The following is a 115,343-nucleotide window of genomic DNA, read 5'->3' as shown; positions in this document are numbered from 1 at the left end:
AGCTTGGCATTAGAACTCGGTTTTGATTATTTTCAGGGATTCTTCTTTTCAAAACCCGAGATGGTGCAAAGTAAAGCATTGCCACCATCAGAGATGGCATTAGCTGAATTACTGTATGAAACCTCAAGTATTGAAATAGATCTTAAAAAAATCACTAATGTATTTGAGCGTGATGTAAATCTATCTTATAAGCTTCTTAGGTATTCAAACTCTGCTGCCTTTGCAAGGCGTGCTGAAATCAGTACAATTAAGCAGGCACTTATTGTGCTTGGCGCTAGCGAAATTAAAAAGCTCTTATCATTACTTTTTGCTGCGCAAGTATCTGCAGATAAGCCCGTTGAATTAATCAAATTATCCTTAACCCGAGCACGTTTTGGTGAATTACTCGCTATTTCTCATGGCCAATTTAAAGATACTGGCATGGCTTTTTTAACCGGTATGATGTCTCTAATGGATGCTATTTTAGATGAGAGTATGGAAAGCGTAATGCAGAAATTACCTTTATCTAACGAAATAAAAGCAGCATTACTCGATAACGAAGGTTTATTGGCACAATACCTAAACCTAGTTAAGTATTATGAGCAAGCAAACTGGTCAGCTGCCAACGACATAACTACAGAACTAAACCTTGGTGAAAAAGTACCTGATGCCTACCATGAAGCGCTAGCTTGGGTCGATGAGCAAATGCATTTAATGATTCACGAATAATAACAACGCCAGCATTTAGCTGGCGTTTTTGTTTGCTGGTGTTGGGTTATAAGCTTTCTAAAAAGTCTTCATCAAAATCAGCGGGCTCTTCTTTGATTGGCGGGTTACCATCGTATAGTTCATAAATTTGACGCTGGAAATAAATATCTTTCACAAACAAGTATGGATCAAGTGAATCATTTAATAGCCCCTCTTGAGGGATTAATGAGGCGCGCGCTTCCACTGCCTTTAAAACAAACACTAGAATAGTTTGTGGAGTCGTTAATGCTACCTCAGGTAGTACAAAGTTATCGACGACATCACCCGTTAAGTTACGCACTGTTTTTGGCCCCATAGCAGGCAGCATTAAATAAGCGCCATCGCCCACCCCCACACACCCAAGGTCTGTCCAAAGTCTTCATCTACAACTTCAAGGCCTAATGAGCTGGCAACATCAAACAAACCAAATATGCCAACAGTAGAATTAACTAAAAAACGCGCAAGGCTAACACTTGCATTACCCGGCTTACCTTGCAGGCCGGCATTTATCATATCTACAGGAGCCGTTATATTGTCGGTAAAATGGACAACGCTCTGGCGTACAAGTACAGGTGTAACTGTCATGTAACCAACTGCTGCGGGGCGCAACAAGTATGCATCTAGTACATCCATATTAAAGTCATATAATGGACGATTAATACTTTGCAGAGGATCTCTCTCATCTACTTTACTTTGTGGTACTTGAGCACAACCGGCCAGTACCAATAAACATAAAAAAGTAAAACTATGCTTTAACATCTAACGTCCTTAAGGTATTAATGTATCAATTTGAAGTTGGTAGTCACTTACACTTTCACGCTTTAACGACTGTGAATGACCTTCTAGCTCACCAGAACTTGGCATAACCGAGTCATCTATAGAAATACGCGCCGAAATAATAATATTTTCGGCACTCGATAAGTTAAGCCCTGCAACCATTGCACTACTATCACTCAACTCGACTGTAATTGGAAATGAATATTTAGCGAGTTTAACAGCAGCTAATGGCATAGGTGAGCCAGTTGCAGCTTTTGCAAATATAAATAAAATACCGTTTTTTGGTTGTTTATCAATAAGCTCTTTTGCAATGTCGACAGTAACTGCAATAGCACCCGTTGTAGTAGTAACTGGCATAACTGAGCCTTCCGTTTGCATTTGCTGCTCTATATCAGCAATACGCTCAGAGATCATGCTATAACGAGAATCATTTTTTCCCATACTTGCCAATAAAACTTCAAATGCAGTTTTAGCTTGCGGCCAATCTTTACGCTCATACGCTATAAGCGCGAGTAACGAAATAGCATCTAAATTGGTAGGCTCAACTTTTAGTACTTTTGAGAGCATACCTGCCGCACGGGTCATATTAGCTTCGCTGCCTTCTAGTAATAAAACTTGGCTGTAACTAATAAGTACCTGCATATTATCAGGATTCATACGTAGTGCTTTATCAAATGACTGCTGCGCCATGTCAAATTCATTAAGCGACATAGCAACTCGTCCAAGTAGCATCCAAGCGACTTCATCATCACCCGAACGGCTAAGCTTAGTACGAAGCGCCAATGCAAAAGCCTGCAGCTCATTTTGACTAAGCGGCTCACCTTTTTGCATTACAGCACGCTCACCGTAATCCGCTAAATTATCCATTGCATCATGCCAAGCCGAAATTTGCTGCTGACTACCTGTAAAGCTATAAAAAATCCCCGTTAGTGCAAGAACAAATGCACCGCCTGTTAAAGCAAAAATACGATTATTACCTTTGCTATTAAGTGACTTTTCTGGCGATAATTCGTTCAATAAACGACGTTTTAATTCAACAATTGATTCTGTGTGATTGACGCTATCAATGCGTTGATTATCTAAATCGGTTTGTAAATCAACTAAACGCTGCTCATAAATACTAATTAGCTCCGCATTGGCATTATGAGTAATTGTTTTAACGTGCTCTTTTTTTAAAAAAGGCAACATCACAAACGCAAGAGCAACCAGTGTGAGTAAAGCAAAACACGCCCACATTAAAATCATTTAACTTTGCTCCTGACGTTTATTTTGTTCAATTAGCTTAGCTAGCAGCATTTCGTCGTCACTGCTCCAGGTTTGTTTTACTGATGCTTTTCGCTGGCGAATAACAATAAAACCAAAGCCGACTATGACAATTAATACAGGTAATACCCAAAGTACTAAAGTCGCGGGTGTAACTGGTGGGTCGTAATGAACAAAATAGCCAAAGCGGTCAATCATGTAATCAATCACTTCGTCTTTGCTCTTACCTTCTTTAACCAATACGAGTACTTTATCGCGTAAGTCTTTAGCAACAACAGCGTCGGAGTCCGCAATATTTTGATTTTGACACTTAGGACAACGCAGCTCTTTAGTTAGCTCTTCAAACAATATTGCTTGTTTGTTGTTATCAAATTGATAGCGGTCTTGCTCTGCAAACGCACTGATGCTTACAAAAATGCTAAGCGTAAGTAGTAACCATTTCATTATTTAAGCTCCTGCATAATTGGCGCAAATTTAGCTCGCCATACTCGCGGGTTTATATCGCCCGTGTGATGCAACAAAATAGTGCCGTTTTTATCGACTAAAAATGTTTCAGGCGCACCCGACACGCCTAAATCCAACGACAAAGTACGATGTAAATCCAAGATATTAAATTGATATGGGTCACCCGCACGTTGCAGCATATCGCTCACTTCTGTGCGAAGTGATTGCATATCAAAAGGGCCATCAAAATCAGCATCGTAACCTTGTACGTAATAAAGCCCAATAATTTTAACACCTTGCTCACGTAACTTAGTTAAATAGCCAAGCTCAACTAAACATGTAGGACACCAAGTGCCCCATACATTTAGTAAGTAAACCTCGCCTTTTAAAGACTCGTTAGTCCATGGCTTATTGTCTTGCATTAAATCAGGTAGATTAAATGCTGGCATTTCTTGGCCTAATCGCCCCGTTTGAATTTCACGAGGGTTAGCAAAAAGACCTTGGTATAAAAATACACACACAAAAACAAACACTAAAAGCGGCGCAATAGCTAAAATTTTACGGTTCATAAAACACTCTCCGATGCAGCCCTACGCGCTGTTTTAGCTGATGTGCGGTAGCGTTTATCAAATAAAATCATAAATCCAGCGAGGGAAATAAGCACACCACCAATCCACATCCAACGAACAAACGGTTTGTGATAAATGCGAAGTGACCATGCGCCTTGGCTTAACTGCTCACCTAACGCTAAATATAAATCACGTGTAAAGCCTGCATCTATTGCCGCCTCGGTCATAAACTGCATACCAATATCATACTTACGTTTTTCGGCGTGTAAGCGTGTTACTAGTTCATTATTTTTAAGCACAGATACAACACCAGCATGACCGCTATAGTTTGGTCCGCGAATAGTTTTAACACCATCAAAGCGGTATTCATATTGATTAAGCTGGACTGTATCGCCTTGTTTCATAGATACATCACGCTCAACTGAATACGCCGATGTAAGCGTTACACCCGCAATAACAAATGCAATACCAATATGCCCAAGCACCATAGCCCAGTAACTTACACCTAAGCGTTTTAAACCTTCTTTTAAGGTGCTATGCACTGCGGCTTTAGTGTAAATATCGATCCCGGTTGATATTGCAATCCAAACCGCAAGCGTAGTAGCTAATAGCGTAAGTGGTTTTACTAAGTCGTAACTTGAAAACAACCAAGCGCAGGTAATAACAACACTTGCTAATACGCCCATTAATATTTTGTTTTGTAAGAAAGCCCATTTATTTTGCTTCCAGCGTAAAAATGGTCCTATTCCCATCAAAATAGCAAACGGCACTAAAATTATTGCAAACATTTTATTAAAAAACGGTTCGCCAATAGAAATACTGCCTAGGCCCATCTCTTTATGCACCATAGGTAATAGCGTACCCAGCAATACGATTAATGTAGCAACCACTAAAAATATATTATTGAGCCATAACGCCACTTCGCGAGATACAAGCTTGTATCGTCCTTCACTGTGAACTTGTGACACACGCAGTGCATATAACGCCAAGCCACCGCCTACAACAATGCCTAAGAAGGCAAGTATAAATAAGCCACGATCAGGGTCTGTTGCAAAAGCGTGTACCGATACAATAATACCCGAGCGTACAATAAAGGTTCCCAAAAGGCTTAATGAAAACGCTGCGATAGCTAGTAACACAGTCCACGATTTAAACACACCGCGTTTTTCAGTCACGCTTAAAGAGTGTAATAATGCAGTTGCAACAAGCCATGGCATAAGCGAGGCGTTTTCAACCGGATCCCAAAACCACCAGCCGCCCCAGCCAAGCTCTGAATATGCCCACCAGCTACCAATTGTGATTCCTAGAGTTAAAAAGCCCCATGCAGTCATTGTCCATGGACGTGACCACTTAGCCCATGTGTTATCAAGCTTACCGGTTAATAACGCAGCAATAGCAAAAGAAAAAGCAACCGATAGCCCTACATAACCCATGTACAGTAATGGCGGGTGAATAATCATACCCGGATCTTGAAGTAACGGATTTAAATCACGCCCCTCTACCGGAAAATAAGGAAGTAGGCGCTCAAACGGGCTTGAAAGTAGCAAGGTGTACATCATAAAACCGACACCTAAAAAGCCAAGCACACCCAATACGCGAGCACGTAACACCCAAGGGAGTGATTTAGAGCGTGCAGCAACTACTGCAGTCCAACCCGCTTGCATTACAAGCCACAGTAAAATAGCGCCTTCATGGCCGCCCCATGTAGAGGTGATTTTGTAATACCAAGGCAGCGTGCTACTTGAATGATATGCTACGTACGATACGGTAAAATCATCCGTTACACTGGCGTAAATAAGTGCTGCAAAAGAGATTAAAACAAAAGCGAATTGCCCAATTGCTAAAGAGGGAGCTGCACGCATTAATCGAAGATTACCGGTATGCGCGCCCCAAAGAGGAAAAATACACAGTAAAACGCTTAATACCATAGCAAGCGTTAAAGAAAAATAACCAATTTCTGGGATCATAGCTAATTACCACTATCTAAGTTGTATTTTGGTTTTTCGTGCTTAATACCTTTAACTGCCTCTGCAACTTCTGCTGGCATATATTCTTCGTCATGCTTTGCTAGCACTTCAAATGCTTCAATAACGTTAGGTTCGATTAATACGCCCTGCGCTACAATGCCTTGCCCTTCACGAAACAAGTCTGGCAATATACCTTGATAACGCACGGTCACTAATGGACCTGTATCTATTAGCTTAAAGCTTACTTGTAAGCTCTGTTCATTACGCTCAACGGTGCCTGGTACAACCATGCCGCCAATACGTAACTTTTGGCCAATAAAAGGCTTTTCTTTATTAGGCCCTTTGCCATCAATAAGTTCGCTTGGCGTATAAAAAAGATTAATGTTTTCTTGAAGTGCATAAAGCACTAAACCAATTGATCCACCAATACCAAACAGCACGGCAATAATTACCAATAGGCGCTTTTTACGTCTTGGATTCATGAGACTTGTTCCTGTTTAGCTTTTTTAATTCGCGCTTCGCGTATTATTTGCTGTTCTACTGAAGCCATAATACGTTTGGTATCTCTTAAAGAGCTCACTAAAATACCGAGTAAAATAAGTGCGCATGTACCAAAAGAAAGCCATATATAAAACCCATAGCCCCCCATTGAAATAAAATCAGAAAAAGAGTCAAACTGCATAATTACCCCTTATTTAACAACGAGCGTACCCACGGTCGGTGCTTTTCGCGTTGTAAAATTTCATTTTTAAGACGAATTAAAGTCACTGTTCCTACAAAAGCAGCAAAGGCTAAAATATTAACCATAAGTGGCCAAAACATACTTGGGTCTATTGCTTTTGTGTCTAATTTTGTAATGCTTGCGCCTTGGTGTAGCGTATTCCACCACTCAACTGAGTAATGAATAATAGGTAAGTTGATTACGCCCACAATCGCTAAAATAGAAGCCGCACGCCCTGCTGACTTCTTATCTTCAAATGCATGGTAAAGCGAAAGCACGCCAAGATATAAAAATAATAAAATAAGTTCAGACGTTAAACGCGCATCCCATACCCACCAAGCACCCCACATAGGCTTACCCCATGCAGCGCCAGTAATAAGCGCTATAGCTGTAATACAAGCACCAACAGGCGCTATAGCAATAACGGCAAGTTCGGCATTTCGTAGTTGCCATACAAGTGCAACAACAGCTGCAATAGCCATTGATGAGTAAGCGCCCATAGATAAAATGGCGGAAGGAACATGAATAAAAATGATACGGTAGCTGTCTTTTTGCTGGTAATCGGCAGGTGCAAAACCAAGCCCCCATACCCAACCAACAATCATACTAACTACAGTAACTACGGCAAAATAAGGCAGTAACGTATTGCATAATTGATATGCACGCTCCGCTTTAGCATAGGGATGTAACCACTTCCACATTAACTTACACTCACTTTTAAAGCTGACGATATGGCAATTGGTGCGCTAATAATAGCAATAAGTAACATTGCACCAAGGATAGCAAGCTGTCCACTATAATCCAGTGACATGGTACTGGTATCGATAGCCGACGTTGCAAAAATTAAAACTGGAATATACAAAGGCAGTACGAGTAAACTCATCAAAATTCCCCCTTTTTGTAATCCTACAGTAAGCCCAGCGCCAATTGCGCCGATAAAGCTCAATAGCGGTGTGCCTAATAATAATGTTAAAACGGTCGCTTTTAGCGCCGAACTTTCTAGATTCAATAACAATGCAAACAACGGTGTCATTAATACAAGCGGTAAACCTGTTACCACCCAGTGAGCAGCCACTTTAGCAAGCACCGTTAGCGATAACGGATAAGATGATGCAATTAATTGCTCCAATGAGCCATCGTTAAAATCATCTCTAAACAACTTATCCAAGCCCAACATAGTAGAAAGTAACGCGGCGACCCAAATAATTCCCGGTGCCATTCTCGCCAGTAGACCGGGCTCAGGCCCTATTGCTAACGGAAACAATGAGATTACAATTAAGAAAAATAAAATAGGGTTTACAATTTCTGCACGCTGACGAAACGCAAGCTTTATATCTTTGGTAAATACCGCACTAAATAGTAACCAATATGAGTGTTGACGAGTCATTAGTGACGATACTCCAATGTAACCGTTTGTAAGTTACTAAAGTGGGTCGTTAAATCTTGGTGGGTCGTTAATAAGATAGCACCACCGCTTTGTAAGTGCTCAGTAAATCGTTGTTGTAAAAAGGCGACACCACTTTTATCAAGCGCAGTAAATGGCTCATCAAGCACCCATAGTTTAGCATCACTTAACCATAGTCTTACTAAAGCAACACGTCGCTGTTGCCCAGCAGATAACATCCTAACAGGCACATCTTCAAGTCCAACAAGGCCTAGTTTCGCTAAAATAGGGTATAAATCAGGCTCGCTATAGCCATTAATTTGCAACCAATGGCTAACATTTTCCACTGCACTAAGCTGAGTGTTTACACCCGTTTTATGACCTATAAACAATAGCTCTCTGGCATACTCTTCATAGTACTTAGATATCGGCAATTCTTGGTATAATATAGCCCCTTCATCAGGCGCAGAAAAGCCTGCGATAATACGCAATAACGATGTTTTTCCAGCCCCGTTAGGGCCTGCTAATTGCATGATTTGACCGTTATTAAGGCTAAAATTAAGATCCGCAAACAAACAACGATCTTGCTTGATGCAGGTGACGGACTTAATGTGTAACAAGATGACGATTCTCTCTGCCAAAAATTAGGCGTTAGTCTACCATAATGATAGGGTAATACGAATATTGCTTTAAAATCGATTCACTTAAAATAGAGAAAACTTGATTTAAAATAATGAATACGCCAACGCAAATCACATTATCTAATTCATTGGTTATCAATCAATCGAGCAATGCTCAAACGAATGAATTATCGCAATTACCTGATGAGGTGCTTGCCGCTAAAAATATACAATTTTCGAAAGATTCGATTACGCTTGATGTATTTATTGATAAGCATTGGCAAACATTAAGGCTTGGCACGACTAACACACCTCAAAACTTACAAAAAATAGCCAGTGCTAACATACAGCTCAGCCCTGATGGCAAAAAGCTCAACATTATACCAAACAGTACAACCCTCACCTTAAGTCAACCAACTCAGTTACAGCGTTTATTAAATTATGTAAGCACAGGCACTGAGGTAGAAAGTAAGCCAATGGATGTCCAGGTTGTTTTATCGCCTACTCCCAAATTAGTCATTGATAAACTCAACGCCAGTATTGCAATAAATAAAGACGTAGCGCAGCTACTTATAACCGAGCAATCTTTAAAAGTAATTGTAAGCACTAACAATAAAGGCGCACAGCTAAATATTATTAACAGCTTTGCTGATACAGTTCATTCGCAACCACTGAGTCAAACAAGACTGACTAAATTACTCGCAGCGCTGCTACCTAATGCACAACTGCAAGCAACACCAAAACTGGCCATTTTAACTCATCCACAAAAGTCGGGGTCGTTTACAACGCCTATAAATAATAAACAAGTTAGTGAACTACCCAGCACGACAATTAAGGTAAACTTAGTAAACCAGGCTGATAAATTGTTTATTAAAACCGATACTAGCAACATAAAAGTGATGCTTAATAACTCCTTCTCGAAACCATTTAACGAGTTGCTTTTAGCTCAAAAAAATAATGCACCTGAAGTAGCCGTTTCTGCGAGTAATATTAAAGTAAATCCATTACTTACTACTGATAGCCCAATAAAATCGTGGCTACAAAATAGCTTGAGTGACTTAAGAACACGAATTAATGATGCGGTAAAATATTTTGAAAGTAAGCCTTTTACGACACAAAATAAGTCAGAGTTTACAGCTGCCAATTCATCCGCCGCCTTACAAAAAAACACCAAAGTTGTACCACTAGACAGAGTTAACATTACCCAAAGTTCAAGTGTTCAGATATCAAAAAATACAAGTAATATTTTGACCGAGCACTTTTCTAGACTCCCGCCGCTTGTGCAACTAACTCAGCTTATGAAAGGAAGTGTTAGTGTTTGGCAATCATCTTCAAACATAACAACCAACACGCCAACAACAAATAACATTACTCAAAATACAGTAGCTAGCTCTACACCAAGTGATTTAAAAGTAAACCAATTAAACATCCTAAATGCGAGTACTAACAGTAAAACTGACACGTTAATTAAGACTACAAATGAAACAGTTACTAAAAATATTATCTCATTAGCAGAGCCGTTATCTAATACAGGCTCTCGTAGTCAAATGCTTCAACCAATAGAAGCAAAGCTATTAACTATATTATTAAAGCTTCCTGACACCACCGCCCCTACAGATAAAATGGCTAGCAATAAACAACTTTTAAGTAATCAGATCACTGATATTACAAATAAAGTAACAAAAGAAACACCCGATTTAACTCGGTTAATCAACCAAGCATTTAATCGTATGGTCTCAAGTAATAACACACACCCTGCGACCATACAGCGTGAAATACTTGCTACTTTACAACCGTCTCATCTAACGGGGGACATTCTGCAAAGTAGTTTCACTAAAGGGCTTGAACAAGTAGCTGTGAGTATTTTAGCCGCCCCTATAATTAGCCAGTCAGTAACACCTATCAGTTTTAATAATCAAACTGGCTTAGATGCACTTTTGCAAGTACTTATACCTACTTTTAAAACGGGTAACACTGGAGCAAAAATGCTTGAGCAACTCCAACAGGCTCAAGTTCAAGCTTTGGCTAGCGAAATTGTACAAGTTAAAAATACACTTACCCAAGTGAATATTTCAACACCAAATCAACAACCAGAGACAAACCCGCTTGCACAATTTTTATTACCCATGAGATTGCCACCTGAAGCAGCACAAACAGAAATAACACTGGGGCAATATAAAAAGCCAAACGCAGATAAATTAGGAGATAAAAATGTATGGTTTGTAAGGCTAAACTTTGATTATGCCCAACTTGGGCAGCTACAAATTACTGCTGAATTAATGGATAAAGCACTTGATTGCCAGCTATTAGCCTCAAGCCAAGAAGTAAGCGCTATTGCTCATCCTCACCTAGATAATTTAAGATCAAAACTAGCCAAACATGGTTTGCAAGTTGGTGAACTTAATTTAAAACGAGGAGATGCTAACAATCAGGCATTTTATAAATCTCATGCAATTATTAATATTAAGGTTTAGCTATGAGTGATACACCTATTAATAAATCAGCCATTGGACTTTTATACGAAGCTGGCAACACCCCCACTGTAAGTGTGAAGGGGTTTGGTGAGTTAGCTGATGAAATAATAGCAGCGGCTAAACTAAAAGGAATTATGATCCACGAAGATGCTGCACTTGCTAAAACGTTGTCGCATTTAGAGTTAGGAGAAGAGATCCCAAAAGAACTTTATTATGTAATTGCAGAACTCATTGCATTTTCGTATGTATTAAGGGGTCAATTCCCGCCAGGTTGGCAAGACTTTCAAGGTAAGTTGAATATTAAAGCATGAGATTATTTATACGCTGATAACTAAAAAGGCGCTAAGCGCCTTTTTGTTTATGCAATGAAAAGAGTAATTCAGCCTCAGCGCGAGGTAATTCACACTCGCGTATTACCTCCTCTAAATCAGCCCCTAACTCAACCATTTTAACAGCACGCGAATAAATTTTGGCATCTGGATCATCATACTTTTGAGCCGCTTGTTGTTGAACTAATTCTTGATGCTGCTGTTCAACATCAAGTACACGCTTACCTATACTCAACAAGCCTGTTCGTAATTCAGAAACCTCACTTCGCAAAATATGAGTTTGTTCGGAGGTATCTTTAAGCTGCTGCATGACAAAATTCAGCTCACTCGTTTGTTTATTTTTCAATGCAAAAACTAACGCTAACGATATTAGACCTATCGCCAGCGCAGCTATTGAAATACTAAGTAACAGCATATTTTTATTGGTAAAGCTTATAAATCGCTTAACTCATCCCATTCATCATCACTGAGTAACTTGTTTAAATCGACTAAAATAAGTAACTCATTATCACGATTACAAACACCTTGGATAAATTTAGCACTCTCTTCAGTACCGACATTAGGTGCACTGTCAATTTCTGAACTGCGTAAATATACAACTTCAGAAACACTATCGGCTAAAATACCAATAACTTGCTCTTCAGCTTCTATTATTAAAATACGAGAGTTATCGGTTGCATCAGCGGCGTCTAAACCAAAACGAGCACGCGTATCAATAACTGTTACTACGTTACCCCGTAAATTAATAATACCAATTACATAAGAAGGAGCACCTGGTACTGGAGCTATTTCAGTGTAACGTAATATCTCTTGGACTTGCATTACGTTTACGCCATAAGTTTCTTCTTCTAACTTAAAGGTAACCCACTGTAATATTTCGTCATTGTCTGCATTTTTATTTGCTGACAGTAATTTATCTTGATTCATGCTGTTACTCCGTAATGGTCATTATTACTGACGACTATCTAAGCCTTTCTCTAATAGCGCATTTAAATTATCTACATCAATTAAAGCACACATTTTCTTTTTAATAACTCCAGCAAGCCATGGGCGCTTACTTTGATCTGTACGCCATTTTACATCTTCTTTACTCAATGTAATGTTATTTATTAACTTTTCAGCTAATAACCCCCATTGGCTGTCACCTAACGTTATTAAATATTGATAGTTAAGTGACGCTTCTAGTTTTTCGTCATACTTCTCAGGCATCACCCAATGCGCTGTATCAACAACATTAAGTTTTTCATCTCTATTAAGCATAACGCCTTTGAACCATTTTGGCTTACCAAATAAGTGATTTACTTCACCTAACTGATGAATCCCACCTAACGCTTTTAATGGTACAGCCAAAGTCAAACCCGCAACTTCAAAAAATAATGCTTGAAACTCACCGTCAAAATAATCTTCTTGGCTTTTTGTTACTGCTCTTTGTTCCGGCTCTACTGATAAATGTGAGCTTGTCTCTACAACTAAATCAGCTTTAACTGGCTCTGGCTCATTAGTAATATCTAATGGTTTTAGCTCTTCTGTTTGCAGATCTTGAGCAAATATTTTTTCCGCTGCTTTTAATTGTTCATTAGGCTTTAAATGTACTTGCCCTTTTTGCTGTTCACTCGGTATTTGTTCAAGCAGTTTTGCCACAGGTTCAAGGTTATCTGTAGGCTCGTCATCACGTAATAACGCACCTAAATATTGAGTCATTACTTTTTCATTAGCAAATAATTGCTTACTCATTCATTAACCTTGCTCTATTAAATAGTCTAATAATGCTTTATATGCAAAAACACCACGGGAACGAGGACAAAACTCTATTGGCACTTTTTGTGCCAAACTCGCATCTCTAAATTTTGTATCAACAGGAATAACACCTGGCCACACTTTATCTTTATAGGTTTCTTGTAAAGTTTTATATGCTTCCAACGATGCTTTAGTGCGTTTATCATACATAGTAGGAATTATAGTATATTGATAACTTTTCGCTTGAGAGCTTTGCATTAATTCCATAGTCCGCATCATCCTATCAAGCCCTTTCAGGGCCAAAAATTCGGTTTGTACGGGAACTAAAATACGCTCACTCGCAGCTAATGCATTAACCATTAAAACCCCCAAAACCGGCGGGCAATCAAGTATTGCATAGTCATAATATTCACTAATTTTAGCAAGCGTTTTCTTTAGTATTAAACCCATGCCTGTTTTATTACCCATACTTCTATCAAGTGTAGCTATTGCCATAGTAGCGGGTAAAATATCAAGATTCTCAAGAGTTGACGGGCAAAGTGCTTGCAATATTTCTTCACTTTGCATACTTGTTCCGCGAGCAAAAATATCGTACACGCTGACTTCTAAATCTTCAGAGTCGATACCAAAATAATAAGTTAGTGATGCATGGGGATCTGTATCAATAAGCAATACACGTTTGCCCTGTAACGCTAAAATACCGGCTAGGCTAACTGCCGTTGTTGTTTTACCGACCCCGCCTTTTTGATTCGCAACAGTCCAAATCTTCACATTACATCCTAATTGCTATTAATTTCGCGTCGTTATTCGGATCCCACCATGAGGTAAACGAATTATTTTTATTGTATTATCGTCTGATGGTAGTTCCACTTCAGGCTCTGTCTGTACTGCTATATTTTTTTGCTCTAACGATGGACTATCTTTAGGTGGTAAACCATACTTAGAAAGAGCGATTACAACCTTACGGTTTTCAGCTCGACCTTTCTCTGTGTTATTATCAGCAAAAGGAGAATACTGGCCATAACCTTCTATTGCCATTCGTGCAGAATTAATACCCAACGCTTCAAGCTCGACTAAAATTGAGGTGGATCTTGCAACTGAAAGCTCCCAGTTTGAACGAAATATTTCGTTACTAATAACCTCATTATCTGTATAACCGCGCACTCTAATGTAGTTATCGACTGGATCAATAATATCTTTGACAATTTTTACGACTTGCTTAGCACGCGAATGAGCAACTGAACTACCACTAGAAAATAACATTCCTGAACTCAACTCTATAATGAGCCAATCTTGATTCAATTCAAGACTCGCTTCTCCATCACGAATTTCATCAATGAGTGCTGATTGAAGTTTAGTTAACAAGCTATCTAATGGTTTTCCTAAATATTTTTGTTTAATGTTACTTGTGTCACTTTGACCATCTAATAACTCAGGGCCTTGTTCCTTTTTTTGAATACTTTCGCCATACAACACCTCTTGTTCCGGCGTTACTCTGTCGGTTAAGACCCCACTCCCATTAACACCATCACCAACTTGTGAATGTTGGCGTGCAGATTTATCAAAAACATGCTCGAGCGAATCCGATAATATTTGAAATTTTTCTTCCTTATCTATAGCAATAGCGTACATAACCACAAAAAAGGCAAACATTATCGTCATATAATCTGCATAAGACACAAGCCAACGCTCAGTATGCTGACTTTTAGAGGAAGTGTGACGTAAACGTCGACGTAGCATAATCGTTATTTATCCACTAAATTAGGGCGTTCTACACGATAAGCTTCTAACTTTAATTCAATATTAACAGGGCTTTCGCCTAAACTGATTGCAATAACACCTTCAGCTAACAGTTCGTGATACAACATTTTTTGTTCAACACGTTGTTTTAGTTTATTTGCCATCGGTAAAAATAGTAAATTAGCTAAACCGACACCATAAATAGTGGCTATAAATGCTGTCGCGACACCAGCACCCAGCTTTTGCGGATCGGTAATAAATGACATAGCCTGAATAAGACCAAGCACTGCGCCCAAAATCCCTATTGTTGGGCTATACCCGCCCATAGCTTCATAAACGCGTCCTGCCTCTAATAAACGGTCGCGTTCTAATAATAAATCAATTTCAAGTGTATCGCGCAGCTTTTGCTCAGAGCAACCATCAACAAGTAAGCTAAGACCTTTAGCTGCATATTGATCGGGATGAGTTAAGGCCTCATTTTCAAGTGCTAAGTAGCCTTCTTGTCGTGCTTTGTGAGACCATTGTTTAACTTGTTCGATCGCTTCGTCTACATCATGCTTTGGCGAAATAAAAACCCAGTGGCTTATTTTTAGCATTTTTTAAAAGTACTAGATGATGTTTGCAACATCACAGCGCCAAGCGTACCACCAACTACGATTATAAGTGCTGGTCCATTGAATAACGCAGAGACAACACCGCCTTCTAAAGAATAACCTATCGCTATAGCGCCTAACGCAATAAATAAACCTAATATAGAAAGCTTATCCACAACCAATCTCTTTTTTAATCCTTAGAGCTATATCATCTAGAGCAAGACTTTCACTTGCTAAGCCAGCACTTGCAACCGCCTGTGGCATACCGTAAACAACACAACTTTTTTCGTCTTGTGCCCAAATAGTGGCGCCAGTCTGCTTCAACATTCGAGCACCATCACGCCCATCAGCCCCCATACCAGTAAGAACAATAGCCAGTACGTCACCTTGACAAGCTTTTGCAACGCTTGCAAAAGTCACATCAACACTTGGTTTATATGTTATTCGCTCACTGTTATCTTCAAATACGCGCAATGTTTTTGAAGACCCACGCCCCTCAACCATCATTTGTTGGCCACCTGGAGCCAAGTATGCAGTCCCTGGTTGTAATCGATCCCCTTGTTGAGCTTCCTTTACTTTTATCTGGCATAAACCATTTAAACGCGAAGCAAATGCAGGTGTGAATGCGGCAGGCATATGCTGAATTAATAATATAGGATGCGGGAAATTTGCTGGTAATTGAGTTAATATTGTTTGTAATGCAACGGGTCCGCCAGTCGATGTACCAATAGCAACAAGTTGATATTTTTTACCACTAGCATGAACGGAGGCATTAGAATTCGTACGTTGAAAGCTTCTATCTGGCTGCTTTAACGTTGCCGTGTTCGTTAATGAACTTGGAGTCGCTAATGGCATACTTTGCGGTTTAGCTGGTGTTATGGGCTTGAATGTACGGGGAACCCTTCTTCGACCAATTTCTTTCACTTTAGCTTGTAAAAGCTTTATTGCATCTTCATTGTTACGTGCAATATCTTCGAATTTTTTCGGTAAAAAATCCATTGCTCCGGCATCTAATGCATCAAGCGTTGCCGTTGCACCATCTCGAGTTAGTGAAGAAAACATTAAAATTGGTGTCGGATTACTCGACATTATTTCTTTAACTGCGCTAATACCGTCAAGCACAGGCATTTCTACATCCATTGTAATCATGTCAGGGCGTAGTTCAGCTGTTTTTTCAACAGCTTCTCTGCCATTCACAGCAAAACCTATTACTTTTATATCGCTGTCTTGCTCAAGTATTTCGCTCACTCTGCGGCGAAAAAAGCTAGAATCATCAACAACTAAAACTTTAACGGCCATTTAGCTCTCTTATTAAATTGAAGTGTAGGGCACTTTTACAGTGCACCTACTTTATTTATTATCAGCCCGCGTAATGTTTTAACATATTTGGTACATCTAAAATCAGTGCAATACCACCATCGGAAGTAATTGTAGCACCAGCCATACCGGGTGTTCCTTGTAATAAAGCATCAAGAGGTTTTATTACAACTTCCTCTTGCCCTATTAACGAATCTACGACAAAGCCTACTTGTTGTGTACCAATTTGGACAATAACTACATGACCATGTGCTTTACGCTGAGAGCGGTCAGCGCCTTTAACTAGCCAATGCTCAAGATAAAACAATGGAATTGCTTTTTTGCGCACAATAATTGTCAATTGACTATCAACAACATTCGTTTTAGTTAAATCGAGGTGGAATATTTCGCTAACACCCGCAAGTGGTAATGCAAATGTTTGCTCTCCAACAACAACCATTAAGGTCGGCAAGATAGCGAGAGTTAATGGTACTTTTATCTCTAAAGTAGTCCCAACACCTAACTCTGACTGAATACTTACTGAGCCATTAAGTTGGGTAATTTTGGTTTTAACTACATCCATACCAACGCCACGACCTGAAATATCCGAAATCTCTTCTTTTGTTGAAAAACCAGGTGCAAAAATTAAATTATATGCTTCAGTATCAGAAAGCCGGCTTGCTTGGTCGTGATCAAGAACACCTTTACTAATCGCTATTTTTTTCAGCTTCTCAGCATCCATACCAGCACCATCATCTTTAATGGTAAGTAAAATATGATCGCCTTGCTGAGATGCTGATAACGTAACAGTACCTGTTCTTGGTTTTCCAGCAGCCTCACGAAAATCTGGCATTTCAATACCGTGATCAACAGAGTTACGCACTAAATGCACTAAAGGGTCGGCTAATGCCTCAACCAAATTTTTATCTAAATCAGTCTCTTCACCAACTAATAATAGATTAATGTCTTTATTTAAGCTGCGTGCTAAATCACGAACAACTCGAGGAAATCGGCCAAACACTTTTTTAATTGGTTGCATGCGGGTTTGCATAACCGCACCTTGAATATCAGCAGTAACAACATCTAAGTTAGATATAGCTTTACCCATTGCTTCGCTTTCAGAATTCGTAGCCAAGCTAACTAAGCGGTTACGAACAAGTACCAATTCACCGACCATATTCATAATTTGATCTAAGCGTTTAGTGTCAACACGCACTGTCGTTTCAGCAGTTGGTGCAGTAGCCTTTTTTGGAGCTGCAGCAACTGTTTTTTCAGCAGGTTTTGCAGGTACTGGTTTTGATGCTTCAACTTTTGGTACTGGGGCTGCTTTGGGCTTAGGAACAGCTTGTTTTGCGGCTGGTTTTTCAGCAATCGCAGGAGTGCTTTCTAAAGATTTAGGTGCAGTTCCCTTACCATGAAGTTCATCTAACAGTGATTCAAATTCATCATCACTGATATCATCGTTCGATGAATCTGTATTGTTAGTCGAAGGCGATGGCTTTTGTACATCAGGTGTAACATTACTTTCTTGCGCTGCAACAGAGCCGAAACTGCCAACACCATGAAGCTCGTCTAGTAAATTATCAAACTCATCGTCTGTAATATCACCATTCAAATCATGACTATTTGTGGGGGCTTTTACTGCCGATTCTTGGCTTGTACCATGTAATTCATCAAGTAGGTTTTCAAACTCATCCTCTGTAATTTCATCAATTTGAGAGTCAGTTTCAGATGAAGTTGGGCCACTAAACAGCTCATCAAAAGCAAAAGGGTCCGCACCATCAGTACTGGGAGTTTGTGCTTCAGCGGCTTCTTGAGGCTGTTCTACAACAACTTCAGGAGAAGTACCTGATAACTCGTCTTCTGTGGGGAGACCTAACTTATGTAAAACTTCAAGTAGTTGAGGATCCGCAGGTTCTGGTTTATCACGATTTTGAATCGTCGCAAACATTTCATTGATAGTATCAAGTGCTTGTAAGATAACATCCATTAGCTCAGAATTAACAGAACGAACGCCCTGCCTTAACAAGTCGAATACATTTTCTGCGCCGTGACATGCGTCAACAAGCTCAGTCATAGCTAAGAATCCAGCACCGCCTTTTACGGTATGAAAGCCTCTAAATATAGCATTTAGCAACTCGGTATCTTCTGGATTGTTTTCCAGTTCAACTAACTGTTCAGATAAAAGCTCAAGGATTTCTCCTGCTTCTACAAGAAAGTCTTGTAAAATATCTTCATCGACTTCAAACATGCAGTTACTCTCCTCTTAGAAGCCCAAACTTGATAAAAGATCATCGACTTCATCTTGATCAGACACAACATCATTACGTGATTCTTTATCAATAATAGGCCCTTCAGGACCTGCTAATGTTTCTGGGTCAACTGGGTCATCTATTTTTTGTGGTTTTTGGGTGACTGCTTTACTGATATCTTGTTCAGAAAAAGCAGTTAAAAGATGAAGTAAGCTTTCTTCAACTTCCCTAACAAGTTCTATAATTCGGCGAATTACTTGACCTGTCAAATCTTGATAATCTTGGGCCATTAATATGTTAGTCATGAAGCTTTGTAACTCATCAGTTTTATGATGAGAACTGCTCATGAATTTATCAATGCTGTGGCACAGTACTTTAAATTCACCGAGTTCAATTTCACGACTCATTAGACGGTCCCATGTCGGTTTGATATGGGATATTTCATCCGCTAACTGTTGTGCTATCGGTAAACTCGCCTCAACCGCATCCATGGTTTTATTTGCAGCATTTTCTGTCATCTCAATGACATAATTAAGCCGTTTTTTAGCATCAGGTATAGCGTCTTTAGTGAGATCTGTTAGGCGCGTGTCTAGCTCAAAGCCTTTTAAAGCTTCATGTAGTTGACGCGTCAACTTTCCCACTTCGTCAAATATTTCTGACTGCTCTTTAGATGCAGTATCTAAAATTAGTTGATCAGCTTTATCATGTTCGCCATTTTCTAAAAAAGTGACGAGCTGACGAGCTTGTTCTAACGTTATCCGAGGCGCAGCAGGTGCTGGCATAAGCCTTTCCCCTATTATTAACCTAAGCGTTCGAACACTTTTTCTAATTTAGTTTTTAATGTGCCAGCTGTAAATGGTTTTACAATATAGCCATTAACACCAGCTTGAGCCGCTGCTATTATTTGTTCTTTTTTAGCTTCAGCTGTCACCATTAAAACAGGAAGGTGTTTTAATTTATCGTCAGCCCTTATCGCTCTCAAAAGATCAATACCTTGCATTCCTGGCATGTTCCAATCTGTTACCACAAAATCAAAAACTTGATTTTGTAACATGGGTAAGGCTGTAGAGCCGTCATCCGCTTCTTGGACGTTGGTAAAGCCTAAGTCGCGCAATAGATTTTTAATAATACGTCTCATTGTCGAAAAATCATCAACAACAAGAATTTTCATGTTTTTATCCAAAACATCCTCCAGTGAGGTCTTAACCTGTATTTACTTACTACTAGTTTATCCAGTCATTGATTTTTGCTTTTAGCTTAATCATCGCCTGACCATGTATCTGACTTACACGCGATTCACTTACATCGAGTATATGTCCAATTTCTTTTAAATTCATTTCATCGTTATAGTACAAAGAAAGTACCATTGCGTCTCGCTCTGGTAATGACTTGATAGCATTTAATAATGATTCATTAAATCGTTCATTTTTAACGTTATTAAACGGTTTGTCTAGCGTTAAATCTTGGCCCGCCGTGGTAATAACATCTTCATCGACCCCGAGGTCTTCGATGCCTAACACTTTACTTGTGTTTACATCGTTTAAAATATGATGGTACTCATTTAACGAAATTTCAAGTTTTTCAGCAACTTCTATATCGGTTGGTTCACGATTTAAGCTACTTTCTAATCCAGCAATCGTCTCGGCTACAAGACGGCTTTTTCTATGAACCGACCGAGGAGCCCAGTCACCACGGCGCATTTCATCAAGCATGGCACCGCGAATTCGTATTCCCGCGAACGTTTCAAAACTTGCGCCTTTGGTTGCATCAAAGTTTTTTGATGCTTCAATTAGGCCTATCATACCCGACTGAATTAGGTCATCGAGTTGGACACTTGGAGGCAAACGAGCAATTAAATGGCATGCCACTTTTTTGACTAGCGATGCATGTTTTTCAACAATCACATTTAAATTTTGTGTTGATTGATATCCCATAGCTCTATTTACCAATGTTGTCATAATTAGCCGTTAACTAGCTTCTCAATAAAAAATTCTAAATGTCCTGAAGGTTGGTTAGGTATAGGCCATTTCACTGCTCTTGTCGCCAGTGCTTTAAAGGCAACTGAAGCAGGAGAACTAGGAAAAAGTTCTACAATCACTTTTTGACGGCGAGTTGCCTTACGCATATTTTCGTCATAAGGGATTGTTGCAACCAACTCCATTGACACATCTAAAAATCGGTCCGTTACTTTTGAAAGTTTTGCAAATAACTCATGACCTTCACGCATACTACGAACCATATTAGCTACAATTTTGAATTTATACACCCCATGCTCACGACTTAACACTTTAATAAGTGCATAAGCATCTGTGATTGAAGTCGGTTCGTCGCACACTACAACCATTACATCTTGAGCAGCACGAGAAAAACTCAGTACCATATCTGAAATACCCGCAGCGGTATCTACAATTAAGATATCAAATTCGGTATTTAATTCGCTAAAAGCGCGTATAAGGCCTGCATGTTCAGACGGTGATAATTCCACCATACTCTGAGAACCAGAGGTCGCTGGTACAATTTTAATTCCTGCAGGACCTTCAACTAAAATCTCATCGAGTTCACACTCACCAGAAAGTACATGTGATAAATTACGTTCAACCCGTAATCCGAGCATCACATCACAGTTCGCTAGACCTAAGTCGGCATCAAGTACTAAAACTCGATTACCTTGCTGGCCTAATGCTATTGCCGTGTTAAGTGAAACATTTGTTTTACCTACACCACCCTTGCCACCAGTAACAGCGATAACTTTTACGCCGTTGTTATTGTTTTGACTCATTTTGCGCAGGCCGCTTGCTTGATCTAATACTGTGTTAATCATACATCCCTACTGTGCTCGACGCCACTGCTTGGTGTCGTGAATGTTGTGCTTTTATTCTTTTCAAATACAATTGCTCAGCTTTTTTTACTAGTTTTTCTGCATTTGCAACACGAATGTCTTCTGGAACTCGTTGACCATTAGTAAGATACCCTATTGGAAGGCGATTTTGAATCGCAATACTAATAATCTCACCTAAACTTAAAGATTCATCCAACTTGGTGAAAATACAACCACTTAACTGCACTTTTTTGAAGTGTCGTACTGTTTCTTGCAAGACATTTATTTGCGCTGTTGCACTTAATACTAAATAACTACGAATATCAACACGTTGATTGCGCATAAGCGTATTCAATTGCTCTGTTAAACGTAAGTCTCGTTGACTCATACCTGCTGTATCAATTAATACTAGACGTTTATTTCGTAAATGGTATAAAACTTCAGCTAATTCATTAGCATCTTTAACCTGCTTTACTCCACAACCGATAATTCGACCGTATGTTGCAAGTTGCTCATAAGCACCAATTCTGTATGTATCGGTGGTTATTAGCGCCACTTTATCTGCACCGTATTTCTGTGCGCCTAAAGCAGCTAACTTTGCAACTGTTGTCGTTTTCCCCACACCAGTTGGGCCTACCAATGCGTAAACACCACCTTGACGTAGTATTTCATTATTCGTAGTTTGCATCTGGTCTTCGACCATTGTTAACAAAGCCTTCCAACCTTGTTGGCGAGATACGTCATCAGGTACAAAACACGCCATTTGTTCTGCAACTTCTTTATCGATTCCCATACCAACTAAACGGTCAATCATACAAGCACGTGTGGGGTCACGGCGTGCCATATCTTGTTGCATTAAACCTGACACTTGGTGCTCTAGCAATTGACGAATAGCGTTCATTTCTTCACGCATTGACGTCATTTCTTCACTTTCATTATTTTTAACGTGCGCTTGAGGTGTTACAGGGCTATCTAGATCATCAAAATCACGATCTAGGTCATCAAAACCTAAACTATCGGCTTGGGTCTGTGGACGTGTTGGTGCAATATCTTCGCGAGCAAACATATTCGCTGAGCGAGGTTTGACAACGGGCTCTTGATAATTATCGGTCGTTTCAATACCCGATTGAGAAAACATTGATGCTAATTCAGGTGAACGTGGGCGAGGAGATTGACGCTCTAGTAAAGCTTCTAAACTATCTGCAACCCTAGCTTGGGGAGCCGCTTTAGGGCGTTGTGGCTCTGGCTTTACAAAATTATGTATACTGTGTGATTGTGCTGAGTCATCCGCACGCGCTAAAGTATTTTGCGGCTGTGCAGCTGATTTAGGGGCCGCTTTTTCATAATCAACTGCGGCTACAATCTCAACGCCATTAGCCAGCTTTTTGTTAGACATAATAACCGCATCAACACCAAGTTCATCTTTCACTTCTTTAAGTGCTGTACGCATATCTTTAGCAAAAAAACGTTTAATTTTCATTATTCAACCCCTTTAAAATCTTATTGTTGGCCTACAGAGCTGACAATTTTTATCTGTCTTTCGTCTGGCACCTCTTGATAAGACATCACCCTTAATCCTGGTATGGTGTACTTAACAAAACGAGATAACACAGTACGTAACATTCCTGACGTTAACAGTATTGAAGGTTCACCGGCCATTTCTTGATTTTGATGCGCTTCATTCAATGACACTTGAAGTCGCTCTGCAAGTCCTGGCTCTATACCGGCACCTTCATCGCCTGCATTTTGCAATGACTGATGCAACATCTGTTCCAACTCAGGCGCCAAGGTTATGACAGGTATTTCAGATGACATTCCAACCGCATCTTGAACAATTAATCTACGCAGAGAAATACGCACTGCAGCCGTTAATACATCAGGGTCTTGGCTACGAGGACCATACTCAACAAGGGTTTGTACAATTGATCGCATATCGCGAATAGCCACCCCTTCGTTCAATAAGTTCTGTAGTACTTTTACAATAGCGGTTAACGGCAATACATCAGGGACAAGTCCTTCAACCAAACGAGGATGACTCTTTCCAAGCATATCAAGTAAGTTTTGAACTTCTTCATGCCCTAGTAACAACGCTGCGCTGTTAGTTAACAACTGACTAATATGAGTTGCAACCACTGTGGCAGAATCAACAACGGTATAGCCTAAAGATTGAGCTTCGTCTTTTTGATCAGGTTTAATCCAAACCGCGTCTAATCCAAATGCAGGATCTTTAGTTTCAATTCCTTTTATTGGACCAAATACTTGCCCTGGGTTAATAGCCAGCTCATCACCATGCTTAAGCTCCCCCTCACCAGTAGATACTCCCATTAGCGTTATTCTGTAAGCATTAGGGTCTAGTTCTAAATTATCGCGAATATGAACAGGAGGAACTAAAAATCCAAGCTCTTGAGAAAGCTTTTACGCACTCCTTTAATCCGGTTGAGTAGTTCACCACCTTGTGATTGATCAACCAGCGGAATTAATCTATACCCTACTTCTAATCCTATTACATCAACTTGCTGAACATCATCCCAACCAAGCTCTTTTTGCTCTTGTTTATTCGCAACACCTGTCGCGGTGCTTCCGCCATTTGCAGCCTCTTCAGCTTCGGCTGCAGCAGCTTTGATTTTACTTTGCTGCGTGTAATAGGCTAAGTAACCAAGTAGTGCGCCTAAACTCAAAAAAGCAAAATGCGGCATACCAGGGACTAACCCCATGATGATCAAAATACCTGAAGCAATAAAGAGTGACTTTTCGTTACCAAGTTGTTTCTTGAATTGGTCACCCATATTAAGCGACTCATTTTGACGTGTTACTACAATTGCCGTGCCAATTGAGAGCAATAATGATGGAAGCTGAGCAACCAAACCGTCACCAATGGTTAGAAGTGTATATACTTCCATTGCATGGCTAAAACTTAAGTTATGCTGGATCATCCCAACAAATAAGCCACCTACAATATTAATAATTAAAATAACGATACCGGCTATTGCATCGCCTTTTACAAACTTACTCGCACCATCCATTGAACCGTAAAAATCGGCTTCGCGAGTTACTTCCTCGCGACGGTCACGCGCTTGCTCAGCACTAATAAAGCCGGCATTTAAATCGGCATCTATTGCCATTTGTTTACCTGGCATTGCATCAAGGGTGAAACGTGCAGATACCTCAGAAATACGTCCAGCACCCTTTGTTATTACTACAAAGTTGATAATGATAAGAATTAAAAATACAACTAAACCAACTGCATAGTTACCACCAATTACAACTGAGCCAAATGCTTCAATGACCTTACCTGCAGCATCACCACCGTTGTGACCCTCAAGTAACACAACTCGAGTACTAGCAACGTTGAGCGCTAAGCGCATAATCGTAGCGATAAGTAATACAGCGGGGAACATACCAAATTCAACTGGTTTCATCGTGTAAACAGTCACGAGTAATACAACTAATGCGAGCGCAATATTAAACGAAAAAAGGATGTCGAGTAAAAATGGCGGTAATGGTAAAATCACCATTCCCAGTGCAGCAAGCACAAGCAAAGGAGTCCCTACTCCTTTGGCATATTCTTTTTTGTCTCTATTAAGTTGTTGTAATACCGCTTTAAAACTCATAATTCTACAATTTCAAAAAATTGACACTATATAGAATTAGCAATAACTATTCCAAGTTAGTAAATTTGCGATATTAATACTTGTAGGCGTCGGGGATGGGGAGTTTATTACTAAGCTTTGTAGGGCGTTTTCCTCGTCCCTTGTTAAAACGTTTTAGCTGAAATACATACGCTAGCACTTGTGCAACAGCCGTAAATAGCTGATCAGGTATTTGATCGCCAACTTCAGCCGTATGATAAAGTGCTCTAGTTAGCATGGGGGACTCTACAATGGGGACTTCATTACCAATTGCTACTTTACGAATTTGCATTGCCATCTCGTCAATACCTTTGGCTAGTACAATAGGCGCTCCTGCACGCTCCGTATCGTACTTTAAAGCGACTGAGTAATGAGTTGGGTTAGTAACAATAACATCTGCATCAGGCACATCTTGCATCATGCGTTTTTGCGACATTTGCCTTTGTGTTTGCCTAATACGTGCTTTTATTTGTGGGTCACCTTCCGAGTTTTTATACTCATCTTTAACCTCTTGCATTGTCATTTTAAGTTGCTTGTTATGGTTATAACTTTGAAATGGCGCATCAATTGCTGCAATAATAATTAAAGTGCATGAAAGCCCTAAAAACATCCACGCTAAAATCTCTAAGGCATGAATAATATTACCCGGTGCACTTTCTAAGCTTAAGTGCAGTATTTCATCAAAAAAAGTATCAATTAAAAACACTGCAAAACTTGCAACTAAACCAAATTTTAAAAGTGACTTTATAAGCTCAACAGCCGCTTGCGGGCCAAACATTCGCTTAAAGCCCTTCATTGGTGACATTTTGCTTGCTTTAGGCGCGGCAGCTTCCAGCTAAAATTAAAACCACCTAACAATGTATTACCAATAAATGCAGCTAAAACAATAATTAATACAAACATGGCCATCGGGAACATTAAAGCGTCAGCAACTTCTCCCCAAACGGCAAACATTTTAGTTGTATCAAATGCTTCGTTACGGTTTAAGCTAAGTGTACGGCCCATCACATTATATAAACCTTTGCCAATTTCTGGTCCATACATCAAAAGAGATATAGCCGAAAAAATAAGCACAAACATGGTACCTAACTCTTTTGAGCGCGCTATTTGACCTTTCTTTTTAGATTCGTCAAGTTTTTTGGATGTGGGTTCTTCTGTTTTTTCCTGCCCTGAGTCTTCAGACATGACTTTCTCCTAAGGTGAACAACCAACTAAAGTACACATTAGCTCAATCATTTTTAACCATTGAAACTCAAACTGAGTAACAAAGTTGCCTAGTGTCGCCCAAATAATAATAAGTCCCGCTACCAAGGTAAACGGAAAACCAATAGAGAAAATATTTAATTGCGGCGCTGCACGCGTCATAATACCAAACGACATATTAATAACGAGCATAGCTGTGAGCGGTGCAAGTGAGAGTACAAGTGCTGTAGTAAACATCCAGCCGCCCCAGGTCACTATGTCCCAGTAATGATCTACAGACCACCACGTGCCATCAATCGGTAACACTTGAAAACTATGGACCACCATCTGAATCATCATTAAGTGGCCATTAAAAACAAAAAATAGAAGTGTCGCTAAAATCAGAAAAAACTGTCCAACAGCAGGTACACTTGCACCATTAGAGGGATCAATAACTGAAGCAAAACCTAAACCTGTTTGCATTGCTAATATTTGCCCAGCTAACACAAAGGTGTTTAATAAGAGTATAGATGCAAAACCAATCGCAATACCAATCAACATTTGCTGGATAACAACTAAAATCATTTCAAACGAAAACAAATTAGTGAAGGTGGCCGGAGGTAATACAGGTATAACAACGAGAGTTACTACAACCGATAACCCCATCTTTATCCGAGTAGGGACGTTTTTAGCACCCAAACCAGCCATAATCATTATCATTGAGCTGATGCGAACTAAGGGCAGCAAAAAATCACTCAACCATTGAATTACGACTGAAAACGGATACTCCACTTTTAACCTGCTATTTCAGGAATGAGCAATACTAAACGAGTGAAAAAATCCATTAACTCTTGAGTAAGCCAATGGCCACCCACAATTAGCGCACTTATAGTGATTAATAAACGAGGTAAAAAACTGAGTGTTTGTTCATTGATTGATGTTGCAGCCTGAAATACAGCAACAATTAAACCAATAATTAGGCCAGGTACTACAATTGCAGACACCAACTTAATAACCAAAAACAAGGCATCACTTAGAATATCAACAAAAATTTCCGGTTCCATGTTGTACTCCTATTGTTGAATTACATTAATACTTTGCATACTAAGTCCCTAAGCCAAAGCTTTTGGCTAAGGTACCCATCACTAAGCTCCAACCGTCAACAAGTACAAATAACATAATTTTAAACGGCAAAGACACTATCATAGGAGAGAGCATCATCATACCCATCGCCATTAATACCGAGGCAACGACTAAATCAACAATTAAAAATGGAATAAAAAACATAAACCCGATTATAAATGCGGTTTGCAGTTCACTGGTAACAAATGCAGGGATCAATACAATTAATGGTGTATCTTTTGGCGAGTTAAGCTGGTCGTACCCGGCAATTTTAGCAAACGTTTCTAGATCTTTAAGACGAACTTGAGATAGCATAAAGGCTTTCATAGGCTCTTTTGCAAGCTCTAAAGCTTGCACTGAAGTAACCTGCTCATTTAAATAAGGTTCTATGGCCTGCTCGTTCACCTGCTGGTAAATAGGAGACATTATAAAAATACTTAAAAAAAGCGACATGCCTAGTAACACTTGATTCGACGGTGTTTGCTGCAAACCTATTGCTTGGCGTAAAATAGCAAGCACAACAATAATACGTGTAAATGAGGTCATCATGATTATAGCGGCTGGTATAAAACTCAGCGCCGTCATAATCGCTAAAACTTGTAACGTTACTGAGTAATCTTGTGTGCCATCGGCGTTTGTTGTAATGGTTAGCGCATCAATACCCTCAGCACTGACACTTGGTACAAATACCATGGCGAAAATAATAAGCAGCCACTTTGTCATAGGTCTAATTCTTTTTATTTTGGTTTGATTGCGGGTTTAAAAGTTTACCAAATCGTTTAGCTAATTCAGGAAGTTCTTTTTCGCTTAATGGGGTTTCTAACTTGTGTAAGTAATTAATACTGTGAGGCGTTACACCAAGCAAATGCTGCGCATTGTCTATTTCAACAACCATTAAACGCTCACGAGAACCCAAAGGTAGGCTTCTAACTACTTTAAACTCATCGCTGTTTGCTAGATTTGGATTAAGCTTCTTTACAAAAAATGCCAGCACGATGATAAGTACTAGCACCATTACGAGTGACAGCACCATAGAGAGTATATCTCCAGTTGGTGTTGCCACATCTGCTTTTGAAAAAACGGAACTCGTTAAAGCAACTAATAAGCTCATCGTAATTTTTTGATCCGCTCTATTTGGCTTATTACATCAGTTAAGCGAATACCAAACTTGTCATTTACTACAACAACCTCTCCATGAGCAATCAAAGTGCCATTAACCAAAACATCCAATGGCTCACCCGCAACACGATCGAGCTCAACAACTGATCCTTGGTTAAGCTGTAGTAAATTACGAATATTTATTTTAGAACGGCCAACTTCCATAGAAATGGTAACGGGGATATCTAAAATCGTATCGAGTTTACGTTTTTCATCGCCGCTGATTTCGTGCTTTGAATCACTTAACTCGTCTAATTCTGCAACATGCGCCTCAGCACCTTCATCTGGGGTATCGGCTTCTGCAAGCGCAGCAGCCCACTCGTCCATAGTATCTTGATCATCACTCATACTTTTAACCTTTTAATCAATTACCAGTCTAAATCTACACCATCAGAAAGGTGTAAATCATCCTCTAATTCTGCTAATTCTGCATCTGAGTCAATTTTCTTGCCGCCTTTGGTAAATACATGCAGCTCAGATTTAACTGAATCAGGTCGTTTAATTTTTTCGCTAATCTGTAGGGCAACACTATCACGAGAGCGGCCCATTTTGGCTCTGAATGTAGGTAACTCTTCGACAAATACTGTAATGTGCTCAGGCATTTCAACAGGGATTATATCGCCTGCTTTGAGTTCCATTATTTGCTTTAAAGACAAATCAACTTCAAGTAATTGAGTTGATAATCCAACTTCTACATCCATAATCTCATCGCGAAGCGCTTTACTCCATCGTAAATCGGTATCTTCAGTATCCGACTGCACACCAGCATCTAACAGCTCTCTGATTGGCTCAAGCATGGAGTAAGGTAATGCTATGTGAAAATCACCACCACCACCATCAAGCTCAATATGAAAAGAGCTAATAACTACAACCTCTGTGGGGCTCACAATATTAGCCATGGCAGGGTTGACCTCTGAGTCGAGGTATTCAAAAGATACATCCATGACAGGCGCCCATGCTTCTTTATAATCTTCAAAGATTATTTTAAGTAGCATTTGTACAATACGACGTTCTGTTGGTGTGAACTCGCGGCCTTCTATTTTTGCATGATAACGTCCATCGCCACCAAAAAAGTTATCAACCAAAATAAACACAAGTCGTGCTTCCATGGTGATTAGTCCGGTGCCTTTTAGTGGTCGAAAGCGGACCATATTTAAGCTGGTAGGTACAAAAAGGGTGTGAATATATTCACCAAATTTAATCATTTGCACACCATTTATCGATACTTCAGCAGTACGGCGCATCATGTTAAATAGGCTAATTCGCATATGCCTAGCAAAACGTTCGTTAACAATTTCAAGTGTCGGCATGCGACCACGTACGATTCGATCCTGCGAAGAAAAGTCGTACTGAAGTGTACTACCTCCGCCGTCTTCACTATCGTGCTCTTCCTCTTCGACATCATCAACACCGTGTAATAACGCATCAATTTCGTCTTGGGATAATAAATCGCTCACGCTAACCCCTTATTGCATCACAAAGCCGGTAAACAGAACCCGCTCAATTACTTTACTACCTTCAACGCCAGCTAAAGCTGTTTGTACTTTTTCAAGCGCAGAAAAACGCAATGTTTCTTTGCCTGCACTCGTACTTAATTCATCAGCTGTAGTTGTAGAAAATACACTTAATAACGTGCCTTCTATAAGTGGGATATGTTTTTTTGCAGTTTCTTCATTGACTTCACCACGTACCAATAACTGCACTTTAATTTGTACAATCCTATCACGACTTGAACCTGGTACATTAAATACAAAAGGTCTGGGCATAGCAACATACAGTGCACTGCCAATCGAAGCAGATGAGCCAGAAGCAACAGGAGCCTCAGCCACTATGGCCGTTTCTTCATCTAACGTTTCTGCTGGGACATCATCAGAACCTGACATTAAAAAATAACCTGCGGCGGCACCAACAACAAGTACAACGGCAGCAATAATAATTATCAGCTTCTTTTTACTTTTACCTGTTTCTTCAATTTCTAAATTAGTGTCTTCAGCCATTGTATTTCCTTTATTTGCAAAGGTACTTACTTGTTTTAGTTATTATAATAGCAGTACTTAGGCATAGTAATCTATTGCTGATGAAGTTTGTTGTCGAGAACTTTGTAGTTGAGCATCTACTGAATCGGCATTTTCTTCGTTAATGGTATTTTTATTAACCAAACCCTTTTTTGAATCATCGTCATTTTGTTCTGTGGTTTCGTTTTTAGAATCGCCATATGAAATACTGCTATCGCCTAATTCAATACCTTGTTGTGCGAGCATTTCACGCAAACGAGGCAATGATTGTTCTAGCGCCTCTTTTGCTTGCTGATTTTGTACTACAAAATTAATTTGGGCTTGCTCAGCATCACTTCTAATACGTATTTGCATACTGCCCATTTCAGGTGGATCTAAGCGTATTTCAGCTTCTTTATTGTTAATACTTAGCATTGAACTGACGCGCTCTTGCAAGAGCTTAGCGGCATCACTTTTAATAATATTAACCGCCTGCATAACACCCGGATCAATACTCATTTGCTTACCTTGCGCAGTGCTTTGTAATTGTTGAGATTGCAACACTTGCGTATCTAGTATTGCTTGTTCATAGCCTAAAGTATCGTAATTACTTAATCCGCCCCTTTGCAAGGTATCAAGTGCGCCTGTGATTTGTGTAAATAGCTGCATAGAACGCGGGGTTAGCTGTTCTGCATTATTGATTTTAGAACCATCTTTTTGAATCATGTCTAGCTGTTTTATCAAATCATCGTCCGCCTCAGCTAATTGGTCTGGCGGAATACTATTTTCATTTATTGTCGATTTCACACTCTGCTTCTGCGGATTGTAAACAGTATTTGGAGTTTCACCTGCAACAAAAGTAGTTATTTTATTCTTTGGTTGTTCTAAATTGATTGATGTTTCAAGCACACTTACCGCTTCTTTGAGATAAGTTAACTGAGCACCTTGTGGCTGTTCGGTTTTAATATAAGTTGTTAACTGAGACAATAACGCTTGTTTTTCAGTCGTCGTTAACGCGCTAATTTCTGCATTAAAAGATTGTTTAGGTACTAAAGCTTGTGGTTTATTATTTTCAGTCACAAACGCATTAAGCATTTGTTTTAAAGCCGCAATATTATCATTGTTAATTGATTTATTTACGGTTTGAGATTGAGTAATTAATTGTTCACGCTGCTCAGGAGTCAAACTTGACAATATTTTATCTAACTTTATTGCACTATCATCTTTACTTAACAACGTTTCAACTGCAGCACTGTTACTGCTTTGAGAATCCACATTACTTACACGTTGAGTATTCGTGATCTCACCTTTTAGCGTTTGCTTGTTGTCTACCAAGGCAGGTTTAATTTGTGATTCATCAGCAGCAACACGTTTGGCGATGCCTGGTTTATCTATAATAGGCCCCTCTTTATCGTGTTCATTTTTATCAACGACTGGATTTAATTGCTCATCAAGCTTCTCTGCGGCAAAACCTTTATTTATATTACTTTTATTTAATGCTGCAGCATCGCTAGTATCTTTGTCAGTAGCTTGCGATTCAGTACTTTTTTGTTCAGCGGCCTTTTGCCCGATGTTTTGTGATGCACTTGAAATTATATTATCAGCGGATTTACTTTTAGTTTTATCTAAACCAGTATCAACAGTATCAATAGTATCAATAGTATCAATAGTATCAATAGTATCAATAGTATCAATAGTATCAGAACTCTGTTCAGAGTGTTTTTTAACTGATATATCAATAGCTTGTGCAGAGTTAATTTGAGCCAGCATACTATCTCCAGATAAATTAGTATTATCTTGGTTTTCTTGCTCATTTTCTACAATATCGGTTTTGGCCTGTTTAGGCTCAGCGGCACGAATCGAATCTTTCGCATCACCTGAAGAGCTACGTTTACTTGCCGCTTCAATTGAATTATGCGCACTGTGTAACTGATTTAGAAACTCGGTGTCATTGCTTTCTTTATCTTTAGCTAAACGATTGTCTTTAGAGGCTAAATAAGAATCTTGCTCAGACGCAACCAAACTAGAAATATCATTCATCACCATAAACCACCTAACATTATTGCGGCAACACGCCACCGCATATTGCCAAAAATTAAAGACTGCCTAAATAAAGCAATTTACGTGCCTAATTTATAAAACTTTACGACGCTGAAAAAATTGGTTGGATGAAAACTCATCTAACATTTTTTGCTCACTTTTCGCAATAAGCACATCAGCTTTTAATTTTTGGTTTTCAATTAACTTAGCAACAGCTTTAGCTTTAATTTGTTGCTTTAACCAAATTGCTTTTCGTTGACTGACTACTTGCTTAGCCGTATTAACTGTACTTGCCTGTTGGCGAATTGCTTCTTCTATTTTTGCTATAAAAGCATGATATTGACTAAATCCCGCACTTGATAAACCTGACTGGCCTTTTACATGTAACTGTTGCATGTATTCCATTCGAAAATCATTCAGACCTTGTAATTTTTGTTGATTGGCCTGCAAATTCTGATTTGCTTGTAGGTAACTCATGCGCAAGTTTTCTTCTTTGTCATTTTCAAGTTTGAGCAACAAATGCAGCTTATTCTTAGCCATTATGCTTGTCCTAATAGTTGTGCTAAGCCTTGTAAGCCATCATCGTAACTAATCACATCACGCATACCTTGCTGTAAAAAAGTATTAACTCTGGGCATCATATTAATAGCTTGATCAAGCATTTGGTCAGTGCCTTTTTGATAAGCGCCTAAAGTGATCATATCTTTATTTTGCTGATACATAGAATATACCTGCTTAAGCACACGAGCTTGTTGCATATGCTTTTGTGAGACAACTTGAGGCATCACTCGTGAAATCGACTTTTCAATATCAATTGCCGGATAATGACCACTGTCAGCTAAATCACGGGAAAGTACAATATGGCCATCTAAAATAGCCCGTGCAGCATCAGCAATGGGATCCTGCATATCATCACCTTCGCTTAATACTGTGAAAAAAGCAGTAATTGATCCCTGCCCTTCCCCGCCGTTACCGGCGCGTTCCACCAGCGCCGGTAATTTAGCAAACACTGATGGCGGATAACCTTTTGTAGCTGGAGGCTCGCCAACAGCAAGTGCAATTTCACGTTGTGCCATTGCATATCGAGTAACTGAATCTAGTAGCAACAATACATTTAAACCTTGATCACGAAAATACTCAGCAATTGTTACAGCACTTTCACAGCCTTTTAAACGCATAAGAGGAGATGAATCAGCCGGTGCAGCAACAACAACTGAACGTTTTCTCCCTTCTACACCAAGAATCTCTTCAATAAATTCTTTTACTTCTCGGCCACGTTCACCTACTAGTCCAACAACAATAACATCGGCCTCACTGCCGCGTGTCATCATACCTAAAAGCACCGACTTACCGACACCAGAACCTGCAAACAAGCCCATGCGCTGGCCTTGACCTACAGTAATGACCGAATTTATAGCACGCACTCCCACATCCATAGGCTGGCTTATCGGACGTCGAGAAAGTGGGTTTATAGTATTTTGTGCAAATTTTAAATAATGTTCCGCATTTATTTTACCAAGACCATCAAGTGGGCGACCTAATCCATCAACAACGCGGCCTAACAAACTCATTCCAACGGGTAAACCTAAGTTATTGACCTGAGGGATCACTCGAGCACCAGGTAATACTCCTGAAATATGATCATTAGGCATTAGGTAAAGAGTTTGCTCATTAAAACCTACTATTTCAGCATCAACAAAACCATTCATAGTTTCTATTTTGCATTGGCTTCCAACAGGCGCACGTAAACCTTTTGCTTCAAGTGTGAGGCCTACGACACGTGTTAAAATACCCGCTACCGCGAGGGCTGGTGTATTAATATGCTGTTTATATTGAGATAAGCGTTCGCTTAAAGATGCACATTGTTCAGACATGACATGCCAATAAAGTAGTTAGATACCACTATTATGCAAAAAACTATCCAATGTTTCTTTGACGCGAGTTTTCAAGGTCATATCGAGTGAGGATTGGGCTGTTTTAACCTCGCAACCGCCACGTTCAAGTGTAGGTTCAGCGATTAGTTGCCAATTATTATCTGCGATGGTTTGTTCTCCATAGCTGTTTTTTATGAGTTCTAAATCTTCTGGGTGTAAATGTATACGTACCTTTTCTTGCTCAGCATTAAGCGAATCGATACTTAGTTTAAGTGTATGTAAAATAACATCAGGAGAGGTTTTTACTTCTTGATAAATTATTGCTTCAGCAAGCATTACTGTCAATTGGACTAATTGTTTTTCAACTTGTTCATCCACTTTATTCAAAGGAGTAGTTAAATTATCTAATATGCTACGCAAACCCGTGAGTTGTTCTTCAATTAATGGTTTTACGTCCTCATGACCTTGAGTTTTACCTAGTTCAAGCCCCTCTTTATAACCGGCCTCTTTTCCCTCTGTAACGCCTTTATCAAAACCATCAATATAACCTTGCTCATGCCCTTGTTTAAGACCTTCTTCATAAGCATCTTGTCGAATTCGCTCAAGTTCAGCCATAGTAATAGAAGGTAATTCAGGTTCCTGAGGTTCCTCTACAGGTACCTCTTCGGCCATTTCTTTTTTGTATAAATCCGAAAGTGGTGTGCCAAAAGCAGTTGAACGATCTCCAAAACTTCTTTCGTCCGGAGCCATATTGGGCACTGACCAGTTTCTTAATAATTCATCTGCTTCTTCTGCATTGAGTGGACGACCTTTTAACTTACTCATGCTTTACAGGAACTCCTCACCACCACCGCCACCTAGCTGAATCTCGCCAGAATCAGATAAACGACGTGCAGTTGATAAAATTTCTTTTTGCGCAGCTTCAACTTCACTAATTCTTACAGGTGCCATTGCTTCTAAATCATCAGCAAGCATTTCTGCGGCACGTTTAGACATGTTACCTAATATTTTCTCTTTAAGAGCATCGTCTGTGCCTTTAATCGCTTTCATAAGTACATCTTGTTGTACTTCACGCAAAATTGCTTGAATGCCACGGTCTTCAACATCCATTAAGTTTTCAAATACGAACATTAAGTCTTGAATTTGCTGTGACATCTCTTCATCGTGCTCACGAATAGAGTCCATTAACTGCCCTTCTACATTTGTATCAAGGTAGTTCATAATATCAGCTGCAGCTTTTAAACCGCCCATTTTAGCTGCTTGCGCACCCGCTTGACCTGCAAATTGTTTTTCCATAATCTCATTGAGTTCTTGCAATGCCGCTGGTTGCACTTCTTCAAGATTAGCAATACGCATAGTTAAATCTAAACGTACTTTTTCAGGAAACTGTGCCAATATTTCAGCAGACTGCTCTGGCTCTAAATAAGATAAAACAATAGTTTGAATTTGCGGATGCTCATTACGAATAATATTCGCTACCTGCTTAGAGTCCATCCACTTAAGAGAATCAAGTCCCTTAGCGCCTGATCCCATAACAATTTGGTCAATAAGGCTGGCTGCTTTATCTTCACCCAATGCAGCTGTAAGTGCTTTTTTGATAAAATCTTCAGATTGGAAGCCTATCGTACTAAAACTCTGAATTTGTTCAATAAACAAATTATGCACGGCACTTATTTTAGCTTGAGATAAGTCATCTAAGCCCGCCATTGCCATACCCACTTTTTGTACCTGTTTAGGTTCTAAATGCTTGAGTATTTGCGCCGCATCTTCTTCTGATAAACTCAAAAGTAATATAGCCGCTTTATCTACACCATCGAGCTTATCAACATCAAATGCTGTTGGCAGTTGTTTTTGTTCTTGATCAGTCATCTTCTGTTAACCACGCTTTCACTACTTGTGATGATAGTTCTGGTTCGTTAGCTACAAGGGCACGAATTGCTTTTAATAAGTCCTCGTCACCATGTAGGTCTGGTAACTGTAGTGTACCATCGCTAGAGAAGCCAATTGAAGCAGAATCAAAGTCTTTATTTAGCATATCAAGTGTACTGTCACCAATATCAACCCCTGAACTCAATGCATCTTCATCATACTCTTCCAAGGTATTATCAGGGTAAATTAGACGTTTTAGCATTGGCTTAACTACGGCCATAATAAGAACAATAATTACTAAGGCACCTAGACCCAGACGCACATACTTCACAAACCAATCTTGCTCCCACATTGGGACTTCAAGGTCTAAACCTGTCGTTTCACGCACAAATGGCACTGTTACCACTTCAAGTGCATCGCCACGCTGCATATCAAACCCTACACCGCCTTGTAATAAACGACGAATATTTGACAATGCCTCCACTGATCGTGGTGTCATGGTCGTTTCGCCGTTTTCACCCACTTTTGGAATATAATCAACAGCAACCGATACACTTATTCTGCGTATTACCCCCGTTTGCTGGCGTTTATGCGAAATAGTAGTATCAAGCTCATAGTTTCGCGTAGATTCTTTGTGATTACGAGTTGGCGAAGTACCTGTTCCTGCACCACCTTGTCCTGCTACTTCTGGAATATTCGAGTTTAGTGGAGGCTGATTCGTAAGCGCACCGGGAATACCAACGGCTAAACCGCCTATGTTATTTTCTTCAAATGTGGTTTCACTTCTCACTGCAGGTAAATCTGGATTGTAGCGTTTTTGTGTTTCTTCTATCGCACTAAAGTCCATACTTAAATCAACTTGGGCTGTGTAATTTGCAAGCCCTACGACAGGTATTAAAATGCTGTCTATTTTTTCTAAATATTCTTGTTCTCGTTTGCGTTCTAAGTCGTATTCTTTACGAGAACGTGCTGCTAATGAGCTTTGCGAACCTGAATTTAATAAGCGACCATTTTGATCTGTAACAGTAACCCTAGCTGGCTCTAAGCCTTGTACTGCTGAAGCAATCATATCAACAACAGAGTCTATCTCTTCACCATTAAGAGAGCGTCCACGTTTAAGTGTTAACACAACGGTGGCAGATGGCTTTTTCTCTCTGCGCGCAAATACGTTCTCTTTTGGTATCGCAAGCAATACTTTCGCACGAGTAATATTATTAAGCTCTTCTATAGTACGTGCTAATTGCTGCTCTCTACCATGTTTAAGGCGCTCACGTTCAAGACGCTGACTAACCCCAAACCCCATATCTTGCATGATAATATCTGATCCCGAAGTAGGTCCTTGGTCTAACCCTTCGCGAGTCATTAATAATTTTATATTTTGATATTCACTTTCATCAACCGATACGACATTACCATCAAGTTGATATTCTATCTTTTGTGCATCTAAAAAATCGAGGGTTTGAATTAACTCTTCTGTTTGCATTTTACCCAATGGGCGCATATCTGGCTGACGTGCCCAAATAATGATAAAAATGGCTATAGCCAAACAAATAGCCAGAGCTATAACCAGTGTCACTTGGCGTAATACATCTGTACCATTTAAAGCACTTAAATAGCCTGATTTCTGTTCTTGTTGATCATCACTATCACTTTGGTCGATATCACCACTAGCAAGTGCAAGGTCTGTAGATTGGTTAGATTGCGCCACGATAATTCTCCACTACCTAGTTAAACAGGCATGTTCATGATTTCTTTGTAAGCTTCTACAAGTTTATTACGAACCTGTACTGTAGCTTCAAATGCAACCGAAGATTTCTGAGAAGCAATCATCGCCTCAGCAAGCGATACACTTCGGTCACCCATTTCAACTGCTTTTACTTTTTGGCCTGTATCTTGTTGTAACTCATGCACTGTATTTAGCGCATTACTTAGCATATCGCCAAATTGTGCAGTAGAAGTAGACTGCACTTGAGTTGGCAATTTATTAATTTGATTATTACGACCAGCTTCAAGGGCCATTGATTGCATTTCTTGAAAGACAGCGCTATTTTGAATTTTCATAATTTTTCTCTGACAATGCAGTTAAGCTTATAAATAGAATAAAGCACAAACCATGCCAACTAAAAACATAGTTAAAACAGTTGGTTACAGTTAGGTTGTAAGTCAGAGTTTTGACAACCCCGAATTAAATTAATTAAATTTGGGGCTTAGAGGGATTATGCAGGAAGTGAAATACCTAAATCGCGCATTTGCGCTAACTTATAACGTAATGTTCGAGGGCTAATACCTAATGTTTCTGCTACATCTTTGCGCTTACCTTGACAGCGGGCTAATGTTTCTAAAATAATACTATGCTCTTTGTCTTTAAGTTCATCTTTATAGCTCCCCGTGTCAACCGCAAGTAAATCTTGCTTTGGCTCACCAACCATAGGTATTTTTTCATCGTAATATGCAGTGCTTAAGCTATTTATAGCTTCGTTTGACGTTGCTGTTTCCAATACTTCTGTTGATGTAATCGCAAAATCGCTTGCTACTAAGTTTTCGATAAAAATAGCATGTTCATTTATTGTATTACCACTTCGTAGTATCAGTGCTCGCTGAATTACGTTATCTAGTTCACGAACATTACCAGGCCATGCATGAGCAAGTAGTTTTTGCTCTGCTGCTTTATCTAAGTAGGCCATAGGCTCTTTACTTTTATTTATATGGCGTTCTATTAAATGCTTTGCGAGTATAATTATATCGCCAGGGCGCTGGCAAAGAGGTCGCCACATTAATGGAAAAACATTAAGTCGGTAATATAAGTCCTCTCTAAATTGGTTCTTAGCGACCGCTTCTTTTAAGTCACGATTACTCGTTGCTAACACACGAACATCTAATTGGATTGTCTTACGAGCACCTAAACGCTCTACTTCCCGCTCTTGTAGCACTCGTAGTAGCTTTGCCTGTAATCCTAAATCCATTTCAGTGATTTCATCTAGTAAAATTGTTCCGCCTTGCGCCTGTTCAAATTTACCAGGGCATGCTTGAATAGCACCTGTAAACGCCCCCTTTTCGTAACCAAATAAAGTGGCCTCAAGCATATTTTCAGGGATCGCAGCACAATTTATAGCAACAAAGGGTTCATTGCATCGACTCGATTTATCGTGAATATAACGCGCGAGCACTTCTTTACCTGAACCACTAGGCCCGAGCACCATTACACTCGCATCAGAGCGTGCAACTTTACTTGCAAGTTCGAGTAATTGAATGCTACTAGGGTCGGCAACAATAGGGCCATCTGTCTCTTTCGCTTTTTCAGGCAAATAGCGACTCACCATATTTAGCAGCACTTCAGGTGCAAATGGTTTAGCCATATAATCAATAGCACCTAAACGCATAGCTTCAACAGCATCATCAATCGTGGCATAGGCCGTCATCATCAATACAGGTAAGTCGGGATAATTTAATTTAATACTTCGCAGTAAGTCCAAACCGCTCATGGTTCCCATTTGCACATCACTTACGACTAATGAAAATTGCTCTTTTTTAAGCAATAACATCGCTTGCTCTGCGCTATTAGCTGAAACGCATTCAATACCTGACATCTCCAGCGTATCAATTAAAGCTTCACGGAGCCCCGCATCATCTTCTACGACTAAAATAATATTACTCATAATGATTCCTCTAATTTAGATGTCGCGCGTATTGGCAGAAGTAAACTAAAACAAGCTCCACCATGAGCATTGTTACTAACGTCAACACGTCCTTGGTGCGCATTAACCACCGAACTTACAACAGCAAGCCCTAGACCAGTGCCTTGGCTTTTTGTAGTAAAAAGGGTTCAAACATTTTATCAGCCTGACTTAAATCAATACCGGGACCATTATCGCTTACACTAATACGCACAAAGTCGTGATCTTGTAAATCAGTCGCGGCACTCAAATGCACTTTAGCCCCAGAACCAATCACTTGAATGCTATTGTGAATAAGGTTTTGAACAGCACTGGCTAGCGCTGTCTTATTCCCCACTATTACAATATCTGGTTCAGGAAGACTTACGTCCAGCTCGCTTTCATTAAGTGCGACCATGGCATCAGCACCGGTTTTCACTTCTGTTAATAATTGCTGCATAGAGACTTGTTCAACGACTTGCTGCTCACCGCTTTTAGCAAATAACAGCATGTCATTAACCTGCGTTTCTAAATCTTTTAATCGTGACACCAATTTAGTTTGGAAATTATCGCGAGATGCTTCTGGCAAGCGCTTTGAGCCTAAGTTAGCAGCATAAAGCATTGCTGCAGATAGAGGCGTGCGTACTTGATGCGCAAGAGACGCCACCATTTTACCCAGCGCACTTAATCGCTGCATATGTGCAACACGTTTTTGTAAACGTCGCGTCTCAGTTAAGTCCGCCATTAAAATAAGTTGTCCCGGCTCTGGAGCCAAAGCGGTAATGTCGAGCTTAATTAAACGCCCGTCTTTTAATGATACTTCGTGTCCATCATCTTGATGTGGTTTGAAAGACCGCTGAATAACATAAAACCACTTTTCACCTTCAAGTGGTTCACCAAGCATATCAATCGCAATTTGGTTCGCTTTAGCAACCATGCCTTTACCATCAAGTACAACAACACCAGTGGGCATTGTATCAACCAAGTGCGAAAGCCAACTTGCCTGCTTACGAAGATCACTTAGCTCACCAATGTACTCCTCTTGAAGTAAACATGGGTTATACTTATTTGCAGAAATAAACTGTGGTTTTAGCACGCTTGCAAGGGCCATAATCAAATCTCAAACTAATGTAGATACAGAGTTAAATGCACAATTTGTACCAAAGTTTATTTATATATTTATCATTAAGTTACACAAGAAAAACAAGCGACATAAAAATGACGCACGCTAAGGAATAATAATGAGTGAGCAAATAGAATGCCGTTGTCCATGGCTAGACACGACTAAACCTGACTACGTTACTTACCATGATGAAGAATGGGGGTGCCACTTTATGATGACCAAAAACTATTCGAATTTATAACTCTTGAATCAGCACAGGCGGGGTTGAGTTGGTACACCATATTAAAAAAACGCCAAGGTTATAAAAAGGCATTTGCTAATTTTGATGTAAAAAAAGTAGCTGAATTTACATCAGATGACATTGAGCGTCTAATGTTAAATAAAGAGATTGTTCGTAACCGTTTAAAAATTGCAGCAACTGTTAATAACGCAAAATGTTTTATCGGTATTCAAAAAGAGTTTGGTAGCTTTAGCAATTATCAATGGCAATTTGTGAGTAATAGGCCGCTTGTTAGTCACTTGAATAATATTGAGGACTACCCTGCTATAACTGAACAATCAACTGCATTCGCTAAAGACTTAAAAAAGCGAGGATTTAAGTTTTTAGGCCCAACAACAGTCTATGCACACATGCAAGCCTGCGGTATGGTTAACGATCACAGTAATGACTGTTTTAGAAAAGAAGAAATTATTAAGGCTTTTAGTGGTGAGTAAGCAGGTAAATAGGTAGGTAATTAAAAGCTTCGCTTTTCACGCGAGCAAGCTCAGCGTCTACGCCAAAGTTTTGATTTGAGGTTGCTTTGTAGACGCGCTGCTTACAGGCGTTCAAAAACGTAGTTTTTTGGATGGGTGTTTAAATAACTAAAAGCTTCGCTTTTCACGTGAGCAAGCTCGGCGTCTACCGCCAAAGTTTTGATTTGAGGTTGTTTTGTAGACGCGCTGCTTGCAGGCGTTCAAAAACGTAGTTTTTTGGATGGGTGTTTAAATAATTAAAAGCTTCGCTTTTCACGTGAGCAAGCTCGGCGTCTACGCCAAGGTTCTGATTTGAGGTTGTTTTGTAGACGCGCTGCTTGCTGGCGTTCAAAAACGTAGTTTTTTGGATGGGTGTTTAAATAATTAAAAGCTTCGCTTTTCACGTGAGCAAGCTCGACGTCTAACGCCAAGGTTTTGATTTGACGTTGTTTTATAGACGCGCTGCTTGCAGGCGTTCAAAAACAAGTTTTTGGGATGGGTGTTTAAATAATTAAAAGCTTCGCTTTTCACACGAGCAAGCTCGGCGTCTACGTCAAGGTTTTGATTTGAGGTTGTTTTGTAGACGCGCTGCTTGCAGGCGTTCAAAAACTAATCTCTTGAAAGATTATACTTTTTCATTTTTTCAACTAGCGTGGTTCTGCGTACACCTAATATTTCTGCCGCGCGAGCCACAACGTAATCAAAGCGCTCTAACGCTTGCGTTATTAAGCTAATTTCAAGCTCGGCTAAGTAATCTTTAAGTTCAATACCGTCATCGGGCAACAACCCACTTCCAACTTGGTTAAACTCTGCTTCAGGTTCGTTTTCGTAATCACTGAATCCTGTGCTAAATATATCGTTAAACGCGTCTTTTTCCATTAACTCTTCTGGGTACTCAGGCTCATATGCTTCTACCTCAATATAGCGGTATTTATTAGGTAAATCGGGAATATCGACTACCTTTTCAGGAAACATAATAACCATTCGTTCCACTAAATTAGCTAGCTCACGAATGTTACCAGGCCAAGCATGCTCTTTTAAGCTCTCCACTGCGCGCTCAGTAAACTTAGCGGTAGAACCTGTTTGATCGTTAACACGGCGCATCAGTTCTTTTAAAAGCAGCGGAATATCATCTGCGCGCTCACTCAATGACGGGTTTTCAATAGGAAATACATTTAATCGATAGTACAAATCTTCACGAAAACTACCTTCTTCAATCATATTTTCTAAATTTCGGTGCGTTGCAGCAATAACACGTACATCAGCTTGAATCGCCTTTGTACCGCCAACTCGCTCGTAACTACGTTCTTGTAATACGCGCAGCAACTTAACCTGCATTTGCAACGGCATATCACCTATTTCATCTAAAAACAGCGTACCACCTTGTGCAAGTTCAAAGCGTCCTTTACGAGCGGATATTGCTCCTGTAAATGCCCCTTTTTCATGGCCAAATAACTCACTTTCTAATAACTCCGCCGGAATAGCACCACAGTTAACAGGCACAAATGGCCCATTGTTACGCTTAGAAAGCAGGTGTACATTACGAGCAACAACTTCTTTACCGGTTCCTGACTCACCTAAAATTAAAACATTAGCGTCCGTTTTTGCCACTTGCTCAATTAAAAAGCGTACATCTTTTACTGCATCTGTTTCACCCACTAGCCCGTCAAAGGTTTTAAGGGGTTTGGTATGTTTATGTCCATTTGGTAACATTCGCTGATATTGCTGACAATCGTGAAGCAACTGTGTTGTTACTTCATGACTAAACGGTTCGCAAATAAGGCCAACCACATTAGCAATGCTTAGTAATGGTTTAAGGGTTTCGCCTATTAATAAAAAAGGTAAGGTTGGGTAGCGCTTAATTAAACCTTCGTGGTCAAGAGACTGCAATGCACCTAAAATGATCATGCATTCTTTTTGTTGGTACTTTTCACACTCTTGTTCAAAATTTGTTTCATTTAACAATTGTACTGCTTCACCAATAAAAGTAAGCGATGCATTTAAACCTATTGCGCGATTGTTATTATTATCTAAAATCAAGATCATATTTAGCGAGCCGTACTTTCACTCATTTATTTAATTACCTAAATTGTAAGCCAGTTCGCCATGGATGCAAGCGATAGCGGCATTTTTTTGACATAAACGCCAAAAAACAGACAGCTAGTTAAAATAACAATACTTAAGAATTAATCATTAAGTACCAATTATTAAAGTTGTGTCAAAATCATTTTTTTAATTATTTAATTCCTTAGCAAAGCTGACTTTCTTAGTAAATATAATCTAATATTAGCTTAAGTTGAAAGCGAACATGCCGATAAATAGATAAGTAAAAAATGCTTGGCATTATTATTGCTTTTATTTTTACATAATTTTTATCGTTTAAATCTAGGATTTCCCCATGGCTCATGTTTCAGTAAAAAAATACAGTCAAGTTCGAGTAAGTAATATTGCCGAAATGACCCCGTACGAACAAATAAATCTTATTTTCAGTAATATTATTGGTCGCTTAGCAGCTACAAAAGGATTTATTGAGCGAAAAGAGATTGAAAAAAAGGGCGAGAATATATCAGCCTGCGTTTTGTTATTCGGCGCGCTGCAAGATGCACTTAATTTAGAAGTAGAACAAGACCCTAGTATTTCTAACAACTTATTGGCACTTTACGATTATTGCCAACGCACATTAACCAAAGCCAATTTAAATAATGATGTTGACGCGGTATTAGAGGTGTCTAACATTGTAAAAGAAATAAAAGAAGGCTGGGATAATATTCCTGTTGATCAACGTGTTTCTGCGGTTTAGCTTATATTATGAATGCGAGTAATGCTTCAGAGCAGCTAACAACAAATCAAGCAGAACATATAAAAATACTGCTTAAGGAAATTGAATCGTTAGTAAACGATAATAATGCCGATGAAGCTCAACCCATTTTAAAAACCTTAAATACAGATTTAAAAAAATGGTGTGAAAGTAATAACAGCCCTAATGCAGAGCAATTACAGTCAATTCAAATTACAATTAATTCCATTTTAGCTAAAGCTAACATAGCTAAAAATGAATCATCTAAAGCAATTATTAAGTATAAAAAGTCAGGAAGGGCTATTAAGGCTTATAAAGCGACTTAGTAAGTAAATTGAATAACTTTATTCAATACTCTATATATTACACGTAATTTATACCAATCAGCTTAATTAAGTGAGCTATTTTGAGGAAAGAAAACCTTGTCGATAACTGGGCAAAAATTTCGTTATTTAGTTGTTCTATATCAGAAATTTTTAACACAGTTAGCGCCAAGTTTAAGCCCTCAAATTTATCGAGTTTTATTGCAGATTGGTATTAGCGCTGAAAATAGCTGCCCGAGATAGATTTATTGTCCAGAGTTTAGGTTAAATAGACCCCATATAAGCAGATTAGTATAAGTATTATCTCAGATAAATATTACACAATAAAAAACCGCTAAGTTTAAACTTAGCGGTTTTTTATTGATCACGTTTAGCAAAGCTTTTACTAAAGGATTAATTTGATTGTCTAACTACACCTGGCATATTTTCTAATTGAGCTTGAACATAACTACTGGTGTTATTAAGGCTTGCAACTAATAAATCCATTGCGTTATATTGAGCATATAGTCGAGACGATAACGATTCCATTTTACTTGTTAAACTCTCTCGCTGATCATCTAAATCATCTAGTTGATTTGTTTTACTATCGATTCTGTTTTGAATAATTCCGTCAGAATCTGTATAGAAACTCATTAACTCATCAAACGACTGTGCAAAACCACCATCATCATCGTTACTGCCAACAAAAAACTGCTGCACAGAACCTACATCTGCATTAATTTGGTCACTTAAGGTATCACTATCTAAACTAAGCACACCATATCGGTCTGTTGTTACACCTAGTTGTGAAAGTGACAGCGAATTACCTTCTACATTAACTGAATTTGTTATTGTATCTCTTAGTTTAGACATGACTCCACGTAATAAGGAATCTCCCGCCATTACACCTACGCCATCTTCGCCAGATGCACCTAAAGTGTTACTAAGTTCTAGCAACTCATTGTAGCTTGCAATAAAACCGCTTAAACCACTTTTAATATTATTATTATTTTCAGTGACCGATATGTCACTTATGTCACCACTATCCGCGGCATCATGTAGTTTTTTAGCGGTAATATCGACACCATCAATCACATTACTAAACTCGTTAGTACTGCTAGATACAACCAACGTGCCATCAATGGTGATTTGTGCATTCTGCGCAGCGTTTACTTCAGTTAAGTTAGTTGTATGATTTAGGGGGTCTGCATCTGTTACATCATAGGCTAATCGAGATAATCCACCTGTATCTGTATTATTACCATCACTGTCTTGTACAGTGATTTTAATCGCGTTTTCTTCACCGGTCTCTTTACTTGTGAGCACTAGGTGCTGACCTAAATCACTTGTTACTATCGTTGCAACAACTGAGTCATTACTATCATTGCCAGTAAAAGGCCCGTTATTAATTTGGTCTCGTAAGTCTTCTAAAGTATTGGTAGCCGATAAAACAGTGGAGAAACTATTATCACCAGAGCCTATCGTAATTACACCTGCCCCTATTGCCTCATCTGAAGTAAATGCGCTTGATGATAACTTATGAGCCTGCGCTAATGCATCCACTTTTACGTTATAACTGCCTGGTTGTGCGTCTTCATCTGCACTTATTGATATAAAATCATCAGTGCCTGATGTACTACGTTGCTGATATTTGTCACTATCACCAAGGGCTTCCATTGAGGTTTGCACTTTTTCAAGCGCTGACTTTAACGCCCCAACGGCTGAAATATCAGTTGTTAAACTAGCTTCTTTAGTATTTAAACGGGCTTCAGCTGGTGCTTGTTCTGAATTTACTAATGCATCAACAATATCTGATACAGCTAAACCAGAGCCTAAGCCATTAAACGAAATAGACATACTTCACCTCTTTAAATACTTAAAAAACAAGCTAATTTAATATTGATACTAAACCGTTTGATCAATCAAAATACCTGCCGATTCAGACAGCTTAGACACTAAGCTTAATACTTCCTCCGAAGGATATTGCTTAATTACTTCTCCACTGTTTTTGTCGAGCACTTTAATTACATCACGTCCTGAATCTTCATCTACTTTAAATTGCAGACTGCGATTCATTTCTCCCATAAAGTCCTGCAATTGTTGCGCCATTTCTTCTAGTTGCTCACGTTCTAAAGGCTGTTGTTTATCTTCAGCCTCTTTTTCATACATTTTCTGCTGCAATTGCTGCTGGGTCTGTGTATCTACTTGCTTTACATCATCAATAGCACGTTCAGTTAAATTACTAGCAGTGTTACCTGCTTGCTTAACATCACTCGCTGTAGTTGAAACTGGCAACATCGTTTCCGAGCTTGAAGTTATGGTGTTCATATCACCTCCTGCATTACGCATATGATTGGTACTAATTGTAGCTTTAAACTACAAAAGGAGATAGCTAAAGCCATCTCCTTTTTAATTACTAATACTGACTTTTTGTATTAGTTAGCCAACAACCTAGCCGCTACTATTAGCTTATTAACCTAGTAGGCTAAGCGCTGTTTGCGGTAACTGATTCGCTTGCGACAAGATTGATGTACCTGCTTGTTGCAATATTTGGTTTTTCGTCATCTCTGCTGTTTCTGTTGCGAAGTCAGTATCTTGAATTCGGCTACGTGATGCAGACACGTTCTCTGATATATTTGCTAAGTTACTTATTGTGTGGTCAAAACGATTTTGCACCGCACCTAAGCTCGCTCGTTGTGAGTCGATGTTTGCAATCGCGTTATCAATAATTGCTAACGCATCTTGCGAGCCTTTCTGGCTTGTAATATCAACATCAGCAACATCATTTAGCTTACTTGTTACATCAGTTGTACCGGCGGCTAAAGACGCATCACTTGCTTGAGCACTAAATGTCTCTGAAGAATTCAACTGAACAGCACCTGATACTCTCGTTGCACCAGCGGCTGTATTTAATGTTACCGCTGTACCAGCAGCCCCATCATAACCTTCTGGAGTAACATCAAGTTCAACTGTAGGTGTACCGGCACTGTCTGTTAAATCTGCAAATGTAATATCTGCACCATTATTGTTCGATACAGAAAGAGCACCATTTTCGATCGTTGCAGTTACACCATGCTCGTCTGTTGCACTGTTGATAGCTTCTGCTAATGCTTGCTCATCACCTGATTTAGAACCTGTAGCAACAAATGATAACTTCTCACCATTAAGTTCAAAACTTACAGATTCATCTGCAGCAGCTAGCGCAGAAAGAGATAAGCCAGCTTCAGTTCTTGCTTGAGCTGTAACACCTGTAGAGCTCGTTACACTGTTAATTGCAGCAGCTGCATCTTCTGCGCTAGCGCCTGCAGCAATAGTAACTTGAGCGTCATTACGTCCAGAGATATCATATGTACCGCCTGCAACAGCACTTGTTGCTAGTGTTGCTGTAGCAGCTGCAGCTTGACCAAAACCATCTGCTGCTGCTGATTGTAGATTAACTTGGTTAGAACCAATTTTTTCTGCCGCTACACTAGACAGTGATACGTTAATTGTTTCGTTTGCATTTGAACCAATTTGGAATGATTTCGAACCGAAGCTGCCGTTCAATAATTGCTGACCACCAAACGAAGTCGTATCTGAAATACGTGTTAGCTCTGTTGATAAAGCTGATACTTCTTTTTGTAGCGCTTCACGGTCTTCTGATGAATTTGAACCATTCGCTGATTGTAGTGCTAATTCACGCATACGTTGTAAAATACTTGTAGACTCACTCATCGCGCCTTCAGCTGTTTGCGCCATTGAAATACCGTCGTTTGCATTTCTTTGCGCTACGCCTAAACCATTTACTTGTGATGTTAAACGATTTGAAATTTGTAGGCCTGCCGCATCATCTTTCGCGCTGTTAATACGCATACCCGATGATAAACGCTCCATTGATGTCGCTAAGTCAGAACCTGATTGAGATAGGTTACGTTGTGCGTTTAATGAAGATACATTTGTGTTTACTGAAATCATAATAAAACTCCTGATTACTTTCGTAAAAGTACTGTTTTGATTTAACCAAGAGCCGTAACAAATTTATGTACAAGCCCCTTACTGATTAAGTTAACGGCAGGAAACAAAATACCTTTAGCTTTTATTTAAAAAAATTACAAATTCATGTTAACAAATTTGTAATTTGTTGATTAGTCTATTTTATTACGATGACATCGTTAACACCTTAAGATTAAAATTTATTTAATCTTAAGGTGTTAACGATGGCGCGATATTTATAACCTAGTGGGTTAAGTAAATCGAGTAACAAGGAGTTAGTCGCCCTTAAAAAGAACCTGTGAGCAGCGTATATTACACTTATTTGCCTATTTATGGGGAATAACCACACACCATAGACCTTCTTCACGTAAACAAACCAAACTATTGTAGTACCAGTCCGTAATAATATTTAATTAATTTTGGGGGGCTAAATTTGATACAAACTGTATTATTATTTTTGATTACGACTGCATGGATGTACAAAGAAGAGGGAACAATATAAAAGTAATTATCGAGAACAACCAAATTACACAATTATCTTGTCGTTAAATAAAGCCCATATATAAGCCGATTGGTACAATATTAAAAGCTAAATAAAAAGGAGATGACCAAAGTCATCTCCTTTTTAAATTATTATTGGTATTCGCTAAATTAAAGAGGTAGCTAATCTAATACCTTATTTCAATTAACCTAATAGGCTAAGCGCTGTTTGCGGTAACTGATTCGCTTGCGACAAGATTGATGTACCTGCTTGTTGCAATATTTGGTTTTTCGTCATTTCTGCTGTTTCTGTTGCAAAGTCAGTATCTTGAATTCGGCTACGTGATGCAGATACGTTCTCTGATATATTCGCTAAGTTACTTATTGTGTGGTTAAAACGATTTTGAACCGCACCTAAGCTCGCTCGTTGTGAGTCGATGTTTGCAATCGCGTTATCAATAATTGCTAGCGCATCTTGCGAGCCTTTTTGGCTTGTAATATCAACATCAGCAACATCATTTAGCTTACTTGTTGTTTCTGTGATTACACCAGCTAGTGAATCATCAGACGCTTCTACACTAAATGTTTCTGAAGAGTTTAATTGAATACCACCTGAAATTCGTGTTGAGTCAGTCGCAGTACCAGCTACACCACTTGTTAGTACAACAGGGACAGCCGTACCCGTTCCGCCATCATCTTCAACACCGGCATAAGACAGAGCTGTCACTGATAATGTACTCGCTACAGGAGCACCAGCAGCATCTGCTGTTGCATAACCTTCTAACGTTATATCTGCACCCGTATTATTAGATACTGATAATACACCGTTTTCAATACTCGCTGTTACGCCATGTTCATCAGTTGCACCATTAATAGCTTCAGCCATTGCTTGCTGGTCGCCATCTGCATTACCTGTAGCTACGTATGAAACCTTCTCGTCGTTAAGCTCAAAACTAACCGTCTCGCCAGAAACTGTTGCAGCACCACCAACAACTACCGTGGCCTCTGTTCTAGCTTGCGCACTAACACCTGTAGAGCTCGTTACACTGTTAATTGCAGCAGCTGTATCTTCTGCGCTAGCGCCTGCAGCAATAGTAACTTGAGCGTCATTACGTCCAGAGATATCATATGTACCACCTGCATTTGTACTTGCCGCAGCGGTAGAAGCAGCTGCAGCTGTAGCAGTACCAAAACCTTCGTTAGCAGTACCACCTTGTAAATCTACTTGGTTAGAACCAATTTTTTCTGCCGCTACACTAGACAGTGATACGTTAATTGTTTCGTTTGCATTTGCACCAATTTGGAATGATTTCGAACCGAAGCTGCCGTTCAATAATTGTTGCCCACCAAACGAAGTCGTATCTGAAATACGTGTTAGCTCTGTTGATAAAGCTGATACTTCTTTTTGTAGCGCTTCACGGTCTTCTGATGAATTTGAACCATTCGCTGATTGTAGTGCTAATTCACGCATACGTTGTAAAATACTTGTAGACTCACTCATCGCGCCTTCAGCTGTTTGCGCCATTGAAATACCGTCGTTTGCATTTCTTTGCGCTACGCCTAAACCATTTACTTGTGATGTTAAACGATTTGAAATTTGTAGGCCTGCCGCATCATCTTTCGCGCTGTTAATACGCATACCCGATGATAAACGCTCCATTGATGTCGCTAAGTCAGAACCTGATTGAGATAGGTTACGTTGTGCGTTTAATGAAGATACATTTGTGTTTACTGAAATCATAATAAAACTCCTGATTACTTTCGTAAAAGTACTGTTTTGATTTAACCAAGAGCCGTAACAAATTTATGTACAAGCCCCTTACTGATTAAGTTAACGGCAGGAAACAAAATACCTTTAGCTTTTATTTAAAAAACGACCAAAAAAAGGCTAACCACCTGATTTAAATATCAATTAATATGAAACCCAAATACTATAAAGCATAAAAGCGCAATAAATGCGCTTTTAATATAACAAAAACTATTGTTAGTTTAATTAACCACCTAATAAACTAATTGCGGCTTGAGGCACTTGGTTAGCTTGCGACAAGATTGATGTACCCGCCTGTTGTAATATCTGATTTTTTAGTCATTTGCGCTGTTTCTGTTGCAAAGTCAGTATCTTGAATTCGACTACGTGATGCAGATACATTCTCAGAAATATTTGCCAAGTTACTAATTGTATGGCTAAAGCGGTTTTGTACTGCACCCAAGCTGGCACGTTGTGAGTCAATATTGGCAATCGCGTTATCAATTACCGATAAAGCATCTTGTGAACCTTTTTGACTTGTAATATCAATATCAGCTGCATTTTCTAAAGAACTAGTCACTTTAGTCGCAACCTCATCCACAGAAGTACTACCTGTTGTAGTAAATATATCTGATGAATTTAATTGGATAGCACCGGCTATTCTGGCAGAGTCTGTCGCACCAGTAGTCAGTACCACAACATCACCGGCAGAACCTTCGTTATAGCCTTGAGGAGTTATATCTAAGGTTGAGCCTGCGTCTCCGGCAAATCCAACGATTTCAATATCTGCGCCATTATTATTTGAAACAGATAAAACACCATTATCAATGGTTGCTGTAACACCATGCTCATCAGTTCTGCTATTAATAGCTTCTGCCATTGCCTGCTCATCACCGGTTGCAGTACCTGTTGCAACAAACGAGACTTTTTCGCCATTTAGCTCAAAGCTTACAGGTTCGCCTGCTGCTGTTTGCGTGCCGGTAATATCAAGCTGAGCTTCAGATCTTGCTTGTGCCGAAACACCTGTAGCACCCGTTACTTGATTTATTAAATCAGCAGCTTCTTCTGCACTGGCACCATTTGGAATAGTGACCGTAGAATCTTCTCGACCAGAAATTGCCAAGTTACCATATGCAATTACACTAGCGGCAAGCGTACCGGTACCCGTTTCATTTACTTGACCAAAACCATCCACAGTAGTCGCTGATTGCAAATTCGTTTGATTTGCGCCAATTTTCTCAGCTGCAACACTTGAAAGCGATACATTAATCGTTTCATTAGCGTTAGCACCTACTTGGAAGGTTTTACTACCGTAAGAACCATCTAGTAATTGTTGACCACCAAACGAGGTTGTATCTGCAATACGTGTCAATTCAACTTGAAGCGCTGATACTTCCTTTTGCAGTGCCTCACGATCTTCTGGCGAGTTTGAACCATTAGCTGATTGCAATGCTAGTTCACGCATACGCTGTAAAATACTTGTTGACTCACTCATTGCACCTTCAGCGGTTTGTGCCATTGAAATACCATCGTTGGCATTTCGCTGGGCTACTGACAAACCATTTATTTGCGACGTAAGTCGGTTTGAAATTTGCAGACCGGCAGCATCATCTTTTGCGCTATTAATACGCATACCTGATGATAAACGTTGCATTGAAGTTGCTAAGCCTTCGCCTGATTTATTTAAGTTACGTTGTGCGTTTAATGACGACACATTAGTATTTACTGTTAATGCCATTTTACCATCTCCTAGGTTTAAGCAGAGTGTGGTTCAACACGTTTTAACAGGAACCACTATTCGATAATTTCTTATTATTTTAAAAGCATTTACTGTGCCAACTTTAAAAAAAGTTTAAGTCGCTGTTTTTACTGGTTTATAATTGAAATTTAAAGCTGAATTTAAAAAGTAACTTGAAGCGACAATTTTTTGCCGCTTTAAAATAAGTAAAGCGGCAAAATATTTCTGGTTAAAGGTAGTCGAACAATGAAAGGTTAGATAAACGCCCAAAGGTTGCTTGAGATACTTGCAGTGCGGTTTCTTGCTTAGTGAGCTCGCTAATAGCAGCAGCCTGATCCACCTCAATTAAACTAGATCTATTACTTTTATTTTGAATATCAAGCGCTAAGTTAGTGTCGGTTACGAGTTCAAGCGCAACCATTCTTCCGCCTAAACTTGCCTGCGTGAAAACCACTTGTTCACTGGCATTTTGTAGCTGAACAACACCATCGGCTAATACTTGTTGAAAGTCGTCTCCTTCAAGTGTGCCATCATTCAAACCTGTAATAAGTGCTTGCAACGTATTAAGTACGTTTTCTTTCTCTGGTTTTTCAAGGCTAAAGTCAAGCTGACCAGGTGCTGTACCTTCAAATTCAATTTTCATTCCTGCAAAATCTATTGGTTCATCGGTAATATCACCTATCACTTGAGGAGAAAGAGACACGCCATCACGTTGAATTTCGTATTGATCAGGATCAGTTGGCGTTGCCCCAGCTGTAATCACAACATTATAAGTATTTGCTGTTGCTGGCGCTGCTGGATCTGCATTGTAATTAGATTGATGAAATCGATCAAATTCAGTTTGACCATCAACATATACTGTACCTGCGGTGATGTTATTAGCAGGGACTGTAGTAGGAATTGAAGCCATGTTTGAGTCTACATCTAAGCGTGCTGCTGTTTTTTCAAATGTATCAAAACCGTTATCACTCGATTTAATTGATACACCTTCAGCTATCGTTATTTGATGGACACCTTGATCGCCATTATAAGTGTATTCACCTAGCGTTGAGTCAAACTGATAAGGTTGGGTGCTATCTTGATAACCTGAAAATATAAATTTCCCATCTTCGGAGCGGGTATTCATTAAATTAGCAAGCGTTTGCTGAATACCACTTAGCTCGGATGCAATCGACTTCAAATCGTCTTTAGTATAAGCGCCATTACCCGCTTGTAATGCTAGAGATTGCGCTTCTTGAATACTGGTATTAATACTTTTTAAAACGCTTTCTTCTGTTTCGAGACGACCACTAAGCTGATTAATATTTTTTGTATATTGCTCATTGGTTTGTATTTTATTTGAATATAACATTGCCTGTGAAATATCTGCAGGCGCTTCAGACGTTGTTAAATATTTTTGCCCTGTATTAACTCGTTCTTGCGCATTTGCGACACCTTGTTGCCCATCCAGTATTTTATTAATACTGCTTTGATACATTAAATTATTTGATAAACGCATGATTACCTCGCAGCACTAAGTAAAGTGTCGAAAATTGAACGCGCAGCAGCTAAAACCTGTGCTGAAGCGGCATAAGACTGTTGAAAACGCAATAAATTTGCGGCTTCTTCATCGAGATTTACTCCCGATAATGATTCATACCAAGCTTCAGACTGCTGTGCGAGAGCATCGAATGCAGCTCCACTCGTAATAGCTTGTCCAGTTACCACACCAATATCGCTAACCATACCAGCATAGGCTTGATTAAATGTTTTATGGTTATCTGCCGTCGTTGTTGTGACAACATTTTGACGTACCAACTCACCATTTTGCAAATCAGCCAACTTTAAACCATTACGGTTATCGTCAAATCCACCTTCGTTAAACTCCAGCGTAAATGTATCGCCTGTTGCCGGTGTCCCCTCTATATCAAAGTCAAAACCGTATGAGTCGTAAGGAGCACCAAGGCCAGCTAAAACATTTTCACCCGGCGGCGCTATCGTCACAGCTACATTAGCGCCATTACCATCACTAATAAGGTAATCATTAGTACCCGCTGCTTTAACAATTGTGATATCGCCATTCGCTAAGGCAGGTGGTGTAGTTGATGTAAAACCACCTGAGGTAACACTACTAACTGTACCTGCTGATATCGTGCCTGTGCCTATATTATTTATCTCGTTCGCAGTTCTAATTGGCGACGCTAACGCAAGGTCATCACCACGTCCGGTTGCAAGCGATATGCTAGAAGCGGCTTGAGAATTTAGCTTAACTTGAAATTGATCACCAGGAGCACCTGTACCAGCAACTGTTATTTGCAGTCCAAAGGACTCGCCACTGGTAATTGATGATGAATCAATCACTCCACTGGTTGTATCTGCAAGTGATGGGTTGCCAATAGGCTCCCCTTTATTATCAATTGCCTGAATACTTACTTCGTTCGGATTAGCGGTATAGGTAATAATGAAGTTACTGGCAGGTAATTCACTACCTTTGCCTGGCTCAACCGTTGCGGTCATGTTTGTAACACCACCAGTATTATCTTGATAAGCAAATGCATTTTCTGTTGGTATGGTAAAAATATCCCCCCAACTCACCATTTGCATTCATGCCTAATTTATTTTGTTCGTTAAATGCATCTGCAATAGCCAGTCCCATTTGACCGATTTGATTTTGCGCCGGCACTAAAATATCGTCTCTAAAAGCAAGTAAACCGCCAATTTTACCTTTTAATTTGCTCGTATCAATTTCAAGTGGCACAGCTTTGCCACCGTTAACATCTAACGTTAGCTCTTTAAAACTAGGATCGGGGTCGCCTCTCATAGAAAACAAATTAAACGAACCATTTTGCATAACAACGGCTTCTCCTGTACCCATAAACACAAGCTTTTCACCATTTGGTCCATCAAGTGTTTCTATATCTATAAGTTCGGATAAATCACGTATTGCTTTGTCACGTTCGTTAAAAGTTGAACTTGCATCAGCAGCATTATTCGTTCCATTTACAGCAGCTATATCTTTATTTAAAGCGCTAATACTTTGGATTAGCGTATTGGCTTCCTCTGAAAATATTTCTAATTGTTCATTCACTATACTTTGCTGATCAAAGACAATACCTGAGAGTCTATCCATTTGATCAATTAAGCTTTGTGCATCAGTAATAACTAAAGAACGAGCTACCGTTGATGATGGTTGATTGAGTGCCTCTTGCACGTTATTAAATAACGAATTTATGCCTGTAGATAAGCTATTTGCTTCCTCTGAAAATAAGGTATCAACCCTATTTGCCTCTGTTACAAACTGATCAAAAAATGATTTATTAGATGTATCTCTGTTTAGCTGTTCTTGAGCAAATTGGTTTAGTAAACGGTAGGTTTCACCCCTACCTACCTGATTATCTACCATGGTAGTAAATTCTGTGCGCTCGCGTACATAGCCTTCTGTATTTACATTGGCAATGTTTTTACTTGTCGTTTGCAGTAACTCAGAACTAGCTCTGACTCCTGAACTGGCAATACTCAATAAATCATACGACATGTTACTTTACTCCTTGGCGAATCGCGTTTGCTGCAATATCTTTTAATTCTGCACTATTGAGTACTTGTTTTATTTTGCTAGCGTAATTTGGATCGGTTGCATAACCCGCTTTTTGTAACGAATCTAAAAAGTCGCTTGGCTTTGCTGTATTTTGTAATGCTTCTTGGTAGCGTGGGTTTTGTGTCAAAAAATCAACAAAGTCATTTACACTTTCTTTTATTGAGTCGTACGCCCTAAAGTTTGCTTTCTTTTTGACCGCTGTACCTTGCTCAAATTCGAGTGTGACTTTACTGGCTTTTTCACCTTCCCAGCTTTTATCTGATTTAATATTAAATAAGTTATTTGAACTGTTACCATCACTTTTATTAATGATATGTTTACCCCAACCAGTCTCAAGCGCTGCTTGCGCAACCATTACAGCCGGGTTTAAACCAATTTTCTTTGCTGCCGTTTTAGCGTGTTCCCACACAGAGCTAACAAACTCTTCAGCCGATTCAAATACCGGAGTCTCTATTTTTGATTCTGTAATATCCATGTTCATGTTCGTACTTACAGGCTCTACTGATTTATTATTATTTTCATGAGGAAGCTCTGAGCCCACTCGCTTATCACTTAAAAAGTCCGCTGTTGTTCTCAAAACAGATCCGGGCATAAAATTTTTACCATCAGGGGATAACTGTTGAACGATTAAGTCTGCAAGGCCTAAAGAACCATTTGATGATAGTTCTGTCGATAATTGTTGATCGTGCATTTCTTCAAAGAACTTAACCCCACTGGAATTAAATGGGCTTTCTTTGTCCTCAAATGCTTCGTTTGCCTTGCGCATACTTTTAAGTAACATTTGAGTGAAAATTGCTTCAAATTGTGCAGCGGCTTTTTTTAGCGCAGCCTTTGATGCATCAGTCGATGAATCACCACTGGTTAAGGCTTCTTTACGAAGTGAATCTAAGTTGCCTAAATCAAAAAAGTTTTGCTTATCGAGATGATTTGTTTCCATCAGCTTTTTGACACAATAATGAGTAATGCAATTAAAATGCAAAAATTGAGCCAGTTGACTAACTTTAAATTAGATATATTGCGAGGGAATGATTTTGCCCTAGTAAAAATGTTACTAGGGCGTGTTTAAATACTAAATAACAACTAGTTGACCGTTTATTGCACCAGCCTCTTTAAGCGCTTCAAGAATAGCCATCAAATCACCTGGTGCAGCACCAACTTCATTGATTGCTCTGACTAAATCGTCCAAGCTAACACCTGGATTAAATACAAATGCACGAGAATCATCCTGATTCACATCAATGATACTTTGATTCGTAACGGCGGTTTCACCTTCACTTAATGCATTAGGCTGAGATACATTTTGTTGCTCGGTAATCGTCACAGTTAAACCACCATGAGTAATCGCGGCTGGCTGTAGTTTTACATTTTTCCCAATTACAATCGTCCCCGTACGAGAGTTAACAATAATTTTTGCTGCGTTATCCGCAGGGGTAAACTCTAAGTTTTCAAGTGTTGATAAATACGATACACGTTGTGATGCATCTCTTGGGGCAATAACACGAATAGATGCAGCATCAATAGCTTGTGCGCTATTGGGACCAACTAAGTCGTTTATCGTACTTTCTAAACGTTTCGCTGTTGTAAAATCTGGGCGATTTAAATTAAAAGTAATATAGTCGCTTTGCATAAATGGACTTTTAACGGCACGTTCAACAGTAGCACCATTGGGAATTCGACCGACAGTGGGTGTATTTATAACAACCTTGCTGCCATCCAACCCCTCAGCACCTAAGCCGCCAACAATAAGGCTACCTTGTGCTATAGCGTATACATTCCCATCAACACCTTTTAAAAATGTTTGAATTAAAGTACCACCGCGCAAACTACCGGCGCTGCCAATAGACGACACGGTAATATCAATTGTTTGTCCTGGTTTTCTGAACGCAGGTAACTCTGCATGCACAGCAACAGCAGCCACATTTTTAATTTTAGGGCTTAAATTAGCCGGCAGTGTAATACCAAAATTACTTAACATGCCCTTGAAACTCTGTTGGGTAAACTTACTTTGCTCGCCAGTCCCAGGTAAGCCAACAACTAACCCGTAACCCACTAATTGGTTAGAACGCACACCTTCAACCATAGAGATATCTTTAATACGCTCTGCATGTGCCGAAAATTGACATCCCAGCAAAACAATTAAACAAAAAAACTTAAATACATTCATATTGAATGTCCTCTAAAAAGGAAAGAGCGAGCTACTAAAAAAGCGCGTTAACCAACCAGCACTTTGTGCTTCTTGGGTTTGCCCTTTACCTGAATATTGAATCCGTGCATTAGCTATTCGGTTTGATTCAACCGTATTATCTGAGCCAACATCTTGCGGGCGCACCAACCCTTCTAAGCGAATAAACTCTTCGCCTGTATTAAGAGTTAACCATTTTTCACCTCGAATAACTAAGTTACCGTTTGGTAAAACACGCATCACATTAACCGATATATTGCCAAATAAACTATTTGATTGATTTGATTTAGAGTCACCAGAAAACGATGAATCACTGCCAATTCCAAATTGAATACTGTCGCCACCGATATTAACAGGAAGTCCCCCCAAACCAATTACAGGGTCAAGGCTCGTGTCAGATTGCTTATCTGTTTCTGTTTTTGCCGCTTTTGTAGCTTGGGTAGATTCTTGCAATTTAACCGTAATGATATCGCCGGTACGCAGAGCTTTTCTGTCCGCGTATAAATCGTTCGACACATTCGTGTTAAATAAGGAGCCAGTAGCTACAACAGGTTCTATATTCGGTTCTGGGTACATTGGCGCATAGTAAGGATCGTCTTGCACTATTTCACTATTTTGTGTTGATACACACCCACTTAAAAATAGAGTGCCTGCCGCAAATAACATAATATTACGCATATTCTGCCCCTAAACCTTATAGTTGCTGATTGATATAACTCATCATTTCGTCGACGGCTGAAATTACTTTTGAATTCATTTCATAAATACGTTGAGTTTCGATAAGATTTACCAGCTCTTCTGTGACATTTACGTTTGATGTTTCAAGTGAGCCTTGAATAATACTACCAAGCCCCTCAACACCAGGGTTACCCTGCACCGGAGCACCACTTACAGCAGTTTCGGTATAAAGATTTTGACCAATCGGCTCAAGACCCGATGGATTAATGAAGTCACTAATGGTGATCTGACCAATAACTACGTTATCGGCTTGACCTGCAACACGAACAGATACTTCTCCGTCTTGCGAAACAGTAATCGATTGAGCATCTTCGGGGACATTCATTTCTGGCTGAATAACATAACCAGCACCCGATGTAACAATTCGTCCATCACCATCGGTGGTAAACTGGCCATTGCGCGAATAGGCAATATTGCCATCTGGCTGCAGCACTTCAAAAAAACCTTCGCCGGAAATCATCCAATCTAGTGAGTTTTCGGTGGTTAACATGTTACCTTGCGTAAACTCTTTTTGGTTGGCTACAACTTTTGCACCCGCACCTAACATTAGGCCTGATGGCATTTCGGTGTCTTGCGATGAACGACCACCTGGCTGATTAATATTTTGATAAAGTAAATCTTCAAATATAGCGCGGCTTTTTTTGTAACCAACCGTACTGGCATTCGCTAAATTATTTGAAATAACCGAAATATCGGTTTGTTGAGCATCAAGCCCTGTTTTACTGATCCACAATGCAGGATTCATATTAGTGTCCTCATTTTTAAAGTTAAACTATGCGCAACAGCTGATCTTGACGTTCGTCAATTTCTTCAGCTGTTTTCATCAGTTTGACTTGTAATTCAAATTGGCGTTGATGACTTATCATATCGACCATTTCATGAACGGGGTTTACATTCGACATTTCTAAGGTTCCACTCAATACTTTTACATTAGCGGAAGTATCAACAACTTGATTTGGTTTTGGTCTAAATAAGCCATCATTACCTTTTTCAAGTTGTGAATTATCAGCCTCAACGACTCTTAAGCGATCAACTTCTTCTAAAAAATTTGCTGGGGCGCCTTGCGGACGAACCTGAATAGCACCATCTTGACTAAATTCAACCTTTTCAATTGGTACAGGCAGTATAATTGGACCACCTTCGCCAATAACTTGACGTCCATGACTTGTTACCAGCATGCCTTCTGCTGTGATATTGAGCGTGCCTACTTTAGTGTAAGCTTCATTACCCGACGCATCTTGCACACTCAGCCATGCGTTATCGCTCATTGCGATATCTAAATCTCTGCCTGTTTCAACTATGCCACCCGATGTCATGTTTGAACCCGGACGTTCTTGCATCGAAAATACACGTGTTGGCAGCCCTTCACCAAACGCTTGCATAGAACGTGCTTGAGCAAAGTCTGATTTAAAGCCTGTCGTATTGGCATTCGCCAAATTATTGGCTTTAAGGGCAAGGCCCTGCAGGCTCTGTTTAGCACCTGAGGCCGCAATGTAGACCATTTTGTCCATAACATCGACTCACATTAAAAATCTCTAACTTAACAAATGCAAAATAGATGCCAGATTAGAGTTTACGTAACATTAGAGTGATGAAACAAACAATAGAAATGATAGCCACTTACTGTAACCATTGGTTTTGGTTTAGAGGCTAAAATAAAAAAGGCTGCAAAATGCAGCCTAAAATATTTAATTAAATTTAAATTATCGAATCTGCAAAATACTTTGCTGGATTGTTGAGTTAACTTCAAGCGCTCGCGAGTTAGCTTGGTAATTACGTTGAGCTGTGATTAAATCGACAAGCTCATTAGTTAAATTAGTATTTGATTGCTCAAGTGCTGATGAGTTAATACTACCAAATGTACCTGACCCTGCCTCACCTGCAACAGGCTCACCTGAGTCAATACTTTGCTTCCAACTTGTGTCGCCTATTTGTGATAAACCTTGCGAATTAGGAAAGCGAACCATAGCTATCTGGCCAAGGTATGTTGAATCACCGTTACTGTATGAAGCAACTAGTTTACCGTCGGTGCCAATATCAATTCCAGCTAAACGACCAACAGTCGAACCATCTTGATCAAGTGCTTTAACTTCAAAACCACTTGAATACTGTGTTGGTATACGTCCTGCCGTATTGTTTTCATCACGCCAATTAAGCTCAATACCTGTGCCTGGGAATGTAGCACCATTATCAAGCATTGTAGATAAACCAGTACCAGCACCAGCAGGTAGGTTTATCTCATCAAAAGTGGTTAGGTTTGTATTTGCTACTCCGCCTGTCGTTGCAGGTAAACCACTTGAATCAAAACCAAGAGTTGTGATCGGTGCATAAGGGGTCGTGGTTTGTTCTGCGCCCGAAGTTCCATCAACTACCTTTCCATCAAGTGTCGCATACACATTCCAGCTATTATCTGTACCACCTGAAGCTGCGTCAGGTTCTTTTACAAAAAAGTATTGCAATATATGCGGCTCACCTAACGAGTCATAAACTGTCGTTGATGTAGATGAGTTATAAGTACCATTGGATGTAGGATCAAAATCTATACCCGGTGCATCAGCTGTAGCATCTAAATTGAACGATAAGAATACATTTTCTGTAGCACGAGGCGAACCTGATGAATCTGGTATTTGAACTGGGTTTGTCGTACTCAAACTCACTGATGTTGTATCACCGGTTGATGAATCTACAGGGAATGCTTGTAAGAAATTACCCTTAGCGTCAACCATAAAATTATCTTGGTTTAATTTAAATGCACCGGCACGAGTATAGGTTAAATCTTGCGATGAAATATCATCGGTCATCGCAAAATAACCTTCACCTGTAATAGCTAAATCTAAAGAGTTATTAGTAAACTGCAGTGATCCTTGGTGAAACTGCTGTGCAACCATCGTCGTTTGCACACCATCACCATTTTTAGTCCTACCTGCGCTAAATACTGACGATGCATAAACATCGGCAAACTCTGCGCGTGACTCTTTAAAACCGGTAGTATTGACGTTCGCAATATTATTTGCTGTTACATCTAAATCTTTTTGCGCGGCAGCAAGGCCTGTTAATGCAATATTGAAGCTCATAATTCACCTCTAACCTATCAATCTGAAGCCTGCTGGCAGGCAAAAAATACTAAAATTAATTATGCGATTTCTGCGACATCCGTCAGCCTAACCGCACCTTCTTTAGTGTTAATAATAATGCCACTTGAGCCGTTAATATTTACACTTTCAATGTTCTTAAAAGTAGCAACGGGTAAACTTGAAAATTCACCGTTAGTACTTCCTTCAGCTGTTATTGTGTATTCACCTTCAGGTAAACGTTCGCCGGCTTCGTTGTTACCATCCCAAGCAAAGCGAATTGCTCCAGCTGCCTGAGAACCCATATCAATCGTTCTTACTAATTGACCTGATTCGTCAGTTACTTTGATTTTAAGGTTATCCATAGCTTCTTCTGCTACTGCTGAGCCTCTAGCATCACCCGTTTCATTTAAATCAAGGGTATTTGACTCTAGTAAAGCCTGCTTACCAACAAGCGTTGAGGCTTGTAATGCAGAATTAGACGTCATCGAAGAGGCTAAAGATTCAAAGTTAGTATTTAAATCTGTAATGCCTTGCGCCATAGTAAAACTAGTCATTTGCGCAATCATTTGATCATTGTCCGCAGGGTTACTGGGATCTTGATACGATAATTGCTGCGTCAACAACGAGAAAAAATCTTCTTGTGTTAACGCGTCACTCTCATCTTCGCTGCTAGCTACTTGCTGCTCTTGCCAACGGATTGAGTCTAAATAGGATGAAGATGTACTTATATCGTTATTCATAACCTACCCTCGGTTACCGCTGACCTAGCAGCAGTGTTTTACTTAACATTTGCTTAGCTGCATCTGCAACTTGCACGTTTGTTTCATAAGAGCGAGAGGCAGAAATCATATTAGCCATCTCCTCAACAACATTAACGTTGGGTTTATAAATATAGCCATTTTCATCCGCACTCGGGTGATTTGGATTATACTCAATCTGTAATGGAGCACTGCTTTCAACAATGCCTAAAACTTTAACGCCAACGGCGGAGCCCTGTTGATTACTTGCCGATGCTGAAGCTTTGGTAAGTTCAGCAGCAAATACAGGTTGTCGCGCTCGGTATGTTTTGTCTTGAGAAGAACTAATCGTATTCGCATTAGAAATATTACTTGCGGTGGTATTTAAGCGTACATTTTGTGCGCTCATACCTGAACCTGCAATATCAAATACATTATATAAACTCATAATTTTTATCCTTGACTACCGAGTGCTTTATTCAGACCTTTAAATCTGCTGCTTAAAAATTGCAAGCTGGCCTGATACTCCATAGCATTCTGTGTATACAAGTTTCGTTCCACTTGTATATCAACCGAGTTACCATCGCCCGTATCTGCTTGATTTGGTAAGCGAAATAATTCTGAATCATCCATACTACGAGTACCACCACCGATGTGTTTATCGTTAGTTCGTACCATTGTATTGCCGCTTTGCTGGTTTGATCTTGCCGCTTTTAATGCAGAGGCAAAATCAATATCTTTTGCTTTGTAGCCCGGCGTATCAGCATTCGCAATATTAGTTGCAATTACTTCTGCTCGTTGTGAACGGATCAACATAGCCTGCGGATGCACACCTAATGCCTTATCAAAACTGATAGCCATAACCATCTCCAAAAAATTGACTTACCTTGAATAAAGCAAAAAATACGCCATTAATACTAGAGTGGTGATTATTTATATAAGGGTATGTATTAAAAAGAAAAATGACGCTAGGCGCGTCATTTATATAGGGAAGGAGTTACTATTACAGCTTTTTTTGATAAATAATGCCAGGGTTGCATCGTACCATGTCAAATTCACTGCTTAAGCCTGTCATTGACTCTGATGCACCCAAAAATAAGTAACCTTTAGGATTCAGCGCTTGAGCAAATTGACTAATAATTTTAGCTTTTACTTCTGGGGCAAAATATATAAGTACATTTCGACAAAATATAATATCGAATTTACCCATAAGTGCGTAAGAATCAAGTAGATTTAAATGCCTAAAGCTAACTTGCTTTTTTATCGAATCATTTACTTGAGCCATACCATTGCCGCTATCTTTAAAAAACTTTTTACGGCGCTCAGCAGAAAGACCTCTTGCTAAAGCCAATGCATCGTATTCACCATTTTTACACATATCAAGCATCGTATTAGAGATATCAGTGCCAATAATTTGCGCCCCCATCCGTAACACATTAGGTTGCTTTGCTTGAAACTCAGCAACAGACATTGAAATAGAGTATGGTTCTTGACCAGAAGAACTCGCTGCCGACCAAATTTTTAGTGGTCTTCTTAGCTCCTTAAATTCCGGGAAAAGCTTATTTTGAAGCAATTCAAACGGGTATTGATCTCTAAACCACAACGTTTCATTCGTAGTCATTGCGTCTACAACCGCAGCTCGAAGCTGTCGCTCATGAGGACCCAGCGTTTTGCTAACCAGCTCTGATAAAGATTCTACATTAAATCGAGTCATTAACGGCGCAAGTCGGCTTTTCACCAAATATTGTTTATTTTCACCTAAAACGATCCCGCATTGCTGCTCCAAAAACGAACGAAACTGATCGTATTCACTTTGCTGCAAATCTTTATTATTCAAATTAGTAACACCTATTTTTATTAATCACAATGAACCCATTTTTTCACAGCAGTTGCTAGTTCATCTGGGTTAAATTTTGCAATAAAGTCATCAGCCCCTACTTTTTCAATCATCGCCTGATTAAAAACACCACTCAATGAAGTATGTAAAATAACATGTAAAGGGGCGAGTTTAGGATCTGCTTTAATTTCTGCCGTTAACGTATAGCCATCCATTTCAGGCATTTCAACATCAGATATAAGTAAAGCGACACGTTCGGTAATATTGTCTTTACAATCTAATTCAGCTATTTCTTTTAACCTTATTAAGGCTTCTTTACCATTTTTAGCTAACTCAGTTTGAACACCAAGTGGCTCTAGCGCACGTTTAACTTGGTTACGCGCAACAGCTGAATCATCAGCAATAAACACAATTCGCTCACCCAAGTCTTTTTGAATATCGCCGCTAGCTGCTACATCAGCACTTACTTCTGTGTTTACAGGGCAAATTTCGTTAAGAATCTTTTCTACGTCTAATATTTCGACCAGTTCATTTTCGATTTCGGTTACAGCGGTTAAATATGAATATCGGCCAGCACCTGATGGAGGCGGCATTATTTTTTCCCAATTCATATTAACAATACGCTCTACCCCACCCACTAAAAAACCTTGCACTGAGCGGTTATATTCAGCAATGATAATAAAACTGTCTGTTATGTTTTCTATTGGTCGCCCACCCACGGCCATAGAAAGATCTATCACCGAAATAGTCTGGCCGCGAATATGTGCAACACCACGAATATAGGCGTTTGACTTTGGCATACTTGTTAGTGGAGGGCATTGTAATACTTCCCTCACCTTAAATACGTTTATACCAAAACGCTGCCGACCCCTGAGCTTAAATAATAGTAATTCTAGGCGGTTCTGCCCAACCAACTGGGTGCGCTGGTTTACTGAGTCTAAAATGCCTGCCATTCAAATCTCCTAAAGAAAACAAATAATACGGAATGATAATTGCTTTCTATTTATAAAGCTTACATAACATCACGGGAGCGTCTTCTTTTTGACGCAAAATATTTATACCCTGTTTGAAACCATAAGCATAGTCGAAACATTATGAGTTTGTTAAAAAAAGTCAGAAGATACAGTGTTTTTTATTTTGTTGCTAGCCTCAGCTTCGCTTTACCCCTGCACGCAAAAGTCTTTAATAAAGATTTATTACAAGAGATCGCAATAAGTTATGTCGCCGATCAGATTGGTTCTACAGAAAATACTAAAATACAATTAAGTGCTTTACCACTTGATAGTCGTATTCCTGATCGAACCTGTCAAAATGCGCTCGAGTTACTAATCCCAAGTGAGCCGCCATTTAATCGACAAGTTACATTACAAATAAAATGTAACGATACTCAAAATTGGTCTCAGTACGTGCATGTAAGAATAGTTGAAATGGCACCTGTTGTGATCGCTAACGCAAATTTAGTGCGAGGTGAAGTAATAACAAGTTCTCACTTAAGTATTGAAATGAAACCAACACATTTTGTTAGAATGCAGTATTTAGATAACCCAGAAATACTTATTGGAAGTAGGAGTAAACGCAACATAAGAAGCGGGATGCCTATATTACTTAACCAAATATGTATGGTGTGCAAAGGTGATTCTGTAAACATTTTAGCTAACCTTAGAGGGTTGAAAATAAAGACAACGGGAGTTGCTTTAGAGGACGGAACAATTGGAGAACAAATACGTGTTAAAAACAAAAAAACGGGTAAAGTTTTAAATGCACGAGTGGATGGTGTAGAGTCGGTGCAGGTAAACATTTAATTCAAAATTATGCTAAAGTATTCTTCGTAGGTGCCGATATGTTGGCATAAGTTGGGTAATATACAGGTTTATTATTATGGTCAGTCAAGTTAATTCAGGTAATCAACAAACTGCTGCTTTAGCTAATACTAAGCAACAAAAAGTTGATTTACAAAGAGATAATGTAAATACGCAAGCAACTCAGTCGGCTTCACCTAAGGCGGCCAGTGACTCAGTAAGTCTAACGCCGCAAGCGAAAGAATTAAAAACGTTGCAAGAAAAAGCGCAGCAATCATCTGGTTTCGACAGTGATAAAGTTTCAGAACTAAAAAAAGCAATTACTGAAGGTAAGTACCAAATTGACAATGAAAAGTTAGCTAAAAACTTAGCTAGTTTCGAGTTTGACGTATATGGCTGATCATAACAGTTTAATTATCGTCAAGCTGAACGAGCAAGGAAAATGCTTAGATTCATTAGCCACCTTATTAAATGATGAGCTGACCGCGATTGCGTCTCGACGTGGCGAAGGTTTGAAAGAAATTGCTCAACAAAAAATGCCTTTTTTAACTAAGTTAAATTCTCTTGATAAAGAATTAAACAAACTCATTGCTAATAACGACGAACTGTCAGATGAAGTTCCTGATTTAATTTCCATTGTGCGTAGTAAACTTGAAAAATGTAAAAAACAAAATGATGTAAATGCACATGCGGCGCATCAAGCTCAATTGAGCGTTAAACAATTGAAAGAGATTTTAATTGGTGCTCCTTCCTCAACTACATACGATCAAGCCGGTGGCGAAGTAAACACCAACAGCCAACTTGTACGTAACCTAAAAGCCTAGATTGATTGGGTATAATAAAAAGTCATCATCCCTAATTAAATAAATTTAGTAATACGTTACTTTCTTTACTTCTCGAGGCTTAACTTCACCTATATATAAATCGTGAACACGTTTCATATTTAATTCAAGCTCAGTTACATAAGTATCATCTACAGCATACGTTTTAATTACTTGCGCCCCTTTTATAATCCCCTGCACTTTACTTTGTAAATAGTCATCTTGCGCTATTGAGCCTGCAACAGTAGTTCCGGCGGTAATTTTTTGCCCGTAAACTTGTTCTGTTAATTCTCGATAAGCCTCCAGCTTTGACGCTTTAATAGCCATTAGTTGCTTTTGCGAACGGTTAGCGCCCTTTTGCAAGCTGATAGGCGCATAGCCAATCGCTTTTATAATAGGGTAATTATTTGGCGCTACATATTTATATTCAACATGTTTATCAAACACGCTACTGCAACCACTTAGTGCTAAGCACCCCAGTGTGATAGATAATGATATTGCTCGCATTGTACATCGTCCTAATAAACTAATTAAGCAACTATATGCACGTTTAATGCCATTTATAGTATTCAAAACAACGTTGGTATAGTCCTTGCTCTAAACACACTACTAGCTAAAGTTTAATTGGAGTAAGTGTATGAAATCGTTTTTATCATCAGTATTTGTAGGATTAAGCGCAACTGCTTTATTAACGTTTTCACCTTTCACAAAAGCGCAGTGGTATGAATCGACTGGGCACGCACTTGTTCAAAATGGGGATATGAGCGCAGCCAAATCTGCCGCTATAAAAGACGCAATAACCCAAGCTTTAGTATTTTCAGGCGCAAGAGTAAGCTCAGTGCAAACCTTGGTAGATGGCGTGTTAATGCAAGATCAACTTAAAATTAGCAGTCACGGTGAAATTCAAAAAATTGAGCTTATAAGCGAAAATAAATACGACGATAAATTTGCAATCACACTGCGCTTAGACATTTTCGCTCAAACAGAACAATGCCCGCAAAACAGCTTTAATAAATTTTTAGCTGTAACCCAAAGCCAGCTTAATCATCGCGAGCAAGCAAAAATGGGTCAAATTTTTGACATAGATAAAGCGGTTAGCAAAAATATTTTTTCGGCGCTGCAAAAATCAAAAATGAGTGCAATACCTGTTGCCTATTACAAAAACGCTATCAAAGTTGATAAATATTTTACTCAACAACATGATTACTCCACTGCCCAGTTAGAAGAAATTGCAACTCGCAGCAACGCTCAATATGTTTTATTAAGCCAAATAACAAACCTATCGACCAGTAATAAACTCAATAGTGAATATGCGTTTTGGCAAGATGAAAGCTACCAGCGTAGCTACCAAATAGAATTAACATTGTTTGATGGCACAACGTACGAGCAACTTTGGCAAAATAGCTATCAAAGCCAAGCAATTTGGCCATTCGAAAAAACAGCCATAATTGATGTAAACAGTGATAGATTTTGGCAATCACCTTTTGGGCAAAGTATAAGTGAAATAAATCACTCTTTAAGTTACGACATACAAGCTGCAATGGCGTGTTTACCAACGCAAGGTAAAATAATGCACATTGAAAACAGCAAAATAGTCTTAAATTTAGGTAAAGCACACGGTTTACAAAAAGGCCAACTGCTCAGCATTGCACATCATAATTACTTAACGGATGCAGCGGGTAATATCATGCCGCATAAAGTAACCACACTTAACACCATTCGCGTTGAACAGCTTTATCAACAAAGTGCCATTGCGGTAAGTATTGACGACAAACCGCTACCAGGCGTGCAAATAAACGATGTAGTAGAAATAATCAGCCAAGATTTTTAATTAACCTTTTTAGTTAATTTAGCTTTTAAATTAGGGTGAGCAGACAACCACTCGCCCAATTGTTCTACACCAGATAAATGCGGATAATGCTTTCGACATGCAAATACCACATTACGCTGCTGATTAGGAAATATAGGCATGTAGTCAATACCCGCCCGCTCTGAGCAAGCAAGCTTTGGTACAAAGGTAACACCATCATTGATAGCCACCAGCGCTAATAATGTTTCTAAACTATTCCCCTGATACTGGCTAGAAACATCAACACCGGCAGAAAAACAAAACTGTTGGGCTTGATCTTTAAAGCAATGGCCATCACTTAACATTAAGAGGCTACATCCTTGAAGGTCGCTTAACGCCACTTTTTTGTGCTTAGATAATGTGTTGTTTTGAGAAACGGCCACTAAAAAGTCTTCTTTATATAAATTAACAGCATGAAAGTTTTTAAGTTCTGGTACATCAGCCAAAATAGCAAAATCGAGTTCACCGCTATTTAGCGCCTCTAAAATGGTCGCTGTTTGCATTTCGATAAATGAAAAATGGCTATTTACAAAAGCCTCTTTCATTGATGTAAGTAATGTTGGCAGCAAATAAGGCGCAATGGTAGGAATTATACCAATGGTTAATTTACCTTGCAGGGGTTCATTTGATGTCGCGGCTAATTCTTTCAGTATTTGTGTTTGCTCTAAAATCAGCTCTATTTGCGTCAATAAACGAGCGCCTTTACTCGTAAGAGTAACTTGCTTGGTGGAACGATCAAATAAAACAACGCCCAGCTCTTGTTCAAGTTTTTTTACTTGCCCACTTAATGTAGGCTGGCTAACAAAACAGGCATCGGCAGCTTTACGAAAATGTTTATAGTGCGCGATTGCTTTTACATATTCGAAATCTTTTAAGTTCATATTCAGCTCCACCTGATAGTTTATAGCTATCAGTTTAATACAAACAAACGATTGGAACTATATTTAATTATTCACCATAATGGCTATCAACAAATCAAGAGGAACAAAAACTATGTTAAACAATATCGAAGGTCAAACAATCCCAAGTGTTACATTTGCAACTCGTGAAAGTAACGAATGGAAATCAGTAACAACAGATGACATTTTTAAAGGTAAAACGGTTGTAGTGTTTTCACTACCAGGTGCATTTACACCAACATGTTCATCAACTCACTTACCGCGTTACAACGAATTAGCGGGCGTACTTAAGCAAAACGGCGTTGACGAAATTGTATGTTTATCAGTAAACGACACCTTTGTAATGAACGCATGGGCTGAACATCAAGAAGCGCAAAACATTACTTTATTACCAGATGGCAACGGCGAATTTACTGACGGCATGGGCATGTTAGTAGACAAAAATGACCTAGGCTTTGGTAAGCGCAGCTGGAGATACTCTATGCTGGTTAAAGATGGTGTAATTGACAAAATGTTCATCGAACCAGATTTACCAGGCGACCCGTTTGAAGTATCTGACGCAGACACAATGCTTGACTACATCAACCCTAAGCAAGCTAAACCAGAACCAGTAAGTATCTTTACTAAACCTGGCTGCCCTTTCTGTAAAAAAGCGAAAGAGCTACTTGCAGAAAAAGGTTTCGCCTATGAAGAGATTGTTATGGGTGCAGGCGCATCACTAACAAGCCTTAAAGCTGTATCTGGTCGTGATACTGTTCCACAAATATTTATTGGTGGTAAACACATTGGCGGCTCAGACGATTTAGAAAAATACTTTGCTTAATTAAGTAAAAATTAACAGGGGCCTATTGCCCCTGTTTAATAAAGGATACCTACTATGAAAGAATTGCAAACCGATGTTGTTGTTATAGGCGCAGGTACAGCTGGTTTAAGTGCTTATCGTAATGCTAAACAGTTCACACAAAATGTATTAATGATTGAATCAGGCCCATATGGCACAACATGCGCACGTGTTGGTTGTATGCCTAGTAAATTATTGATTGCAGCCGCCGAAGCCGCACACGCAATTGAAATGGCACCTGCATTTGGTGTGCATAGCTCAAAGCCAGTCATTGACGGCAAAGCAGTTATGGCACGCGTAAAAAGTGAACGAGATCGTTTTGCAGGATTCGTAGTAGAAGCCGTAGATGAATTACCAGATGGTGATAAAATTCGTGGTTACGCTAAATTTTTAGACACAAACCGCGTACAAATAGACGACCATACAATTATTACAGCAAAACGCTTTGTAATTGCCACCGGTTCACGCCCTTCATACCCTGGCGTATTTAATAACTTTGGCGACAAACTTATTATAAACGACGACGTATTTGATTGGGATGACCTACCAGAATCAGTCGCTGTATTTGGCCCTGGTGTCTTGAAATTGGTCAAGCACTTAGCCGACTAGGCGTAAATGTAAAACTATTTGGTGTAGGCGGCGCAATTGGCCCACTTACAGATCCAGTAGTAAAAGACTATGCAAACACTGTGTTCGCTCAAGAATTTTTTGTAGATACCGACTCAAACGTATCTGACATGATGCAAGTTGGCAACAAAGCACAGCTAACTTACACCGACAAACAAGGTGAAAAACATACCGAACAGTTTGACTACGTACTTGCAGCCACAGGCCGAGTACCTAACGTAGATAAACTAGGCCTTGAAAACACCGGTATTGAACTTGATGAACGCGGCGTACCGCACGCAGACACACACACAATGCAATGTGGTGAGTCGAACATATTTATAGCAGGCGATGCCAGCAACATGCTACCACTGCTACACGAAGCATCTGACCAAGGTGCTATTGCGGGTCAAAATGCAGGGCGCTTTCCAGATGTGCGTATAGGTCTGCGCAGAGCTAAAATTGCAGCTGTATTTAGCGACCCACAAATAGCAATGGTAGGCGAAAGCTACAAGCAAATTACTGACCGATTAGGCCCATGCGGTTGTTTTGAAGTAGGCGAAGTCAGCTTTGAAAACCAAGGCCGTAGCCGAGTAATGCTTAAAAACAAAGGTCATATGCGTGTATATGCAGAGCAAGGTACAGGCTTATTTTTAGGTGCAGAATTTATTGGCCCACAAGCCGAACACATCGCTCACTTATTAGCTTGGGCTGTACAAAACAAAATGACCGTACCACAAATGCTTGATATGCCATTTTACCACCCAGTAATTGAAGAAGGCTTACGTACCGCCCTTCGCGACTTAAACGCCAAACTTAAATTTGGCCCAGACATTGTAAACTCATGTATGGAATGTGGCCCAGGCGCATAAACTGCTCATTGCACATACACTTGCTAACAAAGGCCAAAGTATTTACTTTGGCCTTTTTATTTTTATAAATTTTTTAAAGCAGACCTCTCAAATAATATATTTACTGTTACACTCAATTGATAACTCAATTAAAATGATGGAATAGCTATGTCCAATAATAAATTTAGACTTGTTACACGCAGTGATTTTGATGGCCTAGTATGCGCCGTCCTTTTAAAAGACTTAGACCTAATTGACGACATTTTGTTTGTTCATCCAAAAGACATGCAAGATGGTAAAATAGACATTACCGAAAACGACATTACCACCAACCTTCCCTACGTTGCAGGTTGTCATATAGCGTTTGATCATCACCTTAGCGAAACCGTACGTAACTCAAACGACATTAAAAACCATATTATTGATCCGCAAGCGCCTTCGGCTGCACGTGTAGTTTATGACTATTATGGTGGCGCTGAAAAATTTCCGAACATCTCAGTTGAAATGATGGACGCCGTAGACAAAGGTGATGCCGCTCAGTTTTCAAAAGACGAAATATTAAACCCAACAGATTGGGTATTAATGAACTTCATTATGGATGCACGCACAGGGTTAGGCCGTTTCCGTGAGTTTAAAATTTCAAACTACCAATTAATGATGAAACTCATTGACGCCTGTAAAAACCAAAGCATTGAACAAATACTGCAAATAGAAGATGTAGCCGAACGTGTTGCTTTATATAACGAGCATAACGAAAAAGCAAAAGAGCAAATTACTCAATGCGCCACTGTCCATAAAAATTTAGTGGTACTTGATTTAACCCAAGAAGAAACTATTTACGCTACCAACCGCTTTGTTATTTACGCCATGTACCCCAACTGCAACATCTCAATTCATAAACTGTGGGGCCTTAAAAAGCAAAACGTAGTGTACGCAATTGGTAAATCAATCACCAACCGTACCTCAAACACCAATGTTGGCGAGCTATGCTTAAAATATAATGGTGGCGGGCACTTAAATGCAGGTACTTGCCAAGTAGAAACAAGCCAAGCAGAAGCCGTACTTAGTGAGTTAATCGATACAATTACAAGTGATGGTTAGGCATTAAAATTTAGCATTTTTTAAACTATTAATAGAGCGAGTAAATTGACGTTTACTCGCTTTTTTTGTGTATAAAAATAATAAAGCATACTTACAAAGCTATTACGATGGAGAACTCATACTCGAAGTAAAAGGCTGATTAAACTGATTAAACAGGACAGCCACTCTATCTAATTGTACAAATAATATTGTGTCATTAAATTTACTTTTTTGACCAAGAATTCATTTCTTTTTATATTATTATTTTTCGGGGGATTACCAAATAAGCCATTATCACTGTTAAACTTAAATTACGCGCATGAAAATAGCTGCATCATTGCAGTTTTAATTTTTATTGAGTTGTTTAAACGTTATGCGAGTAGCTTTTCGCAGTTACTTATATTCGCTCGCCGTTTTCGGTTTAAGTTTTCACAGTAACTCACTTGTGAAGTGGGCCTCCCTACTGCACCGTGAAATACGCGTGTAAATTGTGTGGTGAGTTTTAACCAGTTTTCGGGGGAGATATTTACTCTTTCGAGTAAGGGTAAGCGTGTACTTTCAATATACCCGCGTTTATCTTCTCGCATACAACGCCCTGTTAACTCAACAAGTTCAAGATACGATTTAAGCTCAAACGGGAGTCCTTTTGGCATTATTTGACGTGGCATGCCTGCAAAGCGGAGCAGTTGTTTTGGTTGCTTGCCTTCGTTTGCCCGTGTTAAGCGTTGTTTGATGCTGGTATGGTCTGATTCCTCTGGTGTATTTGCCATTTTGGCTCTGATGGGATTTAAATCGACATACGCCATACAGGCGGCAAGTGCTGCTTCATCTAATAATGCTTGGGATCTAAATCGTCCCTCCCAAAAACGGCCAGTACAGTTATCTTCTTTATTTGCTCTGCGCGCAATGTCTTCATTTAATAACCTCATAAACCAGCTAATACTTGATAAGCGCTCTCGGTATTCCTTTACTGTTTGATTAAAAAAGATAAGTTCAGCTTTACTTAGCTTTTCACCTTGTACATATTTCTGCGTTAACAATGTGCCTTTACAGAGTTTATGCCAGCGAATAACAATCGCTTTATCATTCAGCCTGTTTGCTTTTTTATCATCAACATACAGTACTAAGTGAGTGTGATTACTCATCACTGCATAAGCGCATACATCAATACAAAATACCTTAGCTAATTCAAGCAGCTTATCTTCAACCCAACCTCTACGATGCTCATAAGATTGACCGGTGAAATGGTCTTCGCCACATAAAAAAGCACGGCGAACACAACGTGAAATACAGTGATAATATTTTGTATCGACCAAACTTACTTGGCGCTTTCTTGCGATTGCCATGTAACACCCTGCTTGTTTTTTGCACTAAATAAAGCCTAGTACTTCGTTTCATAAAGTGCAAAATTAGAATGGGTGTCTTTGTTTGTTATTGCCATGTAACACCCTGCTTGTTTTTTGCACTAAATAAAGACTAGTACTTCGTTTTACAAAGTGCAAAAATTAGAATGGGTGTCTGTGTTGTTTCTGGCCATGTAACATCCTGCTTGTTTTTTGCACTAAATAAAGACTAGCACTTCGTTTTACAAAGTGCAAAAATTAGAATGGGTGTCTTTGTTGTTTCTTTGTAAACCACCAATGGCAAAAAGCCCGCGCAGAGTTTAAACGTCAAAATATTGCGCCTTATGGTTTTCGTGTAGCAGAGCCACAACATGATGGTACACCGCATTGGCATATGCTGTTTTTTATTGAGAGCGAAAAACTAGACGCATTAAAAGCAATTATTCGCCATTACGCGTTAGAAGTTGATGGTGACGAAAAAGGCGCAGCGGAAAACCGCTGTGACTTTAAACAAATAGACCCAAATAAAGGCTCTGCAACTGGCTATATTTTAAAATACATAGCGAAAAATATAGATGGTGAAGGTGTAGGTGAAGATAGGTTCGGTAACGATTCGCTGCTTGTAGCGCAACGTATTGACGCGTGGGCATCGTGTTGGTGCATTCGCCAGTTTCAACAAATTGGCGGTGCTAGCGTTTCCGTATGGCGCGAATTAAGACGTTTGCGCTCTATGTTTAAGGATAAAAAAGACAGCCTATTAGAACAAGCTCGCTTTGCTGCTGATAACAGCGATTGGAAAGGCTACATACTTGCTATGGGCGGTTTAAACACAAAGCTAAAAGATCGACCTATCAAATTACACACCAATTTAAACATCGTAGAGGAAACTGGCGAGTGCTTACAAAGCTATTACGATGGTGAACTGATACTCAAAGTAAAAGGCTTGTGGTTCGCTGGTAAAGCCATCATCACAAGGCACTATTCATGGAAGGTAGAAAAGGCATAACCTAAAGCTAAAACGTAATAGCTAAAGCTATCACATTTAGATAAAATTACAGTTAAATACAACATTTCAAATAGCTAAAGCTACCTATTGAGCTTTAGCTCACATCAAATACTATCTCAAAGTCCAAAATAACCTTTAGTTCACTATTTGCCAGAATGGCAAAAAGATCTTACTTGGAGTTCTGTAAATAACTGTACTTTAGTTTGAGCCTGTATTAAGTGTGGTATCTTGTTAAGGTTCTATTATTATAAAATTTGTATAGAATATAAAAAATGACTTAAGTAATAGGGATTTCTCTTGGAAAATATAAATATTGATGCTCCTCGACTAACAGATGATGATTTTGAAGAGGAGTTTGAAGAAGAAATACTTGAGCCCTTTGATCCAGAAAAAATATCTATCGAACAGAAAGTTGTATCTATGGATGCAATTAAGAGAAGGTTGAAACAAGGCTCTATTCGCTTATCGCCCGACTTTCAGAGAAACGAAGTTTGGGATGAAACTCGTAAAAGTCAGCTGATAGAATCTATTATGCTTAAAATCCCTTTGCCAATGTTTTATGTATCTGCAAATGAGCAAGGCGAATGGGAGGTAGTCGATGGCCTACAAAGATTATCTACAATTAGAGATTTCTTACTGTTAAGTCCACTGACTGGTTTGCCATTAAAGTTACAAAAGCTAGAGTTTCTACAAAAGAAATTTGGTGCAATGACATTTGCGCAAATGGAAGAAGATCCAAAGTGTCAAAGAGTACTAAATACTATAATGGAAACGGAGTTAAGGTTTACTGTTATTAACCCCGGAACACCTGAAGATGTAAAACGCAATATTTTCAAAAGAATCAACACTGGTGGACTACCATTAACAAGCCAAGAAATAAGGCATGCGTTATATCAAGGAACTTCAACTGAGTTGCTAAAACAATTAATGGGGAGTCAATATTTTATCGACGCCATTAACTCAAAAATAAACGATAAAAGGATGGCAACAAGAGAGCTAATCCTTCGCTTTGTCGCATTTTATATATTTGATAAGGTTGATTATAAAGCTAGCCTAGATAAATGGCTTAGTGATGCAATGAGAGTAATTAATTTATTTCCAGAGCTTGAAGAACGTAAACTCATAAAATTATTTCCTGAAAGCCAGATCCCAGTAATAAAAACAAATTCCATTGATGAAATTAGGTATAACTTTGAATTAGCAATGTATAGAGCTAAAAGGTTATTTGGTGAGCATGCTTTTAGAAAGTCTACAATTCATGATGATAAAAAGACTCCTGTGAATAAAGCTCTCTTCGAATGTTGGTCAAACATTTTATGTAAACTTTCTGAAGAGGACTTTAATAAGCTACTAAAAAATAAAATTGAATTCAACAGGGACTATAAGCAACAACTATTGAATGACGATTTAATTAACTCTATTAGTAGACATGCTTCACAAGCAGTTAGAGGTGTTAACTTTCGGTATAACACTTTCAATAGCTTAGTTAACAAATATTTGGAAGTGTTATGATTGAAACATTAAACCTAGTAAATTTTAAATCTTTTGTTGATTTAAAATTACCACTTAAACCGTTGACAATTCTTTCTGGTTTAAACAATTGTGGGAAAAGTTCAATTATACAATCACTAAGAATGTATGAAAGAGCATGCAATAATAGATCACCTTTACTAGAAGGTTATGGTTCTTTAAAGGAACTAAGATCAAAGTTCGCAAACCCAAACGAACCAATAGAGATAAAGCTATGCTTTGTTGATAAATCAGATGATAAACTCATACTTCATGAAGATGAATCAAAGCAAGAAGCTCCTAGGAAAAAACCTATATTATCTTTTATATCAGCTGATAGACTTGGCCCTCAGACTTATTTGCCTCTAAGTAATAGTTTAAGCTTTCCTACCATAGGCGATAGAGGTGAATATGTATATGAGTTTATTGACAAGCTATCACTTTCTATAGTTCCAGAATCGATTCAGCATGAAAATGGTGAAGGAGATACACTTCCTTTAGCTATAAAAGGATGGTTATCTGAAATATCTCCTAATGTAGAATTTCAATATAAACTAAATCCCAAGGTTGATATATCACAAGCTACATTCGATGAGTTCCGACCTAAAAATGTTGGCTTTGGAATAAGTAATGCTCTTCCTATAATTACTACAATTTTAGGACATATAGCTGAAAAACCACTGCAGGGATGGGATGATGACTGGGGTGATAAGTGGGATAAATTAAGAAAAAATAATACTATCATTATAATTGAAAATCCTGAAACCCACCTTCACCCCAAAGGTCAAACTGCTATGGGGGTTTTACTAGGTATTGCCGCTTCTCACGGCATACAGATGATAATTGAAACTCATAGCGACCATTTGATGGATGGCATTAGACTTGCCTGCAAAGAGAAACATGTTTCGCACTCTGATGTAGTTTTTCATTACCTATCTAAAGAAAATACAAAATCTGAAACAACGATTCAAACTCCCAAGATGGACGAAAACGGGAAGCTAAACTTTTGGCCTAATGGTTTTTTTGATCAATCAATGAAAGTAAGAGCTAAATTAGCAAGGAAGTAATATGGATCATTTGCTTTGTATTAATACAAATAGCTTTCCAGCAGATTCTGAACAGTTAGCAGTTGAGCTGTTTGGTGACGCTCTTCAGGGCGTATTGGAATTATTTATAGAAGATAACGATAGAGTCATTTTTTATTTAGATGCTTTAAAAGATTTATGTTTGCATGAATTAGAGCTTTGTGAGGGGTTTACATATAATGACTTCTTAACTTACCTTGAGGCTCAAAGCGAATTTGACCTCCTATCAGTTTTATTAGAAATAGAAGATAAATCTCCCGCCTTAGATTTTTTTAATGATAATGAATTGGATGAAATTGGCAACTTCACATATTTTCTTCCCAACCAAGGTATATATCAATTTTCTGATGTTTTTAGTATATCTGATCATCTAAGTGCAAAACTCTTAAGCTTGAACACTTCTCCAGAGTGGAATAATCATCAATTAGAGTTTAATAAAACACAGAACGGTGAATACAATCATAATACTTGTATCATTGATAATATCTCTACAAAAGCGCATGGTAGCCTTTTGTATGAGATATATAACTCACTACAATTAAATACGGCTTGTTCTACAGCATTAATATCTAATGAAGTCTTAAAATGGTTTTCTGAATTAAATATCGAAAACAAAAATATTGTCTACAAGAAGCTAAGCTACTGCAATGAAAGAAACTTCAGAGGCAATGAGCCGCTGTTTAAATCAATTGTTGGAACACCAGGCCTATGGGAAGTCAGGTTCAGTGCCTTTTCAGGAGGAGCGATTAGGATGCTTTATAGAACTTACAATAATAAGAATATCCTCTTAGTAGGTTTCATTAAAAAATCTGACAATGAAGGATACAAACAAAATATACAACAAGCCGAAGATATATTTATCAAAACATACGCAGCTTGAGCTACATATGTGCTACACAGAAAGGTGGGAAGCAAGGGCTAAAACCGTAACTCATTGATTTAATTGGTAGCCCCTGCAGGAATCGAACCTGCAACTGCCCCTTAGGAGGGGGCCGTTATATCCATTTAACTAAGAGGCCACAAATAAGCTGTGTGCTTAGAGATGTGAATTATAACGGTATCTGGTTTTTTATATCAAGCGACAACTGAACTTAATTGCTTGATAAGTATATATCTTCTTTATTTAGTACGTATAACGGTATTAATTTTCGGCTAGTGGCAACAACTTGCTTGGTGTCTATGTTAATAACACGCGCATTGACCGCAACGCCATTACGTCGATAAATTAAAGTACCTGCAAGTACGTGGCTGGCCATTTGGTCTTCATTAAGTTTTGCTATATCACGCGATAAAACAAAGTCGCCACGGCTATTTACGTCTATGGTTTCTGTGGTTTTAAAATCAACAACACCATAACCAAATTTTTGTAATTGATGGATTAAGGTTTCAGATATTTGATTTCCAAGCTGATTTGTGTTGTTCAGTGTGGCATCTAAATTAACTAAGGTTGTAACCGCAATATTTAAATGCGCATTAGTATCATTACCTGATTCGAGGGTGTCGACTGAGATCGAGGGCCATTTGCTCTACGTAATTAACCAATGTTTGATGGTGGTTAAGGGGCATAAATTGTTGTGATGAATCGTATTCGTCATGTACATCTACTTTAGCCGACGACAGCATTTCCGGTGTTTGCTCATGCTGTGTGCTTACATCTACGCGGGTATTTGTGTTTTGTTGCTGTTGAGTAATGTGTGTCATAGAACACCCTGCCAATGCTAGCATGCTAAAAGCGCTAAGCACGCTGTTTAATGTATAACGCATAATCACCTCACTCATCCGCTTGCTTAAGCATTATGCCATCAGTTCGGTAGCTGCTGTTAAGCGCATCAACAACTGACTGAGGAATAAAGCCTTGTGCACTGCCTACAACCGCTTTACTTTTTAAACCAACAATACGAGCATTTACTAATACCCCCTTGGTGGCTCACTAAGGTACCGGCTAGGACGTAGTTAAAGTTTTGATCTTGATTTAACTCTAAATAGTCGCGACTAAATACAAAGTCACCCGCCGGTGTTACTCGCATAAAGTCGGTTGTTTTAAAATCAATGACCGGTATACCAAAACTATGCAGTTCGTGCATAAAGCTTTCTGATATCTGATTTCCTAATAAACTGCCATCGTTGTAGTTATCATCTAAAAATACAAAGCTTGAAACAGCAAGTGGTGTTTTATCATTTACGTACTGTAAGTTTTCGACCATGTCTTGCATTATGCCACGCACGTAATGGTTAATATTTTTACGCTTGGCGGGCATTGATTTAGTGTAGTTATTTTGCTCAACCAACCCAGACTGAAAAAGTTGATTATTTACAACAGGCGACGCAACTTCGCGTTGCTCACTTACAAGCATTACAGGGCTATTGCTTTGCGGTTCTTCTACTTGTTCTGACTCCATGCCATTAAACATTTGCGAACAGCCAAATCCCAATGGCAAACATAATGTAATTAGTAGGTTTCTCATTTTGTGCTCCAAATTAGTATTCGCTGCGGTATAAAAGGCCGTCGCGCTGCTGAATTTTTTCATTTCCCCACATTACATTAATAGGGATCTCGGTACTGCCTGCTGATAAAACTTGTTTGCTGTTTATATTAACTAGTCGCGCATTTACTATATATGCATGCTGCTGACGAGTCACAGTACCGGTAACTATTAAGTCAATTTTTTGACGTTCACGTAATTTATTTAAATCGCGACTTAGTACATTATCGGCATTACTCGATAATGTTATATTATTGTCTAATCTATACTCTACCGTATGGTAACCAAGCTGGGTCATTTGGGTTAATAGACTTTCTTGGATTTGTTGGCTAAGCCCTGAAGCTTGCTCTGTCATTAACTTGGTGTCGAGCCCATCAGCAAAATAAAAGCTACTTACACCAATGCGGGAATTACGACTTAACGGCTCTTTTAAATGACTAAGCTGCACTGTTAGCGTATTTACATAATCATTAACTGTGTAAGGTGCCATAGCCGCTTTAGGAGCGTGTGTGCTTATACTTGGCGCTGGTTGCGGTATCAAACTGCAAGCGGCTAAGTTAACTAATAATAGGGGTAATAAAAGGCGCATAATTGCCATTCTCTTTCAAATATACAAAAGATGAAGCAATTATTATGCCTAAAAGGTTTTTGAATGATTTTGCTAGTTGACCTACACCAATGCTTAACCTAAACCCGATTAACATGCCTACCTCAACTATTTGTTTAAACTATAGTTTAATGGGTTTATCTGTGTAACTACTTACTATGCAATCGAGTTTATAAAGTTTAAATACTTCGCAATCTGCTTTGGCGTTATTTAACTTTTGATATGAACCCAGTTTTAAGCGGTAAAATGTTTTATCGTTAATACGGATTTGCTCTACGTTAGTCTCTATTTTTTTCTAAACAATGGAGCTGCCTGTATGTTCAGGTTTTGCCATACTTTTTTTAAGCTTTGCTCAGAGCTAACTGATGCCACTTGTAATGAAAATGAATGCTTAAGCGTATTTAATTTTACAGCCCGTTTTTTACTGTAGCTATGTTTAGGTGCTTTCGAAAGCGCTTTTATAGTATGAGCAGCTGTAGGATTGCGTGTATCAGCACGAGTATAACGTTGGTTGGATTGCGTTATCGCTTTAGTGTTAATAATGTCGATATGGTCAACTAAATAAGTGATCTCTTTTTCGAGCCTTAAAATACGCTCAAGGCCCGCTCTAGCTTGTTGCCATTGCATTGCTGCATCTTTTAACTGAGCAAGCTCTAAGGCTGTGATTGACACATATTCTGGTAAATTACTTGGTTTTTCTAACTGGTTTACTTCTAACGTAGAAGCACAGGCAGTACAAAATACAAACGTTAAAAGACTTAGAATTATATTTTTATTATTATTTTTATGTTTAAACATGTATTCGTTATCCTGAAAGCAGTGTAATTACACTTACATTTCAGCTAAACATTCTTATAAATTATACCAATTCGCTTGATTAAACATTATTGCAAGTTGGTACTAAGCGTTTAACTTTAAATAGGCCATGGGAACAACTCATTTCAGCTTTAATTGTGTTCTAAAAAACAATTAATGCGGGTCCCTTTATCCTTAAGAAAACATTTAATACAAATTTAGTGCCAATTAACACAAAAACAACAATATAACTTAAAAACCGCGCATTTAAATATATTCAATCCTTAAAATAACAACAGTTTTTGAGTTGCTGTATTTTTAGATACTACGTTTGCAACAGTGTATTTAACCCAAAATTTCGATAATAACTTCATCCCCAAAAGCTATTGACGCGTAAATTCGCCTTGTTTTCACTGAAAACCTCTGGCTAGAGAAAATAAATTTAAATATCACCATAATTCAATATGTTAGTATATCTCTTAACCAGAGCTCTGGTTAAACATTAAAAAAGGCGCCATTTTGGCGCCTTTTTATTATTAACGTTATCTTTTAAATTAAATCAACGCTTTAATAAATGCTTTTAGTTCATCTGCAAATTCATCACGGCGTAGGGCAAATTCAATAGTCGCTTTTAAATAACCAACTTTACTTCCACAGTCGTGGCTACGGCCTTTTATAGCGTATGCATCTACTTTTTCGTGCTCCATAAGCATCGCAATTGCATCTGTTAACTGAATTTCATCGCCTGCTCCTTGCGGAGTTTTTGCAAGTAAAGGCCAGATATTTTCACTTAACACATAACGACCCACTACCGCTAAGTTTGATGGTGCTTCGTCTACAGGTGGTTTTTCTACCATATTCATAATTGGCGAGCTTTCGCCCTGCTTTAACTCAACGTCACCTAAATCAACTACACCAAATTGGTTTACTTGTGCCATTGGTACTGGCTCTACCATAATTTGGCTGTGCTTGGTTTCGTTAAAGTGTGCGATCATTTCTGCTAAGTTATCTTTTTTAAGATCGCTCTCGACATCATCAATAATTACGTCTGGTAAAATAACTACGAATGGTTCGTTACCAATAATCGGTGCCGCGCAGCTAATAGCATGCCCTAGGCCTTTGGCTTCACCTTGGCGTACGTGAATAATGGTTACGTCTTTAGGGCAAATAGCTTGCACTTCGGCAAGTAATTGCCGCTTAACACGCTTCTCTAAAGTTGCTTCTAGTTCAAAACTGGTGTCGAAGTGATTTTCGATTGAGTTTTTACTTGAATGCGTTACTAGCACTATCTCTTTAATACCGGCAGCAACTGCTTCATTAACTACGTATTGAATTAAAGGACGGTCTACCACTGGCAGCATTTCTTTAGGAATTGCTTTTGTTGCTGGTAACATGCGAGTACCAAGGCCCGCTACGGGGATCACTGCTTTCATTATGTTTTCCTTAATCTTTTATTATACTGAAAATGGATATTGAATCGCTTCGTGGCATTGATAGCCTGTTACTTCGAAATCGTCTCGTGTTACCCACGTTTCTATATCTTCTAACGATTTAATTTTTGGATTAATTTTTAGTTGAGGCGATGCAAATGGCTGACGTGTTAACTGCACATCTCGCATCAACTCAAGTTGGTTTTCATAAATATGTGCATTGGCAATTTTATGGTATGCCTTACCCGCTTTATGACCAGTAATTTGAGCTACTAGCGCCAATAATACAAAGCATTGTATTTGATTAAAGTTCAAGCCAAGCGGCACATCACAACTGCGCTGATAAGACGTTAAATATAAGGTATCGCCAAGCAACGAAAAGGTGTGCGTATGCATACACGGGCGCAAACAACCAAGCTCAAATTCGCCTGGGTTATAAAACGTGATTATCTCACCACGGTCATCAATGCCATTTTTTAAGTTATTAATAACTTTAGCGAGCTGATCAAGCGTTGAACCATCTGGGCGTTGCCAACCACGCCCTTGCACGCCATAAACGCGTCCCATGTCGTCCTCACCTTTACGGTTAGGATTATTAAGCCATGCGTTATTATCGTTCGCATTGGCATCCCATGTTTTACAACCAATATCACGAAACTGCTCAGCACTGTCGTAACCACGTAAGTAACCTAGTAATTCAGCAATCGCTGCTTTGTAGTAACTTTTTCGTGTGGTGATCATCGGAAACTGATTATTAGCTACATCGTATTCTAAATCAGCATTAATTACAGTTAAACAACGCGTGCCTGTACGTTTGTTTTCTACCCACTGCCCTTCGTCAACAATACGCTGACATAACTTTAAATATTGTTTCATGTTTTTTGTATTATGCCTTAGCTGTTGTAACGTGTTGTGGTTGCTTATATGCCCAAATTAATAACCCAAATCCGCCTACTATCATAGGAAGCGAAAGTATTTGCCCCATTGAAATAAAGTCGGCAAATAAACCGAGTTGTGCATCTGGTTGGCGGAAGTATTCGATACAGAACCTAAACACGCCGTAACCTAATAAAAACACACCGGCTACGCTGCCTGCCGGACGAGGCTTTTTAATAAACCATTGCAAGATTAAAAAGAGCACTAAGCCTTCAAAAAATGCTTCGTATAATTGCGATGGGTGACGCGCAAGCGGACCGCCCGTTGGAAATACCATTGCCCATGGCACGTCGGTAACTCGGCCCCATAACTCACCGTTTATAAAGTTACCAATACGTCCGGCTAAAAGCCCTACAGGAACCAATGGTGCAACAAAGTCGCCTACTTGAAGAAGCGATTTTTTGCGCGTCCACGAAAAATTGCGACGGCGGTTATAACGCCAAGTGTTCCACCATGAAACGACATGCCGCCCTGATTCTATTCTAAATAAATACAGTGGGTTTTCTATAAAATAACTAAACTGGTAAAACAATACGTAGCCAATACGCCCACCTAGTATTACCCCTAACATGCCGTAAAACAGTAAATCGCTTACTTGGTCTTTAGTCCAACCAGAGTTTGGTTTTGACGCTTGACGATTTGCAAACCACATCGCAAATGCAAAACCTATTAAATACATTAAGCCGTACCAACGTACGCTAAGTGGCCCAACTGAAAAAATTATTGGATCGATTTGAGGAAACTCAAGTGCCATAAAAATAAACCTTTAGCTAAAAACCATTTTAATTGCGATAACTACAAGCAGCACCGCGAAAACTTTCTTTATTGTACTAACGGGTGAATAATGAATTGCTTTAGCACCAATAGGTGCAACAAACCACGACGTTAATACAATACCAAATAACGCAGGAAGATACACAAATCCTGCAAAACCATGTTCTAAATCAGTCACGTGCCAGCCGGCACTGACATAACCAATAGAGCCAAATAATGCTATAACAATTCCGCAGGCTGCGGCACAACCAATTGCTTTTTTTATATCAACCGAAAAATAATTAAGCATAGGGACTATTAATGCGCCGCCACCAATACCTATCAAACCTGATAACCCGCCCATTATTGCCGAAATCCCGCCTAAAATAGGACCTGCTGGTAACGGTTTTTCTGACATTGGTTTATTACGAGTTGAAAGCACCATTCTCCCTGCTATAAATACAACACTTACAGCAAACACAGTGCGCAATATTTGCTCAGGAATAAGGCTAGCTGCAAAGCCGCTAATAAGCGCGCCTAAAGCCACACCCGACATAACCCAAGGCGCAATTGCCCAAGGCACATTATCATTTTTATGATGAGCCAACGCTGAAGAGGTGGAGGTAAATAAAATAGAAGCAAGTGACGTTGCAATAGCAATCACTAATACATGATCTGCTGAGGTTACATTAAATGATAGCAGTAACGCACTGAGTACAGGGACAATAATTAAACCGCCGCCAATGCCTAGTAAACCCGCTAAAAACCCGACAATACAGCCTAGTAGTGCGCAGCTTGCGACTAACAAACCTAAGTCATACATAGTAATCTCAAATACCCTTTGGAGACTTATATATTAAAGGATTATAAAACTAATAGCATCTTCGTATTTAAATTAATTCGGCGAACTTAGTTATTTTGGCGTGTAAAACAAGTCACCTAAGTGATGTTCTAACATAAAATTACGTGTTAAACGCAGTACTTGCTTTGCAGTCGACTGCGCCAAACATGCAGTGAGTAATTGTTCCATATCACTTACACTTAAACGTCTAAGTACCCACTTAACTTTATTAAGTGATGATAGATTCATGCTTAAGCGCCTGTATCCCATAGCAATAAGGAGTATTGCACCTTCAGGATCGCCGCCTAACTCTCCACATAAACTAAAAGGTAACTCATACTGTTCGCACTCGCAGGCTATTTTATTAAGCACTCTAAGTACGCCAGGGTGATAGGGATTAAACAACTCAGCAACTCGGGCATTTGCTCTATCTACCGCTAATAAATACTGCGTTAAATCGTTACTGCCTACGGAGCAAAAATCAATTTTTTTAGACCACTCTGGCAGCATAAATACGCTTGATGGCACTTCAAGCATAATACCTATATCGGGTCTTTCTATTTGTTGTTCTGGGTATTTTTCACTTAGCTCAAAATAAGCCTGCTCAAACAATGCGAGTGACTCGTCTACTTCTTCAGTGCCGCTGATCATTGGCAGCATTATTTTTAAATTACCTAAACCTATATTGGCTTTAAGCATGGCTTTGAGTTGATCTAAAAACAATTCAGGGTGATCAAGGCTGATACGAATACCACGCCAACCTAAAAATGGGTTTTCTTCGGTTATGTTAAAGTAATCAAGAACCTTATCGCCACCTATGTCTAATGTTCGCATAACCACAGGATTGGGATGATAGCTAGTTAGTACTTCTCGATACCAATTTTCTTGCTCTGATTGCGAAGGAAACTGACCTTTTTGCATAAACCACGCTTCGGTTCGATAAAGCCCTACACCGTCACAAATATGTGAACTACTTTGCTCGGTATTAAGCTCAAGGCCTGCGTTCAATAATAAGCTAACATGCTCACCGTCAAGCGTAATTGATTCTGAGTCTTGCTCTGCTAAAAAGCGATTATTAAGTAGATTATCTTGATGCTGTAATTCGGTGTATTCATCCATTAACATTTGCGATGGCGATATGTATAAACGCCCTGCAAATGCATCTAAAATCATTGATTTACCGTCAAACTGCAATAAAGGTAAATCCTCTATACCCCAAATAGCAGGAATACCCATTGCACGCGTTAATATAGACGCGTGACTATTTGCTGAGCCATTTACACTAACGACACCGGTTAAATGCCCTTTTGGTACTTCTGCAAGCATTGCTGGTGTTAACGTATTGGCAATCAAAATTGTATTGGGAGGGTAATTTTTAACAGCATGTTCGGTATTTACAAGATGATGCAGTACCCGCAAGCCAATGTCTTTAACATCAACGGCGCGCTCTTTTATGTAAGGGTCTTGCATGGCATTAAATTGAGATATTAAACGCTCTATTACAATTTTTAATGCACTTTTAGCACACCAGCCTTCTTGTAATTGCATTTCTACATTGTGGCCTAAACTTTTTGCATCAAGTAGCTGTTGGTAAACATCAAATACAGCAAGAGCTTCGTGCGGAATAGAATCACTTAGCGTCATCGAAAGGGTACTAAATTCTTTACGCGTTGCAGCTACGGCTTGTGTAAACAAACGGCGTTGCTCTGTTGTATCATGATCTTTTTTGAGTTCAATCGATTTAAAATCAAGTTTAGGCAAAAGTACAAATGCCTGTCCAATACCGATACCCGGCGCACTCGATACGCCTTTTAATACCGATGTTTGATGAGATGATTCATCTTGGCGCAAAACTTCTTTAATTTCGGCATGTGCTAACTGTGAAGCCAGTTGAGCAGAAAGCGTAATTAAAAATGACTCTTCATCTTGGCTAAATACACGCGCCATTTTTTGTTGAACGACAATAACACCCAATACTTTTTTTGATGAACAACGGGTACAGATAAAAAAGCGTTGTAGCCTTCTTCATTTACTTCAGGGGAGAGCTTAAAACGCGGATGCGATTTAGCAAATGCAATATTAATAGGTTCTTCGCGTTGCGCTACTAGGCCAACTAAACCTTCGGTAAAACCAATTCTAAACTTACCTACCGCATCGGGGTTTAGTCCTTCGGTTGCCATAAGTACAAAATTGTCTTGGCTGTAATCTGCAAAATAAATGGAGCAGCACTGGGTTTTCATGGCATCTTTCACCATTTGCACAAAGCACACTAATGCGCTGTCTAAATTCGCTTGCCGCGATACAGACTCCGCAATAGATCTCAGTGTAGCCAGCATACCCTGCTCCTTTATTGTATCGAGAAATTACTACCTTTTACTTCGCCAATGATCTTTATGTTGTTCTCTCTTATTAAAAGGCATGGCGAAAGGAGCAAACTCTTTCATTACTCGTCGATAAACATCCCGTTTAAACGATACAACCTGTCTTACAGGATACCAATAACTTACCCAGCGCCAATCATCAAATTCAGGATGATGGGTTTTAAGTAAATTTACATCTTCGTCTTTACAGCGTAATTTTAGTAAAAACCATTTTTGTTTTTGCTCAATACACACCGGACTAGAGTCTCGGCGGATTAATCGTTTGGGTAATTTATAGCGTAACCAATGTTTTGAGCTTGCGACTATTTCTACATCTTCTGGTCGCAGCCCTACTTCTTCGTGTAACTCGCGGTACATGGTTTGTTCTGCTGTCTCACCATCATCAACACCACCTTGGGGAAATTGCCAAGAATGTTGACCATAGCGTCTGGCCCAAAACACCTGTCCCTGATTATTGCAAATTACAATTCCGACATTGGCACGAAAACCTTCGGCATCAATCACCTTAGTGCCTCATTTGTAAGTCGATTTTTTATGATTGTTCCACATAACCCGCAATACGGCAAATACTATTACGAGTTTTACTCTGCTTACCCACAGCTTGTGCATAACTTTTGTAAAACACGCTCATTTTGCAAACAAATCCACAATATGAGATCTAAAAACTGACTTTCTCCACAGAATCTGTGGATAAACTTGTTCATACATCTGTATTTATCCCTGCAACTCTAATCTCACTTAATTAAAGCTGAACTATAAAACACAAAATTACAAAGCAGTTCAGTTACTTAAGTTAATTCGCTCACTTTTTAGCGTGTGTAAAATTACAGCAAACACCTCATGTACAAAAAACACACAAACGCAAAGATATCCACGGCTTAGCTGATTTGCTATCATGACAAGGTGATTTATTCAACTCAAATTAGTGATATGCGACCAACAAAACCACATTCAATTAATGACCTAATAAAGCGGGTTGATAATATTGCAGGCCTGACACTTGGCCAATTAGCCAATGAGTATAACTTTAAAACGCCTGACGATTTACTGCGAGAAAAAGGCTGGACGGGACAATTAATAGAATACGTTTTAGGTGCAACTGCAGGCTCTAAACCACTACCCGATTTTGAAGATTTAGGCATAGAGCTAAAAACACTCCCTATTTCTTATAAAGGGAAACCACTGGAAACAACATTTGTATCTGTAACGCCACTAATGAACGTGACGGGGATGGCGTGGCATACCAGCAGCGTTCGCAAAAAGCTTAATCACGTTTTATGGCTACCTATTTTAAGCGAGCGTGATATTGCTCCATTTGATAGAACAATCGGCAGTGGCTTTTTATGGCAACCCACACCTGAGCAGGACGCTTTATTACAGCGCGACTGGGAAGAGCAAATGGAGTTAATTGCACTTGGCCGAATTGACGAAATATCGGGCCATTTAGGCGATGCAATGCAAATACGCCCAAAAGCGGCCCATAGCAAAATAGTCACTGATGCCATTGGCCCTAATGGGCAAATAATAAAAACCCTGCCCCGTGGCTTTTATCTAAAAACCAGCTTTACTGGCGAGATTTTAAAACAGCAATTTCAGCTTTGAGTGCTCTGTAAAGTAGTAAGACTTAAACAAAGAGTTATTATTTGTGAATCTTCCTTTTCGCACTGCGTGCGCGTCAGCAAGCTTAACACCTACAACTTATTTTCATCTCTTTGAATAAAAGTATCAGGCATAAAAAATCCCCGCTTGTGCGAGGATTTTATCATCTAAAATTAAAAATTAGATTCTATATAAAATAGAATTACTGACCTTTAACTTCTTTAAGACCGTTGTACGGTGCTTTATCGCCTAATTGCTCTTCAATACGTAGCAATTGGTTGTACTTTGCAACACGGTCAGAACGGCTCAATGAACCTGTTTTAATTTGACCTGCAGCAGTACCCACTGCTAAATCAGCAATTGTTGAATCTTCAGTTTCACCAGAACGGTGAGAAATAACAACAGTGAAACCAGCGTCTTTAGCCATTTTAATTGCTGCTAACGTTTCAGTTAAAGAACCGATTTGGTTAAACTTAATTAAGATTGAGTTAGCAATACCGTTGTCGATACCACGTTTTAAAATCTTAGTATTTGTTACGAATAAATCATCACCTACTAATTGGATTTTATCACCCATTAGCTTAGTTTGATGTGCAAAGCCATCCCAATCAGACTCATCAAGACCATCTTCGATAGAAACGATTGGGTACTGTTCAGTAAGATCTTGTAAGAAGAAGTTAAATTCTTCAGAAGTGAATTTTTTACCTTCACCCTTAAGGTCGTAGATGTTTGCTTCTTTGTCGTAAAACTCAGATGCTGCACAATCCATCGCTAAAGTAATATCTTTACCTAGCTCGTAACCTGCGTTTGCGACAGCTACTTTGATTGCAGCAAGAGCCGCTTCGTTAGATGCAAGGTTAGGCGCAAAACCACCTTCATCGCCAACTGCTGTTGAATGGCCATCAGCTTTAAGTACTTTAGCAAGGCTATGAAATACTTCAGCGCCCATACGTAGACCTTCGCGGAAGTTAGTAGCGCCAACAGGTTGGATCATAAACTCTTGGATGTCTACAGAGTTATCTGCATGCTCGCCACCATTGATGATGTTCATCATTGGAAGTGGCATTGAATAAACACCCGGCGTGCCGTTTAAGTCAGCAATATGTTCATAAAGCTCAACCTTTTTAGATTGTGCAGCTGCTTTTGCTGTTGCTAGTGATACAGCTAAGATTGCATTGGCACCTAATTTTTCTTTATTTTCGGTACCATCTAAATCTAGCATTACTTTATCAACAGTACTTTGCTCTAATGCATTTTGACCAGCTAAAGCGTCAGCAATTTCTTTGTTGATATAACCAACTGCTTTTAATACGCCTTTACCTAAATAACGCGTTTTGTCACCATCACGTAACTCTAATGCTTCGCGAGTACCTGTAGATGCACCAGAAGGTGCTGCAGCACGGCCCCATGAACCATCAGCTAAATGTACATCAGCTTCAACAGTTGGGTTACCACGCGAGTCCATAATTTCGCGACCTATTACTTTTACGATTTTTGACATCTTGATTCCTCTATATTCCCAAAATGGTGAGTTCGACTAACTTTACTACGTTTTATATAGTTTATACCAATTGCATTAAATTAGTGAGCTATTATAGCGCTAAGAAAATAGCTCAATAACAAGGCAGAAATTATGACATATAGTTGTTCTATATGAGTAATTTTTAACGCAGTGAGTGAGTTATTTAATGCGATACAATGCTCATGTTTTTAATAAAATTGGTATTAGTCAGCCCTTAAAACAAAAAAGCCGTGCAATATGCACGGCCTTTTTAAATTACGATGACGCTTTTTGGTGGATATGAGCGGCTGCTACAAACCCTTCAAATAGCGGGTGACCATCACGTGGGGTTGACGTGAATTCCGGATGGAACTGCGCGGCAATAAACCAAGGGTGATCTTTATTTTCGATAATTTCTACCAGTTTTTTATCTTCTGATAAACCGGTAAAGCTTAAACCTGCTTTTTCTAATTGCTCTACAAAGTTGTTGTTAACTTCGTAGCGATGGCGATGACGCTCAACAATTTCATCACTACCGTATACTTCATGTACTTTAGAGCCCGGTGTTAAATGACATTTTTGAGCGCCTAAACGCATTGTGCCACCTAAATCAGATTCAGCATCACGCGTTTCAACATTGCCTTCTGCATCTAGCCATTCAGTAATTAAACCAACAACAGGTGCTGCAGATTTTGCATTAAACTCGGTTGAGTTTGCATCACTAAGGCCTGCAACATTTCGTGCATATTCAATAAGAGCTACTTGCATACCTAAACAAATACCTAAGTAAGGCACTTTATTTTCACGCGCATATTTAGCCGCTAATATTTTACCTTCAACACCACGACCGCCAAAGCCGCCTGGCACTAAAATAGCATCTAAATGCGAGAGTAACTCAACACCTTTACTTTCAAGATCTTGTGAATCTACGTATTCGATATTAATTGTTAAACGGTTTTTAAGGCCCGCATGCTTTAATGCTTCGTTAACCGATTTGTACGCATCTGGTAATTCAATGTATTTACCAACCATACCAATTGTCACTTCACCTGTTGGGTTAGACTCTTGATAAAGTACTTGTTCCCACTCAGCTAAATCAGCTTCTGGTGGATCTAAGTGAAAACGACGACATACAAAATTATCTAATTCTTGCGACTTTAATAATGCTGGAATTTTATAGATGCTGTCTACATCTGGTAGTGAAATAACCGCTTTTTCTTCTACGTTTGTAAATAATGAGATTTTTGCACGCTCATTATTTGGTAGTTTACGGTCAGAACGACAAATAAGAATATCTGGTTGAATACCGACTGAGCGTAACTCTTTAACAGAGTGCTGAGTTGGTTTAGTTTTCACTTCACCGGCAGGGCCTAAGAATGGCACTAACGTTAAGTGAATAAATAGCGCGCGTTCGCGACCAATTTCAGTTCCCATCTGACGAATTGCTTCAATAAACGGTTGTGATTCTATATCACCTACTGTGCCGCCAATTTCTACAATAGCAATATCATAACCTTCAGCACCGTCGTATACACGTTGCTTAATATCGTTAGTGATATGTGGAATAACCTGAATAGTTGCACCTAGGTATTCACCACGGCGCTCACGACGTAATACGTCTTCGTATACACGGCCTTGTGTGAAGTTATTACGACTAGTCATTTTGGTACGAATAAAACGCTCATAGTGACCTAAATCAAGGTCAGTTTCTGCGCCGTCTTCTGTAACGTATACTTCACCGTGTTGAATTGGGCTCATTGTGCCTGGGTCAACGTTGATGTAAGGATCCAGCTTTAAAATGGTAACATTTAAACCACGGGCTTCTAAAATAGCTGCCAACGATGCTGCTGCAATACCTTTACCCAACGAAGAAACAACTCCGCCAGTAACGAAGATAAATTTTGTACTCATGCGAACCCTAGAATATCAGGAATTAAAAGGAATATAACACCCAAAGAAGAGCCTAAGGGTATATCATCAAGACGGGGCGAAATTGTACCAAAACACGGCTTATCAATCCAGCTAAAAATAGCAAATGTGCGCACAAAAAATGTGCATAATTTAATTACAATTTTTTAATCGCATCCCATGCGCGATCCATTTCTTCAAAGGTGGCAGTATCTAAACTTTTGCCTTGTGCGTTTAAATACTCTTGGACTTTTTCAAAGCGCGTTGAAAACTTATCATTGGCACTGCGAAGAAGTTGCTCAGGGTCGCGTTTTACATGGCGTACTACATTCACGGTTGCAAAAAGTAAGTCGCCAAGTTCTTCTGCGGTATGATCCGACAAAGGGTCCTGTTCAATCGCTTCTTTTACTTCAAGCACCTCTTCGCTCACTTTATCAAGAGCACCATGATACGTTGGCCAATCAAAACCAAGAGAAGCCACGCGTTGTTGGATTTTTTTAGCTTTGCTTAAACTTGGCATATTTGCAGGAATATCTTGCCAAAAGGAAGGTGATTCGCTTTTTGCTCTGGTACTGCGTTCTTGCGCTTTTATTGCTTGCCACTGCTGCGATAATTGCTCAGCAGTGAGTACTTTTTTATCGGCAAATACATGTGGATGACGACGGATCAATTTGCTGTTTAATTGCTCAACTACATCATTAAAATCAAATAGGTTTTGCTCTTGAGCTAGTTGGGCATAAAACACGATTTGAAATAACAAATCACCGAGCTCACCTTTAAGCTCACCTAAGTTGCCTGACTCAATACAGTCAGCAACTTCGTATGCTTCTTCTAATGTATGCGGCACAATAGATTTAAAATCTTGCTCGAGATCCCACGGACAACCGCCCTTGGGATCTCGCAGTGTCTTCATTATGCTAAGAAGTTGTGTAAGCGCTGCATTATCATTCATGGTTAATGACCACGCTTGGCATCGTGTACACCTTCAATTTGGTGTAACTTAGAAAGAACACGGTTAGTACCCGATAAGTCATGTACTTCTATTTGCATTGTGAACACTGCTAACTGATTATCTTCAACCGTATTTACATTCATATTAAGTACGTTGACTTTTTCGTTAGCAAGTACTGAGCTTATATCGCGTATTAGCCCTGAACGATCGGTTGCTTCTATTTTAATACTTAGTGCATATGAACCACTAATATCGTCTGACCAACTCACTGCAATAACACGCTCTGGGTGTTGTGCCTTAAGGTGGTTAAATGAGTCACAATCTTCACGATGCACCGCAATACCACGCCCTTGCGTAATATAGCCGATAATTTCATCGCCAGGTACAGGGCGGCAACATTTTGCAACATGGCTCATTAAACTACCAACGCCATCAACTACAATGCCGTTTTTATCACCCGTTACTTTACTGGGTGCTTTAATACGAATTACCGGTTCGTCTTCTGTGCGGTCGGTAACAAAATTTAGCATTTGATTGAGGCGTACATCACCCGCACCAATAGCAACCATTAAATCGTCAAGCTCTTTAAAGTTAAACCGCTTTATTGCTGGCTCTAGAGCTTTATAGCTTAAACCTAATTTTTGCAGTTCATTATCAAGTATTTCTTTACCAGCACTTAAGTTTTTGTCGCGATCAAGTTGCTTAAACCAATGATGTATTTTAGCTCTTGCACGCGATGACTTAATGTAACCTAGTGACGGGTTTAACCAATCTCGACTCGGATTAGGTTGCTTTTGTGTCAGTATTTCTACTTGATCCCCAGTTGTAAGTTGATGCGTAAACGGCACTATTTTGCCAAATACTTTTGCACCAATACAGCGGTGGCCAACGTTCGAATGAATATAATAAGCAAAATCAAGCGGTGTAGCGCCAAGTGGCAAATCAATAATATCACCACTGGGTGTAAATATGTATACGCGGTCTTCAACCACCTGATTTTTAAGCTCTTCAGCTAAATCGCCGCCATCAACTACTTCTTCTTGCCATTGCAGTAATTTACGTAGCCAGCTAATTTTTTGCTCATAACCCGAGCCGCGCCCTGGTAATGCGCCTTCTTTATATATCCAATGCGCTGCCACACCCAGCTCTGCATCTTGGTGCATATCTTGGGTACGTATTTGAATTTCTACAGTTTTACCTTCAGGGCCAAATACCACGGTATGAATAGACTGATAGCCGTTTTGTTTCGGCGTCGCGACGTAATCGTCAAACTCTTTATTAAGATGACGCCAATTGGTATGCACAATACCCAACGCACCGTAGCAGTCTTGCAAGCGCTCAACCACAATACGCATAGCACGAATATCAAACAGTTGATCAAATTCGTAGTTTTTTTGCGCCATTTTTTTATAAATACTGTAAATGTGTTTAGGTCGACCGTAAACTTCAGCCTCTATGCCTGCTTCACTCAAACGGCTTTTGACTTGCTCCACCATATCTTCCATATAAGCTTCGCGTGCTAAACGTTTATCATCGAGTTGCTTAGCAATATTTTTGTAAATATCAGGACGAAGATACCTAAACGATAAATCTTCAAGCTCCCACTTTAATTGCCCAATACCGAGTCGATTAGCTAGTGGGGCAAAAATATCGGCAGTTTCTTTTGCAGCAATAACGCGATCTTCTTCGCCAGCATCTTTTACGTTACGTAAATGGCAAACCTGCTCAGCTAACTTGATAACCACTGCACGGACATCTTCAACCATGGTTAACAGCATTTTTCGAATGTTATCGACTTGCACCGTGCCTTTGCCTTGATGCGATAAAGTGCTAATAGTCGCCATTTGCGCAACGCCTGTTAGCAGTATGGCCACATTACTACCTAGCTGCTCTTCGATCACTTCTAAAGGCACTAAGCCATCTAAAAAATATGGGGTTAAATACGCCGTCGCTAACGATTCAGCATCAAGATTTAACTCAACTAAAATCTCAACCATTTCAATGGCTGTGTTTTGTCGACTCTGACTATTACTGTTAACACACAGTGCTTGCGCTTGATTAAGCATCTCCGCCTTTTCAGCACAAAGTTTGAGTACTTTAAGACGAGTCGCAAAATCACCTGTTTCAACTTGCTGATGTGATTGACGTGTAGCTACCATAATGCGCTTTACCTCCGTTGAAATAACGCCATAGTTTCGATATGTCCTGTATGAGGAAACATATTCATTAGCCCTATTTTATTAAGCTCAAAGCCTGCTTGCGAAATAATAGCGCTGTCACGGGCTAAAGTAACAGGGTCGCAAGAGACATATAAAATTGTTTTAAACTGCTTTAAAGGTAGTTGCTCTAAAACAGCCATTGCACCAGTACGAGATGGGTCTAACACTAATACATCTAAATCTTTACTAAACCACGGCGCATTTTGTATTTTTTGCGTTAAATCAAAGCAATAAAACTCGGCGTTGGTAATAGAGTTAGTTTGCGCATTTTGAGCCGCCATTGCAACCGCTGAAGTAACACCTTCTACGCCAATAACTGTTTTTGCTTGTTTTGCCAACACGAGTGAAAAGTTACCAATGCCGCAAAATAAATCTAATACGCTTTCATCGCCATTTAAATTAAGCCAGTCTGCGGATTGCTTTAGCATAGCTTGATTAACTTGCGCGTTTACTTGGATAAAATTACCTAAACCAAATTCAAACTTAAGATCAAATTCTTTTAAATAATAATACGGCATCGCAAAGTGTGAATGTTCAATCACGTCACTTTCACTTTGCCATGCAATCTCATATTTATGACTTGCAGTAACCTGCTCGACTAATATTTTAAACTCGTCGGGGATTGTTTTTGTATGACGAATAATAACAAAGCTGTGCTCGTCGCTTTCACACAATTGCAGATGACTTATACTGTGCAGCGATTTATGTTGATTAATTAAACTATCAAAAAGTGTAAATACATCTGCGAATGCTTCACTCAATACTGCACACTGGTTAATACTAACAATATTTTTAGAACCACTCGCCCTATAACCCACGCGTATTTTTTTAGCCGCTTTATCAAACATAACAGCAATACGGGCGCTGCGCCTGTAATGCGTTGACTTGCTTAATAATGGCGCCTCCCAATTTAAGTTTTTTTGTTTGGCGAACTTTTCAAATAACTGGTTAACCGCCGTTTGTTTTTCAATGACTTGTTGGCTTGTCTCTAAATGCTGTAATTGACAGCCACCGCAGTGATTATAATGTTCACAAAAAGGGGTTACGCGTGCATCACTTGCTTTAATAATCTTTTGCGTTGCCGCGCTACTGTAGCGGGCTTTATCATCGATTATTGTTGCTTTAACTTGTTCGTTAGGTAAAGCACCACTAACAAAACACACTTTATTATTATGCTTAGCTATACCACGCCCTTGATGATCCATTGCTGTTATATCAAGTACCACTGACTTTTTTTGTAGCGGCTGTTTTTTAGCTTTAAAAATTTGTGCCATTTAGCATTACCTTAAATAATTATTGGTTAAAACAATTGATCTTCAACGATGGTAGATGCTTTGAGAATAGGTGTTGATCCGTATATACTCAAAGGATACTAATAATGATAAAAATGCTTCCATTATGACCAAATTAGGCTTACGCGATTCTGTTTTAACACTGACCCTGATCCCGACGGTGATCATTGGATTGTTACTTGGTGGGTATTTTACAATAAATCGTTACATTGAGCTTGATGAAATTTTATATCAACAAGGGACTACTATTTCAGAGCCTTTAGCAATTGCGCTTGAACAACCACTACAAGAAAAAAACAAACAACTACTAAATCGACTAATTAGCTATACCCATAATAAGCACTCACCCACAGTAAAATCGATTGCCATTTTTGATGATAATAATCAGCTCATCATGACCAGTAATTATCATCGCTCTTTTGATAAGTTAATTAATCAAAAAGCAATGCAAAACTTAAATACTACTCAAGTGCAAAAGTCAGATGAACTCGTCACGTTTTTTACCCCCATTTTCAATCACACTAGCCAAGATTTGAAATGGGAACCGAGTCAATTACAATCACCTTTAGGCACGGTTATTTTACAGCTAAATAAAGATCAAGCTGTAATAGGCCAACAACGTGCGCTATTAATAAGCGGTATTGTTATTATTCTATCTTTGGTGTTTGCCGCTATTTTAGCATTAAGACTTAGTCGTATGTTTATGACGCCGCTTAATAAACTCGTACTTGCCACCGACAAGTTGGTTGAAGGAAAAAGAAATACGGGACTAACTGATACCATGATCGGTGAGTTTGAACTATTGCGGGAAGGTTTAAATACGATAGCCCATACAATGGTAATGCAAAAAGATGAAATGCAAAAAAACATCGATCAAGCAACCAGTGATTATCGTGAAACATTAGAGCAGTACGAAACTCAAAATATCCAGCTCACGATGGCAAAAAAGAAGCGCAAGATGCCAACAGAGTTAAGTCTGATTTTTTAGCTAAAATGAGTCACGAACTACGTACCCCTTTAAATGGGGTGATTGGTTTTACACGACAACTTTATAAAACACCGCTAAATAAACACCAAAAAGACTATTTAGACACAATTGAACTTTCTGCAAATAGCCTGATGACGATTATTAGTGATATTTTAGATTTTTCTAAATTAGAAGCCGGTGCAATGGAACTTGAATCAATTCAGTTTCAACTTAGGGATGCCATAAACGAAGTAATGACATTGCTCGCTCCGAGTGCTCATGATAAGCAACTTGAATTATCTATTTATATTAATCAACAAGTCCCTGATGACTTAACTGGCGATCCAACTCGTTTTAAACAAATACTTATAAACTTATTAAGTAACGCTATAAAATTTACTGAAAAAGGCTCTATAAAAGTAGATGTAAGTTACCGATTACTTGATGAAGAGCGTGCTTCTCTATTAGTCTCAGTAACTGATACGGGTGTTGGTATTCCTATGAATAAACAAGACTCACTGTTTACCCCATTTGGCCAAGCTGATTCGAGTATTACTCGAAAATTCGGTGGCACGGGCTTGGGGCTTATCATTACCAAACATATTGTTGAAGCAATGAATGGCCGAATAACACTCAACTCAGCACCTGGTAACGGCACGTGTTTCACATTCAACAGTATATTTAGATTACCGAATCACGTATTTACCAACGATTTACCGAGTAAATCTCTCATTGGTAAACGTATTTTATATTTAGAACCGCATGAGCATACTCATCACGCTGTTCTATCGTTATTAACACAGTGGCAAACATCAGTTACAGCCTGCTTTAACGAAACCAGTTTTTAGACGCTATAACAAATAAAGAGCATAAATACGATATTTGCTTAATAGGTCACATGGCTTCTGTTGATGATATGCAGCAATTAAAAAGCTATGTAAAATCAGTTCGCGAATCGACTGACTACTTATATTTAATGTTAAATACAGTTTCGCACAATATGCGAGAAGCGTTTATAGGCAGTGGTGCTGATGCGTGTTTAAGTAAACCACTTAACCACCGAAAACTGTGTGAAGTACTTGCAGCACCATACAGACTAGACCACCCTGTTCATAATATTGAGCAGAATGAACACCAGTTACTTCCACTTAAAGTACTTGTCGTTGATGATAACGATGCTAATTTAAAGCTTCTCCATACTTTATTAAGTGAACAGATTGAAGTAATAGAAACCGCTCATAATGGCTCACAGGCTTATAGTTTAAGTAAAAGCCATAAATATGATGTCATCTTTATGGATATACAAATGCCAATTATGGACGGTATTACTGCATGTAAACTTATTCAAGAGTCATCTCTAAACGAAGATACACCAATCATTGCAGTGACTGCTCATGCACTGAATAGCGAAAAAGAGCAGCTACTTAAAGATGGCTTTAAAGGTTACCTAACCAAGCCTATTGATGAAGACATGTTGAAACAGATAATCAGCGAACATAGCCCGCAGACACCTGTTAATCGTGATAAAACAAAAAATGAAGTACCACAAAGCCCTGCTCCTTTCGAAAGTAATCGTATAGATTGGGCATTAGCACTGCAACGTGCTGGTGGTAAAAATGAGCTTGCTCTTGAAATGCTCAACATGCTGTTATCAAGCATACCTGAAACACTTAGCTTACTTGCAAAAGCAATTGATGATACCAGTTGTAAACAAGTGCTAAGCATTGTCCACAAGTTCCATGGAGCGTGTTGTTACACAGGTGTACCAAGACTTAAGTCATTGGCAGAGACCATCGAAACATCACTTAAGAGCGAATGTATACTTGAGAGTATAGAACCAGAGCTTTTTGAGCTACAAGATGAACTTGAAAGCTTACTTCTCGATTCAAAATCAGCTGAAAAATCTAAAGAAGACACGCTATAATAAGCGTGTCTTTTTAACTAAAATAACTTAAGTTCGTGCTTCAAGCATTAGGCGTTTCATATCGCGGACTGCTTTTTCCAATCCATCAATCGCGGCGCGAGCAATGATAGCATGACCTATATTAAGCTCGTAAATTTCTGGCATTGCTGCAATCGGTTTTACATTATGATAATGAAGTCCATGTCCCGCGTTAACAATCAGCCCCAAACTCGCTGCGTATTTAACACCTTCACGAATGTGCTCTAACTCTTTGTGTAAATCGGTATCATTTGTTGCATCAGCATACGCGCCAGTGTGTATCTCTACATAAGGAGCACCACATTCTTTGGCTGCATCTAATTGCACTTTATCTGCATCAATAAATAACGATACTTTAATGCCTGCGTCAGTAAGCATTTTTGTTGCGGCTTTAATTTTATCTATATTACCCGCTACATCTAAGCCACCTTCGGTTGTTAATTCTTCGCGCTTTTCAGGTACTAAACACACGTACTCAGGTTTTACTTCAAGCGCTATTTTTATCATTTCATCGGTAACAGCTGTTTCAAGATTCATGCGTGTTTGAATCGTTTTAGCCATCACGTAAACGTCGCGGTCTTGAATATGGCGACGATCTTCACGTAAGTGAATTGTAATGCCGTCGGCGCCTGCGTGCTCAGCAACACTGGCTGCATGAGCAGGGTCTGGATATGTAGTTCCACGCGCTTGGCGAAGCGTTGCAATATGATCAACGTTTACACCCAAAAGAATATCTTTCATTATTTTACCTGTAAAATTACGATTATTGAGAAGCACTAAAAAGCTCACGGCTCTTTAATGGCTTATTACCTAACAAAGGCTTTAATAAATATCGACTTAATTGTTTTGCCATATATAACACATCAGTTTGGCTAAAGTCATGATTTGCTATCGCATTTAGTTGTAAACCGCTAAAGCCAGAACGCGTATCTTCTTGCACTAAAAAACCAAACTCAGGAAAGTAACTATACGTTTGCGTCTCGTCTATTGGTTCACCACTGGCATCAAAACTAAAATCGACGCCATAGCCAAGTAGCTCTAATAATTGAAACTCGTATGAGCGAAGCACAGCTTGTAAATTAGCCCCACTGTTTAGGTTTTCTAAATGCGTTTTATAAAGATGAAAAACCTGTTCTATAGGTTCATTAATAGGCACTATTCGGTTAGTTAATTCATTTAAATAAAAGCCACAATAAAGCTCATCACCTTTTAAAAAAAGTGGTGTGCCATGTAGCTCAAACTTATTGATGTATTTTAGATCGTATTTACCACTGTAATGGACAAGTAGTGGTTGAAAAGGTTGTAACTGAGCTTTATGTTTAGTGGCCTGGCGGCCACTAATGCGTGCAATCATTCTAAGTTGCCCAACGCCTTCTACAAGCATATCAAGCATTACTTGCGAGTCACTGTAAGGACGTCGATGCAATAAATAAGCAGTGTAGAAGTCGCTATCCATAGATAATACTAATTATTGGTTTAGTCTTCACCATAACCTAAGCTTCGTAGTGCTCGTTCATCATCAGCCCAACCAGATTTAACTTTCACCCAAAGCTCTAAAAATACTTTGTTATCAAGCATTTCCTCTATGTCTTTACGGGCTTCACGGCCAATGGTTTTTAGCTTTTCGCCTTTATTACCAATAACCATGCGTTTTTGTGTTTCGCGCTCAACAAGAATTAATCCGTTGATATGCCAAATACCGTTGTCTTGCCATTTAAACTGTTCAATTTCAACAGTAACAGAATACGGTAATTCTTCACCCATGAAGCGCATTAATTTTTCACGGATAACTTCAGCTGCCATAAAGCGCATTGAGCGGTCAGTGACGTAATCATCCGGAAAATAAAACTCACACGGTTGTAAGCGCTTAGTTACTTCAGCTTTGATTAAGTCTATATTTTTTCCCTGTTTTGCAGACACAGGCATAATACCAACAAAATCAAACTTATCGCCTAACCACTTCATATGAGGCAATACAAGATCGCGGTCTTTAACTTGGTCTATTTTATTAATAACCAATAATACCGGCTTACCACTTTGCGATACTTTGTTCAGTACCATGTCGTCATCAGCATTCCAGTGAGTGCCTTCAACTACAAATATAATAAGCTCTACATCACCGATTGAGCTAGACGCTGCACGGTTCATTAAGCGGTTAATAGCACGCTTTTCTTCAACGTGTAGCCCTGGCGTATCGATGTAAACAGCTTGATGTTTACCTTCGGTATGAATACCCATAATACGATGGCGCGTTGTTTGTGGTTTACGTGAGGTAATACTTACTTTTTGCTCAATGATCTCATTGAGTAAAGTCGATTTACCAACATTTGGACGTCCTACAATTGCGACCATGCCACAAAACGTATCTACATCACCTTCACGAGGCTGTATTAGGGTATCAAGATTCATTTTTAATTATCTTCAATGCTTTTTCGGCAGCTTTTTGTTCAGCCTTGCGGCGTGAGCTACCAACAGAAATTATGCTATCCATTCCATCAACAATACATTCAACCGTGAATGTTTGATTATGTGCCTGGCCTTTAGTATCAACCACAGTGTAACCTGGAAGAGGCAACTTACGGCCTTGTAGATGCTCTTGCAGCAGGGTCTTCGGATCTTTTTGATTAAGCCCTGGTGAAATAGCATCCAAGCGAGATTCATACCACGCTAATATAAGCTCGCCACAGCGGTCGATACCTGAATCTAAAAATGCAGCACCAATAATTGCTTCTACTGCATCGGCAAGCGTTGACTCACGACGGAATCCGCCACTTTTAAGCTCACCCGGACCTAAGCGTAAATAATCGCCCAAGCCAAATTCAAGACCAAACTCGGCAAGAGTTTGACCTCGTACAAGTGTTGAGCGCATACGGCTTAAATCACCTTCACGCGCTTTAGGGAATTTGGCATAAAGTGCATTAGCAATCACAAAGCTCAAAATAGAGTCACCTAAAAATTCTAGTCGCTCATTATGTTGACCTTTGTGGCTGCGGTGCGTCATTGCCTGCTCAAGTAAACCTTGATCAGTAAATACATAGCCAATTTTGTCATATAATTCTGTTACATTTTTTTTCATTGTTACTGAATATTACCTAGGCGCTCAAAGCGAACACCAGTTGGAACCCATCCTGGTAAAATATCATCAGGGCCATTCTCAAATTCAAAACTCATCCATATAAAGACAGCTTTACCCACCAAGTTTTCTTTTGGTACAAAGCCCCAAAAGCGACCATCTTGGCTGTTGTCGCGGTTATCACCCATCATAAAATAATGATCAGCAGGAACAGTCCATTCATCAGAAGGCGTGCCCGGTTGCTGGTAATAACGCCCTTTTCTTTCAGGCGCTTGTGGGTTGATTAAAATATCATGCGTAACTGTTGTTAAATTTTCATTTACGCGAGCTAGAGGCATTGGGCCTTGTTTAAATTCGTTATCATTAATTAATTTAAAATCAATTTTATTGAATTCATTACATAAAAGCTCACCCTGCTGGGTTTCGCCTTCTTTACAATTTGGCTGAATATATAAACGTTTATCACGATAAACAACTTTATCGCCAGGTAAACCTATTGTACGTTTAATATAGTCAACTTTTTCATCTAACGGGTATTTAAAAACAACAATATCACCACGTTCAGGTTCACCCATATCAACTAATTGGGTACGCCAAACAGGGTCTTTTATTCCATATGAGTACTTTTGCACTAAAATAAAATCACCAACTAGCAGCGTAGGCATCATTGAACCCGATGGAATTTGAAACGGTTCAAAAATAAATGATCTAAAAATAGTAATTGCAGCAATCATCGGAAAAATCGACTTTGCCGTTTCTGTTATTACTGGTTCTGGTGCTATTAATGCTGCTGTTTCATCATCTAACGGCGCACCTGCAGACTTTTGCGCTATCGCTAAGCGCGCCTGTCTTTTAGGTGCATACAGTAAGTGATCTATTAACCATATTAAGCCTGAGCCTAAAGTTAATAGCACCAATAAAACTGAAAAATAACCAGCCATTTATAATCCTTTGTTTTTATTTACCAACTTTTAAAATAGCTAAAAACGCTTCTTGAGGCACTTCAACATTACCTACTTGCTTCATTCGTTTTTTACCATCTTTTTGCTTTTTAAGTAATTTTTTCTTACGACTCACATCACCGCCATAACACTTAGCGATTACGTTTTTACGTAATTGCTTGACTGTGGTACGTGCAATAACATGCTGTCCAATCGCTGCTTGAATCGCAATATCAAACATTTGACGAGGAATAAGTTCTTTCAATGCATCAGCTAACTGACGACCACGAGATTGTGCACCATCTCTGTGAACAATAATCGCAAGCGCATCAACACGTTCACTGTTGATCAAAATATCAACACGCACCATGTCTGATGTTTGGAAGTGTTTAAAATTATAATCCAGTGATGCAAAACCACGACTTGTAGATTTTAATTTATCAAAAAAGTCCATTACCACTTCAGCCATAGGCAGCTCGTATGTAACAGCTACTTGCTTTCCGTGATAAGTCATTTTTGTTTGGCTACCACGTTTTTCAATACACAAAGTAATAACATTACCTAAGTATTCTTGTGGTACCAAAATATTTGCTTCAACAATCGGCTCACGAATCTCTACAATATCGTTTACCGCAGGTAAATCAGATGGGTTATCAATCTGGAATGTACCTTCTTTGGTAACTATCTCGTAGATTACCGTAGGTGCCGTAGTAATTAAATCAATATCGTATTCACGCTCTAAACGCTCTTGAATGATTTCCATGTGTAGCATGCCTAAAAAGCCACAGCGGAAACCAAAGCCTAGTGCAGTTGAATTCTCTGGTTCAAAGAATAACGACGCATCGTTTAAGCTTAATTTATTAAGTGCATCACGGAATGATTCATACTCATCTGATGCAATTGGGAACATACCTGCATAAACCTGAGGCTTAATTTTTGAAAACCAGGTAAGCGAAGTGGAGCTGCATTTTTTTGATGAGTAATAGTGTCACCTACTGGCGCACCATGTATCTCTTTAATGCCAGCAATAACAAACCCTACTTCACCTGTTCTTAAAATACCGGTGTTGGTTTGCTTAGGTGTAAACACACCCACTTGGTCGGCAGTATGTATATGCTCGTTCGACATTATTTTTATTTTGTCGCCAGTGCGTAATTCACCGTGCTTAATACGCACTAGTGATACAACGCCTTGGTATGGGTCAAACCAAGAATCGATAATAAGTGCTTGTAAAGGTGCATCTTTGTCGCCTACTGGTGGCGGAACATCTTTAACAATCATTTCAAGTACTTCAGCAATACCTACGCCTGTTTTAGCACTACACTGCACAGCATCTAGGGCATCAATACCAATAATCTCTTCAATTTCTTCTGCAACACGTAAAGGGTCTGCTTGCGGTAAATCGATTTTATTAAGTACTGGAATTACTTCTAATTCCATTTCAATAGCGGTGTAACAGTTAGCTAGTGTTTGTGCTTCAACGCCTTGGCCTGCATCAACAACGAGTAGTGCACCTTCACATGCAGCTAAAGAACGCGACACTTCATACGTAAAATCAACGTGTCCTGGAGTATCAATGAAATTAAGTTGGTAGGTTTCGCCGTCGTTCGCTTTGTAATTCAACGTTACACTTTGCGCTTTAATGGTAATACCACGTTCGCGCTCAATATCCATTGAATCCAAAACTTGTTTTTGCATTTCACGGTCGGTTAAACCGCCACAAACTTGGATCAAACGATCTGAAAGGGTCGATTTACCATGGTCAATATGGGCGATGATCGAAAAATTACGGATATGCTTCATAAACTGGATTCTATACTTCTATTTTAATGGACTAAATATGAATACCTAAGTGACTTGAAAATACTTGCTTTAGGATGCCATAAGCTCAGTTTGTAAATTACAGACTTAGCTCACGCTTTTTAAGATGGGTTATAATCATTTTATTTAATGAATAACAATAAGTTATGCTTAATAAACTTAAATAAGTCAGTCAGATAAAATAATTTTAAAAACCACAATTCCCTGTATTTCCAAGTTACTTTGGTATAAAACGGCAATTTTACATTTAATTGGCGTCAATCACCATCTATTTGAGTTAAAGGGATACTAATTGGATGAATTTTTATTACTTTTATATCGTGCTTAAGTGATTTAACACGAGTTTTAGCAATAAAAAATCCAGTAATGCCACCTAAAGCCGCCGCTAAGATTTGCCAACCTTCGGCCATTAAAAGTAACTCAGAAGCAATAAATGCAAACGTTAGACTTAAAAATAAAGGTAACATATATACAGCAAAAGCATGTTTAACAACGAGGCTATCATCAAGTGACAAAGTAACTTTTTGACCGACCTCGACTGGTAAATCGAATCTATATGGAAAGGTTTTTTTGCGGTGCCGAATAACTTGCCAAACACTTGTGATCCACAACGACCATTACAGCCTTCGCAAGCTTGCTTTTGTTGCGCTTCTAAATAAGCAATGTGGCCATCAAGGGCCACAACTGTGAGGGTTTGTTCAATCATAACAATCCTTACGGAATCGTCTATAGTGCGCGGGTAACTGACTCTGCAATTGCTTTTGCGGTCATACTCGGTACATTACCAACAACCGATACATCAAAATTACCGCCATTATGCACATATACCGTCGTTGCACCAGATGTTAATGCACCGCTTAAACGCTTACCAGGTAAAGGTCGCTGTATAAATATAGAGATCTCAACAAAACCATCAGAAAATAAATAATAGTCTGTTAACTCATTATTTAAATCGAGTTTATGCCTGTCAGATTTTAATAATTCAAAGCCATTAGGTAACCAGTTTATATTCCAATTCTTTGCTGTATTCTCTGCACCACCTAAATCACTTTCTGGTAGAGGCGTTGGAAAGTTACGATTGAGTACTTCCAACAGCATACTAGCAGGCTGTTCAGTAACACTAACATGAGTTAGCTGTAGCTGTTCAAGCGCCTCACCTTCGTGGTTCACGTACGCTGCTTTTAAAAGTAAAGACGACTCCATATCAAGCCAAATCCAGTAGTTATATTTGAATTCATCTTTGGATTCAATTCGAACTAATTGAGCCGCACGCCCTGCAATGCGCCCTTTACCACCCATTACAAAATCATAATGTGCGCTCAAACGCTCAATGTCTTTAAATAACACTTCAGGAATGGGGCCAGCAATCGAATCAGTTTTAAGAGAGTATGGCTCTGACTGCGGTTCAAAATAAGTGACTTGATTATTAACACGAACCATTTCAAGGCCTGCGCCATTGAGTAAACTTAAATGCTCAAGCTCTGTGTCGCCTTGTTTGGCATGGACCCAACGATATGGTTCCATTGTTTTACCCTTAACAACCACAAATGAAGCATCAAAATTACGGTTATGTACGGCATTAGCCATTTTAAGTAATAAATCTTTGGCAGGATTTATATCGTTGGCAAATGCAGTAAAGCTAACTACCAACGACAGAATAAAAGTGATTACTTTCATTTAATTAGTTTTTTCCTCTTGCGCTTTTATACTATTTTGCGCTGTTTGAAGCGAGTTAGCAACACGTGCTTGTCGTTGATGCTCTAAAACTAATGCGCCAATACGTTGTTGCTGCAATTCACGTAAGCCTTGTTCAGCATTTTCAAGCGCTGGCTCAGATGAGTAACTTACTGGCGAAGCCATACCTGTTAAAGGGGTAGTTTGCAGTAAAGGGATTTCGCTTTGCTGCTGATTGTTACTTTGCGGAAGTGTATTAACGCCCACAATAGCAAACATTGCCACACTTGCTGCAATCGCTAGTTGGGCAACAGGTTTGCGCCAATTAAAAGCAACTACATTATTTTTTACAGTTTCAGTGACTGCTTGAGGCTCTGTGTTTGGCTGGTTGAAGTCAGCATAAACAGGCTCGCTTTCTAATGCTAATGCAACGCGATCGCTAATATCAATATGTATGTCATTATTATTTTTTTGAGCACGCATTGCATCACCAATTAACGCATAACGGCCAAACGTGGTTACATCTTGCTCTGCAATTTTTGCATCAGTTAGATGTTGTTCGCCATCAAGTAATGCCGATAACACTTCGTTATCTAACTTGTTAAGGTGTGCTTTCGTCATACTAAGACTCGCCTATTAATGGGTTTAATTTGTTATCAATTGCTTCTCGGGCACGAAAGATACGCGAACGCACCGTCCCGACAGGGCAATCCATGACCACTGCTATTTCTTCATAGCTCATCCCTTCGATTTCTCTTAGGGTTATCGCAGTTTTAAGATCTTCAGGCAAACTATCAATCGTATTAAAAATAACAGCGCGTACTTCTTCGCTTAAAAGTAGATTTTCAGGGGATGCATTTGAACGCATCGAATCCGCACAGTCATAAAATTCAGCTTCTTCAGCGTCGATATCATTTGCTGGCGGTTTACGGCCCTGTGCTACTAAGTAATTTTTAGCACAATTAACGGCAATACGGTATAACCAAGTATAAAAGGCACTATCACCTCTAAAGTTTGGAAGTGCACGATAAGCTTTTATAAATGCTTCTTGTGCTACATCTGCAATATCACCTTGGTTTGATACATAACGTGATATCAAACCTGCAATTTTATTTTGATACTTCTTTACTAATAGATTGAAGGCGTTTTTATCACCCTGCTGAACCCTTTTTACTAGCGCTAAATCTAATTCCTGCTCGCTCATTCGAGCCGGTACTCCTATGTCTGATTTTTGCTTGTTATTCATAGTGTCGCTATTGTTCACAAATACTCTGACCTCTACATGAATAAAAAGTTCTGTTTAATATTATTTTTTTATAAAATAGTTCATAAATAACAGCGTTAGGCTATTAAAATCACTACGTAGTAATATGACAAATATGATACAACTACAGATATTGAAAACAAATATTGCTCTATACGAGCATTGTAACCGCAAAGTACCTCTGACATGAACCAAAATAAACACCACATTGCTGATGTCGCTATTATCGGTAGCGGCGCAGCAGGCTTATCACTAGCTTTATCTTTAGCTAATTTTTGTAACGTTACCGTAATTAGTAAAGGGGCTCTGACAGAAGGCTCTACATTATATGCTCAAGGCGGTATAGCTGCTGTATTTGATAAACAAAATGACAGCATAGAATCCCATGTAGAGGATACACTCGATGCTGGCGGCGGCTTGTGCAACAGAGAAGCCGTCCACTACACTGCAAGCAACGCCCATGATTGCCTGCAATGGTTAATTGATCAAGGCGTGCCTTTTGATATGGAATTTGATAGTAAAGGCAAAGAGCGCTTTCATTTAACGCGCGAAGGCGGTCATAGCCATCGTCGTATTTTGCATGCAGCTGATGCGACTGGCAAAGCAGTACAAACTACATTAATAAGCCAAGTAAAAGCGCATAAAAATATTACACTTTTAGAGCAATACAACGCAATTGATTTAATTACTGATAAAAACACCGAAAAAACAGCTTCGCATATTCACGGTATGTATGTGTGGAACAAAAAAGCTAAAAAGGTAGAAACCATTTCGGCAAAATTTGTTGCTCTGGCGACCGGCGGGGCAAGTAAAGTGTATTTGTACACCTCAAATCCTGACGTATCAAGTGGCGATGGTATTGCAATGGCGTGGCGGGCGGGCTGTAAAGTGGCCAATATGGAATTTAATCAGTTCCATCCAACAAGTTTATATCACCCTGAATTACAAAACTTCTTAATTACTGAAGCTATGCGTGGTGAAGGCGCTTATTTAAAACGCCCTGACGGCACTCGCTTTATGAAAGACTTTGATGAGCGTGAAGAACTTGCTCCACGCGACATTGTTGCACGCGCAATCGATTTTGAAATGAAACGCCTCGGCGCAAACTGTGTTTACCTAGATATTAGCCACAAAGATAAAGATTTTATTATTGAGCACTTTCCTACTATTTATGCGAAATGCTTAAGTGTAGGGCTTGATATAACCAAAGAAGCAATCCCAGTTGTCCCCGCTGCCCACTATACTTGCGGCGGTGTAATGACCGATTTTAACGGAAAAACCGATTTAGATAATTTATACGCTGTGGGTGAAGTAGCTTATACAGGCCTTCACGGTGCAAATCGCATGGCAAGTAACTCATTACTTGAATGTATTGTGTTTGCCCATGCTGCTGCAAAAGATATTTTAAGTAAAATAGAGCATGCGCCAGAGCCTATAGCACTTCCATATTGGGATGAAAGCCGAGTTAGTAACTCCGATGAAGAAATTGTAATTACCCATAACTGGCATGAACTACGATTATTCATGTGGGATTACGTTGGTATTGTTCGATCAACTAAGCGTTTAGAGCGTGCACTGCACCGAGTTGAACTATTACAGCAAGAAATACATGACTACTATGCTAATTTTAGAGTCAGTAATAATTTGTTGGAGCTACGTAATTTAGTGCAAGTAGCTGAATTAATCATTAGAAGTGCAATGGAACGCAAAGAAAGCCGTGGCCTTCATTACACTATTGATTACCCTGAGCAAAACGAAAATCCAACACCAACTATTTTGACCCCGCAGCGCCACTAATAGCGCTAAGTGTTGCACGTTTTAATCGAGCATAGCTTTGTTCGTTAACTCCATTGGCTGAAATAATTAGCCAATGGTTTTTACTAAAGCCTTTAATATAAAGCCATACACTGCTACCAAGTATGCGACTTTGAGTACTTATTTCACCTTGAATTTTTAGCGACTGACTTTCAAATCTAAATAGGTTTGGCTCTAAAATAACAACTCCCCGTATCGGGTGAGCAGCTAAAACTTTTCGCCAAACAAATAATCCAGCCACTGTATTTACTACAACACAAAAAAGCATTGCCAGTACAGAACTTAAAAATAAGCATAATATCAAAGCCAGCATACAAAAAAAGACCACAACTGGTTTATGGTCTGCTTTATTATCTGTAACTGTAAATCTATACACGAACTCTATCTAAAATAAGTGAAACCATTGTATTTAACTGCTCATCTTTACACTCTTGATGCCCCATAAACCATGCAAATAAATCAGGGTCTTCTTCTGTTAGCAAACGCTGAAAGATAGCTTGCTGCTCTGTGCTCAAAGAGTCGTATGCTTCTTCTACAAACGGCATAAACAAAACATCTAGCTCTAACATGCCACGACGGCAAGCCCAACGAATACGTGCTTTACTATGAATTTCAACCATTTTAAACCTCATACTTAATTGACTCGAGTTTAACAAATGCGTGTCAACTTATCAGCTATTAATCGCCGATTAAAATAATAATCCACGCCAATTAGCGCTTGTCTGTACCATACGTAACAACTGCGTTATTATGTCACTTCATTTATATTGCAAAGAAGGTTTTTATGTCGAGCGTTTATGCATGTCCGTTATCTCATCAACTTATTAGCCTTAGCGGTGCTGATAAATTATCTTATTTGCACGGGCAAATTACTCAAGATCTCAATAAATTAACCAGCAGTAACTATTTATGGACTGGCCATTGCAGTGCCAAAGGAAAGCTTTGGGGTGTATTTAAATTATTTTCTCATCAAGATAACTATTACCTTACAGGCAGCGCAGCCGAAGTAGAAAAGTCGTTAGTTGAACTTAAAAAATACGCTGTATTTGCAAAGGTCGATATAAATGTCTCCTCTGAGCGTTTAATTGGCTTAATCGGCGATGACTTAACAGACGTACTTGCTCAGCTTAGTATAACATTTGAAGACGATGCTACTGCGTGCGACTTGAGTTATGGTAAAGCATTAAAGTTAGCAGATAATCGCGTGTTATTGATGGTTGATAGCCAATTTAGTATTCCTGATAATATATCGACTCTTGATAACGATGCGCCCTGGAAACAAGCAGCAATTTTAGCCGGCGAACCACAATTAAGTAGTGAAGCTATTGGGGAATATGTTCCGCAGATGGTTAACCTACAAGCTATTGGTGGCATTAGCTTTAAAAAAGGATGTTATACAGGTCAAGAAACTGTGGCCCGTATGAAATACCTTGGTAAGAATAAACGCGCAATGTATATCGTTTCAGGACAAAGCGAAGGGCTACTTTCAGAGCTTGATCTGGAAACCCAGTTAGGCGAAAACTGGCGCCGTGCGGGTAAACTTATAACGCAAAGTTTTGATGAGCAAACAAGTAAACTAACAGGCCTCGTTGTGTTGCCAAACGATACTGATGTAACTCAGGTACTTCGTGCAAAACACACACCTCAGGTGGAGCTAAGCATTCTGCCTCTACCCTACTCTCTTGAAGATGAATAAATAGGAATGACTATGATCGTTGCGGCAAACAAAGTGGTAAAAATGCATTATTCGGTAATGGATAATGATGGCAATAGCATTGATAACTCGTTCGGTGGTGAGCCACTACACTTTATCATTGGCACAGGCTATTTAATTTCAGGCCTAGAAAATGCTTTGCTGGGCAAGCAACCAGGCGACACGCTTAGCGTAAAGGTTGAACCTGAAGAAGGTTACGGCGAGCGCCACGACAACCTAATGCAAGCGGTACCTAAATCAATGTTTGAAGGTATGGAAATTGAAGTTGGCATGCAATTTCGTGCATCAACAGATGATGGCGACCAATCAGTAATGATCATCGATATTCAAGATGAAGAAGTGATTGTAGATGGTAATAACCCGCTTTCAGGTATAACACTTAACTTTGATGTAGAAATTCTAGAAGTGCGTGATGCAACACAAGACGAATTAACTCACGGCCACGTACATGGCGAAGGTGGGTGTGGCCACGACCACTAATATTGTATACAGCAGATAAAAAAGCGCCTAAGGCGCTTTTTTTATATCATATTGTTGCGCTTAACCACTTCAGTTTCGCTTTTTGTCTTACTAGGAAGTGCTATTGATACTTTCTTTTCTTTCAATGCGGCTAGTAAACCTTTTTGATCGTTTGTACCTACACGATACATAGTGCCATCCTTAAGCGTTAGCTGTATTGCACTAAAACCAGATACTGTATACACCCAACCATCGTGAGTAATACGGATACCTATACCATGGCGATATGAATTTTGTACTGCTTTTACTTCAGTAATCTCGCTAAGCAAAATACTTTGCCCAGCAACACCAGGCCCAAACGCCCAACTTATTTTATTATCATCAACTTTTACTGTTAAGCCATGAAACAAAAAGCCCACCAGCACTAAAATACCAGTAAATATCATTAAGGGTCCATCTGCACCTAATAAGTTCCACGCTAGTGCAACAAATCCGCCTATCCATGCTAATACAAAAAAATGAACACCGCATACTGCTTATGCTGATACATAACACTCTCTAAAATTAAATAAATACTTAAAAGTTATAAACCAAGGTTGCACTAAGCTCTGAATCAAACTTAAGTTTATCATCCTCGGGTTTTGAATTATAACGGTACATATACGCAAACTTAAGTGATACAGCACCAACGACTTGGCTTATTAATGCTGTTTCTGATTTAAAGCGAGAATTAAGACCCGAAAGCGATTGCTCTACACTGACATCTTGATTAAAACGAGTTCGCTTAGAAACCAAACGCTCCCATTGCATTGCAACTCTGACTAAATAACCCGTTTTATTTATATCATCCTCACTTACATCTGACTCTTCATCAGCAACGGAGCGATATAAACCGGGTCCTACATCAATATCAACTTTGTTTTTAACACCTTGATATACACGAGTACCGTAACCGGTTGCGATTGTGCTTTTAAAATCTAAGCCGCTAAATTCATCTTCTTCGTAATCGCCGTAAATAAAAAA

At 39.2% G+C, this 115,343-nt stretch carries 98 protein-coding genes, 1 tRNA gene and 18 pseudogenes (2 of these 117 only partly in view); 22 read left to right on the top strand and 95 right to left on the bottom strand.

Annotated elements, in window-relative coordinates:
* Positions 1 to 708, top strand: partial view of an EAL and HDOD domain-containing protein gene (locus tag P4S71_RS13865; protein WP_337150853.1) — the 3' portion only. The gene continues 516 nt to the left of window position 1, outside the view; only the last 708 of its 1,224 coding nucleotides appear in the window; the start codon falls outside the window, past its left edge; the stop codon is at positions 706 to 708.
* A 46-nt stretch (positions 709 to 754) separates the two neighbouring features.
* Here the strand turns inward: P4S71_RS13865 and P4S71_RS13860 are convergent.
* The 10 genes and pseudogenes from P4S71_RS13860 to ccmA form a co-directional block, all read right to left on the bottom strand.
* Positions 755 to 1,359, bottom strand: a pseudogene (locus P4S71_RS13860) (MlaA family lipoprotein).
* A gap of 135 nt (positions 1,360 to 1,494) precedes the next feature.
* Positions 1,495 to 2,748, bottom strand: coding sequence for a c-type cytochrome biogenesis protein CcmI (gene ccmI / locus P4S71_RS13855; RefSeq protein WP_149606238.1), 1,254 nt, complete (start codon positions 2,746 to 2,748; stop codon positions 1,495 to 1,497).
* Complete coding sequence (locus P4S71_RS13850; RefSeq protein WP_007377923.1) at positions 2,749 to 3,210, bottom strand: cytochrome c-type biogenesis protein; 462 nt, start codon at positions 3,208 to 3,210, stop codon at positions 2,749 to 2,751.
* Positions 3,210 to 3,779 (bottom strand): redoxin family protein, encoded by a 570-nt coding sequence (locus P4S71_RS13845; RefSeq protein WP_007377924.1) that lies wholly within the window; start codon positions 3,777 to 3,779, stop codon positions 3,210 to 3,212. Before P4S71_RS13845 ends, P4S71_RS13850 begins: the two co-directional genes overlap by 1 nt.
* On the bottom strand, positions 3,776 to 5,746 hold the full coding sequence (locus P4S71_RS13840; RefSeq protein WP_337150852.1) for a heme lyase CcmF/NrfE family subunit: 1,971 nt from the start codon (positions 5,744 to 5,746) through the stop codon (positions 3,776 to 3,778). The genes P4S71_RS13845 and P4S71_RS13840 overlap by 4 nt, the downstream gene beginning before the upstream one ends.
* 2 nt (positions 5,747 to 5,748) lie before the next feature.
* Positions 5,749 to 6,228 (bottom strand): cytochrome c maturation protein CcmE, encoded by a 480-nt coding sequence (gene ccmE / locus P4S71_RS13835; protein ID WP_007585848.1) that lies wholly within the window; start codon positions 6,226 to 6,228, stop codon positions 5,749 to 5,751.
* On the bottom strand, positions 6,225 to 6,428 hold the full coding sequence (gene ccmD, locus P4S71_RS13830) for a heme exporter protein CcmD (RefSeq protein WP_008136759.1): 204 nt from the start codon (positions 6,426 to 6,428) through the stop codon (positions 6,225 to 6,227). The genes ccmE and ccmD overlap by 4 nt, the downstream gene beginning before the upstream one ends.
* A gap of 2 nt (positions 6,429 to 6,430) precedes the next feature.
* A complete protein-coding gene (locus tag P4S71_RS13825) occupies positions 6,431 to 7,168 on the bottom strand; it encodes a heme ABC transporter permease (protein ID WP_007377928.1) in 738 nt (245 codons plus the stop codon).
* The gene (ccmB, locus tag P4S71_RS13820; RefSeq protein ID WP_008136756.1) at positions 7,168 to 7,854 is read right to left on the bottom strand and encodes a heme exporter protein CcmB; all 687 of its coding nucleotides are present in this window, start codon (positions 7,852 to 7,854) and stop codon (positions 7,168 to 7,170) included. Before ccmB ends, P4S71_RS13825 begins: the two co-directional genes overlap by 1 nt.
* Positions 7,854 to 8,471 (bottom strand): cytochrome c biogenesis heme-transporting ATPase CcmA, encoded by a 618-nt coding sequence (ccmA, locus tag P4S71_RS13815; RefSeq protein ID WP_086007048.1) that lies wholly within the window; start codon positions 8,469 to 8,471, stop codon positions 7,854 to 7,856. The genes ccmB and ccmA overlap by 1 nt, the downstream gene beginning before the upstream one ends.
* 113 nt (positions 8,472 to 8,584) lie before the next feature.
* Here ccmA and fliK point away from each other — a divergent pair, with 113 nt between their 5' ends.
* Both fliK and P4S71_RS13805 read left to right on the top strand, forming a co-directional pair.
* Positions 8,585 to 10,945, top strand: a complete 2,361-nt coding sequence (gene fliK / locus P4S71_RS13810; protein ID WP_337150851.1) for a flagellar hook-length control protein FliK — start codon at positions 8,585 to 8,587, stop codon at positions 10,943 to 10,945.
* A 2-nt stretch (positions 10,946 to 10,947) separates the two neighbouring features.
* The gene (locus P4S71_RS13805; RefSeq protein WP_007377933.1) at positions 10,948 to 11,256 is read left to right on the top strand and encodes an EscU/YscU/HrcU family type III secretion system export apparatus switch protein; all 309 of its coding nucleotides are present in this window, start codon (positions 10,948 to 10,950) and stop codon (positions 11,254 to 11,256) included.
* Between the two features lie 31 nt (positions 11,257 to 11,287).
* Here P4S71_RS13805 and P4S71_RS13800 read toward each other — a convergent pair whose 3' ends face one another.
* The 31 genes and pseudogenes from P4S71_RS13800 to P4S71_RS13650 all read right to left on the bottom strand — a co-directional run bounded on the left by P4S71_RS13800 (position 11,288) and on the right by P4S71_RS13650 (position 41,342).
* Complete coding sequence (locus P4S71_RS13800; protein WP_337119995.1) at positions 11,288 to 11,689, bottom strand: DUF2802 domain-containing protein; 402 nt, start codon at positions 11,687 to 11,689, stop codon at positions 11,288 to 11,290.
* Positions 11,690 to 11,706: 17 nt separating this feature from the next.
* Complete coding sequence (locus P4S71_RS13795) at positions 11,707 to 12,201, bottom strand: chemotaxis protein CheW (protein WP_007377935.1); 495 nt, start codon at positions 12,199 to 12,201, stop codon at positions 11,707 to 11,709.
* 24 nt (positions 12,202 to 12,225) lie between these two features.
* Positions 12,226 to 13,008 (bottom strand): chemotaxis protein CheW, encoded by a 783-nt coding sequence (locus P4S71_RS13790; protein ID WP_007377936.1) that lies wholly within the window; start codon positions 13,006 to 13,008, stop codon positions 12,226 to 12,228.
* A gap of 3 nt (positions 13,009 to 13,011) precedes the next feature.
* Positions 13,012 to 13,782 (bottom strand): ParA family protein, encoded by a 771-nt coding sequence (locus tag P4S71_RS13785; RefSeq protein ID WP_007377937.1) that lies wholly within the window; start codon positions 13,780 to 13,782, stop codon positions 13,012 to 13,014.
* 18 nt (positions 13,783 to 13,800) lie between these two features.
* Positions 13,801 to 14,751, bottom strand: coding sequence for a flagellar motor protein MotB (locus tag P4S71_RS13780; RefSeq protein WP_033015910.1), 951 nt, complete (start codon positions 14,749 to 14,751; stop codon positions 13,801 to 13,803).
* Between the two features lie 5 nt (positions 14,752 to 14,756).
* Positions 14,757 to 15,520: pseudogene (locus tag P4S71_RS13775) on the bottom strand (flagellar motor protein).
* Positions 15,513 to 16,643, bottom strand: coding sequence for a protein-glutamate methylesterase/protein-glutamine glutaminase (locus P4S71_RS13770; protein WP_337150850.1), 1,131 nt, complete (start codon positions 16,641 to 16,643; stop codon positions 15,513 to 15,515). The pseudogene P4S71_RS13775 and the gene P4S71_RS13770 overlap by 8 nt, the downstream one beginning before the upstream one ends.
* 61 nt (positions 16,644 to 16,704) lie before the next feature.
* Positions 16,705 to 18,891 carry a chemotaxis protein CheA gene (locus P4S71_RS13765; protein ID WP_337150849.1) on the bottom strand — a complete coding sequence of 729 codons (2,187 nt, stop codon included), beginning with the start codon at positions 18,889 to 18,891 and terminating at the stop codon, positions 16,705 to 16,707.
* Between the two features lie 15 nt (positions 18,892 to 18,906).
* Entirely contained in the window at positions 18,907 to 19,674 is a 768-nt protein-coding gene (locus P4S71_RS13760; RefSeq protein WP_096792650.1) for a protein phosphatase CheZ, read from the bottom strand.
* A gap of 17 nt (positions 19,675 to 19,691) precedes the next feature.
* Positions 19,692 to 20,075 carry a chemotaxis response regulator CheY gene (cheY, locus tag P4S71_RS13755; RefSeq protein WP_007377943.1) on the bottom strand — a complete coding sequence of 128 codons (384 nt, stop codon included), beginning with the start codon at positions 20,073 to 20,075 and terminating at the stop codon, positions 19,692 to 19,694.
* A 40-nt stretch (positions 20,076 to 20,115) separates the two neighbouring features.
* Positions 20,116 to 20,826, bottom strand: coding sequence for an RNA polymerase sigma factor FliA (locus P4S71_RS13750; RefSeq protein ID WP_033015920.1), 711 nt, complete (start codon positions 20,824 to 20,826; stop codon positions 20,116 to 20,118).
* A gap of 26 nt (positions 20,827 to 20,852) precedes the next feature.
* Positions 20,853 to 21,713, bottom strand: coding sequence for a MinD/ParA family ATP-binding protein (locus P4S71_RS13745; protein WP_007377945.1), 861 nt, complete (start codon positions 21,711 to 21,713; stop codon positions 20,853 to 20,855).
* Positions 21,706 to 23,190 (bottom strand): flagellar biosynthesis protein FlhF, encoded by a 1,485-nt coding sequence (gene flhF / locus P4S71_RS13740; RefSeq protein ID WP_337150848.1) that lies wholly within the window; start codon positions 23,188 to 23,190, stop codon positions 21,706 to 21,708. The genes P4S71_RS13745 and flhF overlap by 8 nt, the downstream gene beginning before the upstream one ends.
* A gap of 20 nt (positions 23,191 to 23,210) precedes the next feature.
* Positions 23,211 to 25,321, bottom strand: a pseudogene (flhA, locus tag P4S71_RS13735) (flagellar biosynthesis protein FlhA).
* A 73-nt stretch (positions 25,322 to 25,394) separates the two neighbouring features.
* Positions 25,395 to 26,524: pseudogene (gene flhB / locus P4S71_RS13730) on the bottom strand (flagellar biosynthesis protein FlhB).
* 9 nt (positions 26,525 to 26,533) lie between these two features.
* Positions 26,534 to 27,313 (bottom strand): flagellar biosynthetic protein FliR, encoded by a 780-nt coding sequence (gene fliR / locus P4S71_RS13725; RefSeq protein ID WP_033023775.1) that lies wholly within the window; start codon positions 27,311 to 27,313, stop codon positions 26,534 to 26,536.
* Between the two features lie 2 nt (positions 27,314 to 27,315).
* Positions 27,316 to 27,585 (bottom strand): flagellar biosynthetic protein FliQ, encoded by a 270-nt coding sequence (locus tag P4S71_RS13720; protein ID WP_007377950.1) that lies wholly within the window; start codon positions 27,583 to 27,585, stop codon positions 27,316 to 27,318.
* Positions 27,586 to 27,625: 40 nt separating this feature from the next.
* The gene (gene fliP, locus P4S71_RS13715; RefSeq protein WP_007377951.1) at positions 27,626 to 28,366 is read right to left on the bottom strand and encodes a flagellar type III secretion system pore protein FliP; all 741 of its coding nucleotides are present in this window, start codon (positions 28,364 to 28,366) and stop codon (positions 27,626 to 27,628) included.
* A 4-nt stretch (positions 28,367 to 28,370) separates the two neighbouring features.
* A complete protein-coding gene (gene fliO / locus P4S71_RS13710) occupies positions 28,371 to 28,754 on the bottom strand; it encodes a flagellar biosynthetic protein FliO (protein ID WP_007377952.1) in 384 nt (127 codons plus the stop codon).
* Entirely contained in the window at positions 28,751 to 29,149 is a 399-nt protein-coding gene (gene fliN, locus P4S71_RS13705; RefSeq protein WP_007377953.1) for a flagellar motor switch protein FliN, read from the bottom strand. The genes fliO and fliN overlap by 4 nt, the downstream gene beginning before the upstream one ends.
* 20 nt (positions 29,150 to 29,169) lie before the next feature.
* On the bottom strand, positions 29,170 to 30,258 hold the full coding sequence (gene fliM / locus P4S71_RS13700; protein ID WP_007377954.1) for a flagellar motor switch protein FliM: 1,089 nt from the start codon (positions 30,256 to 30,258) through the stop codon (positions 29,170 to 29,172).
* Positions 30,259 to 30,267: 9 nt separating this feature from the next.
* Positions 30,268 to 30,798 carry a flagellar basal body-associated protein FliL gene (gene fliL / locus P4S71_RS13695; RefSeq protein WP_096792646.1) on the bottom strand — a complete coding sequence of 177 codons (531 nt, stop codon included), beginning with the start codon at positions 30,796 to 30,798 and terminating at the stop codon, positions 30,268 to 30,270.
* A 57-nt stretch (positions 30,799 to 30,855) separates the two neighbouring features.
* Complete coding sequence (locus P4S71_RS13690) at positions 30,856 to 32,835, bottom strand: flagellar hook-length control protein FliK (RefSeq protein WP_442961718.1); 1,980 nt, start codon at positions 32,833 to 32,835, stop codon at positions 30,856 to 30,858.
* A 93-nt stretch (positions 32,836 to 32,928) separates the two neighbouring features.
* Positions 32,929 to 33,375, bottom strand: a complete 447-nt coding sequence (gene fliJ, locus P4S71_RS13685; RefSeq protein ID WP_007377957.1) for a flagellar export protein FliJ — start codon at positions 33,373 to 33,375, stop codon at positions 32,929 to 32,931.
* Entirely contained in the window at positions 33,375 to 34,709 is a 1,335-nt protein-coding gene (fliI, locus tag P4S71_RS13680; protein ID WP_007377958.1) for a flagellar protein export ATPase FliI, read from the bottom strand. The genes fliJ and fliI overlap by 1 nt, the downstream gene beginning before the upstream one ends.
* Before the next feature lie 18 nt (positions 34,710 to 34,727).
* Positions 34,728 to 35,534, bottom strand: coding sequence for a flagellar assembly protein FliH (gene fliH / locus P4S71_RS13675; RefSeq protein WP_007377959.1), 807 nt, complete (start codon positions 35,532 to 35,534; stop codon positions 34,728 to 34,730).
* Positions 35,535 to 35,537: 3 nt separating this feature from the next.
* Positions 35,538 to 36,578 (bottom strand): flagellar motor switch protein FliG, encoded by a 1,041-nt coding sequence (fliG, locus tag P4S71_RS13670; protein WP_007377960.1) that lies wholly within the window; start codon positions 36,576 to 36,578, stop codon positions 35,538 to 35,540.
* On the bottom strand, positions 36,571 to 38,286 hold the full coding sequence (gene fliF, locus P4S71_RS13665; RefSeq protein ID WP_008136718.1) for a flagellar basal-body MS-ring/collar protein FliF: 1,716 nt from the start codon (positions 38,284 to 38,286) through the stop codon (positions 36,571 to 36,573). Before fliF ends, fliG begins: the two co-directional genes overlap by 8 nt.
* 20 nt (positions 38,287 to 38,306) lie before the next feature.
* Positions 38,307 to 38,639 (bottom strand): flagellar hook-basal body complex protein FliE, encoded by a 333-nt coding sequence (gene fliE / locus P4S71_RS13660; protein ID WP_007377962.1) that lies wholly within the window; start codon positions 38,637 to 38,639, stop codon positions 38,307 to 38,309.
* Between the two features lie 155 nt (positions 38,640 to 38,794).
* The gene (locus P4S71_RS13655) at positions 38,795 to 40,234 is read right to left on the bottom strand and encodes a sigma-54-dependent transcriptional regulator (protein ID WP_337150846.1); all 1,440 of its coding nucleotides are present in this window, start codon (positions 40,232 to 40,234) and stop codon (positions 38,795 to 38,797) included.
* Positions 40,231 to 41,342 (bottom strand): annotated as a pseudogene (locus P4S71_RS13650) (sensor histidine kinase). Before P4S71_RS13650 ends, P4S71_RS13655 begins: the two are co-directional and overlap by 4 nt.
* Before the next feature lie 130 nt (positions 41,343 to 41,472).
* On the opposite strand from P4S71_RS13650, the pseudogene P4S71_RS13645 reads away from it, so the two are divergent.
* A pseudogene (locus P4S71_RS13645) lies at positions 41,473 to 42,068 on the top strand (DNA-3-methyladenine glycosylase I).
* Between the two features lie 627 nt (positions 42,069 to 42,695).
* Here P4S71_RS13645 and P4S71_RS13640 read toward each other — a convergent pair.
* Positions 42,696 to 44,132, bottom strand: a complete 1,437-nt coding sequence (locus P4S71_RS13640) for a sigma-54 dependent transcriptional regulator (protein ID WP_096792640.1) — start codon at positions 44,130 to 44,132, stop codon at positions 42,696 to 42,698.
* Positions 44,133 to 44,484: 352 nt separating this feature from the next.
* Here P4S71_RS13640 and fliS point away from each other — a divergent pair, with 352 nt between their 5' ends.
* Both fliS and P4S71_RS13630 read left to right on the top strand, forming a co-directional pair.
* On the top strand, positions 44,485 to 44,886 hold the full coding sequence (gene fliS / locus P4S71_RS13635; RefSeq protein WP_007377968.1) for a flagellar export chaperone FliS: 402 nt from the start codon (positions 44,485 to 44,487) through the stop codon (positions 44,884 to 44,886).
* An 8-nt stretch (positions 44,887 to 44,894) separates the two neighbouring features.
* Positions 44,895 to 45,209, top strand: coding sequence for a hypothetical protein (locus P4S71_RS13630; protein WP_007377969.1), 315 nt, complete (start codon positions 44,895 to 44,897; stop codon positions 45,207 to 45,209).
* Positions 45,210 to 45,599: 390 nt separating this feature from the next.
* Here the strand turns inward: P4S71_RS13630 and fliD are convergent, their stop codons facing one another.
* The 20 genes and pseudogenes from fliD to P4S71_RS13540 all read right to left on the bottom strand — a co-directional run bounded on the left by fliD (position 45,600) and on the right by P4S71_RS13540 (position 66,217).
* Complete coding sequence (gene fliD / locus P4S71_RS13625; RefSeq protein WP_007379097.1) at positions 45,600 to 47,042, bottom strand: flagellar filament capping protein FliD; 1,443 nt, start codon at positions 47,040 to 47,042, stop codon at positions 45,600 to 45,602.
* Between the two features lie 48 nt (positions 47,043 to 47,090).
* Positions 47,091 to 47,513, bottom strand: coding sequence for a flagellar protein FlaG (locus P4S71_RS13620; protein WP_007379096.1), 423 nt, complete (start codon positions 47,511 to 47,513; stop codon positions 47,091 to 47,093).
* Between the two features lie 144 nt (positions 47,514 to 47,657).
* Positions 47,658 to 49,142: a flagellin gene (locus P4S71_RS13615; protein ID WP_058230558.1), complete on the bottom strand. Its 1,485-nt coding sequence runs from the start codon at positions 49,140 to 49,142 to the stop codon at positions 47,658 to 47,660.
* A 700-nt stretch (positions 49,143 to 49,842) separates the two neighbouring features.
* Positions 49,843 to 50,523 (bottom strand): flagellin, encoded by a 681-nt coding sequence (locus P4S71_RS23165; protein WP_007379113.1) that lies wholly within the window; start codon positions 50,521 to 50,523, stop codon positions 49,843 to 49,845.
* Between the two features lie 495 nt (positions 50,524 to 51,018).
* Positions 51,019 to 51,378 (bottom strand): annotated as a pseudogene (locus P4S71_RS23160) (flagellin N-terminal helical domain-containing protein); the annotation flags it as partial.
* A gap of 252 nt (positions 51,379 to 51,630) precedes the next feature.
* Positions 51,631 to 51,684, bottom strand: a complete 54-nt coding sequence (locus P4S71_RS23155; RefSeq protein WP_442961717.1) for a hypothetical protein — start codon at positions 51,682 to 51,684, stop codon at positions 51,631 to 51,633.
* Positions 51,671 to 53,122, bottom strand: coding sequence for a flagellin N-terminal helical domain-containing protein (locus tag P4S71_RS13605; protein ID WP_442961680.1), 1,452 nt, complete (start codon positions 53,120 to 53,122; stop codon positions 51,671 to 51,673). Before P4S71_RS13605 ends, P4S71_RS23155 begins: the two co-directional genes overlap by 14 nt.
* 229 nt (positions 53,123 to 53,351) lie before the next feature.
* A complete protein-coding gene (gene flgL / locus P4S71_RS13600) occupies positions 53,352 to 54,620 on the bottom strand; it encodes a flagellar hook-associated protein FlgL (protein ID WP_337150845.1) in 1,269 nt (422 codons plus the stop codon).
* Positions 54,621 to 54,622: 2 nt separating this feature from the next.
* Positions 54,623 to 56,636: pseudogene (gene flgK / locus P4S71_RS13595) on the bottom strand (flagellar hook-associated protein FlgK).
* A 1-nt stretch (position 56,637) separates the two neighbouring features.
* Positions 56,638 to 57,633 carry a flagellar assembly peptidoglycan hydrolase FlgJ gene (gene flgJ / locus P4S71_RS13590; protein ID WP_007378701.1) on the bottom strand — a complete coding sequence of 332 codons (996 nt, stop codon included), beginning with the start codon at positions 57,631 to 57,633 and terminating at the stop codon, positions 56,638 to 56,640.
* A gap of 132 nt (positions 57,634 to 57,765) precedes the next feature.
* Positions 57,766 to 58,860, bottom strand: coding sequence for a flagellar basal body P-ring protein FlgI (locus P4S71_RS13585; protein ID WP_007378703.1), 1,095 nt, complete (start codon positions 58,858 to 58,860; stop codon positions 57,766 to 57,768).
* Between the two features lie 12 nt (positions 58,861 to 58,872).
* A complete protein-coding gene (gene flgH / locus P4S71_RS13580) occupies positions 58,873 to 59,556 on the bottom strand; it encodes a flagellar basal body L-ring protein FlgH (RefSeq protein WP_007378704.1) in 684 nt (227 codons plus the stop codon).
* Positions 59,557 to 59,572: 16 nt separating this feature from the next.
* Entirely contained in the window at positions 59,573 to 60,361 is a 789-nt protein-coding gene (flgG, locus tag P4S71_RS13575; RefSeq protein WP_007378705.1) for a flagellar basal-body rod protein FlgG, read from the bottom strand.
* Positions 60,362 to 60,383: 22 nt separating this feature from the next.
* A complete protein-coding gene (locus P4S71_RS13570) occupies positions 60,384 to 61,127 on the bottom strand; it encodes a flagellar basal body rod protein FlgF (RefSeq protein WP_007378706.1) in 744 nt (247 codons plus the stop codon).
* A 192-nt stretch (positions 61,128 to 61,319) separates the two neighbouring features.
* Complete coding sequence (gene flgE / locus P4S71_RS13565) at positions 61,320 to 62,690, bottom strand: flagellar hook protein FlgE (RefSeq protein ID WP_096792638.1); 1,371 nt, start codon at positions 62,688 to 62,690, stop codon at positions 61,320 to 61,322.
* A 59-nt stretch (positions 62,691 to 62,749) separates the two neighbouring features.
* Positions 62,750 to 63,430, bottom strand: a complete 681-nt coding sequence (locus P4S71_RS13560) for a flagellar hook assembly protein FlgD (RefSeq protein WP_007378708.1) — start codon at positions 63,428 to 63,430, stop codon at positions 62,750 to 62,752.
* Positions 63,431 to 63,443: 13 nt separating this feature from the next.
* Complete coding sequence (flgC, locus tag P4S71_RS13555; RefSeq protein ID WP_007378709.1) at positions 63,444 to 63,875, bottom strand: flagellar basal body rod protein FlgC; 432 nt, start codon at positions 63,873 to 63,875, stop codon at positions 63,444 to 63,446.
* A 5-nt stretch (positions 63,876 to 63,880) separates the two neighbouring features.
* Entirely contained in the window at positions 63,881 to 64,288 is a 408-nt protein-coding gene (gene flgB, locus P4S71_RS13550) for a flagellar basal body rod protein FlgB (RefSeq protein ID WP_007378710.1), read from the bottom strand.
* 142 nt (positions 64,289 to 64,430) lie between these two features.
* Positions 64,431 to 65,264, bottom strand: a complete 834-nt coding sequence (locus tag P4S71_RS13545) for a CheR family methyltransferase (RefSeq protein WP_007378711.1) — start codon at positions 65,262 to 65,264, stop codon at positions 64,431 to 64,433.
* A gap of 20 nt (positions 65,265 to 65,284) precedes the next feature.
* Entirely contained in the window at positions 65,285 to 66,217 is a 933-nt protein-coding gene (locus P4S71_RS13540) for a chemotaxis protein (RefSeq protein WP_007378712.1), read from the bottom strand.
* Between the two features lie 141 nt (positions 66,218 to 66,358).
* Here P4S71_RS13540 and flgA point away from each other — a divergent pair, with 141 nt between their 5' ends.
* The 3 genes from flgA to flgN all read left to right on the top strand — a co-directional run bounded on the left by flgA (position 66,359) and on the right by flgN (position 67,887).
* Complete coding sequence (flgA, locus tag P4S71_RS13535; RefSeq protein ID WP_007378713.1) at positions 66,359 to 67,066, top strand: flagellar basal body P-ring formation chaperone FlgA; 708 nt, start codon at positions 66,359 to 66,361, stop codon at positions 67,064 to 67,066.
* A 76-nt stretch (positions 67,067 to 67,142) separates the two neighbouring features.
* The gene (gene flgM, locus P4S71_RS13530; protein WP_337150844.1) at positions 67,143 to 67,463 is read left to right on the top strand and encodes a flagellar biosynthesis anti-sigma factor FlgM; all 321 of its coding nucleotides are present in this window, start codon (positions 67,143 to 67,145) and stop codon (positions 67,461 to 67,463) included.
* Positions 67,456 to 67,887: a flagellar protein FlgN gene (gene flgN, locus P4S71_RS13525; RefSeq protein WP_007378715.1), complete on the top strand. Its 432-nt coding sequence runs from the start codon at positions 67,456 to 67,458 to the stop codon at positions 67,885 to 67,887. Before flgM ends, flgN begins: the two co-directional genes overlap by 8 nt.
* A gap of 45 nt (positions 67,888 to 67,932) precedes the next feature.
* Here flgN and P4S71_RS13520 read toward each other — a convergent pair whose 3' ends face one another.
* Positions 67,933 to 68,391, bottom strand: a complete 459-nt coding sequence (locus P4S71_RS13520) for an LPP20 family lipoprotein (protein WP_337150843.1) — start codon at positions 68,389 to 68,391, stop codon at positions 67,933 to 67,935.
* 130 nt (positions 68,392 to 68,521) lie between these two features.
* Here P4S71_RS13520 and P4S71_RS13515 point away from each other — a divergent pair, with 130 nt between their 5' ends.
* Positions 68,522 to 69,715, top strand: a complete 1,194-nt coding sequence (locus tag P4S71_RS13515) for a flagellar assembly protein FlgT (RefSeq protein ID WP_033040956.1) — start codon at positions 68,522 to 68,524, stop codon at positions 69,713 to 69,715.
* Here the strand turns inward: P4S71_RS13515 and P4S71_RS13510 are convergent.
* Positions 69,712 to 70,614: a LysR substrate-binding domain-containing protein gene (locus tag P4S71_RS13510; RefSeq protein WP_337150842.1), complete on the bottom strand. Its 903-nt coding sequence runs from the start codon at positions 70,612 to 70,614 to the stop codon at positions 69,712 to 69,714. The genes P4S71_RS13515 and P4S71_RS13510 overlap by 4 nt on opposite strands.
* 112 nt (positions 70,615 to 70,726) lie before the next feature.
* On the opposite strand from P4S71_RS13510, the gene P4S71_RS13505 reads away from it, so the two are divergent.
* From P4S71_RS13505 to P4S71_RS13495, 3 genes and pseudogenes are all read left to right on the top strand, one after another.
* Positions 70,727 to 71,455, top strand: coding sequence for a glutathione peroxidase (locus P4S71_RS13505; protein WP_337150841.1), 729 nt, complete (start codon positions 70,727 to 70,729; stop codon positions 71,453 to 71,455).
* A gap of 54 nt (positions 71,456 to 71,509) precedes the next feature.
* Positions 71,510 to 72,951 (top strand): annotated as a pseudogene (locus tag P4S71_RS13500) (dihydrolipoyl dehydrogenase).
* 147 nt (positions 72,952 to 73,098) lie between these two features.
* On the top strand, positions 73,099 to 74,031 hold the full coding sequence (locus P4S71_RS13495) for an exopolyphosphatase (protein WP_033032076.1): 933 nt from the start codon (positions 73,099 to 73,101) through the stop codon (positions 74,029 to 74,031).
* Positions 74,032 to 74,381: 350 nt separating this feature from the next.
* Here P4S71_RS13495 and P4S71_RS13490 read toward each other — a convergent pair whose 3' ends face one another.
* On the bottom strand, positions 74,382 to 75,356 hold the full coding sequence (locus P4S71_RS13490) for a transposase (protein WP_007377502.1): 975 nt from the start codon (positions 75,354 to 75,356) through the stop codon (positions 74,382 to 74,384).
* A gap of 292 nt (positions 75,357 to 75,648) precedes the next feature.
* Between P4S71_RS13490 and P4S71_RS13485 the strand changes: the two are divergent.
* The 4 genes and pseudogenes from P4S71_RS13485 to P4S71_RS13470 all read left to right on the top strand — a co-directional run.
* Positions 75,649 to 76,359, top strand: a pseudogene (locus tag P4S71_RS13485) (replication endonuclease); the annotation flags it as partial.
* A gap of 297 nt (positions 76,360 to 76,656) precedes the next feature.
* Positions 76,657 to 77,871, top strand: a complete 1,215-nt coding sequence (locus P4S71_RS13480) for a DUF262 domain-containing protein (RefSeq protein WP_138488679.1) — start codon at positions 76,657 to 76,659, stop codon at positions 77,869 to 77,871.
* Positions 77,868 to 78,935 (top strand): AAA family ATPase, encoded by a 1,068-nt coding sequence (locus P4S71_RS13475; RefSeq protein ID WP_138488678.1) that lies wholly within the window; start codon positions 77,868 to 77,870, stop codon positions 78,933 to 78,935. The genes P4S71_RS13480 and P4S71_RS13475 overlap by 4 nt, the downstream gene beginning before the upstream one ends.
* A gap of 1 nt (position 78,936) precedes the next feature.
* On the top strand, positions 78,937 to 79,833 hold the full coding sequence (locus P4S71_RS13470; protein WP_138488677.1) for a type II toxin-antitoxin system RelE/ParE family toxin: 897 nt from the start codon (positions 78,937 to 78,939) through the stop codon (positions 79,831 to 79,833).
* A 64-nt stretch (positions 79,834 to 79,897) separates the two neighbouring features.
* Here the strand turns inward: P4S71_RS13470 and P4S71_RS13465 are convergent.
* From P4S71_RS13465 to rppH, 11 genes and pseudogenes are all read right to left on the bottom strand, one after another.
* A tRNA-Arg gene (locus tag P4S71_RS13465) sits at positions 79,898 to 79,972 on the bottom strand.
* A 72-nt stretch (positions 79,973 to 80,044) separates the two neighbouring features.
* Positions 80,045 to 80,717 (bottom strand): annotated as a pseudogene (locus tag P4S71_RS13460) (FlgO family outer membrane protein).
* A gap of 7 nt (positions 80,718 to 80,724) precedes the next feature.
* A pseudogene (locus tag P4S71_RS13455) lies at positions 80,725 to 81,418 on the bottom strand (FlgO family outer membrane protein).
* 13 nt (positions 81,419 to 81,431) lie between these two features.
* Positions 81,432 to 82,025: a FlgO family outer membrane protein gene (locus P4S71_RS13450; RefSeq protein ID WP_007377507.1), complete on the bottom strand. Its 594-nt coding sequence runs from the start codon at positions 82,023 to 82,025 to the stop codon at positions 81,432 to 81,434.
* 139 nt (positions 82,026 to 82,164) lie between these two features.
* Positions 82,165 to 82,841 (bottom strand): annotated as a pseudogene (locus P4S71_RS13445) (SPOR domain-containing protein).
* Between the two features lie 551 nt (positions 82,842 to 83,392).
* Complete coding sequence (gene galU, locus P4S71_RS13440) at positions 83,393 to 84,271, bottom strand: UTP--glucose-1-phosphate uridylyltransferase GalU (RefSeq protein ID WP_007377510.1); 879 nt, start codon at positions 84,269 to 84,271, stop codon at positions 83,393 to 83,395.
* 21 nt (positions 84,272 to 84,292) lie between these two features.
* Positions 84,293 to 85,144, bottom strand: coding sequence for a thymidylate synthase (locus tag P4S71_RS13435; protein ID WP_008134796.1), 852 nt, complete (start codon positions 85,142 to 85,144; stop codon positions 84,293 to 84,295).
* Between the two features lie 10 nt (positions 85,145 to 85,154).
* Positions 85,155 to 85,958, bottom strand: coding sequence for a prolipoprotein diacylglyceryl transferase (gene lgt, locus P4S71_RS13430; protein ID WP_337150840.1), 804 nt, complete (start codon positions 85,956 to 85,958; stop codon positions 85,155 to 85,157).
* A 12-nt stretch (positions 85,959 to 85,970) separates the two neighbouring features.
* A complete protein-coding gene (locus tag P4S71_RS13425; protein WP_337150839.1) occupies positions 85,971 to 86,780 on the bottom strand; it encodes a sulfite exporter TauE/SafE family protein in 810 nt (269 codons plus the stop codon).
* 90 nt (positions 86,781 to 86,870) lie between these two features.
* A pseudogene (ptsP, locus tag P4S71_RS13420) lies at positions 86,871 to 89,134 on the bottom strand (phosphoenolpyruvate--protein phosphotransferase).
* Positions 89,135 to 89,164: 30 nt separating this feature from the next.
* Positions 89,165 to 89,683: an RNA pyrophosphohydrolase gene (gene rppH, locus P4S71_RS13415; protein WP_337150838.1), complete on the bottom strand. Its 519-nt coding sequence runs from the start codon at positions 89,681 to 89,683 to the stop codon at positions 89,165 to 89,167.
* A 426-nt stretch (positions 89,684 to 90,109) separates the two neighbouring features.
* Between rppH and mutH the strand changes: the two genes are divergently transcribed.
* Positions 90,110 to 90,781 carry a DNA mismatch repair endonuclease MutH gene (gene mutH, locus P4S71_RS13410; RefSeq protein WP_337150837.1) on the top strand — a complete coding sequence of 224 codons (672 nt, stop codon included), beginning with the start codon at positions 90,110 to 90,112 and terminating at the stop codon, positions 90,779 to 90,781.
* 199 nt (positions 90,782 to 90,980) lie between these two features.
* On the opposite strand, the gene eno is transcribed toward mutH, so the two are convergent.
* The 5 genes from eno to rlmD form a co-directional block, all read right to left on the bottom strand.
* Positions 90,981 to 92,279 (bottom strand): phosphopyruvate hydratase, encoded by a 1,299-nt coding sequence (gene eno, locus P4S71_RS13405; RefSeq protein WP_007377517.1) that lies wholly within the window; start codon positions 92,277 to 92,279, stop codon positions 90,981 to 90,983.
* A gap of 276 nt (positions 92,280 to 92,555) precedes the next feature.
* Positions 92,556 to 94,190 (bottom strand): CTP synthase, encoded by a 1,635-nt coding sequence (locus tag P4S71_RS13400; RefSeq protein ID WP_033015319.1) that lies wholly within the window; start codon positions 94,188 to 94,190, stop codon positions 92,556 to 92,558.
* A gap of 154 nt (positions 94,191 to 94,344) precedes the next feature.
* Positions 94,345 to 95,139, bottom strand: coding sequence for a nucleoside triphosphate pyrophosphohydrolase (mazG, locus tag P4S71_RS13395; RefSeq protein ID WP_337150836.1), 795 nt, complete (start codon positions 95,137 to 95,139; stop codon positions 94,345 to 94,347).
* A gap of 2 nt (positions 95,140 to 95,141) precedes the next feature.
* The gene (relA, locus tag P4S71_RS13390; RefSeq protein WP_008134814.1) at positions 95,142 to 97,298 is read right to left on the bottom strand and encodes a GTP diphosphokinase; all 2,157 of its coding nucleotides are present in this window, start codon (positions 97,296 to 97,298) and stop codon (positions 95,142 to 95,144) included.
* Positions 97,299 to 97,306: 8 nt separating this feature from the next.
* Positions 97,307 to 98,632, bottom strand: coding sequence for a 23S rRNA (uracil(1939)-C(5))-methyltransferase RlmD (gene rlmD, locus P4S71_RS13385; protein WP_337150835.1), 1,326 nt, complete (start codon positions 98,630 to 98,632; stop codon positions 97,307 to 97,309).
* Between the two features lie 124 nt (positions 98,633 to 98,756).
* Between rlmD and barA the strand changes: the two are divergent.
* Positions 98,757 to 101,541: pseudogene (barA, locus tag P4S71_RS13380) on the top strand (two-component sensor histidine kinase BarA).
* A gap of 27 nt (positions 101,542 to 101,568) precedes the next feature.
* On the opposite strand, the gene pdxJ reads toward barA, so the two are convergent.
* The 10 genes and pseudogenes from pdxJ to rpoE form a co-directional block, all read right to left on the bottom strand.
* Complete coding sequence (gene pdxJ / locus P4S71_RS13375; RefSeq protein WP_337150834.1) at positions 101,569 to 102,300, bottom strand: pyridoxine 5'-phosphate synthase; 732 nt, start codon at positions 102,298 to 102,300, stop codon at positions 101,569 to 101,571.
* A 22-nt stretch (positions 102,301 to 102,322) separates the two neighbouring features.
* Complete coding sequence (gene recO / locus P4S71_RS13370) at positions 102,323 to 103,015, bottom strand: DNA repair protein RecO (RefSeq protein WP_007377525.1); 693 nt, start codon at positions 103,013 to 103,015, stop codon at positions 102,323 to 102,325.
* A 20-nt stretch (positions 103,016 to 103,035) separates the two neighbouring features.
* Positions 103,036 to 103,968 carry a GTPase Era gene (gene era, locus P4S71_RS13365; protein ID WP_033028994.1) on the bottom strand — a complete coding sequence of 311 codons (933 nt, stop codon included), beginning with the start codon at positions 103,966 to 103,968 and terminating at the stop codon, positions 103,036 to 103,038.
* Positions 103,958 to 104,635 (bottom strand): ribonuclease III, encoded by a 678-nt coding sequence (gene rnc / locus P4S71_RS13360; RefSeq protein WP_007377527.1) that lies wholly within the window; start codon positions 104,633 to 104,635, stop codon positions 103,958 to 103,960. The genes era and rnc overlap by 11 nt, the downstream gene beginning before the upstream one ends.
* Before the next feature lie 2 nt (positions 104,636 to 104,637).
* Positions 104,638 to 105,573, bottom strand: a complete 936-nt coding sequence (gene lepB, locus P4S71_RS13355; protein ID WP_008134817.1) for a signal peptidase I — start codon at positions 105,571 to 105,573, stop codon at positions 104,638 to 104,640.
* 16 nt (positions 105,574 to 105,589) lie between these two features.
* Positions 105,590 to 107,376 (bottom strand): annotated as a pseudogene (gene lepA, locus P4S71_RS13350) (translation elongation factor 4).
* 275 nt (positions 107,377 to 107,651) lie between these two features.
* A pseudogene (locus P4S71_RS13345) lies at positions 107,652 to 108,100 on the bottom strand (SoxR reducing system RseC family protein).
* 20 nt (positions 108,101 to 108,120) lie between these two features.
* Positions 108,121 to 109,071, bottom strand: coding sequence for a MucB/RseB C-terminal domain-containing protein (locus P4S71_RS13340; protein WP_033040040.1), 951 nt, complete (start codon positions 109,069 to 109,071; stop codon positions 108,121 to 108,123).
* On the bottom strand, positions 109,072 to 109,689 hold the full coding sequence (locus tag P4S71_RS13335; protein WP_337150833.1) for a sigma-E factor negative regulatory protein: 618 nt from the start codon (positions 109,687 to 109,689) through the stop codon (positions 109,072 to 109,074).
* Position 109,690: 1 nt separating this feature from the next.
* Complete coding sequence (gene rpoE / locus P4S71_RS13330; RefSeq protein WP_007377533.1) at positions 109,691 to 110,272, bottom strand: RNA polymerase sigma factor RpoE; 582 nt, start codon at positions 110,270 to 110,272, stop codon at positions 109,691 to 109,693.
* A 246-nt stretch (positions 110,273 to 110,518) separates the two neighbouring features.
* Between rpoE and nadB the strand changes: the two genes are divergently transcribed.
* Positions 110,519 to 112,129, top strand: coding sequence for an L-aspartate oxidase (gene nadB, locus P4S71_RS13325; RefSeq protein ID WP_008134820.1), 1,611 nt, complete (start codon positions 110,519 to 110,521; stop codon positions 112,127 to 112,129).
* Here the strand turns inward: nadB and P4S71_RS13320 are convergent.
* On the bottom strand, positions 112,104 to 112,460 hold the full coding sequence (locus P4S71_RS13320) for a hypothetical protein (RefSeq protein ID WP_007377535.1): 357 nt from the start codon (positions 112,458 to 112,460) through the stop codon (positions 112,104 to 112,106). The two genes, nadB and P4S71_RS13320, sit on opposite strands and share 26 nt — an antisense overlap.
* Before the next feature lie 55 nt (positions 112,461 to 112,515).
* A complete protein-coding gene (locus P4S71_RS13315; RefSeq protein WP_008134821.1) occupies positions 112,516 to 112,767 on the bottom strand; it encodes an FAD assembly factor SdhE in 252 nt (83 codons plus the stop codon).
* 164 nt (positions 112,768 to 112,931) lie between these two features.
* Between P4S71_RS13315 and ygfZ the strand changes: the two genes are divergently transcribed.
* Complete coding sequence (ygfZ, locus tag P4S71_RS13310; RefSeq protein WP_096792618.1) at positions 112,932 to 113,843, top strand: tRNA-modifying protein YgfZ; 912 nt, start codon at positions 112,932 to 112,934, stop codon at positions 113,841 to 113,843.
* Positions 113,844 to 113,855: 12 nt separating this feature from the next.
* Positions 113,856 to 114,341 (top strand): FKBP-type peptidyl-prolyl cis-trans isomerase, encoded by a 486-nt coding sequence (locus P4S71_RS13305; RefSeq protein ID WP_007377538.1) that lies wholly within the window; start codon positions 113,856 to 113,858, stop codon positions 114,339 to 114,341.
* Positions 114,342 to 114,382: 41 nt separating this feature from the next.
* Here P4S71_RS13305 and P4S71_RS13300 read toward each other — a convergent pair.
* Both P4S71_RS13300 and P4S71_RS13295 read right to left on the bottom strand, forming a co-directional pair.
* Positions 114,383 to 114,870, bottom strand: a pseudogene (locus P4S71_RS13300) (hypothetical protein).
* 26 nt (positions 114,871 to 114,896) lie between these two features.
* On the bottom strand, positions 114,897 to 115,343 hold the 3' portion of the coding sequence (locus P4S71_RS13295; protein WP_007377540.1) for a DUF481 domain-containing protein. The gene runs 366 nt beyond the window's last position; only the last 447 of its 813 coding nucleotides appear in the window; its start codon lies beyond the right edge, outside the window — the gene reads right to left on this strand; its stop codon occupies positions 114,897 to 114,899.

The sequence above is a fragment of the Pseudoalteromonas sp. B62 genome (assembly GCF_037162565.1).
In the GTDB taxonomy this organism is placed as follows: domain Bacteria; phylum Pseudomonadota; class Gammaproteobacteria; order Enterobacterales; family Alteromonadaceae; genus Pseudoalteromonas; species Pseudoalteromonas fuliginea.
This window is presented reverse-complemented; position numbering and strand designations above follow the sequence as displayed.

Coding starts and splice junctions, on each gene's coding strand:
- ccmI (WP_149606238.1), bottom strand. CDS start 2,748: ATGATTTTAATGTGGGCGTGTTTTGCTTTACTCACACTGGTTGCTCTT.
- P4S71_RS13850 (WP_007377923.1), bottom strand. CDS start 3,210: ATGAAATGGTTACTACTTACGCTTAGCATTTTTGTAAGCATCAGTGCG.
- P4S71_RS13845 (WP_007377924.1), bottom strand. CDS start 3,779: ATGAACCGTAAAATTTTAGCTATTGCGCCGCTTTTAGTGTTTGTTTTT.
- P4S71_RS13840 (WP_337150852.1), bottom strand. CDS start 5,746: ATGATCCCAGAAATTGGTTATTTTTCTTTAACGCTTGCTATGGTATTA.
- ccmE (WP_007585848.1), bottom strand. CDS start 6,228: ATGAATCCAAGACGTAAAAAGCGCCTATTGGTAATTATTGCCGTGCTG.
- ccmD (WP_008136759.1), bottom strand. CDS start 6,428: ATGCAGTTTGACTCTTTTTCTGATTTTATTTCAATGGGGGGCTATGGG.
- P4S71_RS13825 (WP_007377928.1), bottom strand. CDS start 7,168: ATGTGGAAGTGGTTACATCCCTATGCTAAAGCGGAGCGTGCATATCAA.
- ccmB (WP_008136756.1), bottom strand. CDS start 7,854: ATGACTCGTCAACACTCATATTGGTTACTATTTAGTGCGGTATTTACC.
- fliK (WP_337150851.1), top strand. CDS start 8,585: ATGAATACGCCAACGCAAATCACATTATCTAATTCATTGGTTATCAAT.
- P4S71_RS13805 (WP_007377933.1), top strand. CDS start 10,948: ATGAGTGATACACCTATTAATAAATCAGCCATTGGACTTTTATACGAA.
- P4S71_RS13800 (WP_337119995.1), bottom strand. CDS start 11,689: ATGCTGTTACTTAGTATTTCAATAGCTGCGCTGGCGATAGGTCTAATA.
- P4S71_RS13795 (WP_007377935.1), bottom strand. CDS start 12,201: ATGAATCAAGATAAATTACTGTCAGCAAATAAAAATGCAGACAATGAC.
- P4S71_RS13790 (WP_007377936.1), bottom strand. CDS start 13,008: ATGAGTAAGCAATTATTTGCTAATGAAAAAGTAATGACTCAATATTTA.
- P4S71_RS13780 (WP_033015910.1), bottom strand. CDS start 14,751: ATGCTACGTCGACGTTTACGTCACACTTCCTCTAAAAGTCAGCATACT.
- P4S71_RS13770 (WP_337150850.1), bottom strand. CDS start 16,643: ATGGCCGTTAAAGTTTTAGTTGTTGATGATTCTAGCTTTTTTCGCCGC.
- P4S71_RS13765 (WP_337150849.1), bottom strand. CDS start 18,891: ATGTTTGAAGTCGATGAAGATATTTTACAAGACTTTCTTGTAGAAGCA.
- P4S71_RS13760 (WP_096792650.1), bottom strand. CDS start 19,674: ATGCCAGCACCTGCTGCGCCTCGGATAACGTTAGAACAAGCTCGTCAG.
- P4S71_RS13750 (WP_033015920.1), bottom strand. CDS start 20,826: ATGGGATATCAATCAACACAAAATTTAAATGTGATTGTTGAAAAACAT.
- P4S71_RS13745 (WP_007377945.1), bottom strand. CDS start 21,713: ATGATTAACACAGTATTAGATCAAGCAAGCGGCCTGCGCAAAATGAGT.
- flhF (WP_337150848.1), bottom strand. CDS start 23,190: ATGAAAATTAAACGTTTTTTTGCTAAAGATATGCGTACAGCACTTAAA.
- P4S71_RS13720 (WP_007377950.1), bottom strand. CDS start 27,585: ATGGAACCGGAAATTTTTGTTGATATTCTAAGTGATGCCTTGTTTTTG.
- fliP (WP_007377951.1), bottom strand. CDS start 28,366: ATGACAAAGTGGCTGCTTATTATTTTCGCCATGGTATTTGTACCAAGT.
- fliO (WP_007377952.1), bottom strand. CDS start 28,754: ATGAGCTTATTAGTTGCTTTAACGAGTTCCGTTTTTTCAAAAGCAGAT.
- fliN (WP_007377953.1), bottom strand. CDS start 29,149: ATGAGTGATGATCAAGATACTATGGACGAGTGGGCTGCTGCGCTTGCA.
- fliL (WP_096792646.1), bottom strand. CDS start 30,798: ATGGCTGAAGACACTAATTTAGAAATTGAAGAAACAGGTAAAAGTAAA.
- P4S71_RS13690 (WP_442961718.1), bottom strand. CDS start 32,835: ATGAATGATATTTCTAGTTTGGTTGCGTCTGAGCAAGATTCTTATTTA.
- fliJ (WP_007377957.1), bottom strand. CDS start 33,375: ATGGCTAAGAATAAGCTGCATTTGTTGCTCAAACTTGAAAATGACAAA.
- fliI (WP_007377958.1), bottom strand. CDS start 34,709: ATGTCTGAACAATGTGCATCTTTAAGCGAACGCTTATCTCAATATAAA.
- fliH (WP_007377959.1), bottom strand. CDS start 35,534: ATGAGTAAGTTAAAAGGTCGTCCACTCAATGCAGAAGAAGCAGATGAA.
- fliG (WP_007377960.1), bottom strand. CDS start 36,578: ATGACTGATCAAGAACAAAAACAACTGCCAACAGCATTTGATGTTGAT.
- fliE (WP_007377962.1), bottom strand. CDS start 38,639: ATGAAAATTCAAAATAGCGCTGTCTTTCAAGAAATGCAATCAATGGCC.
- P4S71_RS13655 (WP_337150846.1), bottom strand. CDS start 40,234: ATGAGTAATATTATTTTAGTCGTAGAAGATGATGCGGGGCTCCGTGAA.
- P4S71_RS13640 (WP_096792640.1), bottom strand. CDS start 44,132: ATGATCTTGATTTTAGATAATAATAACAATCGCGCAATAGGTTTAAAT.
- fliS (WP_007377968.1), top strand. CDS start 44,485: ATGGCTCATGTTTCAGTAAAAAAATACAGTCAAGTTCGAGTAAGTAAT.
- P4S71_RS13630 (WP_007377969.1), top strand. CDS start 44,895: ATGAATGCGAGTAATGCTTCAGAGCAGCTAACAACAAATCAAGCAGAA.
- fliD (WP_007379097.1), bottom strand. CDS start 47,042: ATGTCTATTTCGTTTAATGGCTTAGGCTCTGGTTTAGCTGTATCAGAT.
- P4S71_RS13620 (WP_007379096.1), bottom strand. CDS start 47,513: ATGAACACCATAACTTCAAGCTCGGAAACGATGTTGCCAGTTTCAACT.
- P4S71_RS23165 (WP_007379113.1), bottom strand. CDS start 50,523: ATGGCTGAAGCTATTAATGGTGCAACTGATGAACATGGCGTAACAGCG.
- P4S71_RS13605 (WP_442961680.1), bottom strand. CDS start 53,122: ATGGCATTAACAGTAAATACTAATGTGTCGTCATTAAACGCACAACGT.
- flgL (WP_337150845.1), bottom strand. CDS start 54,620: ATGCGTTTATCAAATAATTTAATGTATCAAAGCAGTATTAATAAAATA.
- flgJ (WP_007378701.1), bottom strand. CDS start 57,633: ATGGAAACAAATCATCTCGATAAGCAAAACTTTTTTGATTTAGGCAAC.
- P4S71_RS13585 (WP_007378703.1), bottom strand. CDS start 58,860: ATGAATGTATTTAAGTTTTTTTGTTTAATTGTTTTGCTGGGATGTCAA.
- flgH (WP_007378704.1), bottom strand. CDS start 59,556: ATGCGTAATATTATGTTATTTGCGGCAGGCACTCTATTTTTAAGTGGG.
- flgG (WP_007378705.1), bottom strand. CDS start 60,361: ATGAATCCTGCATTGTGGATCAGTAAAACAGGGCTTGATGCTCAACAA.
- P4S71_RS13570 (WP_007378706.1), bottom strand. CDS start 61,127: ATGGACAAAATGGTCTACATTGCGGCCTCAGGTGCTAAACAGAGCCTG.
- flgE (WP_096792638.1), bottom strand. CDS start 62,690: ATGAGCTTCAATATTGCATTAACAGGCCTTGCTGCCGCGCAAAAAGAT.
- P4S71_RS13560 (WP_007378708.1), bottom strand. CDS start 63,430: ATGAATAACGATATAAGTACATCTTCATCCTATTTAGACTCAATCCGT.
- flgC (WP_007378709.1), bottom strand. CDS start 63,875: ATGAGTTTATATAATGTATTTGATATTGCAGGTTCAGGTATGAGCGCA.
- flgB (WP_007378710.1), bottom strand. CDS start 64,288: ATGGCTATCAGTTTTGATAAGGCATTAGGTGTGCATCCGCAGGCTATG.
- P4S71_RS13540 (WP_007378712.1), bottom strand. CDS start 66,217: ATGGCAGGCATTTTAGACTCAGTAAACCAGCGCACCCAGTTGGTTGGG.
- flgA (WP_007378713.1), top strand. CDS start 66,359: ATGAGTTTGTTAAAAAAAGTCAGAAGATACAGTGTTTTTTATTTTGTT.
- flgM (WP_337150844.1), top strand. CDS start 67,143: ATGGTCAGTCAAGTTAATTCAGGTAATCAACAAACTGCTGCTTTAGCT.
- flgN (WP_007378715.1), top strand. CDS start 67,456: ATGGCTGATCATAACAGTTTAATTATCGTCAAGCTGAACGAGCAAGGA.
- P4S71_RS13520 (WP_337150843.1), bottom strand. CDS start 68,391: ATGCGAGCAATATCATTATCTATCACACTGGGGTGCTTAGCACTAAGT.
- P4S71_RS13515 (WP_033040956.1), top strand. CDS start 68,522: ATGAAATCGTTTTTATCATCAGTATTTGTAGGATTAAGCGCAACTGCT.
- P4S71_RS13510 (WP_337150842.1), bottom strand. CDS start 70,614: ATGAACTTAAAAGATTTCGAATATGTAAAAGCAATCGCGCACTATAAA.
- P4S71_RS13505 (WP_337150841.1), top strand. CDS start 70,727: ATGTTAAACAATATCGAAGGTCAAACAATCCCAAGTGTTACATTTGCA.
- P4S71_RS13495 (WP_033032076.1), top strand. CDS start 73,099: ATGTCCAATAATAAATTTAGACTTGTTACACGCAGTGATTTTGATGGC.
- P4S71_RS13490 (WP_007377502.1), bottom strand. CDS start 75,356: ATGGCAATCGCAAGAAAGCGCCAAGTAAGTTTGGTCGATACAAAATAT.
- P4S71_RS13475 (WP_138488678.1), top strand. CDS start 77,868: ATGATTGAAACATTAAACCTAGTAAATTTTAAATCTTTTGTTGATTTA.
- P4S71_RS13470 (WP_138488677.1), top strand. CDS start 78,937: ATGGATCATTTGCTTTGTATTAATACAAATAGCTTTCCAGCAGATTCT.
- P4S71_RS13450 (WP_007377507.1), bottom strand. CDS start 82,025: ATGCGCCTTTTATTACCCCTATTATTAGTTAACTTAGCCGCTTGCAGT.
- galU (WP_007377510.1), bottom strand. CDS start 84,271: ATGAAAGCAGTGATCCCCGTAGCGGGCCTTGGTACTCGCATGTTACCA.
- P4S71_RS13435 (WP_008134796.1), bottom strand. CDS start 85,144: ATGAAACAATATTTAAAGTTATGTCAGCGTATTGTTGACGAAGGGCAG.
- lgt (WP_337150840.1), bottom strand. CDS start 85,958: ATGGCACTTGAGTTTCCTCAAATCGATCCAATAATTTTTTCAGTTGGG.
- P4S71_RS13425 (WP_337150839.1), bottom strand. CDS start 86,780: ATGTATGACTTAGGTTTGTTAGTCGCAAGCTGCGCACTACTAGGCTGT.
- mutH (WP_337150837.1), top strand. CDS start 90,110: ATGCGACCAACAAAACCACATTCAATTAATGACCTAATAAAGCGGGTT.
- eno (WP_007377517.1), bottom strand. CDS start 92,279: ATGTCAAAAATCGTAAAAGTAATAGGTCGCGAAATTATGGACTCGCGT.
- P4S71_RS13400 (WP_033015319.1), bottom strand. CDS start 94,190: ATGAGTACAAAATTTATCTTCGTTACTGGCGGAGTTGTTTCTTCGTTG.
- mazG (WP_337150836.1), bottom strand. CDS start 95,139: ATGAATGATAATGCAGCGCTTACACAACTTCTTAGCATAATGAAGACA.
- relA (WP_008134814.1), bottom strand. CDS start 97,298: ATGGTAGCTACACGTCAATCACATCAGCAAGTTGAAACAGGTGATTTT.
- rlmD (WP_337150835.1), bottom strand. CDS start 98,632: ATGGCACAAATTTTTAAAGCTAAAAAACAGCCGCTACAAAAAAAGTCA.
- pdxJ (WP_337150834.1), bottom strand. CDS start 102,300: ATGAAAGATATTCTTTTGGGTGTAAACGTTGATCATATTGCAACGCTT.
- recO (WP_007377525.1), bottom strand. CDS start 103,015: ATGGATAGCGACTTCTACACTGCTTATTTATTGCATCGACGTCCTTAC.
- era (WP_033028994.1), bottom strand. CDS start 103,968: ATGAATCTTGATACCCTAATACAGCCTCGTGAAGGTGATGTAGATACG.
- rnc (WP_007377527.1), bottom strand. CDS start 104,635: ATGAAAAAAAATGTAACAGAATTATATGACAAAATTGGCTATGTATTT.
- lepB (WP_008134817.1), bottom strand. CDS start 105,573: ATGGCTGGTTATTTTTCAGTTTTATTGGTGCTATTAACTTTAGGCTCA.
- P4S71_RS13340 (WP_033040040.1), bottom strand. CDS start 109,071: ATGAAAGTAATCACTTTTATTCTGTCGTTGGTAGTTAGCTTTACTGCA.
- P4S71_RS13335 (WP_337150833.1), bottom strand. CDS start 109,689: ATGACGAAAGCACACCTTAACAAGTTAGATAACGAAGTGTTATCGGCA.
- rpoE (WP_007377533.1), bottom strand. CDS start 110,272: ATGAGCGAGCAGGAATTAGATTTAGCGCTAGTAAAAAGGGTTCAGCAG.
- nadB (WP_008134820.1), top strand. CDS start 110,519: ATGAACCAAAATAAACACCACATTGCTGATGTCGCTATTATCGGTAGC.
- P4S71_RS13320 (WP_007377535.1), bottom strand. CDS start 112,460: ATGCTGGCTTTGATATTATGCTTATTTTTAAGTTCTGTACTGGCAATG.
- P4S71_RS13315 (WP_008134821.1), bottom strand. CDS start 112,767: ATGGTTGAAATTCATAGTAAAGCACGTATTCGTTGGGCTTGCCGTCGT.
- ygfZ (WP_096792618.1), top strand. CDS start 112,932: ATGTCGAGCGTTTATGCATGTCCGTTATCTCATCAACTTATTAGCCTT.
- P4S71_RS13305 (WP_007377538.1), top strand. CDS start 113,856: ATGATCGTTGCGGCAAACAAAGTGGTAAAAATGCATTATTCGGTAATG.